73 protein-coding genes and 2 tRNA genes are annotated in these 83,266 nt (G+C 66.1%); 37 read left to right on the top strand and 38 right to left on the bottom strand.

Features of this window, described 5'->3' with window-relative positions; translation table 11 throughout:
• Positions 1 to 106: 106 nt before the first annotated feature.
• Entirely contained in the window at positions 107 to 1,195 is a 1,089-nt protein-coding gene (locus tag LL06_RS09520; protein WP_052161361.1) for a TraB/GumN family protein, read from the bottom strand.
• 274 nt (positions 1,196 to 1,469) lie between these two features.
• Positions 1,470 to 2,405, bottom strand: a complete 936-nt coding sequence (locus tag LL06_RS09515) for a tyrosine recombinase XerC (protein ID WP_035525460.1) — start codon at positions 2,403 to 2,405, stop codon at positions 1,470 to 1,472.
• Positions 2,406 to 2,678: 273 nt separating this feature from the next.
• Here LL06_RS09515 and LL06_RS09510 point away from each other — a divergent pair, with 273 nt between their 5' ends.
• On the top strand, positions 2,679 to 3,587 hold the full coding sequence (locus LL06_RS09510) for a 1-acyl-sn-glycerol-3-phosphate acyltransferase (protein WP_035525458.1): 909 nt from the start codon (positions 2,679 to 2,681) through the stop codon (positions 3,585 to 3,587).
• A gap of 102 nt (positions 3,588 to 3,689) precedes the next feature.
• On the opposite strand, the gene fsa is transcribed toward LL06_RS09510, so the two are convergent.
• On the bottom strand, positions 3,690 to 4,343 hold the full coding sequence (gene fsa / locus LL06_RS09505; RefSeq protein WP_035525456.1) for a fructose-6-phosphate aldolase: 654 nt from the start codon (positions 4,341 to 4,343) through the stop codon (positions 3,690 to 3,692).
• Positions 4,344 to 4,437: 94 nt separating this feature from the next.
• Here fsa and LL06_RS09500 point away from each other — a divergent pair, with 94 nt between their 5' ends.
• Both LL06_RS09500 and LL06_RS27645 read left to right on the top strand, forming a co-directional pair.
• Positions 4,438 to 6,642, top strand: a complete 2,205-nt coding sequence (locus LL06_RS09500; protein WP_035525454.1) for a primosomal protein N' — start codon at positions 4,438 to 4,440, stop codon at positions 6,640 to 6,642.
• Between the two features lie 268 nt (positions 6,643 to 6,910).
• Entirely contained in the window at positions 6,911 to 8,101 is a 1,191-nt protein-coding gene (locus LL06_RS27645) for a DUF3644 domain-containing protein (RefSeq protein ID WP_035525452.1), read from the top strand.
• Between the two features lie 5 nt (positions 8,102 to 8,106).
• On the opposite strand, the gene LL06_RS09490 is transcribed toward LL06_RS27645, so the two are convergent.
• A complete protein-coding gene (locus LL06_RS09490) occupies positions 8,107 to 8,637 on the bottom strand; it encodes a hypothetical protein (protein ID WP_035525450.1) in 531 nt (176 codons plus the stop codon).
• Between the two features lie 103 nt (positions 8,638 to 8,740).
• Between LL06_RS09490 and LL06_RS09485 the strand changes: the two genes are divergently transcribed.
• Both LL06_RS09485 and LL06_RS26355 read left to right on the top strand, forming a co-directional pair.
• A tRNA-OTHER gene (locus LL06_RS09485) sits at positions 8,741 to 8,831 on the top strand.
• Entirely contained in the window at positions 8,789 to 9,637 is an 849-nt protein-coding gene (locus tag LL06_RS26355) for a hypothetical protein (RefSeq protein WP_152599549.1), read from the top strand. The genes LL06_RS09485 and LL06_RS26355 overlap by 43 nt, the downstream gene beginning before the upstream one ends.
• A 379-nt stretch (positions 9,638 to 10,016) precedes the next feature.
• Here the strand turns inward: LL06_RS26355 and LL06_RS09475 are convergent, their stop codons facing one another.
• Complete coding sequence (locus LL06_RS09475) at positions 10,017 to 12,287, bottom strand: mechanosensitive ion channel domain-containing protein (protein WP_052161356.1); 2,271 nt, start codon at positions 12,285 to 12,287, stop codon at positions 10,017 to 10,019.
• Positions 12,288 to 12,464: 177 nt separating this feature from the next.
• A complete protein-coding gene (locus LL06_RS09470) occupies positions 12,465 to 12,677 on the bottom strand; it encodes a DUF2061 domain-containing protein (RefSeq protein WP_035525485.1) in 213 nt (70 codons plus the stop codon).
• 135 nt (positions 12,678 to 12,812) lie between these two features.
• On the opposite strand from LL06_RS09470, the gene LL06_RS09465 reads away from it, so the two are divergent.
• The 8 genes from LL06_RS09465 to LL06_RS09430 all read left to right on the top strand — a co-directional run bounded on the left by LL06_RS09465 (position 12,813) and on the right by LL06_RS09430 (position 20,613).
• Positions 12,813 to 13,679, top strand: a complete 867-nt coding sequence (locus LL06_RS09465) for a helix-turn-helix transcriptional regulator (protein WP_035525448.1) — start codon at positions 12,813 to 12,815, stop codon at positions 13,677 to 13,679.
• A 184-nt stretch (positions 13,680 to 13,863) separates the two neighbouring features.
• Positions 13,864 to 14,775 carry a DMT family transporter gene (locus tag LL06_RS09460; RefSeq protein WP_244447086.1) on the top strand — a complete coding sequence of 304 codons (912 nt, stop codon included), beginning with the start codon at positions 13,864 to 13,866 and terminating at the stop codon, positions 14,773 to 14,775.
• A 129-nt stretch (positions 14,776 to 14,904) separates the two neighbouring features.
• Positions 14,905 to 15,294, top strand: a complete 390-nt coding sequence (locus tag LL06_RS09455; RefSeq protein ID WP_035525446.1) for a DUF4345 family protein — start codon at positions 14,905 to 14,907, stop codon at positions 15,292 to 15,294.
• 253 nt (positions 15,295 to 15,547) lie between these two features.
• A complete protein-coding gene (locus LL06_RS09450; protein WP_035525444.1) occupies positions 15,548 to 16,108 on the top strand; it encodes a F0F1 ATP synthase subunit delta in 561 nt (186 codons plus the stop codon).
• Complete coding sequence (gene atpA, locus LL06_RS09445) at positions 16,108 to 17,637, top strand: F0F1 ATP synthase subunit alpha (protein WP_035525441.1); 1,530 nt, start codon at positions 16,108 to 16,110, stop codon at positions 17,635 to 17,637. Before LL06_RS09450 ends, atpA begins: the two co-directional genes overlap by 1 nt.
• A 27-nt stretch (positions 17,638 to 17,664) precedes the next feature.
• Positions 17,665 to 18,543 (top strand): F0F1 ATP synthase subunit gamma, encoded by an 879-nt coding sequence (locus tag LL06_RS09440; RefSeq protein WP_035525439.1) that lies wholly within the window; start codon positions 17,665 to 17,667, stop codon positions 18,541 to 18,543.
• Positions 18,544 to 18,567: 24 nt separating this feature from the next.
• Positions 18,568 to 20,127: a F0F1 ATP synthase subunit beta gene (gene atpD, locus LL06_RS09435; RefSeq protein ID WP_035525436.1), complete on the top strand. Its 1,560-nt coding sequence runs from the start codon at positions 18,568 to 18,570 to the stop codon at positions 20,125 to 20,127.
• Positions 20,128 to 20,205: 78 nt separating this feature from the next.
• Positions 20,206 to 20,613 (top strand): F0F1 ATP synthase subunit epsilon, encoded by a 408-nt coding sequence (locus LL06_RS09430; RefSeq protein WP_035525434.1) that lies wholly within the window; start codon positions 20,206 to 20,208, stop codon positions 20,611 to 20,613.
• Positions 20,614 to 20,717: 104 nt separating this feature from the next.
• On the opposite strand, the gene LL06_RS09425 is transcribed toward LL06_RS09430, so the two are convergent.
• The 16 genes from LL06_RS09425 to LL06_RS09350 form a co-directional block, all read right to left on the bottom strand.
• Positions 20,718 to 21,248: an N-acetyltransferase gene (locus LL06_RS09425; RefSeq protein WP_052161355.1), complete on the bottom strand. Its 531-nt coding sequence runs from the start codon at positions 21,246 to 21,248 to the stop codon at positions 20,718 to 20,720.
• Positions 21,241 to 21,939, bottom strand: a complete 699-nt coding sequence (locus LL06_RS09420; protein WP_035525432.1) for an amino acid racemase — start codon at positions 21,937 to 21,939, stop codon at positions 21,241 to 21,243. The genes LL06_RS09425 and LL06_RS09420 overlap by 8 nt, the downstream gene beginning before the upstream one ends.
• On the bottom strand, positions 21,936 to 22,487 hold the full coding sequence (locus LL06_RS09415; RefSeq protein WP_052161354.1) for an RNA pyrophosphohydrolase: 552 nt from the start codon (positions 22,485 to 22,487) through the stop codon (positions 21,936 to 21,938). Before LL06_RS09415 ends, LL06_RS09420 begins: the two co-directional genes overlap by 4 nt.
• Complete coding sequence (locus LL06_RS09410; protein ID WP_035525429.1) at positions 22,484 to 23,734, bottom strand: divergent polysaccharide deacetylase family protein; 1,251 nt, start codon at positions 23,732 to 23,734, stop codon at positions 22,484 to 22,486. Before LL06_RS09410 ends, LL06_RS09415 begins: the two co-directional genes overlap by 4 nt.
• Before the next feature lie 205 nt (positions 23,735 to 23,939).
• Positions 23,940 to 25,262, bottom strand: coding sequence for a S41 family peptidase (locus LL06_RS09405; protein WP_035525426.1), 1,323 nt, complete (start codon positions 25,260 to 25,262; stop codon positions 23,940 to 23,942).
• Positions 25,252 to 26,682: a peptidoglycan DD-metalloendopeptidase family protein gene (locus LL06_RS09400; RefSeq protein WP_052161353.1), complete on the bottom strand. Its 1,431-nt coding sequence runs from the start codon at positions 26,680 to 26,682 to the stop codon at positions 25,252 to 25,254. The genes LL06_RS09405 and LL06_RS09400 overlap by 11 nt, the downstream gene beginning before the upstream one ends.
• Before the next feature lie 131 nt (positions 26,683 to 26,813).
• Positions 26,814 to 27,296 carry a 23S rRNA (pseudouridine(1915)-N(3))-methyltransferase RlmH gene (rlmH, locus tag LL06_RS09395; protein ID WP_035525424.1) on the bottom strand — a complete coding sequence of 161 codons (483 nt, stop codon included), beginning with the start codon at positions 27,294 to 27,296 and terminating at the stop codon, positions 26,814 to 26,816.
• A 230-nt stretch (positions 27,297 to 27,526) separates the two neighbouring features.
• Positions 27,527 to 27,976 carry a ribosome silencing factor gene (gene rsfS, locus LL06_RS09390; protein ID WP_035525475.1) on the bottom strand — a complete coding sequence of 150 codons (450 nt, stop codon included), beginning with the start codon at positions 27,974 to 27,976 and terminating at the stop codon, positions 27,527 to 27,529.
• A 61-nt stretch (positions 27,977 to 28,037) separates the two neighbouring features.
• Positions 28,038 to 28,682, bottom strand: a complete 645-nt coding sequence (locus LL06_RS09385) for a nicotinate-nucleotide adenylyltransferase (RefSeq protein ID WP_035525422.1) — start codon at positions 28,680 to 28,682, stop codon at positions 28,038 to 28,040.
• Entirely contained in the window at positions 28,682 to 29,965 is a 1,284-nt protein-coding gene (locus LL06_RS09380; protein WP_035525420.1) for a glutamate-5-semialdehyde dehydrogenase, read from the bottom strand. The genes LL06_RS09385 and LL06_RS09380 overlap by 1 nt, the downstream gene beginning before the upstream one ends.
• A gap of 92 nt (positions 29,966 to 30,057) precedes the next feature.
• A complete protein-coding gene (gene proB / locus LL06_RS09375; protein ID WP_035525417.1) occupies positions 30,058 to 31,200 on the bottom strand; it encodes a glutamate 5-kinase in 1,143 nt (380 codons plus the stop codon).
• 2 nt (positions 31,201 to 31,202) lie between these two features.
• Positions 31,203 to 32,252, bottom strand: coding sequence for a GTPase ObgE (gene obgE / locus LL06_RS09370; RefSeq protein WP_052161358.1), 1,050 nt, complete (start codon positions 32,250 to 32,252; stop codon positions 31,203 to 31,205).
• A 140-nt stretch (positions 32,253 to 32,392) separates the two neighbouring features.
• On the bottom strand, positions 32,393 to 32,935 hold the full coding sequence (locus tag LL06_RS09365; protein WP_035525413.1) for a DUF3833 family protein: 543 nt from the start codon (positions 32,933 to 32,935) through the stop codon (positions 32,393 to 32,395).
• A gap of 97 nt (positions 32,936 to 33,032) precedes the next feature.
• The gene (locus LL06_RS09360) at positions 33,033 to 33,689 is read right to left on the bottom strand and encodes a GNAT family protein (protein WP_035525411.1); all 657 of its coding nucleotides are present in this window, start codon (positions 33,687 to 33,689) and stop codon (positions 33,033 to 33,035) included.
• Positions 33,690 to 33,812: 123 nt separating this feature from the next.
• Positions 33,813 to 34,082 carry a 50S ribosomal protein L27 gene (gene rpmA, locus LL06_RS09355; RefSeq protein WP_035525407.1) on the bottom strand — a complete coding sequence of 90 codons (270 nt, stop codon included), beginning with the start codon at positions 34,080 to 34,082 and terminating at the stop codon, positions 33,813 to 33,815.
• A gap of 78 nt (positions 34,083 to 34,160) precedes the next feature.
• The gene (locus tag LL06_RS09350; protein ID WP_035525404.1) at positions 34,161 to 34,790 is read right to left on the bottom strand and encodes a 50S ribosomal protein L21; all 630 of its coding nucleotides are present in this window, start codon (positions 34,788 to 34,790) and stop codon (positions 34,161 to 34,163) included.
• Positions 34,791 to 35,153: 363 nt separating this feature from the next.
• Here LL06_RS09350 and LL06_RS09345 point away from each other — a divergent pair.
• Positions 35,154 to 35,243 (top strand) — tRNA-Ser (locus tag LL06_RS09345).
• A 119-nt stretch (positions 35,244 to 35,362) separates the two neighbouring features.
• Here the strand turns inward: LL06_RS09345 and LL06_RS09340 are convergent.
• On the bottom strand, positions 35,363 to 35,971 hold the full coding sequence (locus LL06_RS09340; protein ID WP_052161352.1) for an alpha/beta hydrolase: 609 nt from the start codon (positions 35,969 to 35,971) through the stop codon (positions 35,363 to 35,365).
• A gap of 47 nt (positions 35,972 to 36,018) precedes the next feature.
• Positions 36,019 to 36,951, bottom strand: coding sequence for a ring-cleaving dioxygenase (locus tag LL06_RS09335; protein ID WP_035525401.1), 933 nt, complete (start codon positions 36,949 to 36,951; stop codon positions 36,019 to 36,021).
• 119 nt (positions 36,952 to 37,070) lie between these two features.
• On the opposite strand from LL06_RS09335, the gene LL06_RS09330 reads away from it, so the two are divergent.
• The gene (locus LL06_RS09330) at positions 37,071 to 37,970 is read left to right on the top strand and encodes a LysR family transcriptional regulator (RefSeq protein ID WP_035525398.1); all 900 of its coding nucleotides are present in this window, start codon (positions 37,071 to 37,073) and stop codon (positions 37,968 to 37,970) included.
• A gap of 59 nt (positions 37,971 to 38,029) precedes the next feature.
• Here LL06_RS09330 and LL06_RS09325 read toward each other — a convergent pair whose 3' ends face one another.
• Both LL06_RS09325 and LL06_RS09320 read right to left on the bottom strand, forming a co-directional pair.
• Entirely contained in the window at positions 38,030 to 41,152 is a 3,123-nt protein-coding gene (locus LL06_RS09325; protein WP_035525395.1) for an efflux RND transporter permease subunit, read from the bottom strand.
• A gap of 16 nt (positions 41,153 to 41,168) precedes the next feature.
• Positions 41,169 to 42,254 (bottom strand): efflux RND transporter periplasmic adaptor subunit, encoded by a 1,086-nt coding sequence (locus LL06_RS09320; RefSeq protein ID WP_244447085.1) that lies wholly within the window; start codon positions 42,252 to 42,254, stop codon positions 41,169 to 41,171.
• 185 nt (positions 42,255 to 42,439) lie between these two features.
• Between LL06_RS09320 and LL06_RS09315 the strand changes: the two genes are divergently transcribed.
• From LL06_RS09315 to otnI, 3 genes are all read left to right on the top strand, one after another.
• A complete protein-coding gene (locus tag LL06_RS09315) occupies positions 42,440 to 43,087 on the top strand; it encodes a TetR/AcrR family transcriptional regulator (protein ID WP_052161351.1) in 648 nt (215 codons plus the stop codon).
• 283 nt (positions 43,088 to 43,370) lie between these two features.
• A complete protein-coding gene (locus LL06_RS09310) occupies positions 43,371 to 45,662 on the top strand; it encodes an arginine/lysine/ornithine decarboxylase (protein WP_035525389.1) in 2,292 nt (763 codons plus the stop codon).
• 91 nt (positions 45,663 to 45,753) lie between these two features.
• A complete protein-coding gene (gene otnI, locus LL06_RS09305) occupies positions 45,754 to 46,530 on the top strand; it encodes a 2-oxo-tetronate isomerase (RefSeq protein WP_035525387.1) in 777 nt (258 codons plus the stop codon).
• Between the two features lie 11 nt (positions 46,531 to 46,541).
• Here the strand turns inward: otnI and LL06_RS09300 are convergent, their stop codons facing one another.
• Positions 46,542 to 47,753, bottom strand: coding sequence for an MFS transporter (locus tag LL06_RS09300; protein ID WP_035525384.1), 1,212 nt, complete (start codon positions 47,751 to 47,753; stop codon positions 46,542 to 46,544).
• 228 nt (positions 47,754 to 47,981) lie between these two features.
• Here LL06_RS09300 and LL06_RS09295 point away from each other — a divergent pair, with 228 nt between their 5' ends.
• Together LL06_RS09295 and LL06_RS09290 are read left to right on the top strand one after the other, a co-directional pair.
• Positions 47,982 to 49,004, top strand: a complete 1,023-nt coding sequence (locus tag LL06_RS09295; RefSeq protein ID WP_035525382.1) for a fatty acid desaturase — start codon at positions 47,982 to 47,984, stop codon at positions 49,002 to 49,004.
• Positions 49,005 to 49,276: 272 nt separating this feature from the next.
• Entirely contained in the window at positions 49,277 to 49,486 is a 210-nt protein-coding gene (locus LL06_RS09290) for a cold-shock protein (protein ID WP_035525378.1), read from the top strand.
• 202 nt (positions 49,487 to 49,688) lie between these two features.
• On the opposite strand, the gene rpmF is transcribed toward LL06_RS09290, so the two are convergent.
• The 3 genes from rpmF to mtgA all read right to left on the bottom strand — a co-directional run bounded on the left by rpmF (position 49,689) and on the right by mtgA (position 51,442).
• Positions 49,689 to 49,874 (bottom strand): 50S ribosomal protein L32, encoded by a 186-nt coding sequence (rpmF, locus tag LL06_RS09285; protein WP_035525376.1) that lies wholly within the window; start codon positions 49,872 to 49,874, stop codon positions 49,689 to 49,691.
• 180 nt (positions 49,875 to 50,054) lie between these two features.
• Positions 50,055 to 50,702, bottom strand: a complete 648-nt coding sequence (locus LL06_RS09280; RefSeq protein ID WP_035525373.1) for a glutathione S-transferase family protein — start codon at positions 50,700 to 50,702, stop codon at positions 50,055 to 50,057.
• 74 nt (positions 50,703 to 50,776) lie between these two features.
• Positions 50,777 to 51,442 carry a monofunctional biosynthetic peptidoglycan transglycosylase gene (mtgA, locus tag LL06_RS09275; protein WP_052161350.1) on the bottom strand — a complete coding sequence of 222 codons (666 nt, stop codon included), beginning with the start codon at positions 51,440 to 51,442 and terminating at the stop codon, positions 50,777 to 50,779.
• 255 nt (positions 51,443 to 51,697) lie between these two features.
• Here mtgA and LL06_RS09270 point away from each other — a divergent pair, with 255 nt between their 5' ends.
• Positions 51,698 to 52,615, top strand: a complete 918-nt coding sequence (locus LL06_RS09270; protein ID WP_035525367.1) for a farnesyl diphosphate synthase — start codon at positions 51,698 to 51,700, stop codon at positions 52,613 to 52,615.
• Positions 52,616 to 52,741: 126 nt separating this feature from the next.
• Positions 52,742 to 55,243: a response regulator gene (locus tag LL06_RS09265; protein ID WP_052161349.1), complete on the top strand. Its 2,502-nt coding sequence runs from the start codon at positions 52,742 to 52,744 to the stop codon at positions 55,241 to 55,243.
• A 9-nt stretch (positions 55,244 to 55,252) separates the two neighbouring features.
• Here LL06_RS09265 and LL06_RS09260 read toward each other — a convergent pair whose 3' ends face one another.
• The 4 genes from LL06_RS09260 to LL06_RS09245 all read right to left on the bottom strand — a co-directional run bounded on the left by LL06_RS09260 (position 55,253) and on the right by LL06_RS09245 (position 59,718).
• Entirely contained in the window at positions 55,253 to 55,723 is a 471-nt protein-coding gene (locus LL06_RS09260; protein ID WP_052161348.1) for a cupin domain-containing protein, read from the bottom strand.
• A 126-nt stretch (positions 55,724 to 55,849) separates the two neighbouring features.
• Positions 55,850 to 57,697 (bottom strand): methyl-accepting chemotaxis protein, encoded by a 1,848-nt coding sequence (locus tag LL06_RS09255; RefSeq protein WP_052161347.1) that lies wholly within the window; start codon positions 57,695 to 57,697, stop codon positions 55,850 to 55,852.
• A gap of 185 nt (positions 57,698 to 57,882) precedes the next feature.
• Positions 57,883 to 59,124, bottom strand: coding sequence for a flavodoxin-dependent (E)-4-hydroxy-3-methylbut-2-enyl-diphosphate synthase (gene ispG / locus LL06_RS09250; RefSeq protein ID WP_035525365.1), 1,242 nt, complete (start codon positions 59,122 to 59,124; stop codon positions 57,883 to 57,885).
• Between the two features lie 138 nt (positions 59,125 to 59,262).
• Complete coding sequence (locus LL06_RS09245) at positions 59,263 to 59,718, bottom strand: TspO/MBR family protein (protein WP_035525361.1); 456 nt, start codon at positions 59,716 to 59,718, stop codon at positions 59,263 to 59,265.
• A gap of 339 nt (positions 59,719 to 60,057) precedes the next feature.
• Between LL06_RS09245 and LL06_RS09240 the strand changes: the two genes are divergently transcribed.
• A complete protein-coding gene (locus tag LL06_RS09240; RefSeq protein ID WP_035525358.1) occupies positions 60,058 to 60,855 on the top strand; it encodes a DUF2189 domain-containing protein in 798 nt (265 codons plus the stop codon).
• A gap of 6 nt (positions 60,856 to 60,861) precedes the next feature.
• Here the strand turns inward: LL06_RS09240 and LL06_RS09235 are convergent, their stop codons facing one another.
• Together LL06_RS09235 and LL06_RS09230 are read right to left on the bottom strand one after the other, a co-directional pair.
• Positions 60,862 to 61,191 carry a metalloregulator ArsR/SmtB family transcription factor gene (locus LL06_RS09235; RefSeq protein WP_035525356.1) on the bottom strand — a complete coding sequence of 110 codons (330 nt, stop codon included), beginning with the start codon at positions 61,189 to 61,191 and terminating at the stop codon, positions 60,862 to 60,864.
• 59 nt (positions 61,192 to 61,250) lie between these two features.
• Entirely contained in the window at positions 61,251 to 62,096 is an 846-nt protein-coding gene (locus tag LL06_RS09230) for a MurR/RpiR family transcriptional regulator (protein WP_035525352.1), read from the bottom strand.
• A gap of 143 nt (positions 62,097 to 62,239) precedes the next feature.
• Between LL06_RS09230 and LL06_RS09225 the strand changes: the two genes are divergently transcribed.
• The 10 genes from LL06_RS09225 to LL06_RS09180 all read left to right on the top strand — a co-directional run bounded on the left by LL06_RS09225 (position 62,240) and on the right by LL06_RS09180 (position 75,530).
• A complete protein-coding gene (locus tag LL06_RS09225) occupies positions 62,240 to 63,022 on the top strand; it encodes an N-formylglutamate amidohydrolase (protein ID WP_035525350.1) in 783 nt (260 codons plus the stop codon).
• Positions 63,023 to 63,097: 75 nt separating this feature from the next.
• A complete protein-coding gene (locus LL06_RS09220; RefSeq protein ID WP_035525348.1) occupies positions 63,098 to 63,625 on the top strand; it encodes a TRAP transporter small permease subunit in 528 nt (175 codons plus the stop codon).
• On the top strand, positions 63,622 to 64,956 hold the full coding sequence (locus LL06_RS09215) for a TRAP transporter large permease subunit (RefSeq protein ID WP_035525347.1): 1,335 nt from the start codon (positions 63,622 to 63,624) through the stop codon (positions 64,954 to 64,956). Before LL06_RS09220 ends, LL06_RS09215 begins: the two co-directional genes overlap by 4 nt.
• 43 nt (positions 64,957 to 64,999) lie before the next feature.
• Positions 65,000 to 66,052, top strand: coding sequence for a TRAP transporter substrate-binding protein (locus LL06_RS09210; RefSeq protein ID WP_035525345.1), 1,053 nt, complete (start codon positions 65,000 to 65,002; stop codon positions 66,050 to 66,052).
• Between the two features lie 181 nt (positions 66,053 to 66,233).
• A complete protein-coding gene (locus LL06_RS09205; protein WP_035525344.1) occupies positions 66,234 to 67,598 on the top strand; it encodes a glutamine synthetase family protein in 1,365 nt (454 codons plus the stop codon).
• A gap of 169 nt (positions 67,599 to 67,767) precedes the next feature.
• The gene (locus tag LL06_RS09200; protein WP_035525341.1) at positions 67,768 to 69,156 is read left to right on the top strand and encodes an aldehyde dehydrogenase family protein; all 1,389 of its coding nucleotides are present in this window, start codon (positions 67,768 to 67,770) and stop codon (positions 69,154 to 69,156) included.
• Positions 69,153 to 70,298, top strand: a complete 1,146-nt coding sequence (locus LL06_RS09195; protein WP_035525339.1) for an iron-containing alcohol dehydrogenase — start codon at positions 69,153 to 69,155, stop codon at positions 70,296 to 70,298. The genes LL06_RS09200 and LL06_RS09195 overlap by 4 nt, the downstream gene beginning before the upstream one ends.
• Before the next feature lie 246 nt (positions 70,299 to 70,544).
• Entirely contained in the window at positions 70,545 to 71,288 is a 744-nt protein-coding gene (locus tag LL06_RS09190; protein ID WP_035525337.1) for an autoinducer binding domain-containing protein, read from the top strand.
• A gap of 225 nt (positions 71,289 to 71,513) precedes the next feature.
• Positions 71,514 to 74,972: a pyruvate carboxylase gene (gene pyc, locus LL06_RS09185; RefSeq protein ID WP_035525335.1), complete on the top strand. Its 3,459-nt coding sequence runs from the start codon at positions 71,514 to 71,516 to the stop codon at positions 74,970 to 74,972.
• A gap of 153 nt (positions 74,973 to 75,125) precedes the next feature.
• A complete protein-coding gene (locus LL06_RS09180; protein ID WP_035525333.1) occupies positions 75,126 to 75,530 on the top strand; it encodes a hypothetical protein in 405 nt (134 codons plus the stop codon).
• Positions 75,531 to 75,609: 79 nt separating this feature from the next.
• On the opposite strand, the gene LL06_RS09175 is transcribed toward LL06_RS09180, so the two are convergent.
• Together LL06_RS09175 and phaR are read right to left on the bottom strand one after the other, a co-directional pair.
• Entirely contained in the window at positions 75,610 to 76,041 is a 432-nt protein-coding gene (locus LL06_RS09175; protein ID WP_035525330.1) for a heme-binding protein, read from the bottom strand.
• A 217-nt stretch (positions 76,042 to 76,258) separates the two neighbouring features.
• Positions 76,259 to 76,852 carry a polyhydroxyalkanoate synthesis repressor PhaR gene (phaR, locus tag LL06_RS09170; protein ID WP_035525328.1) on the bottom strand — a complete coding sequence of 198 codons (594 nt, stop codon included), beginning with the start codon at positions 76,850 to 76,852 and terminating at the stop codon, positions 76,259 to 76,261.
• A 242-nt stretch (positions 76,853 to 77,094) separates the two neighbouring features.
• Here phaR and LL06_RS09165 point away from each other — a divergent pair, with 242 nt between their 5' ends.
• From LL06_RS09165 to LL06_RS09150, 4 genes are all read left to right on the top strand, one after another.
• Entirely contained in the window at positions 77,095 to 78,267 is a 1,173-nt protein-coding gene (locus LL06_RS09165; protein ID WP_035525326.1) for an acetyl-CoA C-acetyltransferase, read from the top strand.
• 81 nt (positions 78,268 to 78,348) lie between these two features.
• The gene (gene phbB / locus LL06_RS09160) at positions 78,349 to 79,074 is read left to right on the top strand and encodes an acetoacetyl-CoA reductase (RefSeq protein ID WP_035525323.1); all 726 of its coding nucleotides are present in this window, start codon (positions 78,349 to 78,351) and stop codon (positions 79,072 to 79,074) included.
• Between the two features lie 95 nt (positions 79,075 to 79,169).
• Entirely contained in the window at positions 79,170 to 79,877 is a 708-nt protein-coding gene (locus LL06_RS09155) for a glutathione S-transferase family protein (protein ID WP_035525320.1), read from the top strand.
• Positions 79,878 to 80,803: 926 nt separating this feature from the next.
• Positions 80,804 to 83,266: helicase-related protein (locus LL06_RS09150; protein WP_035525317.1), on the top strand; the 2,463-nt coding region annotated here is incomplete at its 3' end.

Here is an 83,266-nt window from a genome sequence, read left to right as displayed (position 1 = left end):
ATTGGGTGTGTATTCAACCATGATCTGTCTCCTTTGGCTGTCGGAGCGTAAACGACAGGGCGGGGAGATCGTTCCCGCGCGGGGCCGCGCAGGGGGTCACGTTGTGTTACCGGATGGCACTGACCGTGTAGCCCGCCTGCGTGAGCAGCGAGACCAGGCCCTGCTCGCCCGGCAGGTGCAGCGCGCCCACGGCGATGAAGGCGCCGCCCCGGTCGAGGATCGGGCCGGCGCGCTCGGCCATGACATGATTGCGCAGGGTGACGACCCGCTCCTCGAATTCGGCATAGCCGGCGATGTCGTCTTCGCCGGCTTCCGGGCCGAAGGCGAGGATCACCGGCATGATCAGCGCAATGTCGCCGTCGAGATAGAGCTCGGTCATGGTGGCCATGATGTCGGGCATCAGGTCGGCCAGGCGGATGGTCTCGACCAGGCCGCGCAGATGGAACTCCATCGGCAGGTCCGCCATCGCCGCCATCTGTTCGCCGATGCTCTCGAGCCCGATGAGCTCCTTGCCGTCCGCCCGGGCCTGGCTGGCGATCTTGATGTCGAGGAATTCCACGCCGTCGGCCTTGCGCGCCATCTCGCAGGGCGGCATCGCCACCATGCCCGCGATCATCCACGGCTTCATGCGCGAGACCAGCGCCAGCGGAATGCCGCGGCGGGAGAGCTCGGCCTCCACCAGGGTGACGTCCTCCGGGCTCAGCCGCGAGGTCAGCGTAGTGCCGTCGGTGAACATGGTCAGGTCCGGATTGGTCAGCACCGCGGCCTGCGCCTTGGCCGGATCGAGAATGTCGACGGTCTCGATGACCACGGTGTCGGCCGCGTCGAAGGCCGCCTGGGCCGCGGCGGGCAGCGTGGTGACGCGCGGATCGGTGACATGCATGGTGCCGAACAGCCAGGACGGCGCCTGGCCCTGTTTCTCGACCTTCCACAGCAGCCCCTTGCCGTTCGGGGTGGCGTCGGCCTCGGCGCGGGCCGCGGCCATCTTGTCGGGGGCAGTGGCCGACAGCCTGTCCGCCAGGCTGACGCCGTCGCAGGCGGCGGCGTCCTCGGCGCGCGCCGTGGCCGCGTAGACAAGGCCGCCGACCAGCAGGATCAGCAGCGCCCAGGGCAGCGCCGCGGCAATCGCCAGCATCAGGTTCGGCAGCCAGGCGACCAGCGGCCGGGCATGGGAAATCGCGGGATGAGGGTGCATGCGCGGCCATTCCTCCTGCAACGGGGCGCGTCGGGCGCGCGGGCTGTTGCACCGGTTGAAGTCATCCATTGCGGCTTCGCTCTCAAGAGAATCGAAACGGGCCGCACGCTGGACGGAGCCGGCACTCTAGCGCGTCACATGCCACAAACCAGTTAACCCGGGCCGGGGTTTCATCGGATGGTAAATAGGGCGTTAACGCCCGCGTCCCGACCGGCAGGCTCGGGCCCGGCGCGACCGCCGGAGACGTCTGCGGGACGGGTGGGACGACCCCGGTTCACGCCCTGGGATGGGCGCGGTCGTAGATCTCGATCAGGCGGCGCGAATCGACGCCGGTATAGACCTGGGTGGTCGACAGGCTGGCATGGCCCAACAGTTCCTGGATGGTCCTCAGATCGCCGCCGCCGGCCAGGAGATGGGTGGCGAAGGAATGCCTGAGCGCATGCGGGGTGGCGCTTTCGGGCAGGTCGAGCGCGCCGCGCAGCCGCCGCATCTCCTTCTGCACGATGGCCGGCTGCAGCACGCCGCCGCGGGCGCCGCGGAACATCGGCGCGTCCGGCGCGGGCTGGAACGGGCAGAGCTTGCGGTAGACCTCGATCGCCTCGCTTGCGGCGGGCAGCAGCGGCACGATGCGGGTCTTGCCGCCCTTGCCGGTGATCCTGAGGGTCTTGCCGTCGCGCGGCAGGTCGGCCGAAGTCAGCGCCAGCGCCTCGGAAATGCGCAGCCCGCAGCCATAGAGCAGCGTCAGCACCGCGGCGCTGCGGGCGGCGATCCAGGGCTCGTCGGAGAGCTGCAGGTCGGCGTCGACCACGCGCAGGGCGTCGCGCGCGGTCAAGGGCTTGGGCAGGGACTTGGGCTGGCGCGGCGCACGGGTGGCCGCGGCGCCGGCGGCATTGGCCATGCCCTTGCGCTCGAGATGGCGCAGGAACGACCTGATGCCCGCGAGCCCGCGGCCCAGGGTGCGCGCGCCGGCGCCGCCGCGCCGCCGCTCGGCCATGAAGGCGCGCAGGTCGAGCGGCCGGAGCTCGGCCAGGTCGGCGATCTTCGGCGCTCCGCCCAGATGCAGGGTGAGAAAGCCCAGGAACTGGCGCAGGTCGCGCTCATAGGCATCCGCCGTCTTGGGCGACAGCCGGCGCTCGTCGATGAGCTGGGTGAGCCATCGCTGCTGTTCGGCCATGACATCGGGGGCGGCGATCACGAGCGGCTGGTTCATCTCGGTTCCGTTCAGAGGGGCCCGGGCCGCCGGCGATGGAGCGGGCGGATCCTGCAGATTTCACAGGGACGAGGCGGCGCGAAAGCCCTCGCGCCGCGACTGTCCCTGATCCGACTATTGCATTTGTGCCTTAGCGGGGGGTAAACGATAGGCTGCAACGGCCTGATCGCGCCCGCGCGCGAAAGTCCGGGCCGCAGTGTTGAGCGATGTCATCATGGCATCATATTCTGTTGCCATAGGTTTGTGACAACGGAGACCGAAGGGGTCGAGTCCATGGCATATGTGGCGGAGATTTCAGATCGTTTGCAGGTGCTCGCCCATGGCCGGCCCGGTCACATCATCGACCGGCTGATCGCCGAACGCGGCGGGCGGCTGGTGGATCATCCGGCCTGGCCGCTGATGCGGCCGTTCCTCTATGCAACGCTCAAATACGGCGCCGCGGTCAGGATGGCCGATGCGATTGCGCCCCTGTCCGGCCATGGCGCGCTCCAGCATATCAGCGACCTGCTGCAGCTCGACATCCAGTCCCGCTGCGAACACCGGATCCCGAAGGCGGGCGGATTTCTGCTCGTCGCCAACCACCCGACCGGGATTGCCGACGGCGTGGCGATGTTCGATTTCCTGAACCGGCACCGGCCCGACATGATGATCTTCGCCAACCGCGATGCGGTGCGCGTGAGCCCGCGCTTCGACGAGATCATCATCCCGGTGGAATGGCGCGAGGACTACAAGAGCCGCGACAAGACCCGCGAGACGCTGCAGCTCACCAACCGCGCGGTGCAGGAGGGCAAGGCCACGGTGCTGTTCCCCTCGGGCCGGATCGCCTTCTGGAACGAGGGCCGGCTCACCGAGCGGCCGTGGAAGGTCTCGGCGGTGACGCTCGCCAGGCGCTACGACCTGCCGGTGGTCCCGGTCAACATCTCGGCGCGCAATTCCGGCCTGTTCTACTGGCTGTCGAAGCATTCGACCGAACTGAGGGACATGACCGTGTTCCACGAGCTTCTGAACAAGAAGCGCCACACCTTCCGCTTCACCGTGGGCGAGCCGATCCTGCCCGAGGCGCTGGACGGCGATCCGGCCGAGGCGATCAAGGCGCTCGAATACCACACCGTGCACGGGCTCGCGTCCAACCCCGACCGGGTGTTCGAGGCCGCGCCGAAAGGCTGGAGCCAGGCGGCCTGAGGCTGCCGCGGACGCGAAACTTGGACATATCCAACGAAAACGGCCCGGGATGACCGGGCCGTTTTGGTGTGCAGGTCGGACAGCCCGTGACGGGGCCGTCGCTCAGGCGATGGTCTGGCCGGTCTTCTTCCAGTCGGCCAAAAACGCGTCGAGGCCCTTGTCGGTCAAGGGGTGCTTGACCAGCGCCTTGATGGTGGAGGCGGGGATGGTGGCGACGTCGGCGCCGATGAGGGCCGCTTCCTTGACATGGCCGACGGTGCGGATCGAGGCGGCGAGGATCTCGGTGTCGAAGCCGTAATTGTCGTAGATCTGGCGGATCTCGCGGATCAGGTCCATGCCGTCGAGGCCCATGTCGTCGAGCCGGCCGATGAAGGGCGAGATGAAGGAGGCGCCGGCCTTGGCGGCGAGCAGCGCCTGGTTGGCCGAGAAGCACAGCGTCACATTGGTCATGTGGCCGTCCGAGGTCAGCGCGCGGCAGGCCTTGAGGCCGTCGAGCGTCAGCGGCAGCTTGATGCAGATATTGTCGGCGATCTTGGCCAGGACCGCGGCTTCCTTCATGATCGTCTCGTAGTCGGTGGCGGCCACTTCGGCCGAGACCGGGCCGTCGACGATCCCGCAGATCTCCTTGGTGACTTCGCGGATGTCGCGGCCGGATTTCATGATCAGCGAGGGATTGGTGGTGACGCCATCGATCAGGCCCAGATCGTTGAGTTCGCGAATCTCGCTCACGTCGGCGGTGTCGACAAAGAATTTCATGTGAGGCTCCAAACTTGCGCCAGCGGGGCTTGCCCGGCGCTCTTGAACAAATCCGGGTTCCCTTTAGCCCAATCCGGGGGCAAGGTCACGCGACATGGACAAAGATTCGCGACAAATTGAAGCCGGCCTATTTCCGCGCAGGATCGTGCCGGTGCTGATCCCGATGCCCGCCGAGCGGGCCTATTCCTATGCGCTGCCGCAGGGCGTCGACGCCGCGCCGGGGCAGATCGTGCAGGTGCCGCTGGGGCCGCGGCTGGTCTCGGGCATCGTCTGGGACGGGCCGACCGACGAGGTGGACCCGAAGAAGCTGCGCGAGATCGCCCAGGTGTTCGACTGTCCGCTCGTCAACGCGCCGATGCGCCGCTTCATCGACTGGGTGGCGGCCTACACGCTGTCGCCGCCGGGCCTGGTGGCGCGGATGGCGCTGCGGGCGCCCGCCGCCTTCGACCCCGAGCCGATGATCGATGCGCTCAGGCTCACCGACACCCGCCCCGAACGGCTGACGGCGGCGCGCGAGCGGGTGCTCGAGCAGGCCGGCGACGGCTTTGCCTGGACCCGCAGCGGGCTCGCGCATGCGGCGGGGGTGACGGCGAGCGTCATCGACGGGCTTGCGGCGCAGGGCGTGTTCGAGCCGGTGCGATTGAGGCCGCCGCCGGTGGTGGCCGCGCCCGATCCCGACTACCAGCCGGCGGCGCTGGAGCCCGGACAGGCGGAAGCAGCGGATGCACTGCGGGCGACGGTGGCGGAGACAAGCTTCAGCGTGACGCTGCTCGACGGCGTCACCGGCTCGGGCAAGACCGAGGTCTATTTCGAGGCGATCGCGCAAGCCGTGCGGGCCCGCAGGCAGGTGCTGATCCTGCTGCCCGAGATCGCGCTCACGGCCGCGTTTCTCGACCGCTTCCACGAGCGCTTCGGCGCGCGGCCGGCGGAATGGCATTCCGAGGTCACGCCCAGGATGCGCGAAAAGGTCTGGCGGCAGACCGCGGAGGCGGGAATCTCGGTGGTGGCGGGCGCCCGCTCGGCGCTGTTCCTGCCCTTTGCCGATCTGGGTCTCATCATCGTCGACGAGGAGCACGACCCGGCCTACAAGCAGGAGGACCGGGTGTTCTACAACGCCCGCGACATGGCGGTGGTGCGGGCGCGGCTCGCCGATATCCCGGTGGTGCTGGCCTCGGCCACGCCGTCGATCGAAAGCCGGGTCAACGCGCAGCAGGGCCGCTACCGGCATGTGAAGCTCGAAAGCCGCTACGCCGAAGCGGTGCTGCCCGACATCAAGCTCGTCGACATGCGCAGGCACGCGCCGGCGCCCGGCGGCTTCCTGTCGCCGGTGCTGCTCCACGCGATGGCTGAGACGCTCGAGCGAAAGGAACAGGCGCTGCTGTTCCTCAACCGCCGCGGCTATGCGCCGCTGACGCTGTGCCGGGTCTGCGGCCACCGCTTCGAATGCCCGGACTGCTCGAGCTGGCTGGTCGAGCACCGCTTCCGCGGCCAGTTGCAGTGCCACCATTGCGGCCACGCCGAGCCCACGCCGCAGGCCTGCCCCTCCTGCGGCACGTTCGACCATCTGGCGGCCTGCGGCCCTGGGATCGAGCGCATCGCCGAGGAAGCCGACAAGCATTTCCCGAAGGCGCGCACCATCGTGCTCTCGTCGGACATGATGGGCGGCACGCGGCGGCTGAGGATCGAGCTCGAGGCGATCGCCAAAGGGGAGGCCGACATCGTCATCGGCACGCAGCTTGTGGCCAAGGGCCACAATTTCCCGCTGATGACGCTGGTGGGCGTGGTCGACGCCGATCTCGGCCTGTCGAATGGCGATCCGCGCGCCGCCGAGCGGACCTACCAGCTCCTGTCGCAGGTGACCGGCCGCGCCGGGCGCGCGGGCCACAAGAGCCTCGGCCTGATCCAGACCTACCAGCCGCAGCACCCGGTGATGCAGGCCTTCGCCTCGGGCGACGCGGAGGCCTTTTACGAGCGCGAGACCGACGAGCGCAGCCGCGCCCACCTCCCCCCCTTCGGCCGCCTCGCCTCGGTGATCGTCTCGGCCGCGACCCGGCTCGAAGCCGAGGGCCACGCCCGCGCGCTTCGCGCCGCAGCCCCGCCCACGCAAGGCATCATGGTGCTCGGCCCCGCCGAAGCCGCCCTGGCCCTGATCCGCGGCCGCCACCGCTTCCGCCTGCTGGTGCATGGCGAACGGGGGCGGGACATGCAGGGTTTCGTCCGCGAGATGCTGGCCAAGGGGCCCAGGGCGCGGGGATCGGTGCAGGTGCAGGTGGATATTGATCCGCAGAGTTTTTTGTGAGGGGGGATGGCTGAGAAGGAGCCGGGGCCGGACTGACGGGTTCTGAAGAGCAAGCCAGATAAAGCAGACATCCACAACGCGTTAGAAATATGGATAACCGGTTCGAACTTCTCTGACGGGGCCGAAGCCGACGAACAGAGAACCACACGTACGCTATTGGTCCTCCAAAATTAAGGAATGAGCTTACGGCCATTAAAAGTGGTTTTCAGACGATCGGCTTTCGGTAGAGTTCATGAAATGACCTGCTGAAGTCTGGAGGGGGAGTGGGATGCCAAAAAACAATGTGTCGTTGACACCCGAGGAAAAACGGGTGGCGAAAGCGTTGCTTGCGAAGAACTGGCGCAATCAGGACATCCAAGCCCTCATTAACATCGGCAGGAAGGCCACAATCAACAGCGGGCGCATCACCGGCGTAAAAAAGAATGCCGGACAGGAAGTCGCATCCGAAGAAGAGGTGGAGTTTTTCCTCTTGAAGAAGAGGTCCTATGATCAACAGACCTGTTTGAATCGATACGATGATGAGAGGCTCATTCGCGCCCGCGAGGCGATGATCCTCGCTGTACAGGTGTTCAACAGCGCGGCACTCCGGTTTAAAACTGAAGTTTTCACGATGCTTGCGAATGTGGCTTGGACCTATCTCATTCATGAGTGGTACACGCGAAATACACAGGTGAAATTAGTAGATGACAACGGATTCTCAAAGCCGCTGAGCGAGCTTTTGGAGCGGCCAGATTGCCCGCTACCTGTGGGGGTTCAACAGAACCTGAGAGCACTGAAGATTTTGCGAGACAAGGTGGAGCATCACCTGCTTGGTAGGGCCGATCAAAAATGGCTCGGGCTTTTCCAAGCGTGTTGTCTGAATTTCGATAAGGCGCTGTGCGACCTATTCGGAAAGGAACTCACTCTCGCAAGCGAGCTCTCGTTCGCACTTCAATTCGCAAGCATGAACCTCGAACAAGTGACCACGCTTAACCAGTATGAGCTTCCACCCGACATCAATGCGATCGATGCGCTCATCACTGACGGGATGACTCCGGAACAACTCAACAATATCGAGTTTCAGTTTCAGGTCGTATATACTCTCAGTGCCGCAGCGAAGTCCAAGGCGCATATCCAGTTCGTCAACCCAGCATCGGCAGAGGGGAAGGAAATACACAACGTTCTAGCCAAAAAGGTCATTTCGGATGATCTCTATCCACTAAAACCGGGGATGGTCGTGAAGAGTGTCGCTGCAAAGACTAATCAGCACTTCACGTCACACACGCATCTGCAAGCCATGCGGTACTTCAACGTGCGGCCAAAGAATGGCGCTCCTCAGCCGGAAAACACCAACAAGACGCACTGCGTCTACCATCCGGTATATAAAGCGTATACGTACTCTCCTCAGTGGGTGGAGAAGTTGGTAGCTGCAGTAAATGATGCAGAGGTCTATGCGGAGATTAGGGCTGTTAAGCTCTGAGGCGGTTATTTACCATTGGCGACTTGACGGAGGTTTGCTGATTCCCCTGTTGCTCGCAGCTCCTTCTCAAGAAGTTCCAGTTGGTGTCTCCACCAGTAGACGGCCTCTCGGAACAGCTGGAAAGCATCTTGGCCATCGGCGAATTCGATGAAGTAGCCATCCTCGTCAGAGCTAAGCTTCGCGCCGAAAGTGTATGTTTTGAGAAGGTTGTTCCTTTCCTCCTCGATGAAGCTCCAAAAGATCGCCGAGGACGGCCTGTCTGCCTTTAGTGTAGCCCACAAGCCATCCACTGCGGTCGCGTGGGCGGGGGAAGCTAGGGCGTCGACCTTAGCAAGGACATGACCGACCGTCCTCAATAGGGCGAGGCCTGAAACCCAGTGAAGCCTCCATTCAGGCAGTTCGTCGTCTCCGTCTACGATGTCGGAATTCTGAAAATGGAACAAAATTCCGACGCAGTCCCAATACGGCTCCCAGGCCTTCAATGTCTGGATGGGTGAGGTCCGAGTGAAAATATCACCTGTTATGAAGCTGGCCATGGATCAAAGATACACGCAACATGACGCGCAAACAATCACGACTATTCACTTGGCAATCGGAAACCGTGACGATATCACAGAGATGAACGCTAAAAGCGATTATGGTGCCGTAGTGTAATGGAAGCACCCCTGCCGATTAGAGGATTATATCTTGAAAGCAGGTAGTGTGGGTTCGAGTCCCAACGGCGCTGCCAACTCTTCCGCTACTTCCGGCTCAGTTCAGCCGTTAAGGGACTTATTGGCCTCCGTCGGCGAGGCGGTAGCCAACCTCAATACAGCTGTTGTCGGATTGGATGCTGTCGAGCAGGGCCACAATAAGCCGGAAACGTTGAATATTTCTTGGAATCCGAATGACCGGATTGCTGCTGCACGCAAATCAAGGAGGTTTGTGGTCGAAGCCGTCCTCGTCAGGGTGGCCGAGGCACTCTCTGAATTTGTTTTCGTAACGGCGCGCTTGCCCCGCTTCAGCTCTGTCCGCAACAATTGGAACAGCAAAACTTCTCGTGCTGAAAAGCTTGCCGATGTCGCCGCAGAGGCACTCGGTGCAAAGGACTATCTGACCGCTGGCGCTGTATTGCTTATCCACTGGCGAAATCGTGTGGTTCACCCCCGTTCGCAAGCGTCGCTAACGGCTGCGCAAGAGAAGAATTTGCGAGCATCGTCCGAAGAGATCGAGAAAAATTTCGCGGGACTTTCGATTGAGCGGTTATTAAAAGACTTCGAAACCGGCCAGCCTACATTGAAGGATGTTTCCAGCTTGATCGCGATGTCTATAAGGATGGCGCGAGCGGTGGATAAGGCAGTAAGCGATCTATCCGACGACGACCTCGGCATTTTGCTAGATTATTATGGTTTGAAGGCTCGAATTTCGGAGATCGAAGCTCAAACTACCCCGTCCAAGCGCCACGCATCGGTAATTCGCATGCTTCAATCCAGCGCGCCGGGTTTGGTGCCAGCATATAGCCGCCTCCATGCGCGCACGACTGGCGACAGTAACTGACTGTCGAATCTAGCTTCAGCACTAGACCAGATCATTGCTAACGGTGCCGTGGCTCCCTCGCGCTGACTGAATCCCCGGCTACACAAACGCAGCCCGCACACCGCGCAACATCCGATTTGGGGAGTGTCTTATTGTGCGTTTCGTGCCTGAACTGGGGGCAATCCGCCACCACTGCTTTCAAGATATATAGGGCTGTAGCGTCGAACCGCGTGGGATTCGAACATATACGCCGAAGTAATCGGCTGACACTCGCCTACACCATAAGCGTTGTCGGCTTTCGGGAAGTCGCAAGTGGCAGATGAACGACCAAAATGGGGGCGCAAAGAAGCCACCGAAATCCTAGTTTGCTCGGTCGGGACGGTTCGGCCCAGAACCCCCTTCACTCCTCATCCCCCTTGGCTGCCCCCACCCTCTCCATCCTCACCGGCAGCTCATCCGTCCGCCCCTCCTTGTCGCGGCCCAGAAACAGCGTCGTGTGCGGAAACGGGATCTCGATGCCCTTTTCGTCCATCACCTGCTTGACCAGTTCGGTGTAGGCGCGGCCGAGGCCCCATTGCTTGCCGGGGGCGGTCTTGATGCGGGCGCGGATGAGGACGGCGCTGTCGCCGAGGCCGGTGACGCCGTGCATTTCGAGCGGCTCGAGGATGTCGGGCCGGTGCTCGGTCTGCATCAGCCGGTCGAAGGCCTCCTGCAGGGCGGCCTTGCCGTCGGCCACGTTCTCCTTGTAGGCGATGCCCACTTCCTCGACATGGAAGGAGAAGGTGCGCATGTAGTTCGACACCGCGTCGACCGAGCTGAACGGGATGATGTGGTAGGTGCCCGAGAGATCGCGCAGCGACACGGACCGCAGCGTCAGCCGCTCGACCACGCCGGTGATGCCGCCTGCGCCGACGACGTCGCCGACATTCATGGCGTTCTCGAGCTGGATGAAGACGCCGGAGATGATGTCCTGAACGAGCTTCTGCGCGCCAAAGCCGATGGCGAGGCCGAGCACGCCGGCGCCGGCCAGAAGCGGGCCGATGTCGATGCCGAGTTCGGAGAGCGCGATCATGCCGCCGAAGACCACCAGCGCCACGGTGAGCGCGTTCTTGAGCAGCGAATAGAGCGTGCGGTAGCGGGCCGCGTGCAGCGCCGGGCCCTGGGTGGTCTCCATGCGGTAGTCGATCCAGGAGGAGGCCGCGGCCCAGACGATGATGCAGACGACGATGACGATCAGGCTCGAGACCAGGCCCGCGACGATGGCGCTGCCGCGCTCGCCCTCGAGCCAGGCGCCGACATCGACGAGCGCCCAGGCGTCGAGCACCACGGCGAGGATGGCGATGGAGACGAGCAGCCAGACGATCCGGAGCAGGACCGGCACGAAGGAGGTGAGGCGCGATGACAGCGCCTTGTCGTCGAGCGGCAGGAAGGCGGGGGCGCGGATGCTCAGGGTCGAGAGATAGCCGCAGGCGCGCAGCACGAGCCCGCCGGCGATCAGCGCGGCCACGGTCTTGAGCGTGGCGCCGCCGACGAAATCGACGAACAGGGCCGGGCGCGACAGGGCGATGACGTAGCTCACGGCCACATAGGCATAGGCGATCAGCGGCCAGACCTGCAGGAAGGCCGATTGCACCGGTTCGGGCAGGGCCTCGTCGACGGCGGCGTCGCCCTCCTCCTGCGGCTCCTGCACCGGCCGCTCGGCGGCCTGCTTCTGCAGCCGCGAGACGGCGCGGATGGCCTTGACGGCGTAGATCGCGGCCAAGGTGTAGACCAGCACGCGCAGGCTGCGGCCGACGGTGAACGAGATCAGGCTGCTTGCCGCCGGCACCAGGAAGGCGATGCCGTAGATCAGGATCGCCGACAGGCGGATGCCGCGCCGGCGCACCATCGCGCGCACGTCGGGCGCAAGCCTCAGGACGGCGTAGTCGCCGTTGACGATGCCGGTGACCAGGCGGATGAGGATCGCGGTCGCGCCGGTGACCAGGAAGGCGTTGAGATAGAGGGTCTGGTGGATCGAGACGCCGAGGTCGCCGAACAGGACGGCGGCGGTGGCGCTGGTGGCGAAATAGGCGATGGCGAGCGCCAGGATCTCGGCCAGCACATAGAGGGCGACGAGCGCGATGGCCGCGAAGACGCCGCGGTTCCTGAGCCGCGCCGAGATGCGGCCGAGGCCGCCGCGCAGGAGCCGTTTGGCGCCGATGAACAGCGCGAGCGAGATCGCCACGGTGGCGAGCAGCGGCGCCAGCAGTGTGGCGAGGGTGCCCCAGTCGAGATCGGCGCGGCCATCGACCAGGCTCGCGAGTCCGGAGAGGTCGCTCACGAATTTGCGGCCGATGGCGAGCGCCTCGTTGATGGCGTTGCGGGTGATGGTGGCGAGCTGGGCGGCGAGCGTGGCCGGGGCTTCCTCCTCGGCGCTGGCCTCGGCTGCGGCTTCGGCTTCAGGCGCGGCCTGCTCGAGCGAGCGGATCAGCCGGTCGCGCGCGGCCTCGTCCTTCAGCACGTCGAGCAGCGGGGCGATCACCGCGTCGGTGGGTCCGGCCGTTTCGGCGGTTTCGGCCGAGCCGGCGAGTGGCGACTGCGCGTGAGCGGAAGAGAGCGGCGGCGCGGCGGCCAGAAGCAGGGTGACCAGGAGCAGGACGGCGGTCCGGGACAGAAAACGGCAGGCGGGCATGAAACTTCCAATTCTGATGCACTCGATCCGGCCGCGCGATTTCCCTTGGCCGTGAGAGCCTAGAATAGGGCAATGGGGAGCAGCATCAACCCGACGCCGTCACCGCCTGGCCCGGGCGGGTCCTCGCGGGCCGTCGGGGCGGAAGCGCGGGAGCCGGGCCGGCCGGCCGCGGAGCGGTCAGGCGCGGCGGCCGCCGAGGCCCCAGCCGATATGCGCCCAGAGCCGCTCATGGACGAAGAAGAAGGCAAGGCCGGTGGCCGAGGTCGACAGCGCGAAGGTGAGCGCGCCCAGCACCGAGCCGGTGTGCAGCCAGGCGATCAGGCTGGTGGTCATGAGCCCGAGGATCTGCCAGGTCAGGGCTTTGACGATGGTTCTGAGAGGGGAGTCCATGGATGCGATCTGTGTGTTGGAAGTCTTCTGGATGCCTGTGTTGTAGCGTTGCGGGGCGATCGCGGGAATTCGGGCTCTTCGCTGCAAAATCACGCAGATGTTGATAAAAATCACCAGACATGCGTATTGTCAGCAATGCACAAGAACGATCGCGCAGAGCTGTTTCGGTTCCGGCTGGCGGCCCGGCTCGCCCAGGCCGGCATGAACCGCAGCGCGCTCGCCCGGGCGGCGGGCGTCGACCGGTCGACCATCGCGCAGTTGCTCGCGCCCGACGAGGTGCGCCTGCCCAATGCGCATCTGGCGGCGGAATGCGCGCGCGCGCTGGGGGTGAGCGCCGACTGGCTGCTCGGCCTGTCGGACCGGCCCGAATCGGCGGCCGAGGTGCTGTCGGCGAATTTCCGCATGGAGACGGCGCGGCGCACGCCCGCCGACGAGCAGATCATCGCCTGGCACCGCGAGGCCGCCGGCCACAAGATCCGCCACGTGCCGGCGACGCTGCCCGACATTCTCAAGACCGAAGCGGTGCTCGAATGGGAATATGCGGCCTTCCTGGACAAGACCCCGGAACAGGCGCGCGGGGCGATGCGCGAGACCACCGACTGGCTGCGCGCGCCGGGATCGGATTACGAGATCTGCGTGGCCGTCGACAAGGTCCGCTCGCTGGCCCGGGGCGAGGGCTACTGGGACGGGCTCGACCGCGACGCGCGCGCCGAGCAGGTGGAGTTCATGGCCGAGCGCTGCGACCGGCTCTACCCCTCGCTCAGGCTCTATCTGTATGATTCGCGGAAGGTGTTTTCCGCCCCGGTGTCGATCTTCGGGCGGCTGCTGGCCGCCGTCTATGTCGGCCAGTTCTACCTGGTCTACCGCGACAGCCGCCAGATCGCCGCGCTCACGGAGCATTTCGACACGCTGGTGCGCGAATCGGAGGTGGAGGCGCGCAATGCGGGAAAGGCGATCCGCGCGATGGTCGACGGGGTTGCCTTTGGGGACGGCGCTGACTAACGTTCGCGCCGGGAGGACCCATGTCGGGGATCGATGGCGGCGGGCAAGCCGTTGTCCTGGCCAGGCGCTCTTTGCGCCACCGGGACCTTGATCGATCCCGCAGCCTGGCCAAGGCGCCGTGCGCGCCGCAGGCTGCAGCCCCAGAGAAAGCACCCCCTTGAAATCCTTAGATCCCGGACACCCCGTGCGGCATGATGTCGACCATGAGGCCATGCCGCCGCTGGCCATGATGCTGGCGCTCGGCACCTTCGCCGGCTTCGCGGCGCTCGACACCACCGCCAAATACCTGGTGACCATCGGCTATGCGGCGGTGTTCGTGGTCTGGTGCCGCTTTCTCAGTCACGCGGTGATTTCCTTCTTCGCCTTCCAGGGCTGGCGCAAGGCGGACATGTACCGGATGAACAATGCGCCGCTGCAGGTGCTGCGCGGCCTGCTGCTGCCGGCGACGACGCTGTTCAACTTCCTGGCGCTGCGCGATTTGCAACTGGCGCAGACGGTGAGCATCTTTCTCTGCGTGCCGATGCTGGTCACCGCGCTGGCGGGGCCATTGCTCGGCGAATGGGCCGGCCTGCGCCGCTGGTCGGCGATCATGGTGGGCTTCGTCGGCGTGCTGATCGTGGTGCGGCCCGGCACCGAGGTGTTCCAGCCCGCCGTGGTCTGGTCGATCCTGGCGGCGGTCACCCATTCGCTCTATGCGATCCTGACCCGCAAGCTGGCGATGGAGGAAAGCCAGGTCAGCCTGGTGTTCTATTCCAGCATCTTCGCCGCGGTGCTGCTGGCGCCGCCGGCGCTGGTCTATGGCCAGATGCCGGACACCGCGACCGACGCCGCGCTGCTGGCCTGCCTCGGCGTGTTCGGCCTGGGCGGCCATGCGCTGCTGGTCAAGGCCAGCCGGCTGGCGAGCGCCTCCAAGGTGGCGCCGTTCATCTACAGCCAGCTTCTGTGGATGGTGCTGCTCGGCTATTTCGTGTTCGGCGACATTCCCGACGGCTGGACCGTGGGCGGCGCCTCGATCATCTGCCTGAGCGGGTTCTACATCATGAACCGCGAGCGGAAGATCGCCCGCCAGGACCGGCTGCTCGCGCATGCGCGGTGACGAACGATCCTCTCCAGGAACCGCGCCCGTCCTTTCGGCGCGGGGCTTTGGCGCGCGCCGTGCCCGTGCTATGCGGGGGCGGGAGCGGCCAGGACCGGCTCACCGGCGAAGCGAAGCGGAGATACGCGGATGATCGAATTCTATTGGCCGACCTCCCAGGGCGAATGGCTGGCCTGGTGCGCGGCCGTGGTCACGGTGGCCTTCGGCCTGGTGCTGCTGGTGGCGCCGCGGCTGTCGTTCCGCATTCTCAGGCTCGAGACCGCTGCGGACCATCCCGAGGCGCTGTCGGAGGCGCGCGGCACCATGGCGGGCTTCTATCTGGGCGTCGGACTGTGTGCGCTTCTGCTGGCGCAGCCGCTGATCTACCTGGCGCTCGGCGCCGGCTGGGCCTTCACCGCGTTCGGGCGGATCCTCTCGATGCTGTCGGATCGCGGACTGACCGGCTACAATCTGGTTTCGGTGGCGATCGAGGCGATTCTGGCGGCGGCGGCGCTGGCCTACGGGCTGGGGCTGGCCTGACGCGCAATCGGTCCTCCGGAACCCCGCCGCGGCGGCGCCGTTAATCGTCTCCTCATCCTAAAGCAGGTGCGATATGCCGCGCGGCGCGTGTTGCGAGTCCCGGCGCTCTATGCTAGACGGACCGCGCATTTGGGGAAAAACAGGCTTTCGGGCTTTCAGGCCTCAAATGTTACCGCAACAAAATCAAGGTCTTGCCTTTCCGACTTTCGGCCAAGTGCAGGCTCTTGGATGCCAATGAGAGATAATCCCGCCCGTGGCAGATAACTCCCATCATATTTCCGGTGTCGCCGAACGCTACGCGTCCTCGCTTTACGAGCTGGCGGCCGAGGCCAAGGCTGTCGATGCCGTGGCGAAGGATCTCACCCGTTTCCAGGCGATGATCGACGACAGCGCCGATCTCAGGCGGCTCGTCGAAAGCCCCGTCTTCTCCGCAGAGGATCAGTCCCGCTCGATCGTGGCGCTGATCGCCAAGGCGAACATCACCGGCCTGGTCGGCAACTTCCTCAAGGTCGTTGCCCGCAACCGCCGGCTTTTCGCCATGCCGCAGATCATCCGGTCCTATCATGAGACCGTCGCCCGCGAACGCGGCGAAGTGAACGCCGACGTCAAGACCGCGCATGCGCTGTCGGCGGCGCAGGAAAAAGAATTGATGGCCGCGCTTTCGAGCGTGACCGGCAAGACCGTGACGCTGAACGTCACGGTGGATGCGTCGCTGCTGGGCGGCCTGATCGTCAAGATCGGCTCGCGCCAGGTAGACTCATCGCTTCGCACTAAACTTTCCACCCTTAAGCATACACTGAAAGAGGTTGGCTGATGGATATCCGCGCCGCGGAAATTTCCGCAATTCTCAAGGACCAAATCAAGAATTTCGGCAAGGAAGCCGAAGTTTCCGAAGTTGGTCAGGTTCTGTCCGTCGGTGACGGTATTGCCCGCGTCTATGGCCTCGACAATGTCCAGGCCGGTGAAATGGTCGAGTTCCCCGGCGGGATCCGCGGCATGGCGCTCAACCTCGAAGCCGACAATGTCGGCGTCGTGATCTTCGGTTCCGACCGCGAGATCAAGGAAGGCGACATCGTCAAGCGCACCGGCGCCATCGTCGACGTGCCGGTCGGTCCGGAACTGCTCGGCCGCGTCGTCGACGCGCTCGGCAATCCGATCGACGGCAAGGGTCCGATCAAGGCCAAGGAACGCCGCCGCGTGGACGTCAAGGCGCCCGGCATCATGCCGCGCAAGTCGGTGCACGAGCCGATGTCGACCGGCCTCAAGGCCATCGACGCGCTCATCCCCGTCGGCCGCGGCCAGCGCGAGCTGGTCATCGGCGACCGCCAGACCGGCAAGACCGCCATCATTCTCGACACGATCCTCAACCAGAAGGCCATCCACGACAACGGACCCGAGAGCGAAAAGCTCTATTGCGTCTATGTCGCCATCGGCCAGAAGCGCTCCACGGTCGCCCAGTTCGTCAAGGTTCTCGAAGACCGCGGCGCGCTGAAATACTCGATCGTCGTCGCCGCCACAGCGTCCGACGCGGCGCCGCTGCAGTTCCTGGCGCCGTTCGCCGGCTGCGCGATGGGCGAATATTTCCGCGACAACGGCATGCATGCGCTGATCGGCTATGACGACCTGTCCAAGCAGGCCGTGGCCTACCGCCAGCTTTCGCTGCTGCTGCGCCGCCCGCCGGGCCGCGAAGCCTATCCGGGCGACGTGTTCTACCTGCACTCGCGCCTGCTCGAGCGCGCCGCCAAGCTCAACGAAGCCAACGGCTCGGGCTCGCTGACCGCGCTGCCGGTGATCGAAACCCAGGCCAACGACGTGTCGGCCTATATTCCGACCAACGTGATCTCGATCACCGACGGCCAGATCTTCCTTGAAACCGACCTGTTCTTCCAGGGTATCCGCCCTGCGGTGAACGTCGGCCTGTCGGTGTCCCGCGTGGGATCGGCCGCCCAGGTCAAGGCGATGAAGCAGGTCGCCGGCTCGATTAAGGGCGAGCTTGCGCAGTACCGCGAAATGGCGGCGTTCGCGCAGTTCGGCTCCGACCTCGACGCGGCCACCCAGCGCCTGCTCAACCGCGGCGCGCGCCTGACGGAGCTCCTGAAGCAGCCGCAGTTCTCGCCGCTCAAGACCGAAGAGCAGGTTGCGGTGATCTTCGCCGGCGTGAACGGCTATCTCGACAAGCTGCCCGTCGGCAGCGTCGGCAAGTTCGAGCAGGGCCTGCTGGGCTACATGCGCTCGGAAGGCAAGGACGTGCTCGAGACGATCCGCAAGGAGAAGGCGCTGAGCGACGACACACGGTCGAAGCTCAAGGCCGCCATCGACGCTTACGCAAAAACCTTTGCTTAAGGGCAACAGACCGAGGACGGATAACGGATGCCTTCACTCAAGGATCTGAAAAACCGGATCGCCTCCGTCAAGGCGACGCAGAAGATCACCAAGGCGATGCAGATGGTCGCCGCGGCGAAGCTGCGTCGCGCGCAGGAGGCGGCCGAGGCCGCACGGCCCTACTCGCAGCGCATGGCCGCGGTGATGTCCAACATCGCCCAGGCCGTGGGCAGCGGAGACGACGCGCCGCGGCTGATGACCGGCACCGGCAAGGACGACGTACATCTGCTCGTGGTCTGCACCGCCGAACGCGGGTTGTGCGGCGGCTTCAACTCGCAGATCGCCCGCTTCGCCCGCGAGCACATCCGCCGGCTGCTGGCCGACGGCAAGACCGTCAAGATCCTGTGCGTGGGCAAGAAGGGCTTCGACATCCTTCGCCGCGACTACGCCTCGCTGATCATCGAGCGGGTCGACTTCCGCGAAGTCAAGCGGATGAGCTTCGTCCAGGCGGAGACGGTGGCCGAGAAGGTCATGACCCTGTTCGAGGCCGGCGGCTTCGACGTCTGCACTCTGTTCTATTCGGAGTTCAAGTCGGTCATCAGCCAGGTTCCGACCGCGCAGCAGCTGATCCCGGCCACGGCCGGCTCGGCCGACGCCGACCGGTCCGCCTCGGCGGTCTACGACTACGAGCCGGGCGCCGAGGAAATCCTCGAGGATTTGCTGCCGCGCTCGATCAAGGTGCAGATCTTCAGGGCGCTGCTCGAAAACGTTGCAGGTGAGATGGGTGCGAAAATGTCCGCGATGGACAACGCGACCCGGAACGCCGGTGAGATGATCGACAAGCTGTCGATGAGCTACAACCGTCAGCGGCAGGCCCAGATCACCAAGGAACTCATTGAAATCATTTCGGGCGCGGAAGCGCTCTAAGGTACACGGAAGAGGGTAAGATACATGGCTAAGGCAGCTACCCCGGCAAGCAAGCCCACAGCGGCGAAACCAACCACGGCGGCGAAGAAGCCGGCTGCGGCGAAGAAGCCCGCTGCGGCAAGCGCCGCGAAGACGGCCGCGACCTCCAGCGCCGTGGCGAAGTCCGGCGCAGTCGGCCGCATCACGCAGGTCATCGGCGCGGTGGTCGACGTGACGTTCGACGAAGGCAAGCTGCCTTCGATCCTGAACGCGCTCGAAACCACCAACATGGGCAACCGCCTGGTGCTCGAAGTGGCGCAGCACCTGGGCGAGAACGCGGTGCGCACCATCGCCATGGACTCGACCGAAGGTCTGGTCCGCGGCCAGGAAGTCACCGACACCGGCGATTCGATCTCGGTGCCGGTCGGCGACGAGACGCTCGGCCGCATCATGAACGTGATCGGCGAGCCGGTGGATGACGCAGGCCCGATCAAGACCACGCTGCGCCGCGGCATCCACCAGGAAGCCCCGAGCTATGTCGAGCAGTCGACCGAAGCCGAAGTGCTGGTCACCGGCATCAAGGTGGTCGACCTCCTGGCGCCCTACGCCAAGGGCGGCAAGATCGGCCTGTTCGGCGGCGCCGGCGTCGGCAAGACGGTTCTGATCATGGAACTGATCAACAACGTGGCGCGCGCCCACGGCGGCTACTCGGTGTTCGCCGGCGTCGGCGAGCGCACCCGCGAAGGCAACGACCTCTATCACGAGATGATCGAATCGGGCGTGAACAAGGAAGGCGGCGGAGACGGCTCCAAGGCCGCCCTCGTCTACGGCCAGATGAACGAGCCTCCGGGCGCCCGCGCCCGCGTGGCGCTGACCGGCCTGACCGTGGCGGAACATTTCCGCGATCAGGGCCAGGACGTGCTGTTCTTCGTCGACAACATCTTCCGCTTCACCCAGGCCGGCTCCGAAGTGTCGGCTCTGCTCGGACGTATTCCTTCGGCCGTGGGCTACCAGCCGACGCTCGCCACCGACATGGGCCAGATGCAGGAACGCATCACCTCGACCACCAAGGGTTCGATCACCTCGGTGCAGGCGATCTACGTGCCGGCCGACGACTTGACCGACCCGGCGCCGGCAACCTCGTTCGCCCACCTGGACGCGACCACCAACCTGTCGCGCTCGATCGCCGAAAAGGGCATCTACCCGGCCGTGGACCCGCTCGACTCGACCTCGCGCATGCTCGACCCGATGATCGTCGGCGAAGAGCACTACGACGTCGCCCGCCGGGTGCAGCAGACGCTGCAGCGCTACAAGTCGCTGCAGGACATCATCGCCATCCTGGGCATGGACGAGCTGTCGGAAGACGACAAGATCACGGTCGCCCGCGCCCGCAAGATCGAACGCTTCCTCAGCCAGCCGTTCTTCGTGGCGGAAGTGTTCACTGGTTCGCCCGGCAAGCTGGTGGATCTGGCCGACACGATCAAGGGCTTCAAGGGCCTGGTCAACGGCGACTACGATCATCTTCCCGAGCCCGCCTTCTACATGGTCGGCACGATCGAGGAAGCCATCGAGAAGGCCCAGCGCCTCGCCGCTGAAGCCGCCTAAACATGAAATTGCCCGCGCGAACCGGCTCCGGCCGGTCCGCGCGGCGCCCATAAACAGCACTGCGATAAAGTGAACGTCATGGCTGACAGCTTCAATTTTGAACTCGTATCCCCGGAAAAGCTGCTTCTGTCGGCCTCCGTGACCGAAGTCGTCATTCCCGGCATGGAAGGCGAAATGACGGTGATGGCGCATCACGCCCCGACGATGACCACCATCAAGCCCGGCGTGGTAACGGTGGTGATGGCGGATGGCAGGAGCGAGCGCTACGTGGTGTTCGGCGGCTTTGCCGACATCGTTCCCGACGGCTGCACCCTTCTGGCCGAATCGGCCGTGGCGGTGGCAGACATCGACCGCGACGATCTCGCCCGGCGCCTGCAGGACGCGCGCGAGGACTTCAACGACGCGACCACCGATTCGGGCAAGCAGAAGGCGCAGCAGTATCTCGACCAGCTCACCACGCTGAACGGGGCCATCCTTCCGGCCTGATCCGCATTGACAGAGATGACGACGATATCAAGCGGCCTTTGCGGGCCGCTTTTTTCATGCGGTCTCGGCCGGATGACAAGGCGGACGGCCCACTGGCCGCGGCTTCAGCCGGCTATGGTCCTGGCCGCGGCCAGGTAGGCCTCGGGATAGGCGAGCGGCCCGCTCCAGCCCGACAGCGCGCCGGGCTCAAGTTCGAGCGCCAGGAAGCGCGGACCCTGCCAGGAGACGTCGGCGCCGTCGGCGGTCCGCGACCTGAACCCGAAGCGGCAGTAGTAATCGGGCTGGCCATAGACGAAGACCGAGCGCCAGCCGCGCTCCCGCGCCATCCGCAGGGCGTGGCGGACCAGTTCCGTGCCGATCTGCATGTCGCGCCAGGCGGGCAGGATGGCGTGCGGCGCCAGCGCCAGTGCCCGGTCGGGACCGGCGATCGGGGTGAGCAGGATGTGGCCGACGAGGCGTCCCTCGATCTCGGCCGCCAGCGACAGCGTCTCCGCCGGCCCAGAGATCAGCGCCTCCGACACCGCGGCGATGGAGCTCGAATAGACCTCGGCCTCCAGCGCCCGGATCGCCGCCCGGTCGGCGGCGCCGGTCTCGCGATAGAGCGCCCTCGCGGCGATGCCCTTGGGATCAGCCATGACAACCTCCGATCGCCCGTTTCACCGCCGCGCGGGCGTGCAGCCGGGTGGCGTCGTAGGCCGGGATGACGTCGCTGTCGGGCGGAACGATCATGGTGATCTCCGTGCAGCCGAGGATGACCGCCTCGGCGCCGCGATCGCGCAGCCGGGCGATGACATCGCCGGCGAAGGCGCGGGATTCGGTGCGGAGCACGCCATGCTCGAGCTCCTCGACGATGATCCTGTCGATTTCCGTCCGTTGTCCGGCATCGGGCGTGATGACGGAGATGTCGTAGCTGCGGGCCAGGCGGTCGCTGAAGAAGTTGCTCTCCATGGCCAGGCGCGAGCCCAGCAGCGCGACCCGGGCGCAGCCGTCCTTCTTCATCTCGGCGCCGACGGGGTCGGCGATGTGAAGCAGGCTGAGGCCGGCCAGTTCGCTGATGTGGTCCGCCACCTGGTGCATGCGGTTGGCGGCCATGACCATGAAATCGGCGCCGCCGGCCTTGAGGCTGAGACCGGCTTCGGCCAGGACGGAATCGAGCCTGGTCCGGTCGCCCTCGGCATCCCGGCTGGCGCCGACATCGATGGAGTGCAGCAGGATCCGGGCCGAGCGTCCGTCCCCCAGCTCCCGGCGGATGCAGTCGTTCATCATCCGGTAATAGGCCGCGGTCGCCTCCCAGCCGATGCCGCCGAGCAGGCCGATCAGCTTCATGGCCTGCTCCCCGCCAGATGGGCGAAAGCGGCCACGACCTGGTCGTAGGCCCTGCGCTTGAAGGGAACGATGAGGCCGGGCAGGTCGGCCATCGGCTTCCATTCCCAGGCGTCGAATTCGGGGCTGTTGCCTTCCGGAGGCGGGTTGATGCGGATCTCCGTCTCGTCGCCGGTGAAGCGGAGCGCGAACCAGCGCTGGCGCTGGCCGCGATACTTGCCCTTGAGGCCGATGCCGATCATGTGCTCGGGCAGGTCGTAGTCGATCCAGTCGGGGGCCTCGGCGAGGACCTCGACCGAGCGCATGCCGGTCTCCTCGTAGAGCTCGCGGAGCGCGGCCCGGTAGGGATCCTCGTCGGCGTCGATGCCGCCCTGCGGCATCTGCCAGAGCTGCGGCGAGCCGTCATACTCGGTGTTGCCCTCGGAAATGCGGCGGCCGGCCCAGACCAGGCCGTCGCCGTTGAGCACCATGATGCCGACGCAGAGCCGGTAGGGGAGATCGGCGGGGTTCAGGGGGCCCCGTTTGCCGGTGGTCTTGGACTTGCTTCTCATCGTCTTTCCGGATCTTCCGCGGTCGCCGAGACCGACACGATTTCGATACCGCGCGCCTTGGCCTCGTTGGCCCAGGCCGCGATGGCGTCCACGCTGACGTCAAAGGCGGAAGCGACGCCGATGGCCATGCCGTTCTGACGGGCCGTCCGCTCCAGATCGTCAAGTTTCGCCAGAATGTACCCGCGCTCCTGGGTCGCGTCGAGCACCATATCGGAGGCGGCGAAGGGAATGCCGAGAGTTTTCGCGAAAGTGCCCGCCAGCGACTGCGCCGAGGTGCCGTCATCGACGAACAGGATGCCGCGCCCGGCGATGTCGCGCATGACCGGCTCCAGCGCATCGGGATCGGCCAGGAAGCGGCCGCCCATGAAATTGGTGATGCCGGTGTAATTGGTGATGCGGGCCATCGCCGCATGCAGATCGTCGAGGTTCTGCTCGGCTCCGGCGGCGACCGTCAGCGTGCCTGCGCCGGGATCGTTAGCCGGGTAATCGAATGGCTCGAACGGCACCTGCAGCAGGATTTCGTGCCCGGCGCGCCGAGCCTCCTGCATCCAGCGCTGCAGGCTGTTGCCATTGGCGGCGAAGGCCAGGGTTATTTCCTCGGGCAATGTCTTGATGGCGTATTGCGTGCCGGTCTGGCTCAGGCCGAGGCCGCCGACGATGATGGCGACGCGGGCGCCGCGGGCGCCGGACCAGGGCCGGGCGTAGATGTCGAAGGCCCGCTCGCCGTTCGGGCCGCGCACCGGCAGGGGGCCCTCCGCCGTGTCCTCGACGATCGCCGGATCTGGCAGATGCGCCATGCGGGGGTCCTGGCCGGTCCGTCCGGGCGGGGTCAGCAGCACCGGCCGGTTGTCGGGGCGGGTGGCCGGGGCGATCTTGAGGATCTCCTCGCCGTTCTCGCCCAGCGTGGTGGAAATCTCGGCACCGGACTGTCCGTGCTGGCTGGCGAGCGACCCGTCAGCGGCTTCGGCGACGGCGGCGGTCTCGGCCTTGTCCAATTCGGCCGGCGCGTCGGCCAGATTCTCGTCCGCGGTCTCCGTGTCCCCGGAGGCAGGGGTCTGCAGCACAATCGCGGTCTGATTGGTGGTGATGCGGGCGCCCGAAAACGCCATCCAGCCGGCGCCGCCGATCACGAGGCAGAGCGCGGCCGCCGTGGCGACCGGCGCCAGCCAGGCGCGTTTTGGCCGCGGGGCCGGGCGCTTGCCGGGTCCGCGGTCCTGCCCCAGAGGCTGATGGATGTTGTCGCCCACGATGTTGTGCCCGAATCCCGATGCAGCCCCATTGAATCAGTCCGCCGCCCCGCTTGCAAGCCGGAACGGGCTGCAGGCGGGGCGGCGGACCAATTGGGCAGTCTGGCCTTGCGAAGTCCCGGGGACGCGCGAAGCTTCGATCGGGCCCTGGACCCGATGGCCTGTCCGTCCGCGCTCAGGGGTGAGCCCCCGAGCGCGACAGGCCTCAGTTCTTGATCGCGGCCTGATCGGGGTTGGGCGGGAAAGCCGGATCGGTCTTGACGCCGCGCAGCAGGTCGAGCGCGTGGCCGAGCTGGACGTCGTCCTTGGGATCCGGCGGCACATAGGCGATCGAGCCCGAACCTTCGTCGCTCTCGTTCTCGCCCTGGATATGGCCGCGCAGCTCGCTTTCGCCCGCGGGCTGGACCCGGCCGCGCAGCTCTTCGGGAACCGGTTCCTCGATGCGGATGTCCGGCTTGATGCCGGTGCCCTGGATCGAGGTGCCCGACGGCGTGTAGTAAAGCGCCGTGGTCAGTCTCAGCGCGGTCTTGGCGTCGAGCGGGATGATGGTCTGCACGGAGCCCTTGCCGAAGGAGGTCGTGCCCAGAACCGTGGCGCGCTTGTGATCCTGCAGCGCGCCGGCGACGATTTCCGACGCGGACGCCGAGCCGCCATTGATCATGACGATCACCGGCTTGCCGCCGGTGAGGTCTCCCGGACGCGAATTGAAGCGCCGGGTCTCTTCCGGGTTGCGGCCGCGGGTGGAGACGATCTCGCCGCGATCGAGGAACGCGTCGGAGACGCTGATCGCCTGGTCGAGCAGACCGCCGGGGTTGAGCCGGAGATCGAGCACGAAGCCCTTGAGCTTGTCCTTGCCGACTTCCGCGGTGATCTTCTCGATCGCGTCGGACAGATCGTCATAGGTCTTCTCGGTGAACGAGATCACCCGGAGATAACCGACGTCTTCCTCGACCCGGTAGCGCACCGCCTTGACCGCGATGATGTCGCGGACGACCTTGATCTTGATCGGCTGGTCGGCGCCTTCGCGCAGCACGGTGAGTTCGATCGAGGTGTTGACCGGGCCGCGCATCTTGTCGACCGCTTCGCCGAGCGTGAGGCCGCGCACCGGCTCGCCGTCAATCTCGGAAATGAAGTCGCCGGCCAGCACGCCGGCCTTGGCGGCGGGGGTCTCGTCGATCGGGGTGATCACCTTGACCAGCTCGTCCTCCATCGTGACCTCGATGCCGAGCCCGCCGAATTCGCCGCGGGTCTGGGTCCGCATGTCGTCGGCGGCTTCCTGGTTGAGGTAGCTCGAATGCGGATCAAGCGAGGTCAGCATGCCGTTGATGGCGCTTTCGATCAGCTTCTCTTCCTCGGGCGGCGTGACATATTGCGCGCGCACGCGCTCGAACACGTTTCCGAAAATCGCAAGCTGCCGGTAGGTCTCCGTGCCTGCCGCATTGGCCGAGCCGCCATAGGCGTTGATTGCGCTCACGGAGGCCGCGCCCATCAGCGCGCCGACCGCCAGAAGTGTCACCTTACGTATCATTTCTTGCCTTTCTCGAAGACATCGAGTCTTTCCACCATGTGCGCGGATCGACCGGTTGACCGTCTTTTCTAATCTCAATGTAGAGCGTCGGACGCTCGGAGGCCAGTGTCAAAGCCGCTGACCCTGCAAATCTCGTCTGGCCCATGGTCGCCAGGGGCTCGCCGGCGACCACGAACTGGCCGGACGAGACCTTGATCTTCTCCATGCCGGCAAGAACCACGTGGTGCTTTTCTCCGGTGTCGAGGATGACCACTTCGCCATAGCTGCGAAAAGGTCCGGCATAGGCGATCCAGCCATCGGCAGGGGCATGCACGGTCATGCCCGCTTCGGTGGCCACGACCTCGCCCGCCAGCGTGTGCCCGGTGCCGTCGTCGGCGCCGAAATAGCGGACGGTTTCGCCCGAGACGGGCCGGACCAGCGTGCCGGTCAGTTTCGAAAAGACATATGCGGGCATAATGCGGTTTTTGTCGGGCAACGCCACCGCCGCGAAGGCGCGCGCCCGCTCGAGCTGCTCGGCCAGCTTGCGCTGGCGCTCCTCCTCGGCCTTGCGGGCGTCTTCGGCGGCCTGGCGCAGCTCCGCGATCTCGTCGGCAAGGGTGGCTATGACGGATTCGAGCTCGCTCGAGCGCACCGACAGCGCCTCGGCGCGGGTGCGCTCGCGCTCGAGGCGCTTCTGGCTCTCGGCCTGCAGGGCGGATTTCTCCGACGCCAGCTCGGCCAGGCGCTGTTCCTCGGCGGCGTTCTCCTCGAGCGCGGCGGCGAGCGACCGGCGCTCCTCCGCAATCGCCTGGCGCAGGGCCGCCAGTTCCTTGAGATCGGCGGCGAGCGCCTCGGTCTCGGCGCGGATTTCCGGCACCACCGCGCCCAGCAGGATGGCGCTGCGCACCGAGGACAGGGCGTCCTCCGGACTGACCAGCAACGCCGGCGGCGGATCACGGCCGATGCGCTGCAGCGCCGCCAGCACCTCGGCCAGCACCGAGCGGCGCGACAGCAGCGACCGCCGCACCGTGTCCTGGCGCGCCGACAGATCTGTCATCGCCCGTTCGCCATCCGTGATCTTCTGGTCGAGGCTCGCGCGCCTCTGGGCGGCCTCGGCGATTTTCCCGTCGAGCTCCTGCTGATCGGCCCGGAGCGCCGCGATGTCGCTTTCGAGCGCCGCCAGCGCCTTGGCCGCCAGCGCGGCCTGATCGGCGAGCGCCTGCAGTTCCAGCCGGTTCTTCTGTTCCTGCTGCTCCAGGTCGCTGGCGACGCCCACGGATTCGGGCTCGACGTCGCCGGTGGCGCGGGCGGGGCCGATGAGCAGCAGCGAGACCAGAACAAGCGAAAGCAGGCCCGGGGCAGCCCTGTCGAAAGGCGCGGGCCGGGCTGCCAGGGTCCGGCCCAGGCCGGACCGGACCGATTCGGACCGGAAGCTCCACATGGCGTCACTCTATCCAATCCGGCGTTAAAGCTCCATGAACCATAAGGCCTTCGGGATCACATCTTTGCGAGACGCCGGCGTGGCGGGACCACCGCAGATTGCAGGACGGCGGGGCAGGCGGAGGGGGTCGATCAGGAGCGGTGATAGGGATGGCCGGCGAGGATGGTGACGGCGCGGTAGAGCTGCTCGGCGGCCATGATGCGCACCAACTGGTGCGGCCAGGTCATGCGGCCGAAGGAGATCACCGCATCGGCCTGCGCGTGCAGGTCGGGATCGAGCCCGTCGGCGCCGCCGATGGCGATGACCAGGTCGCGGCGGCCCTCGTCGCGCAGCCGCGCCAGCAGATTGGCGAAGCCGGGCGAATCGGGGGTCTTGCCGTTTTCATCGAGAAGGATCAGCGCGGCGCCGTCGGGCAGGGCGCGGGCGAGCTGGGCCGCCTCGTCCTTCTTGCGCAGCTCGGCGGTGGCGGCGCGGCTTTCGGGAACCTCGATGGTCCGGGCGAAATCCAGCCCCAGGGCGCCGCCCGATTTGGCGAGGCGATCGAGATAGCGGCCGGAGAGCTCGCTCTCGGGCCCGGCCTTCAATCGTCCGACGGCAAAGAGGGTGATGCGCATGGTCGGTGTTCCGGTGCGGGGGCTGCGCCCTTGCGATCGGGGCGACGGTGCGGCGGGATGAGCGGCCGGGCTTGGCCGCGCCGCGTGGCTCTCGTAGCTGACTGCCGGACCGCGCCCTCAGGTCAAGCTCCGCAGATCAGCGCAACTCCCTCGCGCCGCCCCGTCAGCGATGACCGGGCGGCCCTGCGGTATGATCCAGGCGGACGGTCAGCCCTGTGGGGCCGCGCCGCTCAGTGCAGCTTTCCGTCCTCGATCTCGGGGGTCTGCCACATCTTCTCGATGTTGTAGAACTCCCGGATTTCGGGCCGGAAAACATGGATGATGACGTCGCCGGCATCGATCAGCACCCAGTCTCCGGTCGCCAGACCCTCGACCCGCGGATTGCCGAAGCCGGCATCCTTGAGTTCGGTGATCAGATGATCGCAGACCGCCGCCACATGACGGTTGGACCGGCCCGAGGCCACGACCATATGGTCGGCCAGCGCCGATTTTCCCGTAATGTCGATGATGACGATGTCTTCCGCCTTGGAGTCCGCCAAGCTTTCGCGGACCAGTTGAAGCTGGCGCAGAGCGGCTTGTTCGCCACTGCCCGCCGCTTGGGAGAAATCGCTTGCGGCGATTCTCTTTGCGTGTGCTGTTCTCAGGGTGGTTCCTTTCCTCTTCCTGAACAGTCCAACCATCGCCGCGATCTTCAACGCGACCGCGACGCACCGCTAAGATAGTCACGGACCTCAGGGTTTTTCAAGATGCCGGGACTTTTATGACCGCGTTCCGTTCGCCGCGGATCGCGGTCGAGGACAGCACCGAGCGCGGCCCGTGGATGAAGGTCCAGGCCGGCGCCGCCAGGAACGGCAGCACCGACGCGTCATCCTCGTCGATACGGGCGCGCGCATAGGTCTTGGCCATTTTCGAGGACAGATAGGCGAGCGTCGATCCCGGCCGGTCGATGACGGCGATCGGGAAGGTCTCGGCAATGCCGCGCCAGTCCTGCCAGTGGTGGAAGTTCTGGAGATTGTCCGCGCCCATGATCCAGACGAAGCGGATGCCGGGATTGCGCGCCTTGACGAACCGCAGGGTTTCGGCCGTGAAGCGCAGATCGTGCGCGGCCTCGAAGGCGGTGACCTTGACCCGGGGTCCGGGCGCGATCTCCCGGCTCAGCGCCACGCGCTCCTCGAGGCTCGCCAGGTCGCCATGGTTCTTGAGCGGATTTCCCGGGGTCACCATCCACCAAAGCTGGTCGAGGCCGAGCCGCCTGAGCGCGATCTCGGCCACCAGTTCATGGCCCTGGTGCGGCGGATTGAACGAGCCGCCGAACAGGCCGACGCTCATGCCGCGCTCGACATGCGGCATCTTCAGGAAGGCCGGCCTGTGCGCGCGGATCACCATCAAGGCCGGATCTGGCCGGTGCCGTGCACACGATACTTGAACGAGGTCAGTTGCTCGACGCCGACCGGCCCGCGGGCATGCATCTTGCCGGTGGCGATGCCGATCTCCGCGCCCATGCCGAATTCGCCGCCATCGGCGAACTGGGTGGAGGCGTTGTGCAGCAGGATGGCCGAATCGACTTCCGCGAAGAACCGCTCGACCACGGCCGGATCCTCGGCGATCACCGCCTCGGTGTGGCTGGAGGACCATGTCGCGATGTGATCGATGGCGCCGGAGATGCCGTCGACGAAGCGGACCGAGATGATCGCGTCGAGATATTCGGTGCGCCAGTCATCCTCGGTGGCGGGGCTGGCGTCGGGCATCAGGTTGATGACGGCATTGTCGCCATGGACCTCGCAGCCGGCGGCGACCAGGTCGGCGAGAATGGCGGCGGCGAGCCCGCGGTCGATCGCATTATCGAGCAGCAGCGTTTCGGCGGCTCCGCAGACACCGGTGCGGCGCATCTTGGCGTTGACGACGATGGCGCGGGCCATGGCGGGCTCGGCCGACTTGTCGACATAGACGTGGCACAGGCCTTCGAGATGGGCGAACACCGGCACCCTTGCATCGGCCTGGACGCGGGCGACAAGGCTCTTGCCGCCGCGGGGCACGATGACGTCGACCGTGCCGCCGAGGCCTGTCAACAATTCGCCCACGGCGACGCGGTCGCTCGACGGGATCATCTGGATCGCGTCGGCGGGCAGGCCGGCGGCCTCCAGCCCCTCGACCAGGCAGGCGTGGATGGCGTGCGAGGAGTGAAACGAATCCGAGCCGCCGCGCAGAATCACCGCATTGCCGGACTTGAGGCAGAGCGCGCCGGCGTCGGCGGTGACATTGGGGCGGCTTTCGTAGATCACGCCGATGACGCCCAAGGGCGTGCGGACGCGCTCGATCCTGAGCCCGTTGGGCCGGTCCCAGGCGGCGATCACGCCGCCCACGGGATCGGGCAGGGCGGCCACGGCGCGGATGCCCTCGATCATCGCGTCGATGCGGCTGTCATCGAGCATCAGCCGGTCGAGGAAGGAGGCGGCCATGGCGCTTGCCCGGCCCGCTTCCATGTCGATGGCGTTGGCCGCGATGATCTCCCGCCTGCGGGCCGAGAGCGCCGCGGCCATGGCCTCGAGCGCGGCGTTCTTGCGCTCTGCGCCGGCAATCGCCAGTGGCCGCGCCGCAGCCTTCGCCCGGCGGCCGATGTCGGCCATCAGTTCGGCAATGTCGGCTTGGGTCCTGGTCTTTTCCAGCATGGCGGCTCTCCGGGCGCACAATCAGGCGGTTTTCTTACGCAATCGGGGCGGCGCCGTAAAGCTCCGGCCCGCTTGACCGCGGCAAAGGCCGATCAGGCAGCGGAGCCGCGGCCCGAGGTGATCACCATATCGTCGCGGTGGATCATGGCGGCGCGGCCGGTATAGCCGAGAATGGCCTCGATCTCGCCCGACTTGCGCCCGGCGATGCGCCGCGCCTCGTCGGCGTCGTAAGCCGACAGGCCGCGGGCGATCTCGCGGCCATCGGCATCGCAGACTGCGACCGGGTCGCCGCGATGGAACTCGCCGGCGACGGAGCGGACGCCCGCCGGCAGCAGGCTCTTGCCCGAGCGCAAGGCGATTTCCGCGCCGGCGTCGATGCCCAGCCGGCCGGCGGGGTCGAGCTGGCCGGCGATCCAGGTCTTGCGCGCGGTCTGGGGCGTGCCCGAGGGGCGGAACCAGCTCGATCTTGCGCCCCTGTCGATGGCCGCCAGCGGATGGTCGGACTTGCCCGAGGCGATGATCATGGCGCAGCCGGCGCCGGTGGCGATCTTGCCGGCGTCGATCTTGGTCTTCATGCCGCCGCGCGACAGTTCCGAGCCGGCGTCGCCCGCCATCGCCTCGATCTTGGGCGTGATGGCGTCGATGGTCGCAAGAAAGCGGGCGTCGGGATCGAGATGCGGCGGGGCGGTGTAGAGCCCGTCGATGTCGGACATCAGCACCAGCAGGTCGGCGCTGACCATGGTGGCGACGCGGGCGGCGAGCCGGTCGTTGTCGCCGTAGCGGATCTCGCTGGTGGCCACCGTGTCGTTCTCGTTGATGATCGGCACCGCCCCGTGCCGCAACAGTTCGGCGATGGTGGCGCGCGCGTTCAGATAGCGCCGCCGCTCCTCGGTGTCGCCGAGCGTGAGCAGGATCTGGCCGGCGACGATCGCATGGGTGGCGAGGCTCGCGGACCAGGCGCGCGCCAGCGCGATCTGGCCGACGGCGGCGGCGGCCTGGCTTTCCTCGAGCCGCAGGCTGCCGCTCGCGAGCCCGAGCACGGTACGGCCCATGGCGATGGCGCCGGAGGAGACGACGAGCACCTCCGCGCCCGCGCGCTTGAGCTCGGCGATATCGGCGCAGAGCGATTCGAGCCAGGTGGTCTTGAGGCCATGGTCGCGGTCGACCAGCAGCGCCGAGCCGATCTTGATGACAATCCGCCGGTGGGCGGATACCGGTTTGCGGGAGGCGTCCATGCTCAGTCCTTCGGCGCCGTGACGCCGCCGGTCCGCGCGGCCTCGGCCTCGGCATCCTCGGCCTTGGCGCCGACGATGATGTCGCGCAGCGCGCGCAGGCCGCCGGTCATGCCCTCGCCGGTGATGGCGGAGATCTCGTAGGGCGTCCGTTTGGCCGCCTTCTTCAGCGCCCGGACCTTTTCGGCGCGCGCCTTCGCGTCGACCACGTCGACCTGGCTCAGGGCCACGATCTCCGGCTTCTCGGCGATGCCGTGGCCATAGGCCTCGAGTTCATGGCGCACCGTCTTGTAGGCCTTGGCGACATCCTCCTCGAGCGCCGAGACCAGGTGCAGCAGGACGCGGGTGCGCTCGACATGGCCGAGGAACCGGTCGCCGATGCCGACGCCCTCATGGGCGCCCTCGATCAGGCCGGGAATGTCGGCCAGCACGAATTCGCGGCCGTCGATGGTGGCGACGCCGAGATTGGGATGCAGCGTGGTGAAGGGATAATTGGCGATCTTCGGCCGCGCCCGCGTGACGGAGGCGAGGAAGGTCGACTTGCCGGCATTGGGCAGGCCGACGAGGCCGGCGTCGGCGATCAGCTTGAGCCTGAACCAGACAGTCTTCTCCTGGCCCTCCTGCCCCGGATTGGCGTGGCGCGGCGCCTGGTTGGTGGCGGATTTGAAATGCGCATTGCCGAAACCGCCATTGCCGCCGGCGGCGAGCCGGTAGCGCTCGCCGACCGTGGTCAGGTCGCAGATCAGCGTCTCGCCATCCTCCTCGAATATCTGGGTTCCGGCGGGGACCTTCAGGGTGACGCTGTCGCCGCCGGCGCCGGTGCGGTTGCGGCCCATGCCGTGGCCGCCGGTCTTGGCCTTGAAATGCTGCTGGAAGCGGTAGTCGATCAGCGTGTTGAGCCCGTCGACGGCCTCCACCCAGACATCGCCGCCGCGTCCGCCGTCGCCGCCGTCAGGCCCGCCGAACTCGATGTATTTCTCGCGCCGGAAGGAGACGCTGCCTGCGCCGCCGTCGCCGGAGCGGATATAGACCTTGGTTTCGTCGAGGAACTTCATCTGGCTGGACCGATCGGGGCTTTTGTCGCGATTTTTGCCGGCCTGGCGCATGCCTCCGGCTTTGCCCGCATCGATAAACTCCTCGGCACGCAAGGTCAAAGCCTATTGCGACATCGCGCCGAGCCGTGCCGCGCCGCGGGCTACGGCCTGATCGCCTCGGCGCCCGCGCGGGTGCGGGCGAAATTGACCCTGACCCGGGCGACGGGAAGCGCGAACTTGGTCACCAGCGCGGTGTTGCGCAGGGTGCCATCGTCCTCGAGCACCAGCTTGTCGAAGAAGCGCACGACATTGGATTTGCCCGAGGGGTCGAGGTCGACGCGGTAGCTGAAGCGGGCGGTGTTGCCCGAAACGCGAACGGTGGTCTGGCCCAGCACATCCTCGCGGGTGCCGGTGTAGGTGCCGGGCCCGGTGCGGGTGAAGATCCAGGTCTTGGTGTCGCGCTCGCCGTCGTCGTAGATGAAATCCTCGCGCAGCGTCAGCTCCGGTCCGCGCACCTTGCCGGTGAGGTCGACCCGGAAGGAGCGCCGGAGCCCGGTGATGGCGGCGAAGCTGCCATAGGCATAGGTCTTGCCCTCGAAGAAATCCTCGAGCTTGAGATCCCGGGCCTGGGCGGGGGCCGCGGCGAGAACGGCGCAGAGCGGCAGGATCGCCAGGGGACGCAGAAGACGGCTGAGAAGGGTCATGAGGGGGTCCTTTCGGGTCATGATCCCTTTACGCCGGAAACCGTCAGCCGGATTAGGCGGGCGGGCCCGGGAGGCCCGCCCGTGTCTCCGCTTCGGCCTAGGAGGCCCGCGCCCGGTTCTCGTTCGACCAGGCGATCAGCGAGATCCAGGTCTTGCGGTCGAGCCGGAACCATTCGACCGCGACGGAGGCGTTGATCGACAGGATGTCGATCATGCCCGTGCCCTGGAACTGGAAGCCGCTCTTCTGCAGCACCCGGCGCGAGGCGGGGTTGATCACCCGGCAGCGGGCGTCGATGTGCTCGATCTCGCGGGTGCGGAAGGCCATGTCGACCAGCGCGTGCACCGCCTCGGTGGCGATGCCGCGGCGCCAGAACGGCTCGCCGATCCAGTAGCCGAGCTCGAGCGATTTGCCGTCGCGTCCGGTCTCCAGCGCACAGCAGCCGTAGAGCTGGCCGGTGTCGGCGTCGGTGATGGCATAGACGCAATTGCCATTCCCGCGGGTGGCGGAGGCGCGCACGAAGGTCTCGGCGTCGCCTCGGCCATAGGGATGCGGGATGCGCGACACCATGGTGGCGATGGCCGGATTGTCGGCGAGAATGGCAATTGCGTCGATGTCCTCGGCGTGGGGCGCGCGCAGGACAAGGGATTCGGTCAACAGGACGGGGCAATCGAAGGCCGTCGGGCGTTCGAGGCTCTCCGTGCCGCTACAGGGCTCGCATGCGGGGTCGCTGTCTGGGTCGTGTCTCATGGTCATTCTCCGGTTTTGGACAAAGGAAAGGGGAGATGGCGTTCCATCTCCCCTGCCTTGATCCGGTGTTCCGGAGGATGCCTGTTCAGGCCGGGTCGATGAGACGCCGGCCTAAAGGAAGGATCCGGCTTATTCCGCTGCTTCCGCTTTCGCGACAACGGACACATAGGTTCGGCCGTTGGCTTTCTTGCGGAAGTCAACATTGCCCGGCTGCACGGCAAAAATGGTGTGGTCCTTGCCAAGGCCTACGCCTGTGCCGGGATGCCACTTGGTGCCGCGCTGACGCAGAATGATGTTGCCGGCGATGACGTTCTCGCCGCCGAACTTCTTCACGCCGAGGCGCTTGGATTCCGAATCGCGACCGTTGCGCGACGAACCGCCAGCTTTTTTGTGTGCCATGGGTCTGCTCCTGTTCCGCCCTCAAGGGCGATTGTCTCACGTGCGGCTTTCGCCGCCAGGGCCCGAACGGGCGGTTGATTACTTGGCGAGGGCCTTGGCCTGGTCGCGCCAGTCCGAGATCTGGTCGGCGCTGAACGGCATGGCTTCGTCGATGCGGGCGATGTCGGCGTCGGTGAGAGCCGCCACCTGGGCGAATGTGGTGATGCCCTGTTCGTTGAGCTGGCCTGCCGCGACCGGGCCGATGCCCTTGATCTTGGTCAGGTTGTCGCCCTTGCCTTCCGGCGCGGTGAACAGCGGCGCAGAAGCGGCTTCGGCCTTGGGAGCGTCAGCCTTCTTGGCCTCGGCCTTGGGCGCGTCGTCCTTCTTCGCGGCAGCCTTCTTGGCGGGCTTGGCGCCGCCGGTCAGGATGTCGGTGATCTTGACGACCGTCTGGTGCTGGCGGTGGCCGCGGATGCGCTTGGAGTTCTGCCGGCGGCGCTTCTTGAAGGCGATGACCTTGCGGGCGCGGCCCTGCTCGACGACTTCGGCGACCACGGTGGCGCCTTCGACGAAGGGAACGCCAAAGGTTGCGCCGGCGCCTTCGCCGACCATGAGGATTTCGGTGAACTCGACGGTATCGCCTGCGGCGCCTTCAAGCTTTTCGATCGTCAGAACGTCATTGGCGGCGACGCGGTACTGCTTACCGCCGGTTTTAATGACTGCGAACATCTTTTGTCCTTTCGTGTTCGTCCGGCTCTCGCCTTGCGGCGGGCCGTCTTTTTTGCCAGTCGGAACGAATCGGCCGGGTCCATTGGCGGACGCTGCCGGGTGAAGCCCGGTGGAAAGTCCAGCACAGTGTCACCATGCAGGGGCCTTCAACCAAAGGCGAACGGCGCAGGAAGCCCACGCCGCATTCGGGTCGCGAGATACGTGAGGCGATGGCAAGAGTCAAGCCAAATTGGCCGTCGCGCCGCCGATCGGGCAGCGGTTCGGGGCGCCTGGCGGCTTTACCGGCAAACTTACCCCTTGTGCAACCGGCCCGCGCCGGTTATGGAAGCGCCCGCGCACTGATACTGCGCCGACCAAAGACGCGGAGAGGTGGCTGAGTGGTCGAAAGTACCGCACTCGAAATGCGGCGTGGGGGCAACTCCACCGTGGGTTCGAATCCCACCCTCTCCGCCATTTTTCCGATCGCGGCAGATCCGTTTCGCCCGGCGACCCTTGACGGGTTCGCGGGCCGTGCTCGTGAGAGCGGCCCGGTCGCCCATCCCTGACATCTTCTGCACCCGTCCCGATCGCACCTACTCTTGCGCGGTCAGGAAGGCCGTCAGGGCCGCAAGTTCCGGGGCCTGGATCTCGTGGCCGCCGTCGTGGAGGCTGGTCTCGACGCGGCTGCCCTGGGCGCTGAAATAGGCCACGAGCCGCTCGGTCAGCGGCAGCGGGCAGATCGGGTCGCGGCGGCCGGCGGTGATCAGCACCCGCTTTCCGGCAAGCTCCTGATTGGGCTCCGGCTCAAACGGAATGAGCGGATGCAGCAGCGCCATGCGGTCGAACAGGCCGGCATGGCTGAAGGCCACGGAGGCCAGGATATTGGCGCCGTTCGAATAGCCGAGCCCGTAGACTGGAACGCCCGGGTTCTCCGCCTTGTGGGCGGCGATGAAGCCCGCCATCTTCTCCGTCCGCTCAGCCAGGTCGGCCATGTCGTAGACGCCCTCGCCGGTGCGGCGGAAGAAGCGCAGCGCGCCGTGTTCGGAAACGTCGCCGCGCGGCGAGACGAGGCCCGCGTCGGGTAGAATCTGGCTCACCAGGCCCGAGAACTGGTGCTCGTCGCCGCCGGTGCCGTGGAAGGCGAAGACCAGCGGGGCGCCAGCGGCGGCCGGTCGTATGAGGGCGTGATAATGCGTCGTCATGATTTTGGCCTCCGGTGGCGGGATCGTGCGATCCCGCCGGGAATGAGTCAGTCGGTGATCGGCTCGAGCAGTTTCTGGATCTCGGCCCGATGCGCCTCGTAGCGGGTCGGCAGCTTGAGGCTCTCGCCCAAATGGGCGACATCCTCGTCGCGGTCGAAGCCGGGCTCGTTGGTGGCGACCTCGAACAGGACGCCGCCGGGCGTGCGGAAATAGATCGCCCAGAAATAGTCGCGGTCGATCACCGGGGTGACCTGGTAGCCGGTGTCCATCAGCGCCTTGCGGACCGCGAGCTGCGCCGCCCGGTCTTCCACCGCGAAGGCGATGTGATGCACGGAGCCGGCGCCCTGCCGGGCCGGACCGGCCTCGGGCAGCGTTTCGATGTCGATGACATCGGCGCCATTGCCGCCGGCAATGGCAAAGCGGGTGTGGCTGCCCTCAGCGTCTACCTTTTCGTAGCCCATGAAGCGCAGCAGCTCGGCGGTGGCGCCGCCGTCGCGGAGCCTGAGGCTCGCGCCGCGGAAGCCCTTGATGGCCTCGGATGCGGCGACGCCGCCCTGCTGCCAGCCGGTCCTGTCGTCGCCGTCGACCTCGATCAGCGAGAAACTGTCGCGGTCGGGGCCGTCAAAGCGCAGGCGCCTGTCGCCGAAGACTTCGCTTTCACTGAGCCCGCCGACATTCTGCGCCACCAGGCGCTGCTTCCAGAACTCCAGCGAGCCCTTGGGGACGGCAAAATAGGTGTCGCCCACTTCCCCGGCGCCCGGGCGTCCCGCGGCGATGTTCGGAAAGGGGAAATAGGTCATCACCGAACCGGGCGTGCCCAGTTCGTCGCCGTAATAGAGATGGTAGACCTCCGGCGCGTCGAAATTGACGGTTTTCTTGACCCGGCGCAGGCCCAGGGTCTTGGTGAAGAAATCGCTGTTCTGCTGGGCGTGGGCGGCCATCGACGTGACGTGATGCAGGCCCTTGATCTCGGTGATCATGATGGTTCCTTTCCGGCGCCAGGGTTGCGTCTGGCTTGGGACCAAGATGGGGGAGATCATTGCAGTTTTGAATAGCAATAATATTGACAATATAATTGCAGAATACGTAATAATCGGCGATGAGCGAACTCAGCCAGATCCGCGCCTTTCTCGCCGTCGCCGAGCTTCACAGTTTCGTCGCGGCGGCGCGGCAGCTGTCGATGACCGCGCCGTCGGTCACCCGCGCGGTGGGCGCGCTCGAGGACCGGCTGGGCGTGCAGCTCCTGCTGCGCACCACCCGCCAGGTGTCGCTGACCTCGGCCGGCGCGGTCTATGCCGCGCGCGTCGGGCCGCTGCTCTCCGAGTTCGTGAAGGCGGACGAGGAGGTGCGCGAGCAGGTTGGGGAGGCCGCGGGCCTGCTTCGGATCAATGCGCCGATGTCGCTGGGGCTGCAGATCCTGCCCGATGTCGCCTCGGGCTTCCGGGTGGATCATCCCGACACGGTGCTGTCGCTGAGCCTCACCGACCGGTTCATCGACATCGTCTCCGAGAAGGTCGACCTGGCGATCCGGATCTCGCAGGCGCCCACGGACAAATCGACGATCTGGCGCAAGATCTGCCGGGTGCGCCGCGTGCTGGTGGCCTCTCCGGGCTATCTGGCGGCCTTCGGCAGCATCACCCGGCCGGAAGAGCTGCACGGCCATGCCCGGCTTGCCTATGACGGCGAGGCTGTGAGCGAGACCTGGGATCTCTCCCATGCCGGCCGGACGCACAGGGTCAGGGCCGGGCAGGCGCTCGCCAGCAACAATGGCGACCTGATCGCGCGGCTGGCCGAGAACGGCGAAGGCGTGGCGCTGCTGCCCTGGTTCATCGTCGAGCCGGCGCTCAACGCCGGGCGGCTCACCCAGGTGCTGCCCGAGTGGGAGCCCGCGCCGTTGTGGCTGACGCTCTATTACCCGCCCTACGAGACCCTGCCGCTCCGGGTGAAGACATTTTCCGACTTCTTCGAGACCTACGTGACCACGATCCGGTCGCTGTGAGCGGCGGCCGGTCCGCCGCGGGAGCGCGCGACGGGAAATGCGAAGGGTTTGGGCTGTGCTCAGGCTTCGGACGTGGCCTCGGCCGCCGGCTGCTTGACCTTGCGCTTCCGCGTGACCAGCACGAAGAACAGCGGCACGAAGATGATGCCCAGGATCGTGCCGGTGAGGGTGCCGCCGAGCACGCTCGTGCCGATGGCGTTGCGGCCGCCGGAGCCGGCGCCGGTGCTGATGACCAGCGGCAGCACGCCGAGCGAGAAGGCCATCGAGGTCATGATGATTGGGCGGAACCGCTGCCGCGCCGCCTCGCGCACCGCATCGAACAGGGTTTCGCCGGCCTCGTAGCGTTCGCGGGCGAATTCGACGATGAGGATGGCGTTCTTGCCCGTGAGCCCCACCACGGTGAGCAGGCCCACCTGGAAGAAGACGCCGTTCTGGTAGCCGCCGAACAGGGTCCACAGCACTGCGCCGAGGATGCCGACCGGCATCACCAGCATGACGGCAAAGGGGATCGACCAGCTTTCATAGAGCGCCGCCAGGCAGAGGAACACCGCCGCCAGCGACAGCGCATAGAGCAGCGGCGCCTGGTTGCCGGACTGGCGCTCTTCCAGCGACAGGCCGGTCCAGGCCACGCCGTAGCCCGGAAGCTGCGCCGCCAGCCGCTCGATCTCGGCCATGGCTTCGCCGGTGGTCACGCCCGGCGCGGGCGATCCCTGGATCTGCATGGCGCCCACCGCATTGTAGCGGTTGAGCCCCTGCGGGCCGAAGGTCCAGCTTCCTTCGGCGAAATTGGCGAAGGGAACCAGTCCGCCGCTCGCATTGCGCACCTTCCATTTGGCGAGATCGGAGGGAAGGGCGCGGGCGTCGCCTTCGCCCTGGATATAGACGCGCTTGATCTGGTCGCGGTCGATGAAGTCATTGACGTAGCTGCCGGCCCAGGCGATGCGGAGCAGTTGCGCGACGTCGGATGCGGTGACGCCCATGGCGCCGGCGGCGCGCCAGTCGATGTCGAGGTGGTACTGCGCGGCGTCCTCGAGCCCGGAGGGGCGGATCGAGCTGATGAGCGGGCTTTGCGTGGCCATGCCGAGAAGCTGGTTGCGGGCCGTGAGCAACTGGTCATGGGTCTGGCCGTCGCGGGCCTCGAGATAGAAGTCGAAGCCGCTCATGATGCCGAGTTCGGGCACCGAGGGCGGAACGATCGGGAAGACCATGGCGTCCTGAATGCCCATCAGGGCGGGGAAGGCGCGGCCGGCGATCGCCGCAGCGCTCTGCCCCGGTTCCGTCCGCTCCTCCCAGTCCTTCAGGCGAATGAAGGCGAGCCCCATGTTCTGGCCCTGGCCAGAGAAGGAGAAGCCGATGACGCCGAACATGCTGTCGACATTGTCGGTCTCGTTTTCGAGGAAATGCGCCTCCACCTGTTCGAGCACCTTCTGGGTCCGTTCGGCGGTGGCACCGGTCGGCGCCTGGATCAGGGCCAGGAGAATGCCCTGGTCCTCGTCGGGCAGGAAGGCCGTGGGCGTCTGCAGGAAGCTCCAGACCAGCAGGCCGACGAGGCCCAGATAGATGATGCCGATGCGCAGGGGCCGGCGGATGATCCAGCCGACGGTGCCGCCATAGCCGCGGCTGACGCGTTCGAATCCGCGGTTGAACCAGCCGGCGGGACCGCGGGTGGCGTGGTGCGCGGCCTTCGACGTCAGCAGCGTGGCGCAGAGCGCCGGCGTCAGCGTCAGCGCCACCAGAACGGAGAGGCCCATGGCCGAGACGATGGTGATGGAGAACTGCTGGTAGATGACGCCGGTGGAGCCGCCGAAAAAGGCCATCGGCACGAACACCGCCGACAGCACCAGGGCGATGCCGATCAGCGCGCCGGTGATCTGGCCCATCGACTTGCGCGTGGCCTCGAGCGGGCTGAGCCCTTCCTCCTCCATGATGCGCTCGACATTCTCGACCACGACGATCGCGTCATCGACCAGCAGGCCGATGGCGAGCACCATGGCGAGCATGGTCAGCGTGTTGATGGAGAAGCCCGCGGCGGCGAGGATGCCGAAGGTGCCGAGCAGGACCACCGGCACGGCGAGCGTCGGAATCAGCGTGGCGCGGAAATTCTGCAGGAACAGCAGCATGACCAGGAACACGAGCACGATGGCTTCGACCAGCGTCTTGACCACTTCGCCGATGGAGATCTGGATGAAGGGCGTCGTGTCATAGGGAATGACGTAGCTCACGCCTTCGGGGAAGAAGGCCGAGGCCTCCTCGATCTTGGCCTTGACGAGCTCGGCGGTGCTGAGCGCGTTGGCGCCCGCCGCCAGCCGGATCGCCATGCCGGTCGACGGCTTGCCGTTGAAGCGGGCGATGGTGGAATAGTTCTCGGCGCCGATCTCGACGCGGGCCACGTCCTTGAGCAGCACGAGGCCGCCGTCGGTGGCGGCGCGGATGACGATGCCCTCGAAATCCTCGGGCGTGGTCAGCAGCGATTGCGCGGTGATGGTGGCGTTGAGCTGCTGGCCCTCGACCGTCGGCAGGGTGCCGAAGGCGCCGGCGGAAATCTGGGCGTTCTGCGCCGAGACCGCGCCCACCACATCCTCCGGCGCCAGTTCGTAGGCGGCGAGCTTGACCGGATCGAGCCAGATGCGCATGGCGTATTTGGCGCCGAACACCTGCACTTCGCCGACGCCTTCGAGCCGGCTGAACTCGTCGACGAGATTGGTGTTGAGGTAGTCGGACAGGTCGGTCTGGTCGAACCCGCCGTCATCGGAAATCAGCGCGATCACCATCAGGAAGCTTGCCGAGGACTTCTGCACCGTCACGCCCAGGCGCTGCACCGTCTCGGGCAGCAGCGTGAGCGCCTGCGACAGCTTGTTCTGGACCTGGACCTGGGCGATGTCGGGATCGACGCCGGTCTCGAAGGTCAGCGTGATCGACGCCGTTCCGGCGGAGGTGGAGCTCGAGGAGAAGTAGCGCAGGCCGTCGAGGCCGGTCAGCCGCTGCTCGATGACCTGGGTCACCGTGTTGGCGATGGTCTGCGCGGAGGCGCCGGGGTAATTCGCCGAGATCGAGATCGTCGGCGGCGCGATCTGCGGGTATTGCGAGACCGGCAGCGTCAGGATGGAGAGGACGCCGGCGCCCATGATGATGATCGAGATCACCCAGGCAAAGATCGGCCGGTCGATAAAGAAACGTGCCATGTCGGTCTCCGCGAGCTCAGTTTTGTGCCGGTTGTTCGGCGCGTTCTTCGGGGGCAACCGTGGCTCCGGCCGCGATTTTCTGCAGGCCTTCGACGATCACCCTGTCGCCGGCCTTGACGCCGTCGGTGACGATCCAGTCCGAGCCGCGGTCGCTGACGATGGTCAGCGTGCGCAGCTCGACCACGTTGTCCGGCCCGACCACCAGGGCCGTCGGGGCGCCGCGACGGTCGCGCGACACGCCTTCCTGGGGAACCAGAATGGCGTCCTCGATGACGCCCTGGGGCATCTCGACCTGGACATACATGCCGGGCAGCAGCATTTCGTCGGGATTGGGAAACTGCAGACGCAGGGTGACGACGCCGGTCTGTTCGTCGACATGCGGTTCGGCGGCGGTGAGTTCGCCGGTCTGGTCGAAGGTGGTGCGGTCGGCCAGCATCAGCGAGACCTTGGTGTCGGCCTTCGACCCTGCCGCGAGCGGTCCCTGGCGCTTCCAGCGCACCAGATCGGCGGCCGACTGGGCGACGTCGACATAGACTGGGTCAAGCTTGCGGATCACCGCCAGCGGATCGGACTGGCCGGAAATGATGAGCGCGCCCTGGGTGGTGAGCGAGCGTCCGATGACGCCCGACAACTGCGCGCGGATGGTGGTGCGCTCGAGGTCGATATTGGCGGCGAGCAGTTGCGCCTTGGCGACCTGCAGGGCGGCGTCGGCGATGTCGCGGGTGGTGAGGGCGGCATCGAGCGCCTGTTCGCTGGCGACGTTGCTCTTGCGCAGGGACTCCATGCGGACGAGTTCGCGGTTGGTCGATTTGAGGCTGACCTCGGCCTGGTTGACGGCGGCCTGCGCCGCCACGACCTGCGCCCGGTAGGTCGCCGGATCGATGCGATAGAGGATGTCGCCCTCCTTGACGGCCGAGCCTTCCTCGAACAGGCGTTCGACGATGATGCCGTTGACCTGCGGGCGCACTTCGGCGACGCCGGAGGCGACGACGCGGCCGGGAAGCGTGGACGTGACCGTGACGGTTTCCGCCTTCAGCGTGACGACGGTCACCGCCGCGGGCGGTTGCTGCGGCTGCTGCGCCGTGGCGGCAGAGACCGTCATCGCGACAGCCAGGGAACAAAAGAGGGCGTGAAGCGCTAACCTCATTGAATATCTCCGTGAAGTATGGAGTCGCCGCTTGGCGAACAGACGCACTGGGGCTAATATGAAAACTAAGTGGTTTTATAATTGCTTTTCCGCAATGCGCAAGCGGAACGCTGCACCTGCGAAGAGAGAGGGTTAACTTGTTGCCAAAAAGCCTCATTTCCTGTCGCGGCCCGGGCAGGCCGCGCCAGCTCGACGCCAGCGAACGGGAGGCGATAATCATCGACGCGGCGGAGCGGGTGATCCTGTCCCGGGGACTGGGCGGCGCCTCGATGGCGGCGATCGCGCAGGAGGCCGGCATGTCGAAGCGGACGCTCTACGAGGTGTTCGAGTGCCGCGCCGTCCTGTTCGCCAGCGTGGTGCGGCGCATCCGCAACCGGGTGACGCGGCCGCTCAGCGAAAGCGACCTCGAGCTGCCGCTGGCGCACCGGCTGCGGCTGCTGCTGACGCCGACGGACGAGAAGTTCTCGGATCTGCTGCCGCTGGCGATCCTGCGCGCGGTGATCGCGGAAGCGGACCGGCAGCCGGACCTGGTGCGGGAATTCCTGCAGGAGGGGCCGCATGCGCTCTACGCCATGATTCGCCGGGAGCTCGACCGCTCCGTGGCCCGGGGCGAGATCCGCATCGCCGACACGGAAAGCGCCGCCCGGCTGATGGCCGACATGGCGCATGAAAGCGTGCTGGAACATCTGGTCTCCGCCAAGCCGGCCTGCGCGCGCCAGCAGGCGCATGAACGCCGCCTGGACTTGGCCATCCAGGTGTTTCTGGGTGGAATCGCGGAGGCCGGATAGGGCGCACAGGGTCCCCGGCACGCCGGCGAGACCCGGACCGGGTCGTGGTCCCTACGCCGCCGGGTGCACCCGTCCTTCAAACTGACATGATCCGGTCTTATTAGCTGGCCGAGACGTCGGACTGACCGAATGTGCCGCGCCTGTCCGCGCTGGCGGGCGCGCGACCGCCGGGCGCCTGAACGGTCAAACCCGCGATCCGAGTCCGCGGCCCGGTTCAATTCGGTTCCGAACCGCCCGATTATACTGTAGGACCCCACCAACGCCCTCCCGCCAGGACAAAGCCATGAAATTTCGCTTCCCCATCGTCATCATCGACGAGGATTTCCGATCGGAGAATTCCTCGGGCCTCGGCATCCGCGCCATGGCGCAAGCCATCGAGAACGAGGGGTTCGAGGTCCTGGGGGTGACGGGCTATGGCGACCTGTCGCAATTCGCCCAGCAGCAGTCGCGCGCCTCGGCCTTCGTGCTGTCGATCGACGACGAGGAGTTCAGCCCCGGCCCGGACGTCGATCCGGCGGTGGTCAATCTGCGCAATTTCATCGAGGAAGTGCGCTGGAAGAACGCCGACGTGCCGATCTACATCTATGGCGAGACCAAGACCAGCCGGCACCTGCCCAACGACATCCTGCGCGAGCTGCACGGCTTCATCCACATGTTCGAGGACACGCCGGAATTCGTCGCCCGCCACATCATCCGCGAGGCCAAGAGCTATCTCGAGGGGATCAAGCCGCCGTTCTTCAAGGCGCTGCTCAACTATGCCGAGGACGGATCCTATTCCTGGCACTGCCCGGGGCATTCGGGCGGGGTGGCGTTCCTGAAAAGCCCGATCGGGCAGATGTACCACCAGTTCTACGGCGAGAACATGCTGCGCGCCGACGTCTGCAATTCGGTCGAGGAATTGGGCCAGTTGCTCGAGCACAACGGCGCCATCGGCGCGTCGGAGCGCAACGCCGCGCGGATCTTCAATGCCGACCACTGCTTCTTCGTCACCAACGGCACCTCGACATCCAACAAGATGGTCTGGCACCACACGGTGGCGCCGGGCGACGTCGTGGTGGTCGACCGCAATTGCCACAAGTCGATCCTGCACTCGATCATCATGACCGGGTCGATCCCGGTGTTCCTCAAGCCCACGCGCAACCATTACGGCATCATCGGCCCGATCCCGCAGAGCGAGTTCGAGGTGGAGTCGATCAAGGCCAAGATCCGCGCCAACCCGCTGCTCGAGGGCGTCGACGCCGACACGGTCAAGCCGCGCATCATGACGCTGACGCAGTCGACCTATGACGGCGTGCTCTACAACACCGAGACGATCAAGACGCTGCTCGACGGCTATGTCGACAACCTGCATTTCGACGAGGCCTGGCTGCCGCACGCCTCGTTCCACCCGTTCTACGGCAGCTACCATTCGATGGGGCGCAAGCGGGCGCGGCCGATGCATTCGGTCACCTACGCCACGCAGTCGATCCACAAGCTGCTCGCCGGCATCAGCCAGGCGAGCCACGTGCTGGTGCAGGACAGCCAGGACACCAAGCTCGACCGGCACCTCTTCAACGAGGCCTATCTGATGCACACCTCGACCAGCCCGCAATATTCGATCATTGCGAGCTGCGACGTGGCGGCGGCGATGATGGAGCCGCCGGGTGGCACGGCGCTGGTGGAGGAAAGCATCGCGGAGGCGCTCGATTTCCGCCGGGCCATGCGCAAGGTCGACGAGGAATTCGGCGAGGACGACTGGTGGTTCCAGGTCTGGGGACCGGACGAGCTGGAAGAGGAAGGCATCGGCCACACCAAGGACTGGGTGCTCAAGCGCACCGACGCCGAAGGCGTGCAGTCCTCGGACGGCGAGGAGTCCTGGCACGGATTCGGCGACATGGCGCCCGGCTTCAACATGCTCGATCCGATCAAGGCGACGATCATCACCCCCGGCCTCAATCTCGACGGACGCTTCGAGGAGACCGGCATTCCGGCCTCGATCGTGACCAAATACCTGGCCGAGCACGGCGTGGTGGTGGAGAAGACCGGGCTCTACAGCTTCTTCATCATGTTCACCATCGGCATCACCAAGGGCCGCTGGAACTCGCTGCTGACCGAATTGCAGCAGTTCAAGGACGACTACGACCAGAACCAGCCGATGTGGCGGATCATGCCCGAATTCTGCGCCAAGCAGCCGCGCTACGAGCAGATGGGCCTCCGCGACCTGTGCCAGCACGTGCATTCGCTCTACGCCAAATATGACGTGGCGCGGCTTTCGACCGACATGTATCTGAGCGACCACCGGCCGGCGATGAAACCGAGCGACGCCTTTGCCCATATCGCCCACCGGACCACCGAGCGGGTGGCGATCGACGATCTCGAGGGCCGCATCACCACGAGCCTGGTCACGCCCTATCCGCCGGGCATTCCGCTGTTGATCCCGGGCGAGGTGTTCAACACCAAGATCGTCGAGTATCTCAAGTTCAACCGGGCCTTCGCGCATGAATGCCCGGGCTTCGAGACCGATATCCATGGCCTGGTGCAGGTAACCGGCGAGGACGGCGTGCTGCGCCACTTCGCCGATTGCGTCAGGGCCTGAGCGCCCGCGGATAGCGGCGGAACGGCGCCGCCGGCGCTTGCGCGCGCCGCCAATGGGGGTAGAACGGGCGGACCAGCCGTGAGGACCGCCGATGCCGCGTTTTGCCGCAAACCTGTCGATGATGTTCACCGAACATCCCTTCCTCGACCGTTTCGAAGCCGCTGCCGCCGCGGGCTTCGACGCGGTCGAGTTCCTTTTTCCCTATGATTATCCGGCTAACGAGATCGCCGGCCGCCGGTGCGCGGCCGGGGTGGAGCAGGCGCTGTTCAACCTCCCGCCGGGCGACTGGGCCAAGGGGGAGCGCGGTCTGGCGGCGCTGCCGGAGCGCAAGGCCGAGTTCCGGCAGTCGGTCCGCACCGCGCTCGCCTATGCGGCGGTCATCTGCGCGCCGCGCCTGCACATGATGGCGGGGCTCGCGGATCCGGGCAGCGAACGGCATCGCGCCGCCTATCGGGACAGCCTGGCCTTCGCCGCCGACGCGGCGGCGGATGAGGGGGTGACCGTGCTGATCGAACCGATCAACGGACGCGACATGCCGGGTTATTTTCTCGACGATTTCGACTCCGCGGCGGAACTGATCACGGATCTCGGCCGCGACAACATCCGCCTGCAGTTCGACATCTACCACCGGCAGGTCCTGCGCGGCGACGTGCTGCGCGGGCTTGAGGCGCTGCTGCCGCTGATCGGCCATGTCCAGATCGCCTCGGTTCCTCACCGGCAGGAGCCGGGCTCGGGGGAACTGGACGATTTCCGGATCCTTGCGGCGCTCGACGCCCTCGGCTACCGCGGCTTTGTCGGCTGCGAGTACCGGCCCCGGGCCGCCACGCTCGAGGGCCTGGGCTGGATGGGCCGGGTGCCGCGGGCCTGACGGCCTGCGGGTCAGACGGTTCCCGTGCCCGGCGCCCGGTCGGCGTGACGCATCAGACCCGAGAAGGCGAGCGGAATGGCGACAAACACCGGCAGCGCCAGATAGATCCAGGCGAAGCCGGTGTGCTCGGCGATGAAGCCGATCACCGAGGGGGCGAACAGGATGCCGGAATAGCCCATGAAGGTGACCATCGAGATCGCCACGCCCTGCGGCAGGCCGGGCAGGTTGCCCGCCGCCGAGAAGGCGATGGGGATGGTGTTGGCGAGCCCGAGGCCGGCGATGGCGAAGCCGATGACGGCCCATTCCGCCGAGGGCGCGAGGCCGGCCGCGCCCAGGCCGATCATCGCCAGGCTCGCCGAGACCCGGAAGGTCGTGACCGCGCCGAAGCGGTCGCGCACCAGGTCGCCGAGAAAGCGCATCAGCGCCATGGCCGCGGAAAAGGCGCCGAAGGCCAGTCCCGACAGCTCCGGGCTGGCGCCGAGCTCCTGGCGCAGATAGAGCGCGCCCCAGTCGAGGATGGCGCCTTCCGGCGTCATCATGATCAGGCAGATGATGCCGGTGAGCCACACGGTGGCGCCGGCGGTCAGTAGGCCGGGCCGGCGGGCGCCGGGCACGGCGCCGGGGGCGTCGTGGGGGTGCGCGGGCGGCGGATCGGCGAGCAGGCGCGGCCAGGCGACCGCCACCGCCAGCGCGATCAGCACGGAGGCCGCGAGCGCATGGAACAGGACGCCGTACTCAGCGATCAGCACGCCGCCGAGCGCCGCGCCGGCCACGCCGCCGAGGCTCCAGAAGCCGTGACAGGAGGACATGATGGCGCGATCGAGGCGCTTTTCCACCTCGACGGCGTTGGCGTTCATGGCCACATCCATGCCGCCGGTCATCGCGCCGAACAGGAACAGCGCCACCGCCGCGGTCCAGATTGACGGCGCAATGGTGACCAGCGGCAGGCCGGCGATCGTCATCACCGCCAGCGCCAGCACCGGAAGGCGCGAACCGATCCTGGCGATCAGCGTGCCGACTAGCGGCATGGCGCAGAGCGAACCGATGCCGAAGCACATGATCATCAGTCCGAGATCGCTTTCATCGAGGCTGAGCCGGACCGCGAATTCCGGAATCTTCGGCGCCCAACTGCCGACCAGGAAGCCGTTGGCCAGAAACATCAGGGACACGGCAAGGCGGTTCGGAGACAGGAGGGGCTGGGCGGCAAGTGTCGGGTTTGACATGGGGAATCCGTGTTAAATCGATTTAATAATGGCGTTACAAGCATTTCCCGCCGGGGTAAATCGGCGGGCCGGTCACATTCCCAGTGACGATGTGACACATCGTGAAGTGCAAAGGCCGGGCAGAAAAAGGTGCCGTTCGGGTGACCAACGTGCTAAGCCCGGCGATCCATAAGCAAAAGGCGGCGTCATGGGCGCCGCCAGACAATAACAAGATCGGGAGAACTACGTATGGCGACAGGATCAGCGCGGGAATGGGTGCGCCGTCTGCAACCTTACAGGCTGCCCAGCGACGGACGCAGCGCCTTTGAAACGCTCCTGACATTCGGGCTTCTCGTCTCGTTCTGGGCTCTGATGTGGTTCGCGCTGTCCTATAGCATCTTCCTGACGCTTGCGCTGTCTATTCCGGCGGCGCTGATGATGGTGCGGCTGTTCATCATCCAGCACGATTGCGGGCATCAGTCGATGTTCACGACGGCCAAGTGGAACGACCGCGTCGGCCGCGTGCTCGGCGTGCTGACGCTCACGCCCTATGACTACTGGCGCCGCTCGCATGCGATCCACCATGCCGGATCGGGCAATCTCGACCGCCGCGGCGTGGGCGACATCGACACGCTGACGGTAGAGGAATATCTCGCCCTGTCGCGGATCGGGCGGATCAAGTACCGGCTCTACCGCCATCCGCTGGTGATGTTCGGCATCGGCCCGGCCTTCATCTTCATGCTGCAGCACCGCTTGCCGGTGGCTGCGCTGAAGGACGGCGTCATGTCCTGGACCAGCGTCATGGCGACCAACCTCGCCATCGCGGCGATGTGGATCGCGCTCGGCATGCTGGTGGGCTTCAAGGTCTTCCTGATCATCCATCTGCCGATCATGCTGATCGGCGCCTCGGTGGGCGTGTGGATGTTCTATGTCCAGCACCAGTTCAACCCGACCCATTGGGACCATGCCCCGGAATGGGAGCGCGAGTTCTCCGCCCTGCACGGCAGCTCCTATTACGACCTGCCGCGGCCGCTGATGTGGGTGACCGGCAATATCGGCATCCACCACGTGCACCATCTGTCGAGCCGGATCCCGTTCTACCGGCTGCCGCAGGTCCTGAGGGATTTCCCGGAACTGGCCCAGATCGGCCGGCTGACCCTGTGGGAGAGCTTCAAGTGCGTTCCGCTCGCCCTGTGGGATGAAGACCGCCGGCGGCTGGTGCCGTTCCGCTCGGTCCGGGGCCGGACACCGGCCGCCGCGGCGGCGGCCTGAGCCGGGATTTGCGGCGCATTGCGACGGGGTCCGCCGGTCCGGCGGGCCTGCCCGCGCGGTTGCGATTTCGGCCATTATCGCTTTTGCTTGTACATCGGCAAAAAACAGTGTATTGATGAGCCATCGATTTTTGACCGGACGACTTGGTCGCTCACCGCCAGAGGCGGAGACAGGCTCAACACTTCACTTAAATTCGATGACGAACGCCTGCGCCGAGCGCTTTAAAGAGCGCTTGCGCCGGAAAATGCATTCATGGACATAAAGGACTCCCCATGAAAACCGGTACTGTCAAATTCTATAACGACCAAAAGGGCTTCGGCTTCATCGCTCCTGACGACGGCAGCAAGGACGTGTTCGTGCACGCCACTGCTCTTGAGCGCGCTGGCATGCGCGGTCTGGCCGAAGGCCAGAAGGTGTCGTTCGACACCGCTGAAGACCGTCGCACCGGCAAGACTGCCGTTTCGACCATCCAGGCTGACTGAAAAGTCCAACCTGAGACCGGCTGGCTCGGCTGGTCGCTGTGATTTGATCGCGCCCGGGAACTTCGGTTTCCGGGCGTTTTCGTGTGTCGCTGACTGCCGCGCGGTCCATGGCCGTTCATGCCCTCGTCGCGCAGGCGCCCAAACGCGAAAAGCCGGCCCACGAGGGACCGGCTTCTCAAGCCTCAGTCAGCCCTGGAAAGGCTTATGCGGTTTCCTTGGGCGTGATCACCTGGCGGCCGCGGTACATGCCTGTCTTCAGGTCGATGTGGTGCGGACGGCGCAGTTCGCCCGAATTCTTGTCCTCGACATAGGTCGGGGCCTTGAGGGCGTCGGCGGAGCGGCGCATGCCGCGCTTGGACGGGGATGTTTTACGCTTCGGAACAGCCATGACGAACTCCAGTTCAACACATAGACATGATCAACGGCCGACCCAGGGGCCGAAACTGACGCATGCCGATTTCGGAAATTTGACGGGCTTATACATGGCTCTTGCGGGTTTGACCAGCGCCGACCGCCATTTTTTTGAGACGGCGGAGCCGATGCGGCCCGGCGGCTCGGCGCCGGCGCGTCAGGCTTCGTCCTCGGCGACGATCCAGGGTTCGGCGCGGGCCGCCTCTTCCCATTCACGCCAGGCCGGCAGCGCCTTCATCCTCGCCATGTAGGCGGCCGCTTCCGGGCCGGTCTCGAAGCCATAGACGTCGAGGCGGTTGACCACCGGGGCGAACATGGCGTCGGCGATCGAGAATGCGCCCAGCAGGAACGGCCCGCCGCTCAGGCGAAGCGAGTCTCGCCACAGGGCCTCGATGCGCGCCACGTCGGCGGCGATGGCGGGGGTGAGCGCAATCGGCCGGCGCGGGCGGCGCATGTTCATCGGGCAGGCCGACCTGAGCGCCGAAAAGGACGACATCATCTCGCAGCCCATCGCCATGGCGCGGCTGCGCAGCGCCGGAGCCTCGGGCCACAGGCCCGCGCCGGGATGCCTGCGGGCCACATGATCGAGGATCGCCAGCGATTCCCAGATGGTGGCGCCGTCCTCGACCAGGACGGGGACCTTGCCGGTGGGCGAGAACGCCTTGAATGCCGGATTTCCGGCGGCCATGTCGAAGGGGACGAGCTTCTCCTCGAACGCGATGCCCGCGGCGCGCATGCCGATCCAGGGACGGAACGACCAGGACGAATAGTTCTTGTTGCCGATATAGAGGACCGGAGCGGCCATGGGCTCACCTCGTTGCGATGGGGGCCCAAGTGGTCGCATGCGGCGAAGCCAGGGAAAAGCCAATTTCCTTGAACTCAGTCATAAAGGCATTTGATATAAGCGCCGGACTGGCGCGCCCGCTGCTCGATCACGCGGGCGAGCTTCTGCATGCCGCCCGACGGGCTGGCGGCGTTGCGCTTGATCGGGTTGGGCAGGGTGACGGCCAGCAGCGCCGCCTGGCGGGGCGAGAGCTGGGCGGCCGGCACGCCGAAATAGGCCTGCGCGGCGGCCTCGGCGCCATAGATCCCCGGCGCCCATTCGGCGACATTGAGATAGATCTCCATCAGCCTGCGCTTCGACCAGACGAAATCCATCCACATCGCCAGCGGGATCTCGAGCGCCTTGCGCACGACCGAGCGGGAGGATGGCAGGAACAGGTTCTTGGCCGTCTGCATGGCGATGGTGCTGGCGCCCCGGGTCGCTTCGCCGTCCAGCGCGTCGTCGATCACCAGGTTGAGCGCCTTCCAGTCGATGCCGGAATGGGCGCAGAACTGGCCGTCCTCCGACATCATCACCGACTGCACCAGCACCGGGGCGATGTCGTCGAAGGCGACCCACTGGCGCTCATAGGCCCGGCCCGTGATCATCTCGCCTAGCATCAGGGTGGAGACCGGGCGGATCTGCGGCAGCGCGTAGAGCGGAATCAGCAGATAGGGCAGGCCCACCGCCAGGATCACGATCAGCAGGACCCATGACACCAATCGCCGCCAGACCCCGCGGCGGGGCGGCCTGCCCGGGGGCTGTGAGGCTCTGAAGGTCTCGCTGGTATTGTCTCTGGCCACCTGGCTTTCCCTGGATGATGGACGCCGCGCGCGGCAGCCTGCCTGCTGTCCTTAACGGGCTTGGGCCTCCATTGCCAGTCCCCGGCGGCCTCCCCGGGCCATCACCCGACCCGGGAAGCCGATGGCCGCAAACAAACCGTTGCCGCGCGCGGCGCGGCATGGCAAGACACCGGCATGGACCTGGCTCACACAGACAGTTTCGCCGTGCGGCTCGACGCGGCGGCCCAGAAGGTTGCGGCGCTGCTCGCCGCGCTGCTTGAAGAGGTTCCGCTCGAGGGCGAGATCGCCCGTCCGGAGCACCTGATGCGGGCGATGCGCCATGGCGTGCTCAATGGTGGCAAGCGGCTCAGGCCGTTCCTGGTGACCGAGACGGCCCGGCTGCTCGGCGCACCGGAGGCGGCGGCGCTCAGGGTCGCCGCGGCGCTCGAATGCATCCACTGCTACTCGCTCATTCACGACGACCTGCCGTCGATGGACGACGACGATCTCAGGCGCGGCCAGCCGACGGTTCATATCGCCTTTGACGAGGCCACCGCGATCCTGGCGGGGGACGCGCTGCTGACGCTGGCGTTCGACATCCTCTCCGCACCGGAGACGGACCTGCCGGACCCGGCCAAACTGGCTTTGATCAGCCAGTTGGCGCGGGCCGCGGGCGCGGGCGGCATGGTCGGCGGGCAGGCGCTCGACCTTCAGGCCGAGCGGGTGACGCCGGACGAGGCGGGAATCGTGCGGCTGCAGGCGATGAAAACCGGGGCGCTGCTGCGCTACGCCTGCGCGGCGGGCGCCATCGCCGCGGGGGCCGATGCGCCGACGCTCGGCCGGATGACCAGATTCGGCGAGATCATCGGCCTGGCGTTCCAGTTGGCCGACGACCTGCTCGACGTCACCTCGGACGCCGCCACCCTGGGCAAGGCCGCGGGCAAGGATGCCGGACGCGGCAAGGGCACGCTGGTGTCGCTTCACGGCATCGACCAGGTCCGCCGCCGGCTCGACGGTCTGGTGGAGGAGGCCGCTACCCTGCTCGAGCCGTTCGGCGCGGAGGCGCGGACCCTGATCGAGGCGGCCGGGTTCATCGCCTCCCGCGACCGTTAGCGGCGAGCGGAAGCGACGGGGCGGGGCAGGGGCACGCGCCCGGAAGAGGCCGCGCCGCATGGCTTTTCATACGTGTTTATTAACCAACTCGCGGCACAATGTTTGAAAACAGGTGCCGCCAGACCCATGACAGAGCCACGCAAAGATCAGGATGAAACCTCGGTTGCGCGACGATCGATCATTTCACTCCGAATCGGTTTCACCGTATCGCTGACGGCGATCGCGATCATCTGCACATTCTTCTACCTTGAGCAGAGCAAGCGCAACGCTTCGATCCAGCAGATCAGCGAATTGTCCGAGCGTTTCGCCGACGTCGACCACGACATGGCCGCCATCGCCGACCGCAGCAACCGGCTGGCGCAGACCTATGTCGACTATCAGGCCTATGTCGATCCACGGCTGGCCAATGTCACGCTTGTGGAAAAGCGGAAGATCCGGGAAACGATGGCCGTCGATCCGGACCTGATCTCGGCGATCGCCAGTTTGCGGTTCCGGTTCGAACGGGCCCGGTGGAAGGTCGCGCATCTGCGCAAGGAATGGGAGCGGGCGCCCAACGACATGATCCATCAGATCCAGTCCCGGTCGCGCTACATGACCAACGCCGATCCGTTCCTGCATTACATGCAGATGCTCGACGCCGAGCGGCTGGATGGCGCGCGGACCAAGAAGGACATGTACTGGGCCGGCCGCGAGATCCATGCCCTGTATGCGGAGGTCATCCAGCCGTCGAACACCTATGTGCAGGAGCAGTTCCGCGACTACCTGGCCGCGCTCTCCCTGGCCCAGGGGGCCTTGCTGCAACGCTACCTGATGGCGACCATGGGGATATTGCTGGTGCTCGGCCTGGGCGTGTTCGTGCCGATCGACATCATCATCCGGCACATGATCAAGCGCCTGCAGGACAAGACCCGCGAGATCGACCTGGCGCTGACCAAGGCGCAGATGGGCGACCGGGCCAAATCCGAATTCCTGGCCACCATGAGCCATGAGATCCGCACGCCGATGAACGGGGTGCTGGGGATGGCCGAACTGCTGACCCGCACCGACCTCGACACGCGGCAGCGCACCTTCACCGACGTGATCCTCAAATCGGGCAATGCGCTCCTGGAAATCATCAACGACATCCTCGATTTCTCCAAGATCGACGCCGGCCAGCTTGTGCTCAACCCCAAGCCGTTCAATCTTGTCGACACGACCGAGGACGTGGCGACGCTGATGTCGTCGCGCGTCGTCGAAAAGGACATCGAGCTCGTCGTCCGCATCGCTCCGGGACTGCCGGACAAGCTGATCGGCGATCCGGGACGGATCCGGCAGATCCTCACCAACCTGGTCGGCAATGCGGTGAAATTCACCGAGCAGGGCCATGTCATGGTCGAGATCACCTGGCGCAAGGTGAACACCGGCGACCAGCCCGAGCGGCTGGCCATCTCGGTGGCGGTGCGCGACACCGGCATCGGCATCCCGGCCGAGAAGATCGACACGATCTTCGACAAGTTCAGCCAGGTGGACGGCTCCTCCACCCGCAAGCATGAAGGCACCGGCCTCGGCCTGGCGATCGCCACGCGGCTGGTCGAGCTGATGGGCGGCAAGATCGTGGTCGAAAGCGAGGTCGGCGTCGGCTCGACCTTCAGCTTCACGGTCGAGATGGACGTGCATGGCGAACCGGTCGCCGAAACGGCGCCGTCGACCGAGCTGCCCGGCCGCCGCGTGCTGGTCATCGACGACAATGCGATCAACCGCATGATCCTGACCGAACAGATCCGCGACTGGGGCTTTGACTGCGTCGCGGTGGAAGGCGGCGAGATCGGTCTCGGTCTGCTGCGGCACGCCCGGTCGAACCTCGGCATCGGCATCGACCTCGTGGTCCTGGATTTCCAGATGCCCGGAATGTCGGGCGCCGAAGTGGCGCGGGCGATCCGCTCCGACCCGCTGATCGCCGACACGCCGATCCTGATCCTGTCCTCCGTGGATCAGGCCGACCAGCTTCAGGCGCTCAACGACCTCGACATCTTCGCGCAGCTCACCAAGCCGGTTCGCACCGCGCAACTGCGGAAGACCGTGCAGTCGGCTTTGAACCAGCCGCACACCGCGCCTGTCCGGATCGTTGAAAAGCGGGCTCCCCCGACAGTCCGGTCCGATGTGATCTCGACCTCGCCGATCGCCGACCCGGGCGACGAGGCCGCGCGCGAAGCCGCCCAGGATCCGGCGACCCGGACCGAGCCTTTGGTGCTGGTGGCGGAGGACAACCAGATCAACCAGATCGTCTTCCAGCAGACGCTCGACGGCATGGGCTATGCGCACCGCCTGGCGGTCAACGGACGCGACGCCGTGCGCCTGTGGGCGGAACTCAAGCCGACCCTGGTGCTGATGGACGTGTCGATGCCGGAGCTCAACGGCCTGGAGGCGACCCGCGAGATCCGCGGCATCGAGGCTCGCGACGGGCTGTCGCCGACGCCGATCATCGCCGTGACCGCCCATTCGCTCAAGGGCGACGAGGACCGCTGCCTGGCGGCGGGGATGGATGATTACCTGTCCAAGCCGATCTCGCCCGAAAAGCTCGGCGCGATGATCGACCGCTGGCTGCCCGAGACCCTGGACAAGGGCGGCCACCGTCTGGCGCAGGCCTGAGCCGGGCGCCTAGCGCTCGTAGGTGCGGATCACGGCGCCGGTTGCGTCGCGCACCGTGCGCCTGCGGCCCTGGCGCTCCAGGCGGGAGCCGTCGTCGCGATAGTGGACGACGTCATGATCGCTCCGGGTTCCGACCACCAGATAACTTGCGGGAGCCGCGGCGCGGTTGTGCAGGCAATGGGCCAGCGGAGTGCCGGCCCTGAACGTGGCCGCGTCGCCGGCCACCAGCACGGATTCCCGGTCGTCCTCCAGCAGCACGACCTCGCCCGACAGCATGTAGATGAATTCGTCCTCGGTCTCGTGCCAGTGCTGGCGCGAGGAGCGCGATCCCGGGTGCAGGGTTTCGACAAAGGCGCCGAACTGGGTCAGGCCGCCGGCATCGCTGAACAGCACGGCCTCGTAGGATCCCAGGCCGTGGGGGTCGCCCTCGCCCTCGGGCGGCCGTTCCTTGCGGGCCTCGTCCGGCTTGATCCGTGGCATGGCGCTGATCCTCGGGCATCGTTGGAGGCCAGCATTGGGAGCACCGCATCTCGCCGCGGCGCAACCGCTCCGGGCCGTTCAACGGGCGCTGCCGCCGGCTCCCGCCAGGCCGCGGGCTGCGACGTTTCAGGCGGCCCTGGTGCGGCCGGTCGCCGCCGCTTCGGTCGACAGCCTGAACCGGCCCACCATCTCGCGCAGCTTGGAGGCCTGTGCGGCCAGGCTCGCGGTCGACTGGGTCGCGCCCTCGATCATCGAGACGTTCTTCGTCGTCACCTGTTCGAGCCCTTCGAGGGCATGATTCACGGATGCCACCCCTCCGGCCTGCTCGCGCGAGGCGAGGGTGATCGCATCCATGTGGCCGTTGATGTCGACGATCAGCCCGCTGATCCGCTGCAGCGCCTCGCCCACTTCGCGGACATGCTCGACGCCGCCGTTCACCTCGCTCGAGGAATGGGCGATCAGCTCGCGGATCTCCCGGGCGGCGTCGGACGAGCGGCCTGCAAGCGCGCGGACCTCCTGCGCCACGACCGCGAAACCCCGGCCGGCCTCGCCGGCGCGGGCGGCTTCAACCCCGGCATTGAGCGCCAGGAGATTGGTCTGGAAGGCGATCTCGTCGATGACGCCTATGATGCTGGCGATCTTGAGCGAGGACTCGTGGATGCGGCCCATCGCCTGCTCGGCATTGGTCACCACAGTTTCCGACCGGTGGGCGCTCTCGTTGGCCATGGCGGCGACCGCCCTTGCCTCGGTCACCCGGTCGGAGGTGGTCTTCACATTGGTGGTGATCTGGCCCAGCGCCACCGATGTCTCCACCAGCGAGGCCGATTGCTGCTCGGTCCGGCCGGCCAGGTCCTCGATGCTGCGGGACATGTGGCTGGAGCCCGTGTCGATGGTGCCGGCGGTGTCGTGAATGGCGGCCAGGGTCTGTCCGAGCTGCTGCACCGAGACGTTGAAATCCGCTCTCAACGCCTCGAATTCGGGCGCGAAGGCCTGGTCGAGGCGGGTCGACAGGTCGCCGCCGGCGAGCCGCTTGAGACCGGCGGCGAGACCGGCCGTGGCGATTCTCAACCGTTCGGCGGCCGCGGTCTCGGCCCGTTCCTGCGCGGCGATGCGATTGGCCTCGGCCTCCTTCCGCTGCCGCTCGGCGTCGTCCTCGAGCCTCTTCTTTTCGACGAAGGCGGCGCGGAACACCTCAAGCGCGCGGGCCAGAGCGCCGATCTCGTCGCGCCGCGCATCGAGGCCGGTGGGCACATCGGTCTCGCCGCCGGCCAGACGGCTGGTCGCGGTCTCGAGCCTGCGGAGCGGCAGCAGCGTCGTCAGCCGCAGCATCGCCATGATCAGGCCCAGCGTCACCAGGATGGTGGCGGCGCCGGCCAGGACGTGATTCCAGATGCCCGCGTTGAACGCGGCGAATTCGGGCGCCAGATTGATCGCGGCGCTGTAGGCGCCGAGGATCTCGCCCTCGTTGATCTCCATCAGGCCGGTGTGGCAGCCGGCGCAGCGCTCGTCGGCGGCGCTGCCCTCACCCAGGACCACCGGCCGGGACAGGCGCAGGCCCTCTCCCTCGACGACCACCTGGTGCTGCTTGCTGTCGAGAACCGCCCGGTCGATCCGGTCGTGGGCCGGCAATTCGGGCTGGCCCATGTCCCTCTGGTAGGCGGCGATCTTGTCGGCCATCACCACCCAGATGTCGATGTCGGTGTTGGACTGGGAGAACAGCTCCATGGTGCCGTTGAGCGTCTCGACCGCCGGGTCGCCCTCCTCCAACTGGCCGCGATTGACCATCGCCTGGACATGGACCGCCTCGAGCATGTCGAGCGCGGCATTGCCGCGCAGCTTGCCGTCATGGACGATTCTCTGCCAGTTCCGGGAGAGGTCGACGGAAACCTTGATGGTCTCGGCGGCGATCAGCACGATGGCGACGCCGGCCAGGATCTGGACGGTCAGGGGGAGTCTTCTGACAAATGAAAACATGTAGGTTTATCCGCACGAAGCAATGCCGCAGGGCCGGGCGCCGGAACGGAAACCGTCCCGGGGTAATCCCTGACTACAGGAATTTGATTAATGACATTTAAATCATAAATGCGGATAAATTGCCTATTTTCGGGGGCTAATAAAGCCTCTCCGAAACTGCCCGTCGGTCATGCGGCCGGCCGCCGTCAGGCGCCCTGGCCGAAGCGTTGCTCGATGTACTCGGCGACCATGACCTGGAAGTCCTCGGCGATGTTCGGGCCGCGGAGCGTCGCGGCCTTCTTGCCGTCGATGAAGATCGGCGCCGCCGGGCTTTCGCCGGTGCCGGGCAGCGAGATGCCGATGTCGGCGTGCTTGGATTCGCCGGGTCCGTTGACGATGCAGCCCATCACCGCCACCTGCAGGCCCTCGACGCCGGGATATTTGTCGCGCCAGACCGGCATGTTGCGCCTGAGATCGTCCTCGATGGTGCGGGCCAATTGCTGGAACACGGTCGAGGTGGTGCGGCCGCAACCGGGGCAGGCGGCGACCACCGGCACGAACTGCCTGAAGCCCATCACCTGCAGCAGTTCCTGGGCGACGATGACCTCGCGGGTGCGGTCGCCGCCGGGCTCGGGGGTCAGCGAGACGCGGATCGTGTCGCCGATGCCGGCCTGCAGCACGATGCCCATGGCGGCGGAGGAGGCGACGATGCCCTTCGAGCCCATGCCGGCTTCGGTGAGGCCCAGATGCAGCGCGTGGTCGGAGCGGCGGGCGAGCTCGGAATAGACGGCGATCAGGTCCTGCACCTGGCTCACCTTGGCCGACAGGATGATGCGGTTGCGTTCAAGCCCGGTCTCCTCGGCCAGCGCCGCCGAATGCAGCGCCGACTGGATGATGGCCTCGCGGGTGACGTCGCGGGCCGACAGCGGCGAGCCGTTGGCGGCGTTCTCGTCCATCAGCCGGGTCAGCAGCACCTGGTCGAGCGAGCCCCAGTTGACGCCGATCCTGACCGGCTTGCCATGGCGGATGGCCATCTCGACGATCTCGACGAACTGGCGGTCCTTCTTGTCCTTGAAACCGACATTGCCGGGGTTGATCCGGTACTTGGCCAGTGCCTCGGCGCAGGCCGGATGATCGGCCAGCAGCGTGTGGCCGATGTAATGGAAGTCGCCCACCAGCGGCACGTCGAGGCCCAGCCGTTCGAGCCGGTCTCGGATCTTCGGCACGGCGGCCGCACTTTCGTCGCGGTCGACGGTGATGCGCACGATCTCGGAGCCGGCGCGGTGGAGGGCGGCGACCTGGGCGACGGTGGCGTCGACATCGGCGGTGTCGGTGTTGGTCATCGACTGTACCACCACCGGCGCGCCGCCGCCGACGATCACGCCGCCGACATCGACGGCGACGCTCGCGCGGCGGGCTTCGGGCACGGCAAAGGGAGACAGGGTCATGAAAGCCTCGGATCATTCTCAGCCACGGGCCGCCGCGGCTGATGCTGACACTTACCTAGAACGCGGCTTTTGGAAAGGGAAGCCCGCTTGGGCGACCGAGCCGCGCGGCGGCGGCGGAAACCGCTTAAAATTCGGCCGTCAGCCCGGCACCGCATCCGGATTGAGCCGCCAGACCGAGCGGTTCAGCGTCGCCGCGGTGGCGACCCAGACGGCGTAGGGCACGAACAGCAGAGCCGCGGTCGGCGACACCTGGCTCGCGGCGGCGATATAGGCGAGGATGGTTGCAAACAGCGCACAGACGTCGACAAAGGCCTGATCCATGCGCCGGCGGCCGAAGAACAGCCAGGACCAGGCGGCGTTCAACACCAGTTGCAGCAGCCACAGGCCCATCGCCAGGCCCAGGCCCTGGGCCTCCCAGACGAGCCAGCCCGACACGCCGATGGCGAGATAGAGAATGCTCCAGACCAGCGGAAACGCCCAGTTCGGCGGCGTCCAGGAGGGCCGGCGCAACTGCTGGTACCATTCGCCCGGCTTGAAGATCGCGCCGCTCGACGCGGTCGCGAGCACGAGAATGGCGATGATGATGGCGGACATGACGCACTCCAGAACGTATTCAGCGGTGTAACACGAAAAACCGGGCCGTGGTTCCGAATCGGGATCCAATGCGGCCTCATGGCGCCTGATATCACGTAGTGCGCTGCAGCGAAATTGCCAGGGCCGCGGGAGGCGGGGAGGAAACCGCCTGCGGAGGACGGGCCGGCGTCCTCCCGCCGGGGCCGGCGGCGGGAATGCGCTCATCCGTGACAGGCGCGCCGGCACGCGATTGGAGGATTGCGGTTCGCATCGAACCGGATCATGATCAATCCATGGCGATTTCCGCATGGGTCGGCTTCGGCGCATGCGGGAATGGAGGAGCCAGCGAGGGAGGATGTCATGACCAACAACACCGCCGGGCTGGCGCAGGACGGCCCGATCGGCGCGCCGGTGCTGCGCGCCCTGTCCATCGAAGATGTCAGACTGAGCCTGAAGGAAGGCTGGCGGGATTTCCTGGCCCATCCCGGGTTCGGGCTGTTCTTCGGCGGCATCTACATGCTCGGGGGGCTGGCGATCCTGGGGTTCCTCAACAGCATCGGGGCGCCATGGATGATCATCCCGCTGGCGATCGGCTTTCCGCTGCTCGGCCCCTTCGTCGCGGTCGGCCTCTATGAGATCAGCCGCCGCCGGCACGAAGGCGAACCGGTGACCCGCAGGGGCGTGCTGGCGCAGGTGTTCCACCAGCGCGAACGCCAGCTCGGCTGGATGGCCTTTGTCGTCATGTTCATCTTCTGGGTGTGGATCTACCAGGTGCGGCTGCTGCTCGCGCTGTTCCTGGGCTTCAAGTCGTTTTCGAGCTGGGACCGCTTTTCCGAGATCGTGCTGTCGACGCCGGAAGGCTGGGGCTTTCTCGCCGTCGGCACGATTGTCGGCGGTTTTCTGGCGCTGGTGCTGTTTTCGACCACGGTGTTGTCGCTGCCGATGCTGGCCGAGCGGGAGGTGGATTTCGTCACCGCGATGATCACCAGCGTCGCCGCGGTGGTGAAGAACCCCGTGCCGCTGCTGGGCTTCGGCTTCATCGTCGGGGTGGCGACGCTCGCGGCGCTGCTGCCGGCCTTCATCGGCCTGCTGGTGGTGCTGCCGGTGCTGGGACACGCGACCTGGCATCTCTACCGGCGGGCCGCGTCGCCAGCCTGACACCGGTCAGGCGCAGGAAATCTGCTTGATCACCGGCTGGCAGAGATCCGGCTTGCCGCCGCAGCAGTCCTCAAGCAGGAAGCCCAGCAGCCCGCTGATGCCGGTATGGTCCGCATGGTAGCGCACGGTGCGCCCGTCGCGGACGCGGCGCACCAGGCCTGCCTTGAGCAGGATGCCGAGATTGGTCGACATGGTGTTCTGGCGCACGCCGAGGCGCTCGCCGATCTCGCCCGAGGCCAGGCCCTCGGGACCGGCGGACACCAGAAGCCGGAACACGGCAAGCCGCGTCTCCTGGCTCAACGCCGCGAATGCATCCAAGGCAGAGTGCTGATCCATGGGGAATGGGTATTGGATGGCGCGGATTTGCGCAAGTCCGCGGGACCCGCCGGACAGGCCTAGCGCCCCGGCAGATTGTTCCAGTGAATGTCCTCCAGCGTCTGCATGCGCGCCCTTGCATTGTCGGACTGGGCGCGGGAGACGCGGTCGATCAGGGCCTCGGCGAGCGCCAGCAGCGCGACGCTCGAATCCCAGGTGCGGTTGGCGTCGACGACGCAGGGCAGCACCACGCGCGCCGAGCGGGCGATGGGCGACAGCCACGGATCGGTGATCAGCAGGATCCGCGCCTTGCGCTCGACCAGCAGCTCGCCCAGCCGGATCAGGTCCGACTGGTAGCGGCGGATGTCGAACAGCACCGCGACATCGCCGGGGCGGACGTCGAGGAGCTGGTCGCGCCATGTGGAGGTCTGCCCGTCGAAATGCCTGACATTGGGACGGATGATCCTGAGATGCGCCGCCATGTAGCCGGCGATGGCGTCGGTGAACCGCCCGCCCAGGAAAAAGCAGGCCGATTTCTGATCCGACAGCAGCTCGCAGGCGGCCTCGAATTCGCTTTCCGGCACCGCCTTGAGGGTGGCGTCGAGATTGGCGGCAATGTCGGCGAAGCTTGCCTTGAGCGCCGGGTTGGCGGGGGCCGGCCCTGTCGAGCGGGCGCGCTCGAGCGGCGACATCAGTTGCGCCTGGACATCGCCGCGCAAGACGCGCTGGAATTCCGGATAGGATTCGAACCCGAGCCTCGCGACGAAGCGCAGCACCGTCGGCGCCGAAGTTCCGGCAAGCGCGGCGAGTTCGGCGATGGTCGACAGGCCGATGCTCGGATAGTTGGCGAGAAAGGCGTGCGCCACCTTCTTCTCCGCGCCGGGAAGGGTTCCGAGTACCGACTGGATCTGTTCGCGTATCGCCATGGCTCTCTCCGGTCGGGCCTGTTTCGGGGTGACGTAACAAAAATTACAGTATTGACAACGTTCGGGCAATCCTAATCATTGTTACGCAAGCGGCGGATCCAGGCCGCACCTGCCGGGGAGCAGAATTCAAGGTGCAAGGCGAGATGCTGATCGAACCATCAGAAGGGCCGGCCTTTGCCGTCCGCCATCCCGGCGGAACCAGCGATGTCGTGCTGGTTTGCGAGCACGCCTCGAAGACGATGCCGAAGGCGCTGGGCACGCTGGGACTAGACCCGGCGGCGCTCGCAAGCCACATCGCCTGGGACATCGGCGCCCTCGGCGTGGCCGAGCGCCTGTCCGACCTTCTCGACGCGACCCTCATCACGCAGCGGTTTTCCCGGCTCGCCTATGACTGCAACCGCCCGCCGGAGTCGGCCGACGCCTATCCCGAGCGCAGCGAGGTCTTCGACGTGCCGGGCAACCACGGGCTTGACCAGCGCGAGCGGTCCCGCCGCGCGGCCGCGCTCTATGTCCCGTTCCACCAGGCCATCGACACACTCATTGACGAGCGCCTGGCGCAAGGCCGCGCCGTGGTGCTGGTGACGGTGCATTCCTTCACGCCGGTCTATTTCGGCAAGCCGCGCGACGGCCTGCTCGGCATCCTGCACGACGCGGACCAGAGGCTGGCGGACGCGATGCTCGATGCGGCGGCCGAGGCGAGGATGGAGGGCGTGAGCCGGAACTATCCCTACGGGCCCGAAGACGGGGTGACGCATACGCTCAAGCGTCATGGATTGACCCGGCAAATCGCCAACGTCATGCTGGAAATCCGCAATGACCTGATCTCCGGCGAAGCCGGCCAGACTGTCTGGGCAGACCGGATCGCGGGGCTTTTGCGCGCGGCGCTGGACCGCCTGAACCACCAAGGAGGACGCCGTCATGCATGATCCCGCCCCTCAGCCGGCCCGGCGCCGCCTCGACCCGGCAAGCGCTTGCCGGCGCCGCCCGGGAGGCCGGGCGGCATGACGATCATCGAACGCTATATCCGGGTGGTGGACGCCTTCAACCGGCGCGTCGGCCGGTTCGCGATGTATCTGATCTTCGCGCTGATGGGCGTGCTGTTCTGGTCATCGATCACCAAATATGCCGGCTCGCCGGCGCTGTGGACGCTCGAATTCGCCCAGTTCATCATGGTCGCCTATTATCTGCTGGGCGGTCCCTATTCGATGCAGATGGGCGATCACGTGCGCATGGACCTGGTCTATGGCGGCTGGTCGCCGCGCCGCAAGGCCGCCGTCGACGCGGTCACGGTGCTGTTCCTGATCTTCTATCTCTGCGTCCTGCTCTATGGCGGGATCTCGAGCACCACCTATGCGCTCGAATATGGCGAGCGGGCCCACTCGGTCTGGCGGCCCTACATGTGGCCGGTCAAGCTGATCGCCGCCGTCGGCATCTTCCTGATGCTGCTGCAGGCCATCGCCGAACTTCTCCGCGACATCCTGTTTCTGCGGGGCGTCAGCGTCAACCACCAAAGCGAGGCGGGCATTTGAGCTACGAACTGATCGCTCTTTTCATGTTCGCCGCGATGATGGCGCTGCTGCTCACCGGGCAGCGGGTGTTCGGCGTCATCGGCGCGGTCGCGGTGCTTGCGGCGTTGCCCCTGTGGGGCACCGGCGGCGTCGAGATCGCCTTTGCGCAATCGATCAAGCTGATGAAATGGTATCCGCTGCTGACGCTGCCGATGTTCATCTTCATGGGCTACATGCTGTCGGAAAGCCGCATCGCCGACGATCTCTACCGGATGTTCCATGTCTGGTTCGGCCCGGTCCCGGGCGGGCTTGCCATCGGCACGATCTTCCTGATGGTGGTGATCTCGGCGATGAACGGGCTGTCGGTGGCCGGCATGGCCATCGGCGCGACGATCGCGCTGCCGGAGCTGCTCCGGCGCAACTACGACAAGCTGATGATCACCGGCGTGATCCAGGGCGGCTCGTCGCTCGGCATCCTGATCCCGCCGTCTGTGGTGCTGGTGCTCTACGGCATGATCGCCCGCCAGCCGGTGAGCCAGCTCTGGCTCGCGGGCGTGTTCCCGGGCCTGCTGATGGCCGGGCTGTTCATTGTCTACATCGCCATCCGCTGCCAGTTGCAGCCGCATCTCGGACCGCCGCTGTCGAAGGCGGAGCGCGACGCCATCACCTGGAAGGAGCGGATCAGCCTGCTCAGGGCCGGCTTCCTGCCGTTCATGATCTTCTTCCTGATGAACGGGCTGTTCCTGATGGGCTACACCAGCCTCGTCGAGAGCTCCGCCGTGGGCGCGCTGGCGTCGATGGCCGCCGCCCTGATCAAGGGCCGGCTGACGCGCGAAGTGATGGAGAACGTCGTGCGCAAGACGCTCGGGATCTCCTGCATGTTCATGTGGATCATCCTGGCGGCGCTGTGTTTCGGCGCTGTGTTCGACGGGCTCGGCGCGGTGCGCGCCATCGAGAACTTTTTCCTGGGCCAGCTCGGGCTCGAGCCCTGGCACGTGCTGATCCTGATGCAGTTGAGCTTCCTGCTGATGGGCACCTTTCTCGACGACACGGCGATGCTGGTGATCGTGGCGCCGCTCTATGTGCCGCTGGTGAAGGCGCTGGGCTTCGACCTGGTCTGGTACGGGGTGCTCTACACCATCACCTGCCAAATCGCCTACATGACGCCGCCCTTCGGCTACAATTTGTTCCTGATGCGCGCCATGGCGCCGCCGGAGATCAAGCTGCGTCACATCTATCTGTCGGTCATTCCCTTCGTCGCGGTCATGCTGCTCACCCTGGTGATCGTGATGATGTTCCCGCAACTGGCTCTGTGGCTGCCGCAGCAGTTCCAGGGCAAGCTTCAAGGTTGAAATGAGCAGGTCCACAGAAGACGAAACCCAAAAGGAGAACAGCATGAGCACTATGAAAAGGCGTCAATTTCTCACCAAGGCCGGCGTCGCCGCCGGCGCCGCAGCCGGCACGGCGCTCGCCGCCCCGCCGGTCCTCGCCCAGGAGCCGATCCGCTGGCGCATGCAGACCTATGCGGGCGCGACGCTCGGCCAGTTCGTGACCCAGCCCTTCGTCGACGCCTTCAACAAGGCGGCCAACGGCGAAATGGTGATCGAGCTGTTCTTCGCCGACCAGATCGTGCCGACCGGCGAGTTGTTTCGCGCCATGCAGGCGGGCACCATCGACGCCGTGCACTCGGACGATGATTCGATGGCGTCGCCCGTGGAAGTGGGCGTGTTCGGAGGCTATTTCCCCTTCGCCACCCGCTCGATCCTCGACGTGCCGGTGCTGTTCCAGCAATACGGCCTCGCCGACATCTGGCGCGACGCCTATGCCGGAACCGGCGTCAAGTGGCTCTCGGCGGCTGGCCAGGATCCGTGCAACTTCAACACCAAGAAGGAAATCAAGAGCGTGGCCGATCTCAACGGCCTCAAGCTCTACACCTTCCCCACCGCCGGCCGGTTCCTCACCCAGTTCGGCGTCGTGCCGGTGTCGATCCCCTACGAGGACGCGGAAGTCGCGGTGCAGACCGGCGAGCTCGACGGCATGTCCTGGTCGGGCATCACCGAGGACTACACCGTCGGCTGGGCCAATGTGACGGACTACTTCCTCACCAACAACATCTCCGGCGCCTGGATCGGCTCGTGGTTCGCCAACGAGGAAAAGTGGAACGCGCTGCCGGAGCATCTCCAGGCGCTCTACATGTCCTGCATGGAAGCCAGCCACACCTTCCGCAACCAGTGGTACTGGGGCGGCGAGGCCAAGCTGCGCGCCACCGGCGACAAGCTTCAGCTCCGCTCGGTCCCCGCTGCGGAATGGAAGCAGGTCGAGGATGCGGCGGTGAAGTTCTGGGATGAAATCGCCGCCGAAAGCGAAACCAAGGCAAAGGTCATCGCCATCTTCAAGGAATACAATGGCGTCATTAACAAGGCCGGCTTCCCCTACGGCGAAAGCTGAGCCGGCTTGACCGAAATCCCGCCTCCCGGTCTTGCGCCGGGGGGCGGATTGGCACTACAGCGCCGCAGGAGCCCGATCCCTGGGATCCGCTCCCGCCGCTCCACCCTCCGGAAGGCGCGGGCCGTTCTCGGGCCGCGACCTCAGACTGACGCGTCAACCACATCATCGGGATCCTATCGACATGGCCGGAAATCTTAGCTTTGAAGACCTGAAGTCCGCCGCAAAATCCGGCGCGATCGACACGGTGCTGGTCTGCTGCGTCGACATGCAGGGCCGCCTGATGGGCAAGCGGTTTCACGTGCAGAACTTCATCGATTCGAGCCACGAGGAAACGCACTGCTGCAACTACATGCTGGCGACCGACCTCGAGATGGCGACGCCGGACGGCTACGCCACCACGAGCTGGCGCGCCGGCTACGGCGACTATGTGATGAAGCCCGATCTTTCGACGCTGCGCCGCGTCCCCTGGCTCGAGGCCACGGCGATGGTGCTGTGCGACCTGCTCGATCACAAGACGCACCAGCCGGTGCCGCAATCGCCGCGGCAGATCCTGAAAGTGCAGATCGCGCGGCTGAAGGAGATGGGCTACGAGGCGATGATGGCGACCGAGCTCGAATTCTTCCTGTTCGAGCAGAGCTACCGCGACCTTGCGCGCTCCGGCTATCGCGACCTGACGCCGATCAGCGCCTACAACGAGGACTACCACATCCTGCAGACCACCAAGGAAGAGAGCATCATGCGCCCGGTGCGCAATCATCTCTTCGCCGCCGGCATTCCGATCGAGAACTCCAAGGGCGAGGCCGAGACCGGCCAGGAAGAGCTCAACATCCGCTACGCCGAGGCGCTCGACTGCGCCGACCACCACACCATCGCCAAGCACGCGGTCAAGGAAATCGCCTGGGCCAATGGCCGCTCCGCGACGTTCCTGCCCAAGTGGAACCCCAAGAAGGTCGGCTCGTCGTCGCATGTGCACATGTCGCTGTGGAGCGGCAAGACCCCGGCCTTCCGCGATCCCGACGGCGAGCACGGTATGTCGGAGCTGATGCGCCATTTCATGGCCGGCCTGATCGAATATGCGTCTGACTACACCTGGTTCATGGCGCCCTATGTCAACAGCTACAAACGCTTCATGAAGGGCAGCTTCGCGCCGACGCGCACGGTCTGGTCGGTGGACAACCGCACCGCCGGGTTCCGCCTGTGCGGCGAGGGATCGAAGGCGGTGCGGGTCGAATGCCGCATCGGCGGCTCGGACATGAACCCCTATCTGGCGCAGGCGGCGCTGCTTGCCGCCGGCATCAAGGGGATCGAGGACAAGCTCGAACTGGCGCCGCCGACGACGGGCGACATCTACGAGAACGCCGAGGCCAAGCACATTCCCTCGACGCTGCGCGCCGCGACCGAGACGCTGCGCACTTCGAAGATGTTGCGCGCGGCGATGGGCGACGCGGTGATCGACCACTATGTCCGCTGCGCGGAATGGGAACAGGAAGAGTTCGACAAGGCGGTGACCGACTGGGAGATCGCGCGCGGGTTCGAGCGGGCTTGACGCAGGGCTGAAAGCGGGGTCCCGGCGATGTTTGCCGGGCCCCGTGACAACCTGTCCGATGGCTGTTTCCGCGGAGTCGGATATGCAGCCGTCTATTCGGCTTTGATGTGATTTGAGGACCGGCGCGCCCCGCGCTTCATCGGGCGGCCGTCCAACGGGAGAATGGGACATGACCACCTTGAAATGCATATCGCCCATCGATGGCTCGGTCTATGCCGAGCGGCCGGTGATGGCCGTCGATGACGCAGCCGCGGCTGTCGAACGAGCACGCAAGGCCCAGAAGGACTGGGCCCGGCGTCCGCTCGCCGAGCGCATCGCGCTGGTCCGCGCCGGCGTCGCCCGGCTCAATGAGATGAAGGATGACGTCGTGACGGAACTGGCCTGGATGATGGGCCGTCCGGTGCGCTATGGCGGCGAGTTCGGCGGCGTCAACGAGCGCACGAACTACATGGCCGAGATCGCCGCGCGCGCGCTGGCGCCGATCGAGATCGAGAACTCCGCGCAGTTCGAGCGCCGCATCGAGCGCGTGCCGCACGGCGTCGTCTTCGTCGTGGCGCCGTGGAACTATCCCTACATGACGGCGATCAACACGGTCGTCCCGGCGCTGATCGCGGGCAACACCGTGGTGCTCAAGCATGCCACGCAGACGCTGCTGGTCGGCGAGCGCATGGTCCGCGCCTTCGCCGAGGCCGGGCTGCCGGAGGACGTCTTCATCAACCTGTTCCTCGACCACCGGGGCACCGAGAAGCTGATCTCGGCGGGCAGCTTCAACTTCATCAATTTCACCGGCTCGGTCGGCGGCGGACAGGCGATCGAACGCGCCGCCGCGGGCACCTTCACCGGGCTGGGGCTCGAGCTCGGCGGCAAGGATCCGGGCTACGTCATGGAAGACGCCGATCTCGACTGGGCGGTCGACGTGCTGATGGACGGCGCGATGTACAATGCCGGCCAGTGCTGCTGCGGCATCGAGCGGCTCTATGTCGCCCGCCCGCTCTACAAGGACTTTGTCGAAAAAGCCGTGGCCTGGGTCACTTCGGGCCTCAAGCTCGGCAACCCGCTGGAGCAAGAGACCACGATCGGGCCGATGGCCAATGTCCGCTTCGCCACCGAAGTCCGCGCGCAGACGGCAGAGGCGCTGGCAAGCGGTGCCCGCGGGCTGATCGATCCCAAGCTGTTTCCCGCCGATGACGGCGGCGCATACCTGATGCCGCAGGTGCTGGTCGACGTGACCCACGACATGCGGGTGATGCGCGACGAGAGCTTCGGTCCGGTGGTCAGCATCATGCCGGTCGACAGCGACGAAGAGGCGCTGGCGCTGATGAACGACTGCCAGTTCGGCCTCACAGCCTCGCTGTGGACAAACGACGCCGAGCGCGCCGCCCGCATCGGCGCGGAGATCGAGACCGGCACGGTGTTCATGAACCGCGCCGATTATCTCGATCCGGCGCTGTGCTGGACCGGCTGCAAGGCCACCGGCCGCGGCGGCTCGCTGTCCGAAATCGGCTTCCACAACCTGACCCGTCCGAAATCCTACCACCTGAGAAAGAAAACCGCATGAGCCCGCGCGCCAACTGGTCCTATCCCACTGCTATCCGTTTCGGAGCAGGCCGCATCTCGGAACTCGCCGAAGCCTGCCTGACCGCGGGCATCAAGCTGCCGCTTCTGGTCACCGACCGGGGGCTGGCGTCGCTGCCGATCACCCAGCAGGCGCTCGACATTCTCGATGCAGCCGGCCTGGGCCGGGCGATGTTTTCGGATGTCGATCCGAACCCGAACGAGAAGAACCTCGCGGCCGGCATCGCCGCCTTCAAGGCGGGCGGCCATGACGGCGTCATCGCCTTCGGCGGCGGCTCCGGGCTCGACCTCGGCAAGCTGATCGCGTTCCAGGCCGGACAGACCCGCCCGGTGTGGGATTTCGAGGATATCGGCGACTGGTGGACCCGCGCCGACGCCAAGGCGATCGCCCCGATCATCGCGGTGCCGACCACCGCCGGCACGGGCTCGGAAGTCGGCCGCGCCGGCGTGCTCACCAATTCGGACACCCACGTCAAGAAGATCATCTTCCATCCCAAGCTGTTGCCCGCGATCACCATCTGCGACCCGGAACTGACCGTCGGCATGCCGCGGATCATCACGGTCGGCACCGGCATGGACGCGTTTGCCCATTGCCTCGAAGCCTATTCCTCGCCGTTCTATCATCCGATGAGCCAGGGCATTGCGCTCGAGGGGATGCGGCTGGTCAAGGACAACCTGCCGCTGGTGGTCGCCGACGGCTCCAACATTGCCGCCCGCGCGGAGATGATGAGCGCCGCGGCGATGGGGGCGGTGGCGTTCCAGAAGGGGCTCGGCGCCATCCACGCGCTGTCGCACCCGATCGGCGCCGTCTACAACACCCATCACGGCATGACCAACGCGGTGGTGATGCCGCCGGTGCTGAAGCTGAACAGGCCCGAGATCGAGGAGCGGATCGCGCGCGCCGCGGATTACATGGGAATCGCCGGCGGCTTCGACGGGTTCTACGATTTCGTCCTGAAGCTGCGCGCCGATCTCGGCGTTCCCGACAAGCTGGCGGCGCTTGGCGTCGGCCGCGACCGGATCGACGAAATGACGGCGATGGCGCTGGAGGACCCCAGCGCCGGCGGCAATCCGGTGAAAATGACGCCCGAAAACACCAAGGCGCTGTTCGAAGCCTGTATCTGACAACCCTTCCGGCCCGGTGTCCGCATCCGGGCTCCAGTCTCTTCCAAAAGCCGGTGCGCGGCGATCCTGCGCACCGGCTTTTCTTCGTTCCCGGGCCTAGGATTTCGGAACACCCGACATGCCGGGATTGCGGAAAATATTTTTGCAACTGAAAGAATTGCGGTTACAATGCTTTAGAGATCCTGTTCACGCAGGCCAATACTGTTGCATTTTGAGATAGCTGTTTGAGTGTGAAAGGAAGAAACGATGAACATGGATGCAGTTCTGGAGTTTCTGGATACCGGGCGCGACGGGGAGGACGGCGCCGATGTTGTCCGCGCGCGGCTTTCCAAGGTCATAGGCGCGCTTGGATTTGATTTCTTCACGCTGGTGCGGCAGCCGGGGCCCGAGAGCGACGCGGACGGCATCATGCTCGCCGGGCAGTGGCCGAAGGGCTGGCCCGAACTCTATGTGAAGCGGAAATACGCCGCCATTGACCCGATCATCCGCTATCTCGGGCACAGCCAGCGCGGCTACCGCTGGAGCGAGCCGATGCTGGCCTTCGAGCAGGATCCGCATCGCAGCCGCATGGAGCGGATGATGGTCGACGCCCGACGCCACGGGCTGGAGGACGGATATGTGTTCCCGGTCCACGGTCGGCGCGGGCTGGTCGGCGTGCTCTCGGTGGCGGGCCGGACGGTCGATCTCTCGCCTTCTCAAATGTCGCTGATGGATGCGCTGGCCAAGAAGGCTTTCTGGGACATTCTCGAGGTGCATGACCGCGGCGCCTATGAGCGGATCGCCCGGCCAGTCGCGGTGCAGATGACCCGCCGCGAGATGGAGACGCTCGAATATCTCGGCTACGGGATGACCTCCAACGAGATGGGCGCCACGCTCGGCCTGTCGGCGCATACCGTCGACTGGTACATGAACGGCATCCAGGACAAACTCAACGCCAAGAACCGCCACCATGTGGTGGCGATCGCCTTCAGGCTCGGCCTGATCTCCTGATCCATCATCCGCCGCCCGAGCGGTTCCATCGCCCGACACCCCGGCGCCCGGCCGGGGGCGCCTCCCGCCTTTGCCGCGGTTGCTGCCCGGTGATGCGCGAGAGCCGGCCGATGATCGGGCCTGAGCCGGGCCGCGGCTATTTGCACTGCAACAAAACTGACGCTAATGATTGGGGCCGGGGTTCGCCAGGACCCTGATCCCTCCGCCCAAACCCGGGAGCCCGTCTTGCCGATTTCCAAGATCCTCGTCGCCAACCGTTCAGAAATTGCCATCCGCGTGTTCCGCGCAGCCAACGAGCTGGGCATGAAAACCGTCGCCATCTGGGCCGAGGAAGACAAGCTCGCGCTGCACCGGTTCAAGGCGGACGAATCCTACCAGGTCGGCCGCGGGCCGCATCTGGCGCGCGACCTGGGGCCGATCGAAAGCTATCTGTCGATCGACGAGGTGATCCGGGTGGCGAAGCTCTCGGGCGCCGACGCGATCCATCCCGGCTACGGGCTTTTGTCGGAAAGCCCGGAATTCGCCGACGCCTGCGCCGAGCACGGCATCATCTTCATCGGGCCCCGGCCCGACACCATGCGCAGGCTGGGCAACAAGGTGGCGGCGCGCAACCTCGCCATCGAAATCGGCGTTCCGGTGGTGCCGGCCACCGAGCCGCTGCCCGACGACATGAAGGAAGTCGCGCGCATGGCCGACGAGATCGGCTATCCGGTCATGCTCAAGGCCTCATGGGGCGGCGGCGGCCGCGGCATGCGCGCCATCCGCGATCCCAAGGACCTGGCCCGCGAGGTCACCGAGGCCAAGCGCGAGGCCATGGCCGCCTTCGGCAAGGACGAGGTCTATCTCGAGAAGCTGGTGGAGCGGGCGCGCCACGTCGAAAGCCAGATTCTCGGCGACACCCACGGCAATGCCGTGCATCTGTTCGAGCGCGACTGCTCGGTGCAGCGCCGCAACCAGAAGGTCGTGGAGCGGGCGCCCGCGCCCTACCTCACCGAGGCCCAGCGCCAGGAACTGGCGACGTACTCGCTCAAGATCGCCAACGCGACAAGCTATGTCGGCGCGGGCACGGTCGAGTACCTGATGGACATGGATACCGGCGCCTTCTACTTCATCGAGGTCAATCCGCGCATCCAGGTCGAGCATACGGTGACCGAGGAAGTGACCGGCATCGACATCGTAAAGGCGCAGATCCACATCCTCGAAGGCAAGGCGATCGGCACCCCGGAATCCGGAATTCCGGCGCAGGCCGACATCAAGCTCAACGGCCATGCGCTGCAGTGCCGCATCACCACCGAGGATCCGGAGCAGAATTTCATTCCCGACTACGGCCGGATCACCGCCTATCGCGGCGCCACCGGCTTCGGCATAAGGCTTGACGGCGGCACCGCCTATTCGGGTGCTGTGATCACCCGGTTCTACGATCCGCTGCTGGAGAAGGTCACCGCCTGGGCGCCCACGGCGGAGGAAACCATCCGCCGCATGCACCGCGCCCTGCGCGAGTTCCGGATCCGCGGCGTCGCCACCAACCTGACCTTCCTCGAAGCGATCATCAGCCACCCGGAGTTCCGCAACAACACCTATACGACGCGGTTCATCGACACCACGCCGGAGCTGTTCGAGCAGGTCAAGCGCCAGGACCGGGCCACCAAGCTTCTGACCTATCTGGCCGACGTCACGGTCAACGGCCATCCCGAGACCAAGGGCCGGCCGCTGCCGGTGGCCGATGCCGCAGCACCGCGGGTGCCCTATGTCGAAGGCGAGATCCGGCCGGGAACGCGGCAGTTGCTCGACGACCTGGGTCCGGAAGGCTTCGCCAAATGGATGCGGGCGCAGACCCGGGTGCTGATCACCGACACGACCATGCGCGACGGCCACCAGTCGCTGCTCGCCACCCGCATGCGCACCCACGACATCGCGGCCATCGCCGAGACCTATGCCAAGGCGCTGCCGGACCTGCTGTCGCTCGAATGCTGGGGCGGGGCGACCTTTGATGTGGCGATGCGGTTCCTCACCGAGGATCCGTGGGAGCGGCTCGATCTGGTGCGCAAGGGTGCGCCCAACCTGCTGCTGCAGATGCTGCTGCGCGGCGCCAACGGCGTGGGCTACAAGAACTACCCCGACAATGTGGTGAAGCACTTCGTCCGCCAGGCGGCTGAGGGCGGCATCGACCTGTTCCGGGTGTTCGACTGCCTCAACTGGGTCGAGAACATGCGGGTGTCGATGGATGCGGTGCGCGAGGAGAACAAGCTCTGCGAAGCCACGATCTGCTACACCGGCGACATCCTCAATTCCGCCCGGCCGAAATACGACCTCAAATATTACACCGCGCTGGCGGCCGAGCTCGAGAAGGCCGGCGCGCACATCATCGCGGTCAAGGACATGGCCGGACTGCTCAAGCCCGCGGCGGCGCGGCAGTTGTTTTCGGCGCTGCGCGCTTCGACGGATCTGCCGATCCATTTCCACACCCACGACACCTCGGGCATCTCGGCGGCGACCGTGCTCGCCGCGGTCGACAGCGGCGTCGACGCGGTGGATGCGGCGATGGACTCGCTGTCGGGCAACACCTCGCAGCCCTGCCTGGGCTCGATCGTCGAGGCGCTCAAGGGCCACGAGCGCGATCCCGGGCTGGATACCGAATCGATCCGGCGGATCTCGTTCTACTGGGAGGCGGTGCGCAACCAGTACGCCGCCTTCGAAAGCGATCTCAAGGGGCCGGCGTCTGAAGTCTACCTGCACGAGATGCCGGGCGGGCAGTTCACCAACCTCAAGGAACAGGCGCGTTCGCTGGGGCTCGAGACCCGCTGGCACGAGGTGGCGCAGGCCTATGCCGACGCCAACCAGATGTTCGGCGACATCGTCAAGGTGACGCCGTCCTCCAAGGTGGTGGGCGACATGGCGCTGATGATGGTGAGCCAGGATCTGAGCGTCGCCGATGTCGAGAACCCGGACAAGGACGTGTCCTTCCCGGATTCCGTGGTGTCGATGATGCGCGGCGACCTCGGCCAGCCGCCCTCGGGCTGGCCGCAGGCTTTGCAGAAGAAGGTGCTCAAGGGCGAGGAGGCCTACACGGTCCGCCCCGGCTCGATGCTGCCGGACGCCGATCTCGAGGCCGAGCGCGCCGAGATCGAGGCCAAGCTCGAGCGCAAGATCAGCGAATTCGAATTCGCCTCCTACCTCATGTATCCGAAGGTCTTCACCGATTTCGCCATCGCTACGGAAACCTACGGCCCGGTCAGCATGCTGCCGACGCCCGCCTATTTCTACGGCATTGCGGTGGGCGACGAGCTGTTCATCGAGATCGAGAAGGGCAAGACGCTGGTGGTCCAGAACCTGGCCCAGGGGGAGGCCGACGACAAGGGCATGGTCACGGTGTTCTTCGAACTCAACGGTCAGCCGCGCCGGGTCAAGGTGCCGGACCGGGCGCATGGCGCATCGGGATCGGCGGCGCGGCGCAAGGCCGAGCTCGGCAATGACGCCCATGTCGGCGCTCCGATGCCCGGCGTGATCTCCACCGTCGCGGTGACGCAGGGCCAGCCGGTCAAGGCAGGCGACGTGCTGGTGTCGATCGAGGCGATGAAGATGGAGACCGCCATCCATGCCGAGCGGGACGGAACGCTGGCCGAGGTGCTGGTCAAGACCGGCGACCAGATCGACGCCAAGGATCTGCTCGTCGTCTACGGCTGAGAGGGCCGGCGGCGCGTCCCGGTTCGGTCCCGGGAAGCGGAAACGGGGTCAACGGGCTTGCGCTCGGAAGCGCGATTGAGCATTGTCGCGGTCGCGCCGCGCCGGGTGAAACCGCGATCGGCACGCGCCTTTCCAGATCCGGGGATATCCGCCATGCTCGCCGCCATACCGTTGATGATCGTTCCGCTGATTGCCTACAATCTGGTGATGGTGGGGCTGTTCGGCGCGGGCGTCGCCGGGCTCGGATCGACCGTGACCTCGCTGTCGATGATGTCGGGCGCGGTGTGGACCATGAGTCTCGGCGACCTGCTCATCGTCGTGGCGCTGGTGCTGCTGTTCGTCGAGGTGGTGAAGGCGACGCGGACCGGCCGCTGGTCGGTGCTCGACCACATGCTGTCGATGTTCGTGTTCGTGGCGTTCCTGGTCGAATTCCTGCTGGTGCGCGATGCCGCCACGCAGGTGTTCTTCATCCTGATGGCGATCGCCTTCATCGACGTGATCGCCGGCTTCACCGTCGCCATCCGCTCGGCGGGCCGCGACGTATCGATCGGGCTCTAACTTATTGTTTCTGCGCAATTTCCGGACGCGAAACCGGTTTTAAACTTTCGCTGGAACTGCTCCAGCGGCGGGCCGGCGTTCAGCCGCCGTCGGCCGCGAAGCCGGCCGCCTCGATGCCGGCGACGGCCGCGATTTCATCATTGTCCGACGTATCGCCGGTGATGCCGACCGCGCCGATGATCGCGCCCTTGCGGTCGCGGATGAGCACGCCTCCGGGAACGGCCACGATCCTGCCGCCCGAGACGGCCGACAGGCCTTCGAGGAAATGCGGCCGCGTCTCGGCCTGGGCGTTGAGCCAGCGCGAGCCGGCGCCCACCGCCAGGGCGCCATAGGCCTTGCCGCTGGCGATTTCGAACCGCATCATCGAGGCGCCGTCCTGGCGCTGGAAGGCCTTGACGTGGCCGCCGGCGTCGAGCACCACCACTGCGAGCGGCTTGAGGCCCAGGTCCTTGCCCTTGGCAAGAGCGGCGGTGATGATCCTGAGCGCCTTGGCGAGCGTGAGATCGGTCATGGTGATTGCCTTTCAATGCCGGAGGAAGTGATGCCCTTATAGAGCCTCGCCGCGGTGTTGCGCCACCGCTTTGAGGTTTCCGCGGCGCGATAACAGTTTTGCCGGAACGCAGGTCCTTGGCGGCCGCTGGCCGGCGCCGGCGATCACGTGCACGGGATCCGGAGGCGCAGGCAAACGCCCGAACCGGATGGCTCGTGCCGCCGGACGCCGGGTGTTCTCAACTGTCGATGGAGTTGATCTTGTCCTGAAGCTGCTTGAGCTGGGTCTTGAGATCGTCGATGTCCTTCGAGGTGTCGGACTTCTTCTGCGTCTCTTCGGAATTGGCCGAATGGGCGAGCGCGAAGGGCGAAAACATCTGCATCGCCTTCTGGAACATCTCGGTGTTGCGGCGCACCTGCTCCTCGACCAACTGGATCGGGATCTGGATGTTGCGGGCGACCGGATTGTCGCCGAAGGCCTTGGTGATCTGGGCGCGGACCTGTTCCTGCTGCTCGGTCAGCGCCGACATCGAGTGCTCGAGATAGCTCGGCACCACCATCTGCATCTGGTCGCCGTAGATCGAGATCAACTGCCTCAGGAAGGAGATCGGCAGCAGCGTGTTTCCGGTCTTGGACTCCTGCTCGAAAATGATCTGGGTAAGGACCGAATGGGTAATATCGTCGCCGCTCTTGGCATCGAGCACGGTGAAGTCTTCGCCCTTCTTGACCATGATGGCGAGGTCGTCGAGCGTCACATAGGTGCTGGTTCCCGTGTTGTAGAGACGGCGATTGGCATATTTCTTGATCGTAACCGGTCCGCTGTTCTTGGCCATGTATGTTCTCCTCAAAGGTCTCCCCAGACCTGAACCTCACCGTGATGGCCCAACTGTAGGCGAAAACCACAGGCAATGACAATTCCTTTGTGCATTGCGGGAAAGCGCCTCAAAACGGTCAGACTATAGTCCGTAATTAGGCCATTGCCGGAGAAATTCGGCTTTCGGGCATTTGACAGCGACACCAACCTCCGGCACGTTCCGGTCAAAATCGTTCCATCACACGACAGGGAAACCCCACCATGAGCTCCATCGTTATCGCCAGCGCCGCACGCACCCCGGTCGGGTCCTTCAACGGCGCTCTGTCCTCCGTCGCCGCCCATGATCTGGGCGCGGTCGCCATCAGGGCGGCGCTCGAGCGCGCCGGCGTGGCGCCCGCGGAAGTCGACGAAGTCATCCTCGGCCAGATCCTGTCCGCGGGCCAGGGCCAGAACCCGGCGCGGCAGGCGGCCATGGCCGCGGGCATTCCGCAGGAAGCCACCGCCTGGGGGCTGAACCAGCTCTGCGGCTCGGGCCTGCGCGCAGTGGCGCTCGGCATGCAGCAGATCGCAAGCGGCGACGCCAACATCATCGTCGCCGGCGGCCAGGAATCGATGTCGATGGCGCCGCATGCCATGCATCTGCGCAACGGCGTCAAGATGGGCGGCGCCACCATGGTCGACACCATGTTGCACGACGCGCTCACCGACGCCTTCTACAATTACCTGATGGGCAACACCGCCGAGAACGTCGCCAAGCAGTGGCAGCTCTCGCGCGACGAGCAGGACAGCTTCGCCGTCAACTCGCAGAACAAGGCCGAAGCCGCGCAGAAGGCCGGCAAGTTCAAGGACGAGATCGCCGGCGTCACCATCAAGGGCCGCAAGGGCGACACGGTCGTCGAGGAGGACGAATACATCAAGCATGGCGTCACCCTCGAGGGCATCTCCAAGCTGCGTCCGGCCTTCGACAAGGAAGGCACCGTGACCGCCGCCAATGCCTCGGGCATCAATGACGGCGCCGCCGCCACGGTGCTGATGAGCGAGGAGGAAGCCTCCAGGCGCGGCATCACGCCAATGGCGCGGATCGTCTCCTGGGCCACCGCCGGCGTCGACCCGCAGATCATGGGCACCGGTCCGATCCCGGCCTCGCGCAAGGCGCTGAAGAAGGCCGGCTGGAGCGTGGGCGATCTCGATCTGGTGGAAGCCAACGAAGCTTTTGCGGCGCAGGCCTGCGCGGTCAACAAGGACATGGGCTGGGATCCGGCGATCGTCAACGTCAATGGCGGCGCCATCGCCATCGGCCACCCGGTCGGCGCCTCGGGCGCGCGCATCCTCAACACGCTGCTGTTCGAAATGGTCCGCCGCGACGCCAAGAAGGGTCTGGCGACGCTGTGCATCGGCGGCGGCATGGGCGTGGCGCTCTGCGTCGAGCGCTGAGGCCGGACCGGGAATACCGGGCGTCGGCGACGACGCCCGGCGCTCACATGCATCAACAATAACAATCTGGGGAGGATTGGCATGAGCAAGGTAGCAATCGTGACGGGAGGGTCACGGGGCATAGGCGCTGCGATTTCGGTCGCCTTGAAAGAGGCCGGCTACACGGTGGCCGCCAATTACGCCGGCAATGACGAGGCGGCGGCGAAGTTCACCAGCGAGACCGGGATCAAGACCTACAAATGGTCGGTCGCCGACTACGATGCCTGCGTGGCCGGCATCAAGCAGGTCGAGGCCGATCTCGGGCCGGTGGCGGTGCTGGTCAACAATGCCGGCATCACCCGCGACGGGATGTTCCACAAGATGACGCCGCAGATGTGGGGCGAGGTGATCAACACCAACCTCACCGGCCTGTTCAATATGACCAATCCGGTCTGGGGCGGCATGCGCGACCGCAAGTTCGGCCGCGTCATCAACATCTCCTCGATCAACGGCCAGAAGGGCCAGGCGGGCCAGGTCAACTATTCCGCCGCCAAGGCGGGCGACATCGGCTTCACCAAGGCGCTGGCGCAGGAAGGCGCGCGCGCCGGCATCACCGTCAACGCCATCTGCCCGGGCTATATCGGCACCGACATGGTCCGCGCCATCGACGAGAAGGTGCTCGCCGAACGGATCATCCCGCAGATCCCGGTGGGGCGTCTCGGCGAGCCCGAGGAGATCGCCCGCTGCGTGGTGTTCCTCGCCTCCGATGACGCCGGCTTCATCACCGGATCGACGATCTCGGCCAATGGCGGGCAGTATTTCAGCTAACGGCGGGATCCCGGGAAGTCTTGCGCCCGGCGGGAACCTTCCCCTGGGCGCTTGCGTTTGCGGAAGCAGAAAGCTCTCACTTCGGAAAGCGGCTCATGGCTCAATACACCCTCTATTACTGGCCTCTTCCGTTTCGCGGGCAGTTCGTCCGGGCGGTGCTTGCGCATGTCGGCGCCATCTGGGAGGAGGCGGGAACGGGCGAGGTCGCCGGCGAGCGCGCGGCCGATCCGAAGGTGCAACTGGTCCCGCACATGGGTCCGCCGGTGCTGATCGACCACGGTGCCAAGGCCCACCTGTCGCAGATGCCCGCGATCCTCGCCTATCTCGGCGAGAAGCACGGGCTGTTGCCCGAGGATCCCGTGCTCAGGGCGATGAGCCACAAGATCGTCGCCGACGCCAACGACGTGCTTTACGAAATGACGCGCTACAACGGCGCCCAGGCCTGGACCGCGGCGGCCTGGAAAGAGTTCCAGCCGCGGCTCGGCCGCTGGATGGAGATCTTCGAGGAGACCGGCCGGCGCCACGGCCTGACCGCCCGCGCGGGCTCCATGCTCGGCACAGAGGCGCCCGGCCTCGCCGACCTCGTCGCGGCCCAATTGTGGGGCACGATGACGGCGAAGTTCGCGCCGCTGCGGCCGCTGCTCGACCGGCATGCGCCGGCAATCGCCGCCCTGTCGGACCGGATCGCGGCGCTTCCCGCGCAGGTCGAGCTGCGGAAGCGGAGCGATGAGGAGTATGGCGATGAGTGGTGTGGCGGCCAGATCGAGGCCTCGCTTCGCGCGGTGCTCAAGGCGCCCGCCTGAGCGGGCGTTGTCCGGCGAGGACTGAGGCGCCAGGCTCCGGTTTCGGGCCGTCTGCCGCGATCAGCTCGCTTTGCGAGCGAAGGGGCGCAAAGGTTAACAAACCCGGCTGTCAATGCGGAAAATGAAGTATTTTCCGCAGCTTGAATAGATCCCACGGCTCACAGATACACAACATCTTGTGCGGAACAAAGCGCGAAACCATCCCCAAGGCTGATTCGTCGCCGATTCGTTCCGCGGCTGTTCCAGAGGTTAACGGAAACGCTCAAAAGCGCTCGAAGGCGTTAACCAAGTGTTTGGAATTCTTACCAAATCATGAACCGCCGGATTCGCGGCGCGGGTCCTGTCGCGGGCCTCGTTCGAACCCGACGCCGGGTCGGAGTGGCCCTCCAAAGGTTAACAGGAGGCTCTTTCAGGCACCCGGGCGCTGCTCCTCGCGTTCATAAATTAGTGGCGATGCTGCCGTCGCGGAACCAGATGTTGTGGAGAACAAACAGCCAACAAAGCCAGGTCGGTGATTCGTCGCCGGTTCGTTCCGCCACTGTTCCAATGGTTAATTCCGGTCGATAAAATGCGCTTTAGTGCGTTAAGGAAGTGTTTGGAATTCCTAACAAATCATGAATTTCGCGGATTCCCGCCGGGCTTCGCTCGGGCCGTCGCAAGCGCGTCCTGGCAAAGGTTAACAGCCGGCGTCCGATCGGCCCGGATCCCCTCCCGGCGGATTCAGCATATGGTGGCGGACAGGCCTCCCGTCGCCAGATGTTGCGGTGAACAAAAGCGGAATCAGGACGAGTCATTGATTCGTCGCCGATTCGTTCCGTCACTGTTCTAGTCGTTAATCCGGCGGATTCCGGCGGGTCCATTTTTGCCCTGTTCCGGCCGCGCCGATGTGTTAGGTAACAGCCGTCTTGAGCATGATACGGACACTGATGCCCGCAGTCCCCAGCCATCCGCCAAAACCCCTGATCCTGTCCGGACGCGGCGTCACCGCCGTTCTCGGCCCGACCAACACCGGCAAGACCCATTACGCCATCGAGCGGATGGCGGCGCATTCGTCGGGCGTGATCGGGCTGCCGCTCAGGCTGCTGGCGCGCGAAGTCTATGGCCGCATGGTCGACAAGGTCGGCGCCAAGAACGTGTCGCTGGTCACGGGCGAAGAGAAGATCACGCCCCCCGGCGCGCGCTATTCGGTCTGCACGGTCGAGGCGATGCCGCAGGAAACCAACGTGGCCTTCGTCGCCATCGACGAGGTTCAGATCGCCGGCGATCTCGAACGCGGCCATGTCTTCACCGACCGGATCTTGTCGCTGCGCGGCCGCGAGGAGACGCTGCTCCTCGGGTCGGCGACGGTGCGCGGCATTCTCGAGCAGCTCCTGCCTGGCATCACCGTCGTCGAGCGGCCGCGACTGTCGGAGCTGCACTATGCCGGGTCGAAGAAGATCACCCGGCTGCCGCGCCGCACGGCCATCGTCGCGTTCTCGGCCGAGGAAGTCTACGCGATCGCCGAACTGGTGCGGCGCCAGCGCGGCGGGGCGGCGGTGGTGCTTGGCGCGCTCAGCCCGCGCACCCGCAACGCCCAGGTCGAGCTCTACCAGAACGGCGACGTCGACTATCTTGTGGCCACAGACGCCATCGGCATGGGGCTCAATCTCGACGTCGATCATGTGGCCTTCGCCCAGGACCGCAAGTTCGACGGCTATTCCTACCGGCAATTGACGGCGTCGGAATTCGGCCAGATCGCCGGCCGCGCCGGCCGGCATCTGCGCGACGGCACCTTCGGCGTCACCGGCCAGGTCGACCCCTTGCCCGACGACCTGGTGCAGCGGCTCGAAAGCCATGTCTTCGAACCGGTCAAGATCCTGCAGTGGCGCTCCAAGCAGCTCGATTTCTCCAGCCTCAAGGCGCTGCAGGCGAGCCTCGAGCAAATCCCGGCGGTCCAGGGCCTGACCCGGGCGCTGCCCGCGGTCGACCAGCGCGCGCTCGAGCACCTGGTCAATGATTTCGAGGTGCGCGATCTCGCCAGTTCGCCCAGGAACGTCGCGATCCTGTGGGATGTGTGCTCGCTGCCCGATTACCGGCGGATCGCGCCGGCGCAGCATGCGGACCTGATCGCCACGATCTATCGCGACCTGATCCGCACGGGCGCGGTCAACGAGGATTTTCTCGCCGAACAGGTGCGCCGGACCGATTCCACCGATGGCGAGATCGACACCCTGTCCGCGCGCATCTCGCAGATTAGGACCTGGACATATATTTCGAATCGGAGCGAATGGCTTGCCGATCCGACACACTGGCAGGAAAAGACGCGCGAAATTGAGGACCGATTGTCCGATGCGCTGCATGAAAGGTTGACGAAACGCTTTGTTGACCGCAGGACATCTGTGCTCATGAGGCGCCTGAGAGAGAACGCGATGCTCGAAGCTGAAATTAGTGTAAACGGTGATGTCTTCGTTGAAGGTCACCATATCGGCCAGTTGGCCGGATTCCGGTTTGTCGCCGATGCGTCTGCCGACGGGCCCGACGCCAGGGCGGTGATCGCCGCCGCGCAGAAGGCGCTGGCGCTGGAATTCGAGGCCCGCGCCGCGCGGCTGCACGCGTCAGGCAATTCCGACTTCGCCATCGGCTCCGACGGCACCGTGCGCTGGCATGGCGACCCGGTGGCAAAGCTGACGGCGGGCGACCACGTGCTCAAGCCGCGGTCGATCCTCTTGGCCGACGAGCAGCTCAGCGGCAGCGCGCGCGACTTTGTCGCAGCCCGCATCGACCGTTTCGTCAATCATCACATCGCCACCATTCTCAAGCCGCTCGACGATTTGGCGCGCGCCGAGGACCTCGACGGTCTGGCGCGCGGTCTGGCCTTCCGGCTGGCCGAAAACCTGGGCATCCTGTTCCGCCGCGACGTCGCCGAGATGATCAAGGATCTCGACCAGGGCGCGCGGGCATCCTTGCGCAAATACGGCATCCGCTTCGGCGCCTACCACATCTTCATGCCGGCGCTGCTCAAGCCCGCGCCTGCGGAACTGGTGACGCTGTTGTGGGCGCTCGCCAATGACGGCTTCGGCAAGCCGGGCTATGGCGATGTCACGCCGCTGCTTGCCGCCGGCCGCACATCGGTGGCGACCGATCCCGAAATCGACCGCGAGTTCTACCGCCTCGCCGGGTTCCGGTTCCTGGGCAAGCGCGCCGTGCGCATCGACATTCTCGAGCGGCTTGCGGACCTGATCCGCCCGGCGCTGCAGTGGAAGCCGGGTTCGCCGGGCGCGCGCCCGGAAGCCGCCTATGACGGCCGCCGCTTCATCACCACCACCGGCATGCTGTCGATCCTGGGCGCGACCCAGGACGATATCGAGGAAATCCTCAAGGGCCTGGGCTACCGGGCCGATGCGGTGCCG

It is taken from the genome of Hoeflea sp. BAL378 (genome assembly GCF_000759435.1).
Classification (GTDB): domain Bacteria; phylum Pseudomonadota; class Alphaproteobacteria; order Rhizobiales; family Rhizobiaceae; genus Hoeflea.
This window is presented reverse-complemented; position numbering and strand designations above follow the sequence as displayed.

Coding starts and splice junctions, on each gene's coding strand:
- LL06_RS09520 (WP_052161361.1), bottom strand. CDS start 1,195: ATGCACCCTCATCCCGCGATTTCCCATGCCCGGCCGCTGGTCGCCTGG.
- LL06_RS09515 (WP_035525460.1), bottom strand. CDS start 2,405: ATGAACCAGCCGCTCGTGATCGCCGCCCCCGATGTCATGGCCGAACAG.
- LL06_RS09510 (WP_035525458.1), top strand. CDS start 2,679: ATGGCATATGTGGCGGAGATTTCAGATCGTTTGCAGGTGCTCGCCCAT.
- fsa (WP_035525456.1), bottom strand. CDS start 4,343: ATGAAATTCTTTGTCGACACCGCCGACGTGAGCGAGATTCGCGAACTC.
- LL06_RS09500 (WP_035525454.1), top strand. CDS start 4,438: ATGGACAAAGATTCGCGACAAATTGAAGCCGGCCTATTTCCGCGCAGG.
- LL06_RS27645 (WP_035525452.1), top strand. CDS start 6,911: ATGCCAAAAAACAATGTGTCGTTGACACCCGAGGAAAAACGGGTGGCG.
- LL06_RS09490 (WP_035525450.1), bottom strand. CDS start 8,637: ATGGCCAGCTTCATAACAGGTGATATTTTCACTCGGACCTCACCCATC.
- LL06_RS09475 (WP_052161356.1), bottom strand. CDS start 12,287: ATGCCCGCCTGCCGTTTTCTGTCCCGGACCGCCGTCCTGCTCCTGGTC.
- LL06_RS09470 (WP_035525485.1), bottom strand. CDS start 12,677: ATGGACTCCCCTCTCAGAACCATCGTCAAAGCCCTGACCTGGCAGATC.
- LL06_RS09465 (WP_035525448.1), top strand. CDS start 12,813: ATGCACAAGAACGATCGCGCAGAGCTGTTTCGGTTCCGGCTGGCGGCC.
- LL06_RS09455 (WP_035525446.1), top strand. CDS start 14,905: ATGATCGAATTCTATTGGCCGACCTCCCAGGGCGAATGGCTGGCCTGG.
- atpA (WP_035525441.1), top strand. CDS start 16,108: ATGGATATCCGCGCCGCGGAAATTTCCGCAATTCTCAAGGACCAAATC.
- LL06_RS09440 (WP_035525439.1), top strand. CDS start 17,665: ATGCCTTCACTCAAGGATCTGAAAAACCGGATCGCCTCCGTCAAGGCG.
- atpD (WP_035525436.1), top strand. CDS start 18,568: ATGGCTAAGGCAGCTACCCCGGCAAGCAAGCCCACAGCGGCGAAACCA.
- LL06_RS09430 (WP_035525434.1), top strand. CDS start 20,206: ATGGCTGACAGCTTCAATTTTGAACTCGTATCCCCGGAAAAGCTGCTT.
- LL06_RS09425 (WP_052161355.1), bottom strand. CDS start 21,248: ATGGCTGATCCCAAGGGCATCGCCGCGAGGGCGCTCTATCGCGAGACC.
- LL06_RS09420 (WP_035525432.1), bottom strand. CDS start 21,939: ATGAAGCTGATCGGCCTGCTCGGCGGCATCGGCTGGGAGGCGACCGCG.
- LL06_RS09415 (WP_052161354.1), bottom strand. CDS start 22,487: ATGAGAAGCAAGTCCAAGACCACCGGCAAACGGGGCCCCCTGAACCCC.
- LL06_RS09405 (WP_035525426.1), bottom strand. CDS start 25,262: ATGATACGTAAGGTGACACTTCTGGCGGTCGGCGCGCTGATGGGCGCG.
- LL06_RS09400 (WP_052161353.1), bottom strand. CDS start 26,682: ATGTGGAGCTTCCGGTCCGAATCGGTCCGGTCCGGCCTGGGCCGGACC.
- rlmH (WP_035525424.1), bottom strand. CDS start 27,296: ATGCGCATCACCCTCTTTGCCGTCGGACGATTGAAGGCCGGGCCCGAG.
- rsfS (WP_035525475.1), bottom strand. CDS start 27,976: ATGGTTGGACTGTTCAGGAAGAGGAAAGGAACCACCCTGAGAACAGCA.
- LL06_RS09385 (WP_035525422.1), bottom strand. CDS start 28,682: ATGGTGATCCGCGCGCACAGGCCGGCCTTCCTGAAGATGCCGCATGTC.
- LL06_RS09380 (WP_035525420.1), bottom strand. CDS start 29,965: ATGCTGGAAAAGACCAGGACCCAAGCCGACATTGCCGAACTGATGGCC.
- proB (WP_035525417.1), bottom strand. CDS start 31,200: ATGGACGCCTCCCGCAAACCGGTATCCGCCCACCGGCGGATTGTCATC.
- obgE (WP_052161358.1), bottom strand. CDS start 32,252: ATGAAGTTCCTCGACGAAACCAAGGTCTATATCCGCTCCGGCGACGGC.
- LL06_RS09365 (WP_035525413.1), bottom strand. CDS start 32,935: ATGACCCTTCTCAGCCGTCTTCTGCGTCCCCTGGCGATCCTGCCGCTC.
- LL06_RS09360 (WP_035525411.1), bottom strand. CDS start 33,689: ATGACCATGAGACACGACCCAGACAGCGACCCCGCATGCGAGCCCTGT.
- rpmA (WP_035525407.1), bottom strand. CDS start 34,082: ATGGCACACAAAAAAGCTGGCGGTTCGTCGCGCAACGGTCGCGATTCG.
- LL06_RS09350 (WP_035525404.1), bottom strand. CDS start 34,790: ATGTTCGCAGTCATTAAAACCGGCGGTAAGCAGTACCGCGTCGCCGCC.
- LL06_RS09340 (WP_052161352.1), bottom strand. CDS start 35,971: ATGACGACGCATTATCACGCCCTCATACGACCGGCCGCCGCTGGCGCC.
- LL06_RS09335 (WP_035525401.1), bottom strand. CDS start 36,951: ATGATCACCGAGATCAAGGGCCTGCATCACGTCACGTCGATGGCCGCC.
- LL06_RS09330 (WP_035525398.1), top strand. CDS start 37,071: ATGAGCGAACTCAGCCAGATCCGCGCCTTTCTCGCCGTCGCCGAGCTT.
- LL06_RS09325 (WP_035525395.1), bottom strand. CDS start 41,152: ATGGCACGTTTCTTTATCGACCGGCCGATCTTTGCCTGGGTGATCTCG.
- LL06_RS09320 (WP_244447085.1), bottom strand. CDS start 42,254: ATGACGGTCTCTGCCGCCACGGCGCAGCAGCCGCAGCAACCGCCCGCG.
- LL06_RS09310 (WP_035525389.1), top strand. CDS start 43,371: ATGAAATTTCGCTTCCCCATCGTCATCATCGACGAGGATTTCCGATCG.
- otnI (WP_035525387.1), top strand. CDS start 45,754: ATGCCGCGTTTTGCCGCAAACCTGTCGATGATGTTCACCGAACATCCC.
- LL06_RS09300 (WP_035525384.1), bottom strand. CDS start 47,753: ATGTCAAACCCGACACTTGCCGCCCAGCCCCTCCTGTCTCCGAACCGC.
- LL06_RS09295 (WP_035525382.1), top strand. CDS start 47,982: ATGGCGACAGGATCAGCGCGGGAATGGGTGCGCCGTCTGCAACCTTAC.
- LL06_RS09290 (WP_035525378.1), top strand. CDS start 49,277: ATGAAAACCGGTACTGTCAAATTCTATAACGACCAAAAGGGCTTCGGC.
- rpmF (WP_035525376.1), bottom strand. CDS start 49,874: ATGGCTGTTCCGAAGCGTAAAACATCCCCGTCCAAGCGCGGCATGCGC.
- LL06_RS09280 (WP_035525373.1), bottom strand. CDS start 50,702: ATGGCCGCTCCGGTCCTCTATATCGGCAACAAGAACTATTCGTCCTGG.
- LL06_RS09270 (WP_035525367.1), top strand. CDS start 51,698: ATGGACCTGGCTCACACAGACAGTTTCGCCGTGCGGCTCGACGCGGCG.
- LL06_RS09265 (WP_052161349.1), top strand. CDS start 52,742: ATGACAGAGCCACGCAAAGATCAGGATGAAACCTCGGTTGCGCGACGA.
- LL06_RS09260 (WP_052161348.1), bottom strand. CDS start 55,723: ATGCCACGGATCAAGCCGGACGAGGCCCGCAAGGAACGGCCGCCCGAG.
- LL06_RS09255 (WP_052161347.1), bottom strand. CDS start 57,697: ATGTTTTCATTTGTCAGAAGACTCCCCCTGACCGTCCAGATCCTGGCC.
- ispG (WP_035525365.1), bottom strand. CDS start 59,124: ATGACCCTGTCTCCCTTTGCCGTGCCCGAAGCCCGCCGCGCGAGCGTC.
- LL06_RS09245 (WP_035525361.1), bottom strand. CDS start 59,718: ATGTCCGCCATCATCATCGCCATTCTCGTGCTCGCGACCGCGTCGAGC.
- LL06_RS09240 (WP_035525358.1), top strand. CDS start 60,058: ATGACCAACAACACCGCCGGGCTGGCGCAGGACGGCCCGATCGGCGCG.
- LL06_RS09235 (WP_035525356.1), bottom strand. CDS start 61,191: ATGGATCAGCACTCTGCCTTGGATGCATTCGCGGCGTTGAGCCAGGAG.
- LL06_RS09230 (WP_035525352.1), bottom strand. CDS start 62,096: ATGGCGATACGCGAACAGATCCAGTCGGTACTCGGAACCCTTCCCGGC.
- LL06_RS09225 (WP_035525350.1), top strand. CDS start 62,240: ATGCTGATCGAACCATCAGAAGGGCCGGCCTTTGCCGTCCGCCATCCC.
- LL06_RS09220 (WP_035525348.1), top strand. CDS start 63,098: ATGACGATCATCGAACGCTATATCCGGGTGGTGGACGCCTTCAACCGG.
- LL06_RS09210 (WP_035525345.1), top strand. CDS start 65,000: ATGAGCACTATGAAAAGGCGTCAATTTCTCACCAAGGCCGGCGTCGCC.
- LL06_RS09205 (WP_035525344.1), top strand. CDS start 66,234: ATGGCCGGAAATCTTAGCTTTGAAGACCTGAAGTCCGCCGCAAAATCC.
- LL06_RS09200 (WP_035525341.1), top strand. CDS start 67,768: ATGACCACCTTGAAATGCATATCGCCCATCGATGGCTCGGTCTATGCC.
- LL06_RS09195 (WP_035525339.1), top strand. CDS start 69,153: ATGAGCCCGCGCGCCAACTGGTCCTATCCCACTGCTATCCGTTTCGGA.
- LL06_RS09190 (WP_035525337.1), top strand. CDS start 70,545: ATGAACATGGATGCAGTTCTGGAGTTTCTGGATACCGGGCGCGACGGG.
- LL06_RS09180 (WP_035525333.1), top strand. CDS start 75,126: ATGCTCGCCGCCATACCGTTGATGATCGTTCCGCTGATTGCCTACAAT.
- LL06_RS09175 (WP_035525330.1), bottom strand. CDS start 76,041: ATGACCGATCTCACGCTCGCCAAGGCGCTCAGGATCATCACCGCCGCT.
- phaR (WP_035525328.1), bottom strand. CDS start 76,852: ATGGCCAAGAACAGCGGACCGGTTACGATCAAGAAATATGCCAATCGC.
- LL06_RS09165 (WP_035525326.1), top strand. CDS start 77,095: ATGAGCTCCATCGTTATCGCCAGCGCCGCACGCACCCCGGTCGGGTCC.
- phbB (WP_035525323.1), top strand. CDS start 78,349: ATGAGCAAGGTAGCAATCGTGACGGGAGGGTCACGGGGCATAGGCGCT.
- LL06_RS09155 (WP_035525320.1), top strand. CDS start 79,170: ATGGCTCAATACACCCTCTATTACTGGCCTCTTCCGTTTCGCGGGCAG.